This is a genomic window from Mucilaginibacter angelicae, from assembly GCF_042434235.1.
Lineage (GTDB): Bacteria > Bacteroidota > Bacteroidia > Sphingobacteriales > Sphingobacteriaceae > Mucilaginibacter > Mucilaginibacter angelicae.
In genome coordinates this window covers 57,672-173,014 of sequence record NZ_JBHLTS010000079.1, presented here as the reverse complement: position 1 = coordinate 173,014, position 115,343 = coordinate 57,672, and the positions used below count along the sequence as shown (strand labels likewise).

Here is a 115,343-nt window from a genome sequence, read left to right as displayed (position 1 = left end):
TATAGTTAATTATTACCTTGCATTAACTTAACCGCTGCCCTATCATGACCGTCCTGATCCAACTCAATACCCCCATATTGAACTACTTTAGCGTAGGCAGCATTTGGCAAAATATTTCATTTTATGTTACCATACTTTGCCTTTTATATATCAATATTTTTTTAACCCGGCGAAAGAAAAACTATAAACTACATCCCGCCGTAGATATGCCCGGTGAAAAAGCAGAGCCCATTCAGCCTGTTGCGGATACCCTCAATGAAACTGGCCCCAATACAAACCCAACCTTAAATAATGAAATAGCCACTCTGAAAAAGGAGTTATTGGCATTGGGCGAAGAATTAGAACTTTCGTACATAAAGTCCGATCGGCTTAATAATCAGTTATCTGAAATGTTGGATTGTCTTGAATTAACGATAGCTTATGACCATAACCTGTGGGATTGGTCGCTGGATTTTAACAGCAGGGAGGTTACACTTTCTGAATATGGATTACGGATCCGCGGTTTTCCTGAAAACACAAAGCCGACTTTAGATGAAGCGGTTATTGTTGTTGATCCCCGGCACCGCCAGGCGGTTATGGATGCGATTGAAAAATCATTTAAAACCGGCGCTGATTTTTCAATGACCTACCTCATCAACCCTTTAGACGGCAGCCGCCCCAAGGAAATAAAAGCGATAGGTAAAGTTCAATATAATGAGCATGGAACGCCCGTAAAACTATACGGGACGTTTGCACTTACTTATAGTGAGCTGTTAATAAAAAAATAGGCATCCGGGTTTTACATTTCGACTAAAGGAACGATGAGATGAGTTTTTTGAAGGCGGGGTTTTGAATTTTAACAACAATTATATTTGCAATCCAGCTAATATAATTTCGGGATGTAGCTTAGCCCGGTATCGCGCCAGCATGGGTTACAATATAAAAGCCTCGTTTTAAGCCAATTTACCACCTTCCGGAGGACAAAACCAATAAACAAAAGCTTGTTGAATTCTCTTGTGTGCTACCAGTTGATCTACATTATGCATCTCATGGCAACCATTTCAGTAGTCTAAAACACTACAAAAAAAACTAAGTAAAGACGAGTGCTCTGTAGCAATCAGAGTAACACATAACATAATATGCGGTATAGCCAAACCCGCGACGTATTAATGGATATGCAATATTACACCTTTATTTTGTCTTCCCTTACTTTAGCGTGTGCGCTCATGAAGGGGCGTTCGCAAAAGATATGGAAAACGTATCCAAAAACGATTCCAACAACTATTTGGACAATAAATGTAACCCAGTACTTATCATCTATAAAGCCCAATTTTATCATTAGCTGCCGTGGAATTGCAATAACGCTGGTGTGTGACAAGTATATGCTGTAGGACATAGTCCCCAAAAATGCAAATATTCTGACCAGGCGATTATTCATCAAAACGCCGTCAAACCGGTGCAGTAGTAATATAATAGCCGAAAAAACTAATCCAAATATAGCTTGTGTTCTACTGGATGGGTGCCCAAGAAGGTAATGACCCTTTTGGAAGCAGGCAAAAAGTAACACAGATAAACCTGTAATACCCAAAAAAAGTTTTGCAAACAGATCATCAGGACGCTGAATTAGCCTATAAACAAGCCCACCCAAACCAAAAAGATACCACAAACCAAACGGAAATGGACAGGTATCCGGAGAAATGATCAGCCATAATAATGATAACTGAGTAATTATAAACAGCATGCTATGCAAATTAAATTTAAGCGTTTTATTCAAAAACATACAAATAGCAACAATAACGTAAAACGCAACTTCATAGCAGAGCGACCAATATATGGCTTGAATTGGGGTTACGTGAAGAAGGTCTTGTGTTAATGTTAAATTGGCAAAGTAATATACGAAAGAACCATTCAGAAATTCGACTTTATGGTTTGGCATGGGAATCAGGCCTAAATGGGCCATGGCTAAAAAGCTTAACGGCAAAACCACTGCAAGTGCGATCGATGCATAGTAAGGTGGGAAGATCCGGCGGAAGCGTGCTTTCAAAAAATCTACCGGCGTTTTTTGTTTGTTTATAGCGCGGTCTGCAGCTAATACAATACAATAACCAGATATGACGAAAAACATAATTACACCAAGTTGGCCCGAAAGACTAAAAATAATGTAATTCTTTAAAAGAAATGACGTGGCGTGGGGTACAACATGAGTGTCGGATAAAACGGTAGAACATGCGTGCTCCATTACCACCCAAATTGCTGCAAGCGCACGCCATACATCCAACTGACCATATACGGATGACTTTGTAGTCGCTTTGCGCGTGGGTGGTAGTTTTTCGTTAACTATTATCATAAAAGCTGTTGGTGTTTGTAAATTTTGTTAGTTAAATCAAGCTAAAGAAATCTTAGATAAAGAAACAGATATGCCTATCCTCACTTTACCAATTAAAGCAATTGAATAATGATTTATCGGGCTGACAACTCATCCACATTTGATTAAAAATTTGTTCAATTACTGATAAATATCATCATAAGGGTTTGGTAATTAATTATTTATTACCAAAGTGTATAATAAGTGTATTATTTGTGCAGTAGCTTGTGTAATTCTTCACAAATACCATGAAGTATTGTTGTCTTTGGTTGGGATATTTACTGCTCAAGCTGAAGATTGGAATTACTAATTGTTGAATCATATATAACATTAGTACCTTTAAATTAGTATTGCTAATGTGCGGTGCTTTTATAAACCATATTGCCATGAAACCTCCACTGTTACTCTTTATAGTAATTCTGATAAATAGCCTGTCAGGTGTGTGGGCGCAGTCTAAAGGTAAAGCAGATGGCAAGTCATCGATAACGGGTCCAATCGAATCAGTACCGCATTATCCCGGAGGGCAGGATAGTTTAGCATCGTTTCTTCAAAAGAATTTGCATTGGCCAGAGCCCGAAATAGATGTTCAAGGCAAGGTCATAGTATCCTTTATTGTAACCAAGAGTGGCAGGATAACCAATATAAAAGTGATCAGGCCGCTTTATAAATCATTTGACGCAGAAGCAATAAGGGTAATCAAATTAATGCCAGCATGGATACCTGCAGAGGTTAAGGGAAAACCTGTCAATAGAAATTACCATCTACCTATAAGCTTTACTTTAGACTCTGAATAAATTCACATATTCCAATATGGATAAGACACCTTTTAAGATTTATAAGTGGTCGATAATCCTCTTCCTTGCTGTTCTTGCGATCTCTTCAATCAAGAGTATTAACAATCATTTATTAACCACGCACCATTTAGTAGACACAAAACAGATCAATAGAAGTATCAACGAGATAAAATGCCCAATAAGCTCCCTAAAGGGCATAATTGCATTTTGAATTATAACAACAACAATTATATTTGCAATCCGGCCAATATTATTTCGGGATGTAGCGTAGCCCGGTATCGCGCCAGCATGGGGTGCTGGAGGTCGTGGGTTCGAATCCCGCCATCCCGACTTAAACACAAACATTAAAGAGCATATTTGAAAGGTAGCTTTACCTATTGGATATGCTCTTTTTGTTTGTTTACAGTTGCTTCACCTTATTTGAAAAACAAGTACCACAGGCAAAGAAAAATTGAGATTTCTTTGAAACAACCTCTTAAATGCTTTAGCGCCATTGTTATCTGGTTTTCAACTGTTCTTTTGGATATGCCCAAATGGGTTGCAATTTCCTGGTTGCTCAAGTTATCCATTCGGCTCATGTAAAATATTTCCTGACAGCGTTTTGGCAATTGTTCCAGGTGATAATTCAATTCCTGTAGCAACTCCTGGTTTTTGATTCGGTGGTCGCTCTGGTTATAATCCGGCAGATTATCTGTCTCAATATTATGCAACGCTATAGCAACCGGTGGTTTTACTGCGCGCATACGATTATATACCTGGTAACGGATAGCCGAGAGCAGAAAATTAGGAACGGATTCTATCTCCAGATGATGACGGCGATTCCAGATATTTAAAAAAACATCATGTACAGCCTCTTCACTGTTTTCCCGGTCTTTCAGGTACCAGAGTGCTGTCTTATATAATCTCACCCAGTACCGGTCAAAAAGCATGGCAAAAGCATGCTCATCGTCATTACGTACGGCAAGCCACAGCTCCGGATCACTAACATGGGAATTGTACATACAACTGGTTGGATAAAATTAGGAATAATTCAACATTTAAGACAGGTTGTAAAAAAAAATCGAAAAATGTATGTGTGTGTCAGCATAAAATTTACACTAACACTATGTAAACCTGCAATTGTAACCTGATGATAACCAAAAACGAGTTCCTGGCACTGTATGAAAAATACATGAGCGGCCAATGTACTGATGCCGAAAAAAGGCTGCTGGATACATACCGCGATGAAATGCAATTGGCCGATGAGGGCTGGAATGATGATGTGGTTAATGAGGCCGATGTACGCGCCCGTATATGGCAACGCCTAAACGAAAACCGTAATGTAGTACCTGTAAGTAAATATAAAATTTATAAAAGCAGATGGTTGCAGGTGGCTGCAGTTTTACTGGTGGCTTTATTGGCCGGGTTACTTTTTATCCTCAATAAAAGAAATCAGCGAACTGATAATGTAACTCTGACAGCAATTCCCCACCAAAAACCTATTGTTCCCGGCGCCAACAAAGCATACCTCACATTAGCCAACGGATTAAAAATTGTACTTGACGATGCAAAAAATGGTGCCCTGGCAAATCAATCGGGGATAAAAGTGAGCAAAGCCGGTAATGGCGTATTGGTATACCATTTCACCAAATCAGCAACAAACAAAACGGCCAATGCTTTACCTGAGTTTAATACTATTACTACCCCCCGTGGCGGTCAGTACCAGGTTGTGCTTGGCGATGGCACCCGTGTTTGGCTTAATGCGGCCTCATCCATCCGTTTTCCACAGCCTTTTAACGGCCATGAAAGGCTGATAGAGCTGACCGGCGAGGCCTATTTTGAAGTTGCTAAAGATAAAACCCATCCGTTTATTGTACAGGCAAATGGCACTAAAGTGCAGGTTTATGGCACCCATTTTAACGTCAACGCATATCCCGACAACAGCAATGTAACCACCACTTTACTTGAAGGTTCGGTACAAATGAGCAACAACAGCCGGGCAGCGATGCTGGTTCCGGGAGAACAGGGAGTTTCAACAAAAACAGGCAGCACCATTAGCGTTAGCCGGGCAGATATCCAGCAAACCATGGCTTGGAAAAATGGCTTCTTCATATTTCATGATCTTAATATAGTTGATGTAATGAAACAGGTAGGCAGATGGTACGATGTAGATATAGAATATCAGGACAATGATGTAAAAAACAACGAGTTTGGCGGTACTATCTCCCGATATAAAAGTATAACTGAGTTAATGGATATTATGCAGCTAACCCGATCAGTTCATTATAAGATAGAAGGAAGGAGGGTAATCATTATGAAGTAGCTTTCCTTACTAATAAATAATGTTTACCTGTTTATAACCAGGAGCGTTCGCACCGCCCCTGGTATAAAGCTTTGAATAGCTGCCAGGTATCGAATAATGATCAATATTTCTCATAACCAATTATTTAACCCAACATTCAAATGTATAAAAAATCTACTGCAATAAAATGCAGGGAATTGCCCTGCATTCCACTTAAATTATTTCTGATTATGAAATTGTCGTTCTTTTTGTGTTTGGTTTCCATATTGCAGGTTAGTGCTGCAACTACCTTTGCACAAAAGATCAGTCTTGACAAAAGCAACGCTTCCCTTGTCGAAACCTTAAAGGAAATTCACCAGCAAAGCGGCTTCAGTATCTTTTACAATGCCAAAATGTTGAAAAAGGCAGTGCCCGTTAATGTTCATCTGCAAAATTCCGATTTAAGCGAGGTATTGAAACAATGTTTTAAAGACCAGCCCTTTAGCTACGTAATTAATAATAATACCATTGTGGTTACTCCAAAACCGGTTGAAGCCGGCCCTGTGCAGGATATTATTATAGCAGGCCAGGTAAAGGACGAAAAAGGTGTGCCATTGCCGGGCGTTACCATTAAAGTAAAAGGTACTAACATTGGCGCCCAAACCGGTATCGACGGCAGCTATAAGGTATCAGTAGCCAGTAACAATGCGGTACTGGTGTTCAGCTTCATAGGCTTTGTTAGCCAGGAGATACCTGTTGGTAATCAAACCCGTATCGACGTGGTTTTAAAAGAGCAAACGTCGGCACTTAACGAAATTGTGGTGGTGGGTTACGGTACACAAAAGAAAGTGAACCTTACTGGTGCCGTATCATCTGTAACCGGAGAAACGCTGAACAAACGCCCAGTTGTTAATCCGGCTTCTATGCTGGAAGGCCTGGCCCCGGGTGTGCAGATCAACACCGGCTCCGGCGAACCGGGGAATGAAAGCGTATCTATCCGGATCCGCGGTAACAGTACATTTAGCGGCGCGGGTTCAGATCCATTGGTGTTGATCGATGGCGTTCCTGGCAATTTTAGCGATCTTAACCCAACCGATATCGACAATGTATCGGTTCTGAAAGATGCGGCTTCTGCATCTATATACGGATCAAGGGCTGCCAATGGCGTGGTATTGGTGACAACCAAACAAGGTAAAGCCGGGCAAATGTCGGTTACTTATGATGGTAATGTGGGTTTTTATAGCCCTACCAAGATGTTTAAACTGGTAACCAACTCCGCCCAGTACATGGAGATGTTTAACCAGGCCCGTATTAACAGCGGAACAACAGATCCGAACTCCCTTTATCCGCAGGATCAGATCGATCTGTACCGCAACAGTACAGACAAACTCCATTACCCCAATACCGATTGGCTAAGCCTGATATTCAGGACTGCCCCAACACAAAATCACAACCTGACATTTAGCGGCGGTAATGACAAAACCACGTATAATGTATCATTGGGATATGTTAACCAGGAAGGTATTGAAAGGGGCTTTGATTATAAACGCTATAATGCGCGTATCAATTTAACTTCAAAAATCAATGATCATATAAAATTTGGCACTAACGTATTGCTGAAATCAGGCACGAGGGGTGCTGTGGCCGGCAATCCTTCATCACCCAGCCAATGGGATGGTTCATCTATGGACCTTTTCCTTTCTGCCATGTCACAAGCACCTACCTACGGTCCTTACTTAACTGATGGCAGCGGCAGGTACACTTACAAAGCGTATGATTTTGAGTATAACAACAAAAACCCTATAGCCGTACTGGATCAAAACTTCAGGAGGATCACTAATGATTACGCTGTAAATGCACAGGGCTGGTTTGAAGTTCAGTTTAACAAAGACATTTCCTGGTATACCAAAGGTGCTGTAAACTTTAATATGGATAAATACAAGGATTTTAAAGCCACCCTGGATGAGTATAACTTCAAGACAAATCAACTGGCAACATCCCTTGACCTTGGTAAAGGTTTAACCGACCAGGACGAACAAACCGTTTATACCAATTTATACAGCTACTTAAATTATGCACATAACTTTCACGGGCATAATGTTAAGGCACAATTTGGTTATAGCATTGAGCAAAGTAAATACCAATACTTACAGGGATATCGCAAAAACTTTCCTGATCTGGATTTACAGGAGCTGAATGCAGGAGGTTCAGATATACAAAATGCTTATGGCACATCAAATCAGTGGGCTTTAATGTCGTACTTCGGACGTTTAAATTATGATTACAAAGGCCGCTATTTGTTAGAAGGCAATATCCGTGATGACGGAAGTTCAAGATTTGACGGTAAAAATAAATGGGGCGTGTTTCCATCATTTTCGGCAGGCTGGCGTGCCACCGAAGAGCCTTTTGTAAAAGCACTGAACCTAACCTGGCTGGATAATTTTAAACTTAGAGGATCATGGGGGCAATTGGGTAACCAAAATGTGGGTAATTATCCCTACCAGGCCTTGTTGAATTTGACCGGAAATTATTCTTTCGATAATTCAACATTAACAACAGGTGTAGCTCAACAGGCACTGAATAATCCGGTTATAAAATGGGAAACTACCACCATGACCGATATTGGTTTGGATGTTACCATTTTCAAAAACTTTAATTTAACTGCCGACTGGTATAATAAAACCACATCTGATATTTTAAGGCAAGCTCAGGTTACCGCAATTGTAGGCTTAAGCGCGCCTATCATTAATGATGGCGTGGTTAATAACAGGGGCATTGAGCTTGGCTTGTCATACAATAACGTGGTACGTGATGGTGCTTTAAGCGGCTTTGCCTATAACGTAGGTGTTAACGTTGATCATAATCGCAATAAGCTGGTTAAATTTGGTCAAACCGAAATCGGAGATTATACCATTAACCAAAACGGGCAGCCATGGAATTCATTCTATATGCTGCAGGTTATCGGTATATTCCAGTCGGCAGCAGAGGTGGCCAATTCTCCTAAACAGTTTTCTGATTCTACCTTGCCGGGTGATCTGAAATATAAAGATGTAAACGGCGATGGTAAAATTGATCAGAATGACCGTACCATTATCGGCGGTGTTTATCCAAAGTTAAATTACTCATTCAACTCATCGGCCAGCTTTAAAGGCTTTGACCTGTCGGCCATGATGCAGGGTGTTTACGGCGTTAAATCATACGTATCCGGTTGGGGCACTATCCCTTTTGTACAAGGAGCTTCGCCAACTACCGATTGGCTAAACGCCTGGACGCCAGAACATCCTTCAACCACCATGCCGCGCATTTATTTCGGTCAAAGTGCGCCGGATAAGATCGGTCGTCGGTCTACTTATTTTCTGCAGGATGCTTCATATTTAAGGCTTAAAAACCTGGTGTTTGGTTATACTATTCCGTCACAGATCACCAAAAAGATAGGGATCAACAGGTTAAGGGTTTATTTTGCCGGCGATAATTTATTAACCATAACCAAGTTCAAAGGCCTTGATCCTGAGCGTTATGGCAGCGGCGACCAGGTACAATATCCGCAAAACAAAATATACTCTTTTGGTCTGAATGTCTCTTTTTAATTAGCCACATGAAAAATCGAATTATAATAACCATCATATTAATTACATCGCTGTTTTTAGGCGCATGTAAAAAGTCCCTCGATCTGAATCCCTCGGATCAGATAGCCACTTCAACCTTCTACAAATCGAAAGCCGATTTTGACGAAGCTTTGGCCGCTGTTTATGCTTCCCTTCAGCCCGAAGAATTTGCCGTAGGCATTGGCTTCAGGGATTGCTTTACCGATAACGGCTATAACCAGTTTAATTCGGGCAGCTCGAAGGACTTTGTGCAGGGTAACTTTAACCCTACTACCGGCGGCTACGAAACCGGTATTTATAACGATAGTTACACCGGTATTGCGCGGGTAAATCTTTTCCTGCAAAACCTGGGTACTTATAAAGGTTCGGATATATCTGATGCGCAAAAAAAAGTATACGAAGGCGAGGTGAGATTTACCAGGGCCTTTTTCTACTTCCAGCTATACAGTATCTATGGCGATGTGCCGCTGGTGCTGCAACCGCTTGACCTGAGCAATCAAAAGCAGCCTAAAGTACCTGCCGCACAAGTACTCGCTCAGATCACTACCGACCTGGATTATAGTATATCCAATTTGAACACGGCGGCTTACTATGCTAATGGAGGCCATGCAGCGGCTTCGTCTGCAAAAGCTTTAAAGGCCAGGGTTTTGTTATTTGCAGCATTTGGCAACACCGGCACTGCAGATCCCGCCTTGCTTACCCAGGTAAGGGACCTTTGCCTTGACCTGATGGGCCAATACAAACTGAGTGCTAATTTTGAGGATATCTTCAGGGATGCTACCCAGAAAAATAATACCGAAATCATCTTCTCTATTAACTTCCTGGCGCCAAACAATACAGCACCCTGGGATCTGTACTATGGCGACTGGGATGCCTGCGCACCGTTGCAAAATATGGTGGATGCCTTTGAATGTACCGATGGGCAGCCTTATGGAACATCTCCATTAACCGATACCAAAAACCAGTTTAACAACCGTGATCCAAGACTGGCAAAAACGGTGTATGCCGATTCTGTTAATTTTGGCCCGGGCAAGGTTTACCATCCCTCAAACCTCAGGCCTACAGGTTACGGAACCATCAAATTCCTGGAGCCTAATAATATGCCTTATGGTTTTTCAACCCTCAGCCAGCAGGATGCAGTTGTACTGCGCTTAGGCGAAGTAATGCTAATGTACGCAGAGGCTCAAAATGAAATTGCAGGCCCGGATGCCACAGTTTATAAAGCCATGGCCGATTTGCGTGCACGTGTAAATATGCCGCCTTATCCGGCCGGATATACCAAAGATCAGATGCGCGAACGGATCAGGCATGAGCGCCGCATTGAGCTGGCTTTTGAAGGCCTGCGCCATTATGACTTGCTAAGATGGCACATTGCGGGCCCGGTACTTAATGCTGTAAAAACCAGCCTCATTAATTATCATTTTGAGGATAAGTTTTACCATTGGCCGCTGCCGCAAACTGAAATTGACAAGAGCGGGGGCGTATTGATCCAAAACCCTGATTATAAATAGGCCCCAATTCGTTTTTTATTGAAAATAAGCGGCTGAAATCAAAAGCGCTGTTGCACAACGCAATTTAAATGGCTGAATAATTCAATTTGCAAAGCAAATGGTTTATTCGGCCATTTGCTTTTATTATTTGATGAAGATTTCATAAGCTCTTAACCTGGGAGTTACTAATAATAAAAAGCACCTGCAAGTCCTGAAAATGCACTTACAATCAAGGTTGTGTTCTCTGCCACCATATCAGTAAATAAACTAACTACAGATTATCCGGCGAAACGTTTTGATCTTCTTATAATATCCACCCAAATCACATAGCATAATCATTCAGAGCGGTTTATACTGCCGTTTACTAAAACAAAAATATTATATTCGGGTAAAAAGATTCAATTGCATAAACAACTGATAAACCTAAACAGATGCTCACTTTTAACACCATTAGCATTCAAACAGAAAACGGTGAACAGGAAATTTATATAAGCCCGTTTTTACTGCAATCCAAAAAACCGCCTGACATTAAATCGGGGCGTCTTGAGAAGTTATATTTCTATAAGGAATTGATTGATGCTGATTATAAAGCCGCACTGGAGCGTGAAGAAATGAACAGCCGGTTTAAAACGGATGAATATGTGCTCAATTTAGGGCAGGATTTTGAAAAGTACTACTTAGGTAGCCTGCACGTAGATTTTGACAGTAAACGCTATTGGCAATGGGAGGGCAAACCCGGCCTGCTCACGGAACAGGATATAAAAACGCTGGGCGAAAACCTCTTTAACCCTCATGCAAAATTACGTCGCGTCACTTTATTTACCCCTACCCGACCGTCCGATTTTAACTTCGGAAGAACAAGGTTTTAGATGAACCCATCCCCGAATCCTATTTGGGAAATAAGTTACCAAAGCAAGCCACTCCCTCAAGTAAAAAATCAAACCCTCAACGCCCCCCTGAACCCCCGGGCGGCATAATATGATTCGGCACCGTTGTGGTAAATAAAAATAGTGCCGTAGCGGAAATCGGCAAAGATGGCGCCGCCAAGTTTCCTGATACCGGCAGGTGTCTTTATCCAGCTGGATGTTTTGGTATCAAACTTTCCATGTTTTTGCAGTTCCCGGTATTGTTCTTCCGTTAAAAGCTCAATGCCCATATCGCGCGCCATTTCAACAGCGCTGTTTCCTGGCTTATGTTCTTTCCTTGCTTCCAGGGCTTCATGATCGTAGCAAACACTTCTGCGGCCTTTGGGGCTTTCTGCAATGCAATCATAAAAAACATACTCGCCTGTACTTTTATCACAGGCAATAACATCCGGTTCGCCTCCGGTAATTTCCATTTCATTGAGCGACCATAGTTTTTCAGGGCTGGCTTGCAGCTTTGCTTCTACTTTAGCCCATTCCATACCGGTATGGCGGTTCATGTTTTTCTCAAAACGGTTTTTTAATATACCAAGGAGTTCTCCCTGCTGTTCTGATGATAGCTTCATTTTATTAATGATTGTGGTTTAATAATTTAGGATATCGGGTTTAGGCGTTCAGAATTTTTTTATTCCCTCCCTTGGGAGGGGTGTGTTGGGAATGAGCTGTGGCAGGGAGGGGTTTATGCGCCATTCCATACGAATAGGTCGGTCGGTGAAACCCCTCCCTACACCCTCCCAAAGGAGGGAATCACACAATCCCGAACTTTTTTCTTAGTGCGAAGTCTGTATCACTCATCATTCAACCCTTTTCCGTTAAGAATCTGCGGTATCCATTTTTCAACTCTCGCCTCACGTGTTGAGGATTGTTTAGCCTGCAAAAAGTGAAGCAGGTACGCCTTTTGCCGCCCGGGCGTTAATGCTTCAAAAGCCGTTCTGAGAGCGGGGATCGCATCTAACTTATGTTGAAACTCTTCAGCTACCGTAAACTCATCGGTCTTTTTTAAGTTTACCTTTAAACCCGCTTTCTCCACCTCAACAGCTTCATAAATATAGGTTTTCAGCGTAGTCCTCAACTCTACTATCTCCTCAACGTTGGTAAACCGGATCTGGCGTGCAGCCTGTACATTCTCTGTTTGCTGAATGAGGATATTGTGGGTGTCGCTTAACAGCGCGCCCTTGAAAAATAAAAGCGCACAATATTCTTTAAACACATGAATTAAAACAATGTTGCTTTCCCGATACGTATAACAGGGGCAGCCCCACTTCAATTCTTCAGTTAACCCGCAATCAAGAACAATCATTCTCAATTGCTCTATTTCTTTCTGCCATTTTTCGGCTTTATTAAAATAAAAATCAACCTTAGGGTTCATGTTGTTTATTATTGATTAACCAGGATAATCTTTCTGTCAGCCGGTCTGAAATACCATGATATTACAGTAAGTACCAGCAACAATAGTGCAGGAAATATTTCAGCCACCACATTTCCTGATGCAATATGCGAAAATATTGCGCCCGACATAGCAAAGAAAAAACCTGCATAAGCCCATTCCTTCACTACCGGAAATTTAGGGATAAGCACTGCTATAACGCCTAAAACTTTCCAAATACCTAATATAGTCAGAAAATAGGCCGGATAGCCCAAATGAGCAACACTGTCGAGCCCTCCTGCCCCTGCTTTGGCTTTCATTAATTGTACCGCCCCGGTCGACAGCATCCCTAATGCAAGCCAGATGGTGGCAATCCAATAAATAATTTTATTCCGTTTCATAATGCGCTGTTATTTCAATTTGTTTAATACTTCCTGCAGGCGGTTATGCGCCATGTTTATGCCATAGGCAAAAGGCAGCTTCAGCATCTGATCCCTGAGTTCTGCCGTTCTGTACACTACATGCATGTTGAGCTTACTGGTATCATCGGTAAGTTTTTCAAATTCAAGGAACTCCAGCTGCACATCAAAAGGGGCATTATCCATTTCAAATGTGCGGGTGATCTTATGGCCCGGTACAAACTCATGGATCGTTCCGTTAGCCTTAAACACTACATTTCCATGTACATCTGTTGTTTCAAACTGCCAGCTGCCGTGTTTTTTATTTTCAAGCTTCAATACTTTTGTCCCCATCCATTGCTCAACAATTTCGGGCTCTACATAGGCTTTAAAAAGCAGCTCGACCGGTAAATCAAATACCCTTGTTATGGTTAAGTCCTGTTTGCCGTTTTCGGCATCAATTTTTGTTTTCTTTTCCATGCTATTTGCCTTTATAGTTTTTCATTATGGTTTCTAATTTGTTGAAACGGTCTTCCCACATTGCGCGGAAGGGTTCAATAAAGTCGGCTACGTCTTTCATTTTTTCTGCATTAATATGATAATAGATCTCCCTGCCGTTTTGCTCCTGTTTAAGCAATTCGCACTCGGTAAGTATTTGCAGGTGTTTGGAAACTGTGGGCCTCGCGGTATCAAAGTTTGAAGCTATTACGCCGGCTGTCATGGCTTGTGTGGCAACCAGCAACAGGATAGCCCTGCGGGTTGGGTCGGCTATGGCTTGAAATACATCTCGTCTTAAATTCATCGTGTAGCTATTTGACTACAAATATAAATGTAGCCATTTAACTACGCAAGTGTTTTTTGATTTTTTTTCGGGATTTCAATTTAATGAACTACACAGACTATCAAGATCTTGCCACACTCCGATAACCTGTCAAAAACACATGAATTTATTTTCTGAAAGTAATAAAATGGGACTTCGTTTATTTTGTAATACATTCTTAACACGCCATCGTTTAAAAAAGTGTAATTTTAGGTCTTCTTAGCAAGGTTATACTACTGGTAGCAGTAAATTATAATAATTCAATGGGTATGAATGCCATTCACAATAAAGATATTGGGACCAAACAAAAAGCGCTGGCCATTAATCTTAACCCCGAAATTTATGGCTCATTTGCCGAAATAGGTGCAGGGCAGGACGTAGCAGCAAACTTTTTTAAAGCCGGAGCATCATCCGGCACCATAGCCAAAACCATGTCGGCCTATGACATGCTTTTTTCAGATGCCATTTATGGGGTGCAGCAATCCCGCCGTTATGTAAGCGAGCCGCGGCTGATGGCCATGCTTAGCCATGAATATGGCCTCATCATTGAGCGTCTTGGTGCTCAGCGCGGCAACACATCAACTTTTTTTGCTTTCGCAGATACTGTATCAGCCCTTAACTACAATAAAACCAACGAAGGCCATGGCTGGATGGGCGTACGCTTTCAGCTGGAGCCAAACGGAAATTATAATGACGTGGTGATCCACGTTAACCTGTTGGATAACGATAATAACCTGCAGCAGCAGGCTGTGGGCATCCTGGGTGTAAACCTGATGTATGCCTGCTTTTATTACAATGAGATCCCTCCGGTATTCCTGCTTTCGCTGATGGATAACCTCTCGCGCGACAGGATCCAGATAGACATGATCCGCTTTGAAGGGCCAAACTTTACCAAAGTTGATAACCGGCTGATGAGCCTTCACCTGGTAAAATACGGCTTTTCGGATGCTGCCCTGTTTGGGCCCGACGGTAAAAACCTGCAGCCATCAGAGGTATTGTACAAGAAGCATATCGTAATGGTGCGCGGCCGTTTCCGCCCGGTTATCAACGTTCATATGGATATGCTGAACACCGGGGTTAAGCAGTTTCTGCAGGAATCGGACGTTGACAAGGAAAATGTTGTTGTTGTTACCGAGCTTACCCTGCAGGCCCTTAAAGAACGTAACGCCGATATCAATGCCGATATCGATGAGAAGGATTTTCTTGACCGGGTAGACATCCTTGGCTCGCTGGGGCAAACGGTAATGATCTCCAACTTCCACGAATACTATAAGCTGGTGGCCTATCTTTCAAAGATCACCAAACTTAAAATGGGCGTGGTGCTTGGCTTTCCCAACCTGGAGTATATTTTCTCTGAAGAGCATTATAAAGATTTGCCGGGTGGTATTTTGGAATCGTTCGCTACGCTGTTTAGCCGTAAGGTAAAACTGTTCATATACCCTACCCTGCGCGATGGCATAATCTGGAATTGCCTGCGTTTTTATCTGCCGCCACACCTGATAGATTTGTACCGCTACCTGATTGCCAACAATAAAATAGAAGATATCAGGCATTATAACGAAAACAACCTTAACGTTGAAACCGACAATGTGCTGCAGCTGATAAAAATGGGTGCCGATGGCTGGGAAGAATTTGTGCCTGCCGAGGTAGCTACTATAATCAAAGAGCGCCGCTTGTTTGGATATGCCTCCGGACTTGAGCCGGTAAAAGCGCTTGACGCACCTCCTCAAGATGGCGATCGAACTGAAATTGATATAGCTTAAGAAAGCAGAAACGGCGTTATGATAAACATAGCGCCGTTTCTGCTTTCTTAAGCCGGTATTAAAGTTTAAAGTGATACCCTAATTTAAGCGATATTGCATCCTGGATAAGGCGGTTGCCGTAATTATCATATTTAGCACCGATATCAATACCATTTTTAAATTTGAACCCAAGCGAAGGGGTATAAATAAATGAGGTGTTCCTTTTAGATGCAAAACCAACACCCGCTTCACCGCCGAGGTAAAACACATCGCCTAAAAACAGCCGCAAACCAACCTTAACCGGCACTACATTGCGCACCGAAACGTTGTTGTTATAGTACACATTTCCGTTATTGTCCATAATACCATAGGTTGAATAGTATTGCCTGTTCATGTGCGTATATCCCACCGAAAAAGTAGCAACCAAATTGTTGGTAAGCGGTTTATAAAGTGTTATATCTCCCCCCAGAGTCTTATTGTCGGACGAATTAATATCAGAGCCCGGGTTAAAGCTTACACCAAGTTCTGTTTCACCATCATTGGTCGTGCTCCCCGCTTTTTTGTGGGCCGTCATGCTCCGGGCACCGAAACCGTAAGCCAATCGCAAGCCAAGGGTTTTGGTGGCTTTATCTTTGGTATACTCCTCGTACTTAAGGCTTAAGTCGATACCATTTTTAAACGCCATGCCCACCGAAGGCGCCCACAGGAACGATGTTCCCCACTGCTCGAAAGCAAAACCAGCGCCGGCCTCTCCACCTAAGTACAAATTATCGCCCACAAAGTATTTTACACCCAGCTTTACAGGGATCACATTATAGGGGCTGCCGTATTGGGTATAATTGGCAAAGTGGTCTTTCTCAAAAAAATGACTGAAACCGGTAGTAAGCGTTCCTGAAACACGCTGGTTAAAATCTTTTTGTATGCGAATGTCCCCGCCAAGCGCGTATTTAAAAGCATCAGAAGTTGATACCCCGGCATCAATACCAAAGCCTACGCGCCAGCTGTTATTATTGCTTTGCGCCTGCGCCATAGCAGCAGAAAGGAGAACCAGGGTAAATAATGAAAAAAGATGTTTCATGTTGTGTAATTTGATTTATAGATAATTTAGATAGTAGCAATTAATCGGCAGGAAGCAGGTCTACAGCTTTTTTAATGGTGAAAACGCTTAACGCGAATACCAATACAGCAATGATCCGCCAGCTTTTGAGCAAGCAGGAGATGTAAACAACAATCAGGAAAACGCTGAAAACAGATAAGAGTATAAATTTGAGTATCCTGGTATCGGCACAGGTAAACTCCTGAACCGGCTGTTTTTTACGCAGCCCTGCTATACAGCTTTTAAGCGGCGCCAAAGCAAAAAGCATAATCATGGCCAGCGTTTTAGGAAACTCCTGCCACACCACCAGGCTATAAATAATAACGAGTATGCCTGCCAGTAAAAAAAGCAGCAGCAGTACAATTGCTGTTTCGCGAAACCTTTCCATTGTTGTTTTTTGAGGATGTGACAACAAATGGCGGTTTTACCCCTACGCGGGTACTTACATTTTATTTGCTTAGCTTAAGCCGGTATCCCAACCTAAGGGCAAACTGCTTATAGTAAAAACCGTAGTCTTCAAATTTAAACCCGGTTTCCATACCACTCTGAAAGCTAAAGCCCGCTCCTGCCGAAATCATCATGGCCCTATAAGGCTTATACACGAGTGGAGAAGAAAGATTGGAGAAGGAATAATAAGGCTCCTTGAACAGACCAAAGGCCACACCCACATCGCCGGAGATATAAAATGCGCTTCCGGTTTTAAGCCTTACCCCTACTTTTAACGGTATCATGCTGCGTGTCTGGTCATAAATATTAATAGTACCATCTCCGTAAATTGGCGGGTATCCTTTATCAACGGGGAAATAAGTATAACCTGTTGTTATGATGCCAGAGATGTGTTCACCCAAATCGCGCTGAACAAAAAGCTCTGCACCATATACTTTGCTATAGGGATCGTCCCAGCCAAAACCGGCGGTTAACGCCCCTCCCAAATACCAGGCCCGGCTGTTATCCACTGTTTTTTTCATCGGTTTAAAAACCGAATTGAATGCCACTCCCGCTTCCCAGCCTACCCAATTGCGGGTTTGATGGCCCGTGGCAGCTTGTTCCGGGTAATCGGATATATGGGTAACATTTTTATATCCGTCCAAATGGAATGAGCCACTATGGTTGTAGCTGTTAAAAACCGGGCCTGCCATCAGGCTGATGTATTTGGATAACTGCACATTAAGCAACATCTTGGCCTGGAGCCAGCGGTCGTCCCACAAGCCTGTGTAGGCAGCCTGGTATGCCATTTCGGCCGAAACATAAAAACTATTGCTCAGCATAAAATCATGCCCGATACCTAAACCAAATGAATGCAGTTTGTTGCCGGGCGAAATATTGGTACCGATAAGCAAAGTACTGTAAAAATTATGCGTGCCCGTTTTAAGCGAAACATTGGTATTGGTAACATCATTGGTTGTTAAAGAAACCTTATAAAACCCGTTACCGATGATATTTACCAACCCGATGCTCGCTCCCGACGAGGTATCAACAGTGTTTACCAAACCTATTTGTAATCCCTTTAGCTTATGCGCACTATTGTTTAATGACGCTAACTGCAACCCTTCAACCGTGCTTTCGGCCTTGTTGATAAACCCGGCTGCCTGGATGCCCCTTACGGTATCTAAAGCCCGGTTGTGCACCCCGGCAACCTGGATGCCGGTAACCTTTCCTCCTACCAAATTGAAAACCGTAGCCAGCTGCACATATTTGGCATCCATTTTATTGATGTTGAACAGGCCTCCAAACTCAAAGCCGTTCACCCCTGCAGTATAACCTCCGGCAATATTCAATGAAAACTTATTAACCACCTGCGGACTAAACATACCATGTGAGCTAAGCCCCGGCGTTAAAGATACCTGGAACGGCCGTTTAGCAAAAAAATCAGGAATGTTTAAACTCTGGATCCGCTGTTTGGCCGATATGAACAAACGGCCCATACCGGTTCTTTCAACCCGGTTGTTCCGGCTTATTGTATTGTCATAAACATCCGGCTTAAAGCGGCTGCTTATCGATACCGTTTGCAGGAAATTAATGGAAGTATCCCTGTACGCTAACTTACTCGCCGTAAGACTGATCCGCCCCGGATTATCAGCCCTGAATTTAATGCGGAAGTAACCGTGCTCATCTGTTAAAACAGATACCAGCTGCTCCTTAACGTAAACACTGGCATTCATCAGCCGCTCGCCTGTACGCTCGTTAACTACCAGGCCGCTTATGGAGTAATTGTTATTATTATCATTGGTAATATCCGTATTCACTAACGACAGGTAAGGCAGTCGCCCGGTTATCACGAGGTATCCTTTATACTCCTGGAGCTCATATTTATCATGTAAAAGTGAGCCCAAAACCTCCGATACCGTTTGATTATCCACGGCGATGCTCACGAGGCTATCCTGCGGCAGCAATTTGGCATTATAAGAAAAATTAAACTCGCCCTTTTTGCTTACCGCTTGTAAAACATCGGCTAAACGGGCGCGGTCAAAACTTACGGAAACCCGTTTATTAAAAATACTTTGGGCCTGCGTGTGCCCAAAGCAAAACATCAGCATAAATAAAATGATTACGTGATAGGGTTTTGGTATTTTTGCAGCTGTAATTATCATTAAGGCGATAAGGCTTTATTTGAGGATGATTTTACCCTGCTGTTTCTCGGCAGTTATGTTTAGGGTAAGTTCTATTATTTTCAGGATAGTCTCTGGGTCATCCATCATTTTTAAGTTTCCGGTCATTTGCAGGTTATTCAATTCCTTTCGCCCTATTATAATGTTGGTTCCATAGATCTCATTTAACGCTGCTACAAGCCGGGGTAAGGGAATGTTTTTAAAAGAAAGCTCATTACTGCGATAATAGGTGTATAAATTATCCTTGTTGCGGAATTTGATGAACCCGCCAGTTCCCGGGTTTAATGATGCCACATCGCCGGATTTAAGGATTACCCTGGTTTTATCCAGTCCATTTGTTACCTGCACAACGCCTGTTTCTACAATTACTTCAACCCAACCATTCTTGTTTTTCACATTGAACGAAGTGCCCACAACTTTTATAGTGGCAATACCGGTAGTAATAATAAACGGCTTGGTCTTGTTATGTGCTATATTGAAAAATGCCTCCCCTTTAACCAGTGAAACCAACCGCTGGTTCCCGCTGAATTTTTCGGGATGATCAAGCCGGGTAAATTTATTGAGCGTTACTATTGATCCATCGGATAAAGTATCTATTTTAACCCCGGCCTGGCTTTCAAACCGCACCTCCGGATTGGCGAACTTAACGAACCAGATCCAGCCACAGCCTGCAATTAAAAATATGGCCGCCGCTATTTTCAGCCAGGTATATTTATTCCTTATTGGTACAACTTTGGCGCGCTGTTCCTTTGCATCGGCGGCCCTTTGCTTTACTTTTTGCAACGAAGCATGAGCATCTATACCAGTATCGCCCTTGAAGTTCTTACTGCCATCCCAAATCAATCTGAACTGTTCAAGCCTACGCTGGTTTTCGGCATTCTGTGTACGCCACTCTTCAATCAGCTGTATCTGCTCTGCCGAAACCTCGTTAAGCAAATAACTGATCAGCAGATCGTCTGTTATTATATGTAAAGGTTCGTTCATTTTAATAATTTAATAAAAAACCATATCAGTAACGGTAAGTAATCGGCCAGTTGTGTCCGTAAACGTTTAAGCGCCTTCACCATTTGGTTATCCACTGTTTTGATGGAAAGCCCAAGCTGACTGGCTATCTCCGCATATTTAAGTTCATCAAAACGGCTCATCTGGAAAATGATCCGGCATTGTTCGGGCAGATCATTTATAGCCTTGAGCAGGCGCTGCTCAAATTCCCGGTATTGCATTTTGCTTAGCGGGCTATCAGAATGGTTGTCGGCTTCATGCATAATGTGCTGCTGATGTTTTTGTTTAACCTTTTGGTGTTTAAAATAATTCATACACTCATTATGCACCGACCGGTACAGGTACGCCTTAAGCGAAGTATGGATATTAACCGGTTCATCCCGCTCCAGGATCTTTAAAAACACATCCTGTACTATTTCATCGGCATGGGTAGTATCATTAACCATGGTATAGGCATAATGATGCAATGCAGGATAATGCTCAAGGTAAACCCTGTCAAATTCCTGCTCATCTGCATTTAAATGCAGTATATACGGTATGGTATGCGTATTATCTGTAGGCAAACGTGGGCTGTAAATTACTATTTTAAACGTTAATTAAACAGCAGACAACAACAGGCCACGATACCCCTATCCATAAATGAAATATTTTGTGGGCGTTTTATAAAAATAAAAAAGCCGGTGTATCGAAAGTTGATACACCGGCTTTTTCACTTTTGTGAGCTCGTTCACTACGGCATAACCGAAGGCTTCTGCCCTAAAATATATTTAATTCTCTCAGCCTGCCCCAATGTATCGGATTTTACCGCAAGCCCTTTCCCTTCAAGCTGCTGATAGTTAATGGCAACGCTATTCCCTGATGCGGCTGTTTTGATCACCTCCACAGATTCAACATCCGATGGGATCTTCGCGCCGAACCAATGGTCATCGTCCTGTTGTTTCCAGGTAACCAGGGTAAACTCTTCATTGGCGGCAAGTGCTTTGTTTCCATCAATAGCAGATTTCAAAGCCAGGTCATTACCGTAAAGCGTGGAGGCAGTCCCCTGCTTCTTATTAACAAAAGAGGTGATCACTTTAAGGCCGTCGAGGTTATATTGTGGCGATGCTGGCAGCGCGGCTTTAGTGTTGTACAACTCAACCGGTTGATTATTGGAGCAGGCCGTAAACATTAACGTACAGGCTGCCATTAAACTATATAATGTTTTCATGGGTTTAGTGTTTAATTGGTTGGGTAAATACAAAATCTTCGGCGGCCAGGGGCTTGTGGCAATTCATACATTCTGTTGCAAACATTACGTTAGCGCCACCATAAGGGACCATCTTAGGGGTTTTAAACCGGGCCCAGCCCCAGCCATAAGTAGCGGCGTATTTTTTATCGTCCTTGATCATGTATTCCACCTGTTTAAACTCACCGGTGTGGGTAGTTCCGTCTTTATCCTGTAGCTGCGCCCAGGCCACTTTGGCAAATATGGCGCCGTTTGGCCATGGGTGGATCTTGTTTTCTTTAATGGCTTTCACCGCGATATTGTTACCGAAAATTACACGCAATGTATTGTTATCAAAGCGCTCGGTGGTACTTATGGGCTGCCAATTTTTATAATCGGGAATATAAGAGATGCCGTTAGCGGCTGTTGGCAATTTACTGATCGCCGTTTCATTTTTTTGCCAGTGCTGATACTGTTTATCAGCAGCATTAATGGCAGTCGTGTCAGCTGGCTTACTATGCACCATCCCGGCAAGGTAGTTTTTTAATACTTCCAGATCGGCAGGTGACACTTTCGCCTCGGTGTGTACAGCTGTATAGCTTGGCAAGGGCATTGCACCTGCTATTATTTGGTTTATCGATTCCCAAAGTTTTCCTTTCTGATCGGCCGGGGCAAGCTTATTCCATTCCGAAAAATTAAGGTCTGCCCTCCCTTCCTTAATGTGCGATGCTACCCCCCAATAAACCGGTGCTATTTTATCGAACCAACGCAAATTGGTGTTATTGGAATGGCAATCATAACAAGCACGCTGAATAATGGCCTTAACATCCGCCGGGGCCTCAATATCGCCTGTTACCGGTGGGTTAGGCACATCCGGATGTACAAACTGGATGCTCACAAAGCCCGCCAATAAGATCAGGATAATGATAAATGTTTTTCGTTGATACACGGGTTTTCTGTTGGTTTTCATAGCCTTTCGGTTTTGCAATACAAAGAAAAGTACAATCCCCGGTAATGAATATTACAATTAGTTGAGTCGGTAAAAACAATCGTTTAACAGGCAAAAAAGGAAGTTGAGCTTACAAATCATATCCATTTCTTGCACCTGCCCCTGATTTTTCAGCCCCACCCTGCTATTTTGATAACCGAATAAATATTAAATTAGCTTTACCGGCCAACTATCCAACAAGTCATTCAAAAATGAAAACAAGATCAATCCTTCTCCTAACAATCATCATACTTTCCGCTATCAAAGCCAGTGCACAGTACAACTTCAGCAAAGTTGATAGCTGGCTAAATGATCATGCCTCAGAAATGGGAGGCCGGGTGGTGCTTGTTGTTTATAAAGATGGTAAGGTTGTTTACAACCATGCCGTTAATGATATGAACATGAGGCAAAAGTTTGTTGGCCGCATGATTGCCCGCAAACAAGGCAAAAAGGCCGATCTGGATGATTATACTTCTACCTCGCGAGCGGCGATTGCAAGCTGCAGTAAATGGCTCAGTGCTGCTTTGGTGATGACTTTTGTTGATGAAGGAAAATTGAAATTAACGGATACCGTTGGTAAATATCTAAGGGTACTATCTCAAAATGGCAAGGGTGGTATCACCATCGGGCAGTGCCTGTCGCACCAAGCCGGGATCAAAACTCCACCATTAAAGGAAAGCCTGCAGGAAATGCGCCAGGAAAACTCCATGGATGAGGCCATGGCTGATATTGCCGCGTTGCCAATGGAGGGCACACCCGGAAAAGTTTTTCATTACAGCAATGCCGGCCTGCAAATTGCCGGGGCAATCATCGAAAAGATTAGCGGCAAAAACTTTGAAACCCTTTTTGCCGAACGCATTGCCCAGCCGCTTAACCTCCTGCATACCGATTTTGGCAACGCCAAAGTAGCCTTACCGGCCGGAGGTGCTTACAGTACGCCCGAAGATTACCTGACTTTTTTAACCATGATCATGAACCACGGTGTTTTTAACGGAAAGCGTATCCTGAGCGAAAACAGTATAGCCCAGATGCAGGTAAACAGGATCACATCGGATGTTAAGATAGCCTACTCCCCTGCCGAAGCGGGTGGTTTAGGTTATGGCTACGGTGAGTGGATGTTTGATGAGCATACGGTAAGCAGCCCGGGATTGTTCGGGAGTTTTCCCTGGATAGATAAGGATAAAAAATACGCTGCTTTTATGATGACATTTTACATCAAAAGCGATGGCAGGCAACAACGCTACCACGAGCTGAAACAACTGGTAGATGAGGCCGTAAAGTAGTAGTTTTGCAACCATGAAGCTGTACATAAAAAACATGGTTTGCAGCCGCTGCAAAATGATGGTAAAAACCGAGCTGGAAAAAGCCGGGATGCAGCCTGTTTCGGTTGATCTTGGCGAAGTGGAGGTTAAAGAAACCCCTGCTCCGGCACAGCTTAAACAATTGGAAGGCGCATTAAATGAACTTGGCTTTGAGCTCATCGATGATCAAAAGAGCCGTGTTATTGAACAGATCAAAACGCTGATCATTGAGCAGGTGCATCATACAAAGGGGCAATCGCCGCTAAAACTTTCGGCCCTCCTTAGTTCAAAACTTAATTATGACTACGGTTACCTGAGCAATCTGTTTTCGGCTGTTGAGGGTTCAACCATCGAAAAATACTACATAGCCCAGCGGATTGAAAAAGTGAAGGAGCTGCTGATTTACGACGAACTTAGTCTTTCGGAAATTGCTTTTCAATTAACTTACAGCAGCGTAGCCTACCTGTCGAGCCAGTTTAAACAGGTAACCGGGATGACACCATCTGCTTTTAAGGCCTTGCAGGGAAGCAAGCGCAGGAATATAGAAGATATATGAAAAAGCAGGAGCTTTCATCAGTCTGAGCCTGTCGAAGACCCGAATGTAGAGGCCTGTCATCCTGAGCCTGTTGAAGGACGCGCACAGAGGCCCCTTCACCTGTAAATCTTATAAATCATACCCATAATAGTATAACAGCCCCCCTGCCTGCCCATGGTAATTTTGTACTAACAAATACAAATTATCATGACACATACATATAACATTACCGGCATGACCTGCACCGGCTGCCTGGCCAAAGTTCAGGAGATCTTATCACAAGTAAATAATGTAGAAAAAGTTGATATTTCCCTGGCTGAAGGAACTGCCGATATCACCATGAAAAAGCATGTAGTAACCGCCGATCTTCAGCAGGCCCTTGCCGCTTATCCCAAATATCAGCTTAGCGAAGCGGAAGCACATCACCACACCATGAGCATGGCCGATGATACTGAAAACCGCAGCTGGCTGCAAACCTACAAACCGATCCTGCTCATTTTCGGTTATATTTTAGTCGCATCAATAATTGCCGGGAGCTACGCCGGTGGATTTAACACCATTACAGCCATGCGTATTTTCATGAGCGGCTTTTTCCTCGTGTTCTCCTTTTTTAAGCTCCTGGATATTGCCGGTTTTGCCGATAGCTATGCCATGTATGATGTAGTGGCCAAACGTTGGCGCAGATGGGGTTATGCTTATGTTTTTGTTGAATTAGGTTTAGGGCTTGCCTTTGCACTTAATATTGCCCCGGTAACAGTTAACGCCATTATGGTTGCGGTAATGACAATAAGCCTTATCGGTGTGCTGCAAAGCGTTTTCAACAAAAGGAAGATCCGCTGTGCATGTCTTGGTGCTGTGTTTAATCTGCCAATGAGCACAGTTACCATTATTGAGGATGGGCTGATGATTTTGATGGGGGTTGTGATGCTGGGGATAATGTAAAGGCCTAAAAAGAAAATATCATACGATAGAACAGCGGCCAGGGCGAGGGCTTAGTCGCCCTCCATTGTTCATCGACATTTGGTTTTATGAATCAATAAGTTCCGAAAAACGAGCTTACACAATCGCTTCAAATGAACGGCAGATCTTAGTTGTGACTGTTACTCTTATCCCCATCAGATATTGACTTGATGAGGCTGCCCCATGCAAGCGGGTTTAGCAGAGGGTTGGGGGTAAGCGAATGTGAGTTCAGGATAGTGGTATGCATACTTTGTGCACTGGCCGATTGTATTTCCTGGGCATCGCGGGGTAAGGTATTGTACAGGGCCGATAGCGTAGCTTTGCTGATATTTTTACGGGCTATTTCCAGGTCATCATCAGCAAGCTTTATAGCCAGGAAGTCTTTTTTAAACTCATCAGTAGTTGCCCAAGGGAAAACGTGGAAAGTAGGCAGGTTGATGATCTGCGCTTTCATAGATACCTGGGTAGTATAGCTTTCGTTTGGCAGGCCTGAAGGTATAACCACCGTAACCGGGCCATACCCAACGCAGGTAAAACGAAGCGTATCGCGCTCGTGTACTACAAATGAAAAATAGCCTTTATAGTTGGATACATTAACGATATTATGAGCTGTAGTATTGGTAATGGTTACATAAGGGATAGTGATCTTTGAGCTATCGGCATTATGTACGATACCTGTAAACTGCACAACGGGGCGGTCTTTGCTTTGTGCAAAAGCGCCCATCGAAACAAATAATAGCAGTAAACCAAATAAATATTTCATAAAACATTAACTACTTAGCTCAACATATATTACGCTGCTTCGGCCAAAATAGTTTTCAAACTTTATCAAAAGTAAGTCATATCCCCTAATTGAACCGGAGATTTAACATTACTTAACAACTACCTTAAATTTTCGGGAAGCACGGCGTTGGGGTCATCAATGTCCGTAAGGTTTATGGCCTCAATAGCAGTAACTTCGGGCACAGCTTTTTTAATAGCCTGCTCAATACCTGCTTTAAGGGTCATGATGCTCATTGGGCATGATCCGCATGAACCCAATAGTTTTAATTTAACTACACCTTCAGGAGTTATCTCCTCAACAGAAACATTCCCCCCATCAGCCTCCAAATACGGACGGATAGTATCTAAAGCTGCTTCAACCTGATTTAATAAACTCATTTTTATCAATTTATAACGTTATGTAAAGTTATTAATTATTTACAATATTTTCTGCACTCATTGCTTTGGCGTTTGATATGGCCACCTGCTGGGCAACACGCTCGGCCATTTTCACAAAAGCCGCAGTCATCGGGCCGTCTTCTTCAAGTACAGTTGGCCTGCCAGCATCACCCGAATCACTGATACTTTTGATCAGCGGGATCTCACCCAAAAACGGAACATTAAGCTGTGCTGCCAGTTTTTGACCTCCGCCTTTACCAAATATATAATATTTGTTATCCGGCAGTTCGGCAGGTGTAAAGTACGACATGTTTTCAACCACGCCCAATATCGGTACATTGATGGCCGGCATCATGAACATGCCAATCCCTTTTTTGGCATCGGCAAGGGCCACGTTTTGCGGCGTAGTAACAATTACAGCGCCCGTTACCGGGAAGCTTTGCGTTACGGTAATGTGGATATCACCCGTGCCCGGCGGCAGGTCGATCACCAAATAATCCAGTTCGCCCCAGTCGGCATCATTAAACAATTGTTTTACAGCTGTTGATACCATTGGCCCTCGCCATGGTACAGGCTGGTTAGGATCAGTAAAGAAACCTATTGAAAGTAGCTTAATGCCATATTTTTCGATAGGCTCAATGCGTGTTTTGCCATCAATCTGGCTGGCCATTGGGCGTGCGCCCTCCAAACCAAACATAATTGGCACCGACGGACCGTAAATATCAGCATCGATCATCCCTACTTTAGCGCCCGATTTTGCCAAACCCAAAGCAAGGTTTGCCGCCACGGTTGATTTACCAACGCCGCCTTTACCTGATGCTACCGCGATGATATTTTTTACGCCCGGTACCCCGGTGTTTTTTTGCGAGGTAACGCGCGAGGTCATGTTGATATTGATAACAGCCTCTTTACTCACAAAATGCAGGACGGCGTTGCGGCAGGCATTCTCTATCATGGCCTTCAGCGGACATGCCGGTGTAGTCAGGATCACCGAGAAGCTAACGTTGTTGCCATCAATATGAATATCCTGGATCATGTTGAGCGTAACCAGGTCTTTTTTCAAATCCGGCTCTTCAACATTGCCCAGTGCTTGTAAAACTTGTTCTTTAGTAATTGTCATAATATGAGGCAAATTTATGAAAACAGGCCGTTGATTGAGTTTATCAGGAAACAATTTGCAAAAACAACCGTTTGCAGGGGATAAGATTTAGTTTAGTTTTGGATAAAATTAACAAATGAAGCGCCTTAATCCTAAATATATACGCATAGCCGCATACATTCTCGTTCCCTTAATTCTTATTCTGCTTATCGGCGGATATATTGCCTACTCAAAACGCGGAGCCCTGCTCGAAAAAGCCATCGACAAAGCTAAATTAAAAGCAAAGAGGGATTATAATTTAGATGTAAAAATAGGATCGGCAAAATTTACCGGTTTCAGTACGGTTTCCTTCACTGATATCAGCATTGTACCTGACGGCCGCGATAGTTTGCTGAGTATCAAAAACTTTTCGGTAAGTGTACGGGTTATGCCGTTACTGCTCGGTGAGGTAAAACTTTCAGATGTTGTATTACAGGATGGGTTCATCCACCTGATCAATAAAGGCGGGGTTAAGAATTTCGATTTCCTGTTTAAAAAGAAAAAGGACTCGACAGCTACCGATACCAAGGCCGATTTGAGCAATATCGCCCATAACCTGATCAACGAGGTGCTTTATAAGATCCCTGACAATTTATCGCTCAATAATTTTATGATCAGCTTTAAGAGTGACAGCGACCAGCTTAAGCTTTTGGCCCAAACTGCGCTGATCAGAAATGGGCAGCTAAGTTCCACCATAAAGGTTAATGATGGCGAAGCTATCTGGCATTTTGCCGGCAAAATGCATCCATCGGATAAAGACATCGATGTGATGTTGTATGCCGACAACCACCAAAAAGTGGAGCTGCCTATCATCGAAAAGAAATTTAACCTGAAGCTTAATTTCGATACGCTGCAAACCAAACTCTCCAGGGAGGATCACAGCAGTGGCGAAACCATCATCTCGGGTTCATGGTCGGTTAAAAACCTCCTGATTCATCACCCGGGGATTTCATCTGCCGATATTGTATTTCCTGCGGCTGCTATTGATGCTGATGTTAAAGTGGGCACCAACTATGTATCTATCGATAGTACTTCGACAATCCATGTAAAAAAATTAACCGCACACCCATACGTTAAGTACACACTTAACCCGGTAAAAATTTATGAACTGAAACTCAATACCGGCTGGCTTAATGCTGCTGATATGTTTGATTCGTTCCCTACCGGGATGTTTGATGCGCTTGATGGCATCCAGGTTGCCGGTAAGCTGAACTATCACATGAATTTTTATATGGATGCTTCGAAACCGGATGACCTGATATTTGATTCGGGCATGGATAAGGATAATTTCAAAATCCTGAAATTTGGCCGTACCGATTTAACCAAGCTTAACAGTCCGTTTATATACACGCCATATGAAAAGGGCAAACCAATGGCGCCGCACCTGATTGGCCCTGATAATTCAGAGTTTACGCCATTGCAGCAGATCTCGCCTAATTTGAGGAATGCGGTAATGACAGCCGAAGACCCTTCGTTTTACACCAATCATGGTTTTGTGATGGAGGCCATCCGTAAATCAATAGCTACCGACTTTAAAACAAAAAAATACAAACGCGGCGGCAGCGGCATCTCTCAGCAGCTGGTTAAAAATGCATTCCTGAGCCGGGAAAAAACCATGGCCCGCAAAATAGAGGAGATCCTGATTGTGTGGCTTATTGAAAATAACCGCATCATGACTAAAGACAGGATGCTTGAGGTTTACTTTAACATTATTGAGTGGGGCCGCAATATTTATGGCATAGGCGAGGCCTCGCATTACTACTTTGGCAAAGCCCCATCTGAACTTAGTTTGGGTGAAAGTATTTACCTGGCCAGCATAGTACCTTATCCTAAAGGCGGCCTGTACGCTTTTCAGCCGGATGGCACCTTACGCCCGGGGCTGCACGGCTATTTTAACCTGATAGGTAAGCTGATGGCCATGAAAGGATATACCGCCCGTGATACCAATGCCTACGGATTTTACGAGGTACGCTTAAGGGAAAGCCTGCGCCGCCAGATTGCCCCTGTTGATACTGCCACCGCCGATAGCCTCATGAAACAAGGCGGTGCTGATGACGACGGAATTTTACCCGTTGTTGAAGAGCCGGTAAAGAGGCCAAACTTTTTCCAGCGCCTCTTCGGTAAAAAAGATACCACCGAACAAAAGGCCGAAGAAAAGCTGAAGCAAAAGGAACAGACAATTAAAGAGCAGATCAAAGCGCAAATAGAAGCCCTCAAAGCCGAATACAAAACCAGGATAGATGCCGTTGATACCACTGGTGGACGGACGCGGAAAGAAGTACGGCAGGAAAAACGACGGTTACGGGACGAAGAGAATGAAAAGGAAAAGGAATTGAAGGATAAGATGCCGTAAAGGCGATAACAACATCTCCACCCGTCATTGCGAGTAACCATCAGGGAAATCCTGAAAAAAACCGTGATGACGTATAGAATATGTTTTAGCGATGGTGCGCGGGGGCCGCGTTAGTGATAGTAGCGGATACCGGCCTTGTGGCTAATGCCTGTGCAGTATGAGCGGATAGCACGGGCCGCAGGCAACGCCCATATTTATAAATCGATCGAAAAATATACTTAATAATCAATAACTTACAATTACGTCATTATAAGGTACGAAGCAATCCCCAACTATACAGGGAGACTTGTAAAGCTGCTCTGCTAATAGGGGATTGCTTCGTACCTCGCAATGACGGGAGTTTAAAAATGGACATTCTGCTTGGCAGAATGTCCATTTTGTATTTATATCTAATCACAAAATAAAGCTAAAATCATCTCTTTACAATTGCATGGCTAAACATATATGTTTAAACATATATATTTGTTTCAACAATTGAGATAATCATGTCATTAGTAGAAAAATTACAATGGAGATCGGCCGTTAAGAAATTCGATCCCAGCAAAAAAATAAGTGCAGAACAATTAGAGGCCTTAAAAACAGCCATTCAATTAGCACCATCATCATTAGGCCTGCAATCATATAAAGTGATTGTTGTACAGGATGCAGAAACCAAACAAAAACTACGTGCTGTTGCGTATGACCAGGCACAGATTACCGATTCATCGGCTTTGTTTGTATTTGCTTCATTAACTAACCTTGATGAAGATTTCGGTAAAAAATTCATCGACCTTGTTGCTTCAACCCGCAGCATTGCTCGTGAAAGCCTTGCCGGTTACGAGCAAATGGTATTAGGCACCCTGGCCAGCCGTACAGATGAGCAAAAGGTTGAATGGTCACACAAACAGGCTTATATTGCTTTAGGCGTTTTATTGGCTGAAGCTGCCGAGCTTGGTGTTGATGCCGGTCCGATGGAAGGCTTTGATGCTGCAAAATTTGACGAAATCCTTGGCCTGAAAGAAAAAGGGTTAACTACCACAGTAATAGCCGCGGTAGGTTTCCGTGCCGAAGACGATGCTTACAGCAAAATGATAAAAGTACGCAGGCCGCAAAGCGAACTTTTTATTGAAGCGTAAGTTTAGGTTGATTGGGTGAGTGGTTGATTAGGTTAAGTGGTTTTAAGAATTGAATTTAAACCATTCACTCAATCAACCATTCACTACTCACCAATCGAAGATTTCCTGATAAACAGCTTTGATTTTAACACATGTTCCTTTTTAGGAGCGGAGCTATTGTTTTCAAGCGCTTCAAATAGCAATGTTGCCGCTTTTACGCCCATTTCGTAAGCGGGCTGCGTTATAGTTGAAAGGGGGGGCGATAGTAAAGGAGCTACCCTGAGGCTTGAAAAGCTGATCACTTTCAGATCATTTGGTATAGAGATACCAATATCATTACAAACATAATAGGTGGCAAAAGCCAAACGCTCAACCGAGCTGAAAATACCGTCGGGTTTAATTTCCAACAAAGCCTTTTTGAGGATCTTGTAGTTTACCTTTTCGTCATTGCTGCAATCAATGATCAGGTTATCATCAAAAGCAACCTTATGTTTGGCCAGGGCATCCAGATAGCCCTGCATCCGCACTTTACCTATCGAAATACTTTTATTAACTACCAGGTAAGCTACTTTTTTGCAGCCGGTTTTAATAAGATGCTCAGTTGCGGCAAAGCTGCTGTCATAATCGTTGGTAGTTACCTTGGCCGCTTCAATATCTTCATAAACGCGGTCGAAAAACACAACCGGCACATGTTTTTTTTCTAATTGACGCAGATAATTGTGGTCATTAGCCTCACCCGATACCGACATGATAATACCATCGGCCTTGCCGTTGTTAAGATAGTTTACAAATGATACTTCCTTTTCAAAAACATCATCGGTACGGTATAGTAAAATGTAGAAACCCTTTTTACGGGCAACCTCTTCAATGCCGTTTATCGCCTGCGAAAAAAAATCGTTAGCTATTTCGGGAACGATAACGGCCAGGGTCTTGGTTTTTTTATCACGAAGGCTGCTGGCATAATGGTTGGGCAAAAAGTTATGCTGTTTAGCGTAGGCCAAAATACGTTCTTTAGTATCTTTATTAATATCAGTGTTTCCGTTAAAGGCCCTCGAAATGGTTGATGTGGATATGTTGAGCTCCTTTGCCAGTTTTTTGATATTGATATTATCCATTTTTTGCTCGCTAAATCTATTTACTATGAGCCAAATGTAATAAAACAGATCAATTGTGTTTAATCATTAAGCGTATAAATGTTAAAATATCATTACAAAAATTAGTCATACCAGGACACGGCTCAGGCTTAATGCATAGGGCTTAACTGTAAGTTAATCAATGGCATGTGCTTTGCATTATCATTAATACCAAAAGCGGGGCATGGTTTATGGCAAAACGAATTTTAATAGTTGATGATAACGAGCTGATGATAGAGGTAATGACCTACATTTTGCTCGGCAACGGTTATCAAGTAGCCGCATCGACCCATGTTCAGCAAATTTTCAGGATCATTAAAGCATGCCACCCCGACCTGGTGATCCTGGATATTGATAGTGCCGGTATGGATGGCCGTGAGCTGTGCCGGCTCATTAAATTAAACCGGGCAACTAAAAATCTGCGGGTAATTGTTTGTTCCGAAAATGAAGAAAACGAAGCGCCAGAATCACAAAAAGGGGCGCCCGACGACGTTTTACAGAAACCATTTGGTATGAACAGCCTGATCCGCAAGGTTCAGCTACAGCTGGCGGCCTAATTGATAATTAAAATAATGTGCTGTAAATTAGGTTGTTAAGCCTCTAATTGGTATTGCTTTCAACCTGTTGTTGCTTTTGTAACAAGGGATGCGTATGTTTACCGGAGAGAAGATAAAGATGGGATTGCCACTAAGAATAACTTTCAACGATACCGATCACGTGTATCAAATTAATACCTCGCCAATTACCCCAACCACCAGCGAACTTGAAATCCTGTTAAATGGCGAGAAGATAATCCTTCAAAAAGACGACCGTCGTGTATGGATCCAAAAAGGAGAAGGCCCGGGAATTGACCCTGAACTTGCACAAGCTTTAGGACGGTCGGTTGCTTTGCGGTTTAGGATGTAAAAGCGGATTAATTAACTGTTGTCGCTGCTAACACCAGTAAGGTTTTTCCTTTCAATTTTTTGAGGGCTGGTGATATGTCGATTTGATCTTTTATTTCCAGGATCAGACCGATAAAAAACTCATTGGGTCTTTTGTCGCCAATTTCCACACTTTTTATTTTGATGGTTTTATCGTTTATGCAAACGTAATCACCTGCTGTAATCCCGCCTTCAATAATTTGCCCCGCAATCACTAACCCGCGACCGGTTATATTAAACCAATCCTGAAGCTGGAATTTAGCAGTGTTTTGCATGAGATTAAAGTATTAAAAATTGTTATTGCCTTCGGGCAGAAGCACGGTGCATATATTGACAAACGGTGAAATTGCGCAGTGCCGCGTTCTTAAAACAACGCCTCAAAATCCATAATCTCACCCTCAAACGCTTCCAGTTCCTGCAAATTATGACTTACAATAATTGTTGTAGCACCCAATTGCTTAATTAAGGGTTTAAGTTCATCCATCAACAAAGTCTTCATTTTACTGTCCAGTGCAGAAAATGGTTCATCTATCAAAAGCAGCTTTGGTTTGATAGCCAGCGCCCTTAAAATTGCCAGGCGTTGCTGCTGCCCGCCTGAAAGATAGTCGGGTTTATGATCAGTAAAACCATCCAGCCGGCCCAGTTGCAGCAGTTGCTTTATCCAGGCACCATCATTTGTGGCATATTCTAAGTGCTGTTGTACCGTCATGTTTGGGAACAAAGCATAATTCTGAAACACGAACCCGGTATTCCTTTTTTGGGGCGATAAGTTGATCTTTTGCTGATCATCAAACCAGGTAACACCATTAGCTATGATCTTCCCCTTTTCGGGCGCAGATAAACCGGCTATGATTTTGAGCAGCGTAGTTTTGCCTGAACCAGATGGGCCTAAAATTTTGGTAATACTGCCTGTACTAAACTGCCTCTTTATCCTGAGCAATTGCCGGCCGTGATAAGCTTTCAGCTTTATTTCAATATCGATGCTGATCATGCCAGCGGACCTTTCGCCTGGTATTTATTAAACACAAAAACGGCTATTACCAAAACAAACGTAATAGAAAATAAAATCAGCGAATAATTATTGGCCGATGCATAATCCATTTTCTCTACCGAATCGTAAACCGCAATAGAAGCTACCCTTGTAACTCCGGGGATGTTCCCTCCTATCATTAACACTACACCAAACTCGCCCAATGTATGGGCAAAGGTTAAAACAGCTGCGGTTAATAATGACGGCTTGATATTGGGCAGTAATACATACCGGAAAGTTTGCCATTCGGTTTTACCCATAGTATATGATGCTTCAGCCAGTGAACCCGGTAACTGCTGCAAGGCCGATTTTACAGGTCCAACCATAAATGGTATGCTGTAAATTACCGAAGCCAGGATCAATCCCGGGAAAGAAAAAACCAATTGTACATCAAATGTATTATGCAGCCATTTCCCTAAACCATGCTGCGGACTGAATGCCAGCAGCAAATAAAAGCCCAGCACCGATGGCGGCAGCACCAAAGGCATGGTAATAATTGCCTCAAAAATGATTTTGATAAACGACCGCCCCCTTGAAAGCCACCACGCAAATGGCAGCCCAATAAGCAGCAGCAACAAGGTAGTGATACCCGCCAACTTTAACGTGAGCCATATGGGCGATAGGTCCATTGATTAAAAATACAAATTATTGCACCCGGTAACCATAGGCTTTAAAAATACTTTTTGCAGCCGGGCTTAAAATATAGTGGTAAAACTTTTCAGCAGCAGGATTATCCGCACCGTGCTTCAGGATCACGATGCCTTGCAGTATCGGATCATATGCTTTAGGGTCGATAACCTTATAATACAAGGGCGTTTTATCCCCCAGTTCTTTTACCAGCGATTGTGTAGTAAAACCAATATCGGCCACACCTGTGGTAATGTAAGTATTTACCTGCGAGATGCTTTCGCCATAAACTATTTTGGGCTTGGCATCATCCAAAATTCCTTTATCCAGCAGCGATTGTTCGGCGGCTTTGCCGTAAGGGGCGATGGCCGGATTAGCTATAGCTATTTTTTTTACCCTTGCCGTGAGCAGCAGGCGTTCCCAGTTTTCAAAACCAATGTTTTGTATGCTGCAAATGATCAGGCTGCCGGAAGCGTATACTACCGGTTTTTCTTTAGCGAAACCATTTTTAAATAATGTTTCCGGAAAGCTCATATCTGCCGATAAAAACACATCAAACGGAGCACCATTGCTGATCTGTGCTACCAGCTTGCCCGATGAACCAATAACAGCATCGATAGTAATCCCCGTTTTCTGCTTAAAATCTTTTTGCAATACCTCCATTACCGGCTGCAGGTTAGCAGCTGCCGCAACCCGGATATTTTGTGCATTTGCGGTTAAACTCACCGTAAATAGCATCGCTAATAAAAAAAATATAAATTTTATTGGCTTGGTATTGTATCGTTCGCTTTGCATCGGTTTTATAGTTTTTTGCCTTGCAGGCAATAGTTTCGTTTGGTATCGAAGCGTATCATAATTTAATAAAAACAGCCTTTTGATACCTTAACACCACAAATATACGCTTGTTATAACCATTCCCCGTTCATATATTAGTAATGTTCAGCCATTAAATAAACCCATTTTTAACAAAAATAAAGCTGTAAACATCGTGTATACCGGCTTTAAAATTACCCCTGATGAAAAATAATTTTACAAACGTTCTGTTAGCCTCATTTATTACCATCGGTGTTTTTAGCGGGGAGGCCTGCGGTAAAAAATCAACCGTAACCCCTCCTCCTGCTCCGCCTGTTACCCCGCCGGTAGTAACACCCACCAAAAGCGATGTTGCCATGTGGCTCACCACTGCCGATCAGGCAACCGTCTTTGCCAAACAAAATGCAGTTATCAATTTTAGTACAACTGCCGGCAGCGGCTCAACCATTGGTATTAATGCTGCCACCTCTTACCAAACTATTGATGGCTTTGGTTATTGCCTTACAGGTGGCAGCGCCATGGTGCTCAATAAGCTGACTGCCCAAAAGCAAGATGAAGTGCTGAAAGATCTTTTTGCAACCGATGATACCCACATCGGTGTAAGCTATCTCCGCATCAGCATTGGCGCCTCTGATATGAGCGCTACCGATTATACTTATGACGAAGTTACGTCTGGTACAGATGTCGATCTGAAAAACTTTTCTATCGATGCTGAAAAGGCCGATCTCATTCCTGTTTTGAAAAAAATCCTTGCCATTAACCCGAACATCAAAATATTAGGCAGCCCCTGGACAGCTCCTACCTGGATGAAAATTAATACCCTTGGCAACGGAGGTTTTAAAGGCGGCAGTTTAAATACCGCTTACTATGATGCATATGCCCGTTATTTTGTAAAATACATCCAGGCTATGAAAGCGGAGGGAATTACCATTGATGCCGTAACCCCACAAAATGAGCCGCTAAACGCATACAATAACCCGGCAATGTATATGCCGTCGAACGAACAGGCTAACTTTATCAAGAACAACCTTGGCCCGCAATTTAAAACCGCAGGCATTGCCACCAAAATCATTGTTTATGATCATAACGCCGACAATACCACTTACCCTGTAGATATTTTTAGTGATGCCGCAGCTAACCCTTATGTCGACGGTTCGGCTTTCCATTTATATAATGGCGATATTAATGCGCTCGGGCCGCTGCATGATGCTTTCCCGAACAAAAACCTTTATTTCACGGAGCAATATACCCCATCAAACGGCGGCTTTGGCGGTGATTTGTCATGGCATGTAAGCAACCTCATTATTGGCGCAACCCGTAACTGGTGCCGTAATGTGCTGGAGTGGAACCTCGCCACTGATACCGACTACGGGCCGCATACCGATGGCGGTTGCAGTACCTGCCGCGGTGCGTTAACTGTTACTTCATCTTCGGCGGTAACAAAAAATGTATCGTATTATATTATTGCCCATGCTTCAAAATTTGTAAGGCCGGGTGCTGTCAGGATCTCTTCTGACAATGTAGCCGGATTGCCAAACGTGGCCTTTAAAAATACCGACGGAACCACGGTACTGATCGTATTAAACTCAAGCGGTAGTCAGCAAAGCTTTAATATTAAGGTAGATGGAAAAACCGCTTCAAGCACTTTAGCCAATGGCTCTGTGGCTACTTATGTATGGTAAAAACCGTATATTAACAACAAATAGCTAAAAATTAACATTTTAAATAACTGTATAACGCACTTTTAATAGGAATAGAAAAATAAAAATATTATAATTGTATCCGGCCTGACGCTAACCAAACAACCATTTCTTTCGCGCCTGTAGTGAAACCACCATTACAGGTGCGAAATACATCCATCTGCCGAGCCTATGTTTAAACTATTACTGAGGTTTTTTATCGGTATTATTATGTTTTGCCTATGCTTTTCAACAGGCATAAGGGCTCAAACTATCGTACAAATAAACGATAATGTAAACCAGCACATTTTTGAATATAAGCAGATAATTTCTTTTGAAGATACAACCGGCAAGCTTGGCCTCGACGGTATTCATGCTGCTTACTTAGCCGGCAAGTTCGCATTTAACCAGCAGCCTACTCCTGTTACCCATCACAATAACTCAGTCTATTGGTACCGCATAAAAATTGGCAAGGCCAATGCCACCAACAACAACTGGATCCTGGAGTTTTTTGATCAAACCATTGATAGTATTACCGTTTATTCGCCCGTTAAAGATACTTACCGGGCTACGTCGCTTGGTAGCCGCCACCCTTTTGCCGCGCGCTTTTACAAACACAAAAACTTTAGTGTTAACATAAACAGCAACCACGGGCCCGATGATATTTATTACATCCGCATCCGCTCGGGCCATTCGGTTAATGTGATCATGGTATTGCGTACCGTAAGCCGGTTTATTGGCTACGCGCTCGATGAATATTTTTTCTTCGGTGTATTTTACGGCATGATCCTGGTTTTTGGCCTGTACAATTTCATGATGTTTATAGCTATGCGCCAGGTGCAATACCTGTACTACATTATCTATAACCTAAGCATCGGTCTTTACGAAATGTGTGCCGATGGCATAGCCTATCAGTACATTTGGCCAAACTACCCCGGCTGGAATACTTACGCCTATGGCATAGCCCTGTTTTCGGCCAGTATTTTTGCCATCCTTTTTGCTCAAAGCCTGCTCAATTTAAAAGTCAATGCTCCTCGTTTAAACAAGGTGATCAAGGGCGTTATCGTTTTCAGGTGTATTTATTTCCTGGCCTGCATTACATTTAATATGGCCTGGTTCAATTACAAGATCATTGAATTTTTGCCGCTAAGCATCTCTTTTTATGCCGGTTGCTATGTATTGATCAAAGGCTATAAACCTGCGCGGTTCTTTGTTATTGGTTATACCTTTCTGCTTACAGGCTTTGTTATTAAAACCTGTATCGCGCTGAATATCTGGTGGCTGCCCGTTACCGAATTTGATTACTATAGTCTCAGCGTTTGTTTTATTATGGAAATGCTATTCATTTCTTTTGCCATAGGAGATAAGGTACGCATCCTGAAAAAGGAAAAGGACGATGCCCAGCAAAGCATCATTGCACAAATGAAGCAAAACGAGGAACTGAAGGACACGCTGAACAGAAGCCTCGAAGCCCAGGTGCAGGAACGCACGCGCGAACTGGTAGAAAAATCATCCATGATAGCCGAGCAAAACGAAGAGCTTAAATCGGTTAACGAATTGCTGCAGCAACAGGCCGAAGAGATCTCGCGTATGAATGTGTTGCTCGAAAAAGACAACATCATCCTCCATAATGATATCGAAAAAGTAACCCACGACAGGGTGATGCTTACCGAGGTTGATTTTGAAGAGTTCAGCCGTATTTATCCAGATAGGGAAACCTGCTTCAAATTCCTGTCCGATCTGAAATGGGAACATGGTTATGCCTGCCGCAAATGTGCCAATACCCATTACGGCAGCGGGCACCTCCCCTACAGCCGCCGGTGTTCAAAATGTGGCTATGAAGAATCGGTGATCGCTTATACTATACTGCAAAACACCCGCATTCCTATCAACAAAGCGTTCTACATGATCTTCCTGATGTACTCAACCAAAGGCAAGATCTCTTCACATAAACTATCCGAAATCCTTTCCATCCGTCAAAGCACCTGCTGGGCTTATAGCTCACGCATTAAAAAAGTAATGGAGCTGCGTAAAAAAGAGATCAAAAATGCCGGGGATAAAGGATGGAGTAAATTGGTGATTGATAATAGTACAAATGCTTAACCACTAAGTTATTTAAGCGGGTTTCACGAATTAGCCTCCTATGGTGCAAGTCTTGAGCGATTGCCAGGAGGGCGGGTGACTTGTGACTTTAATCCGGACAGGCAAGTTTCCTGGACAGGCACAAGTGAGCATACCCCAATAGCGCAAGTCTTGTGCAGTTGCCATGAGGACAGATGACTTGTGACTTCATTCCGGACAGGCCCCAATGACGCAAGTCTTGTGCGGTTGCCATGAGGGCTGATGACTTGTGACTTTAATCCGGACAGGCACAAGTGAGCATACCCACTGTCAACCGCACAACACTTGCGCCAGAGAAGAGTCATCATGAGCCTGTCGAATAACACGCAGAGAGACCCTACCCACTATGCTTCGACAAGCATGACCCTTTTTTTAAGATACCTCCCCATATTTCCATACACTTATAGCTCATAGCTATATCATTCTATTATTTGCTTTTAAATTAATTGCGAAGTAAGCGTATCAGAAAAAAAAATTTATTGCAACAAAAACGTTGCACAGGGCATTTAAAGTAGTTTTTGTTATTTAAAACACTGTGATGCAAGCGTATTAAATTACATATAATATACTATAAATCAATTATTTACGAACATTTTACTTGATTGATCCGTTTAAATTACTGTAGATTTGTGATAACCAGTTTTAAGCTATACATAACCCTGCTTCATGGAAAACAGTATTGTCCTGGTGTATTTGACCTGTGCAATGCTTTGATATTCTTAAACAACAGTTAAATATTGTTTTACATATTGAATGTTGTATAGCGGCTTATGTGATGTTTTTTTGAATATCAAATCAATCAACTAAATAATAACTAAATGAAAATCAATTACAAATTAAAGCGGTTTGCAGTCCTCACCCTGCTTTCTGCCGCTGTTTTTTACTCCTGTAAAAAGAATGTAAACACCCCCGAAGCACCGGATCAAAAAACAAGCAGCACGGTAGCCCGCGCCGCCAACGAGGTAGTAAACGCCTGGGTTACCACTGCCGATCAATCAAAACTTTTGCAGGCACAAACCAGCTTTAATTTTGCCGCGGATGCCGGAACCAATGCCACAACCGTTACTGTAGATGAAAATCAAACCTACCAGGGTATCGATGGCTTCGGTTTTACCCTAACCGGAGGTAGCGCCGGGTTGCTTAACGGCCTTGGCAGCAATCAAACCAACGTACTCAACGAGCTTTTTGGCACCGCCAACGGACAAATTGGTATCAGTTATATCCGTATCAGCATCGGTGCTTCTGATCTTAGCTCCAGCGACTTTACCTACAACCAAACTGCCGGTGACTTTAACATGAACAACTTCAGCATCAGTGCCGAAAACCAGGACATGCTGCCAATTCTTAAAAAAATCATCGCCATAAATCCATCCATCAAAATTATAGCCACCCCGTGGACAGCCCCTACCTGGATGAAGGTAAATACCACCGGCAATAATGGTTACACAGGCGGCAGCCTGAATACCGCGGCAGGTTATTATGATGCATATGCCCGCTATTTTGTAAAATATCTTCAGGCTATGCAGGCACAGGGCATTACCATTGATGCTATTACTCCTCAAAACGAGCCACTTAACCCATACAATAATCCGAGTATGGTGATGCAGCCCAATGAGCAGGCCAACTTTATCAAAAATAATCTCGGCCCGCAGATCAGGGCGGCAGGTTTTCAAACCAAGATCATCGCTTACGATCACAATACCGACAGGATTGATTACCCCGAAACCGTACTGGCCGATGGCGGCGCTAATCCTTATGTTGATGGCTCTGCCTTTCACCTGTATGCAGGCGGCATAGCTGCTTTAACAGATGTTCATAACGCCTATCCCAGCAAAAACGTTTACTTTACCGAGCAATGGGTTGGCGCCCCAAGCAATTTTGGCGGCGATCTGTCATGGCATGTAAACACACTCATTATTGGTGCTACACGCAACTGGAGCCGTAACGTATTAGAATGGAACCTCGCTTCCGATCCAAATAATAACCCGCATACACCTGGCGGCTGCAGCACCTGTTTAGGTGGTATCACTGTTAGCGGTACATCTATCACCCGCAATGTGGGCTATTACATTATCGGCCACGCTTCGAAATTTGTAAGGCCGGGTGCTGTTCGCATTGCATCAAACCTATCGGGCAGTATCCAAAATGTGGCCTTCAAAAACACTGATGGCAGCAAAGTGCTTATCGCCCTTAATAATGGTTCGTCAAGCGTGAGCTTTAAAGTAAAATGGGGCGCTGAATCATTTACCTATACTTTAGCCGCGGGTGCTGTAGCAACCTTTAAATGGACTGGCACACAATCAAACGGTACTTCTACCGGTGCACCTATCGGTTCAACCATCACCCTTAAAGGCTTTAATAACCAATATGTAAGCAGTGAAAATGGCACACAGGCCATGAATTGTAATCGCCCTACGCCATCAGCCTGGGAGCAGTTTCTTGTTGTTGACGCTGGTGCCGGCAAAATAGCCCTGCAATCTATGGGCAAATATGTATCGTCAGAAAACGGCACACAGGCCATTACCTGTAACCGCACAACCTTTGGCGACTGGGAAAAATTTGACTGGATCCCTACAACCGACGGCAAAGTTACCATCAGGGGAAATAACGGCAAATTTATCTCGAGCGAGAATGGTACACAAGCCATGACCTGTACCCGGGCTACCGCATCGGGCTGGGAAGCGTTTGGTGTAAACCAATAATTACCTACAAAACCAATTAATTATTCACTAATACCATCATTATGAAACAACTTTTAAATTTTGCGAAAAGTGCTGCTACTGCATCGGCATTAATGCTTTTAATTTCATCCTGCAGCAAGGACCTGAACAAACCATCACCCGCTATTAAAACAGCCGATGAAACAACAGGCGGATCAACCACCACCCCAAGAGCGGGCACGCTGCTCTGGAGCGATGAGTTTAACGGTACCAGCGTTAACACCAACAACTGGAATATTGACAACGGCAACCCCGGCGTTAATAACGAAAAGGAGTACTACCAATCGGCAAACGCCACAGTATCAGGTGGTTTCCTTACCATTACAGCACGCAAGCAAACCGTTGGTGGTCAGCCTTATACCTCTGCTAAATTAACTACCGCGGGTAAATATCAGCCAACCTCCGGTCGTATTGAGGCAAGTATCAAACTTCCGGGGGTACAGGGCACCTGGCCGGCCTTCTGGATGCTGGGTGCAAACATCGGTACGGTGGGTTGGCCACAATGCGGCGAAATTGATATCATGGAGCAGGTAAATACCTCCAATACCATTTTGGGTACCATGCACTGGTACAATAACGGAGGCCACGTACAATACGGAGGCAGCACTACCACAACACCTACAGGCTTCCATACCTACGCGGTTGAATGGGATGCCAACTCCATTCGCTGGTATGTGGATAATACGCTGTATGTAACCGGTAACATCGCTGGTAACATCAACAACACCGGCGCGTTCCACAATCCGTTCTTTATAATCCTTAACCTCGCCATCGGCGGCGATTTGCCTGGTAATACCATTAACGACGGCGCATTACCATGCAATATGGTGGTTGATTATGTAAGGGTGTATGACCTGTCGGGCAGTAGCACTACGCCGCCTATTGGTCAAACCATTACGCTAAAAGGCTTTAATAACCAGTATGTTAGCAGCGAAAACGGCACGCAAGCAATGAATTGCAACCGCCCGACAGCATCGGCCTGGGAGCAGTTTACTGTAGTTGACGCCGGGGCCGGCAAAGTAGCGCTGCAGGCTATGGGCAAATATGTATCGAGTGAAAACGGTACACAAGCCATTACCTGTAACCGCACTACTGTAGGCGACTGGGAAAAATTTGACTGGGTGCCAACCACTGATGGTAAAGTAACTTTCAGAGGCAATAACGGCAAATTCATCTCAAGTGAAAACGGTACACAACCAATGACCTGTACCCGTGCAACAGCATCGGGCTGGGAAGCTTTTGGAGTAAACCAATAATTTAAAATGATATATTTAGCCTGCCCTTTTAACTAAGGGCGGGCTTCTTTTTTATAAACCTACTAATGAAAAAAATTACCGGCTTTTGTCTTTTATGGCTGATGATAAGCGCGCGCGCGTTATATGCCCAGTCTGGCGGAAACAAACTGCAGTTTGATATTACCGATGGCTATCAGCGCGAAAATTTTCACTGGTCGATAGCCGGCAACAGCAACGGTCAAAATCCCAATGTTTTTTCGGAACTGAAATGGACAAAGCTTGGCGGCCAAAGCATCGCAGCTTCCATTCAATACACTGTATATAAAAGACTTAGCGTTTATGCGGATTATACCCGACAATTCGTCACATCGGGCTCGGTAAATGATTCGGATTACAGCGGTGATAACCGCAGTGGCAATACTTATAATGAAACTTTTGATGCGGGCAAAGGCCGTACGCAAGGCTGGGCTTTGGGCGCAGGCTACCAGCTTGTAAAAAACAATTGGCTAAGCCTCACTCCTTATGCGGGATATAGTGATAGCAGGCAATACTTGTATTTATACGATAGCGACAACCGCTTTCCGGGTTTAAACAGCAGCTACCAAATTCAATGGAAAGGCGCGTTTATTAAAGCTATAGCATCTTTAAAACTCATTGAAAATCTGATGTTTAGCACAAATATCACCTACAACCAGGTAAGCTATAATGCCCAGGGCAACTGGAATTTGATCAGTACCTTTCAGCACCCGGTTAGCTATCGGCACCACGCTAACGGGTATGGCTTAAATATGAATGGCGCATTGGTTTACGCCATTACTAATCATATAGGCATACAGGCCGGGGCGGGCTATCTGCATTGGCAAACAGGTAATGGTACCGACGAACTTTATCTTAAAGGTGGCGAAGTTGACAAAACGCAGATGAATGGGGCGTTCAGGGATGGATTTAGAGTATTTGCAGGGATAGCTTTGAATTTATAATTGTTCCACGTGGCACATTATTATAATTATCTGATAATCAATAATATAAAACAAAAAAATCATTTCAATGGAGCAGGGAAAGGTTTTGAGTCCGGGGCGAAAGAGAAATCTTGTACGCCATACTTTAGCTCATGCATAATTCATTACATGGCGTACAAGATTTCTCCTTACGGCTATCCCACAATGCCCACTCTTGTTCGTCGAAATGACAAAGGTTTTTAATCAATTATCCCCCTTCTGTTTATCCGCAGCTTCCTTGGCGGCTTTCTCCTTTTGTTTTTCTGCTTCTTTGGCAGCTTTATCCTTATCCTTCTGAATTTGTTCCTGGGCTTTACGGATACTATCTTGCCTTTGTTGTTCACGTTTCTTTTTCTTGTTGAAAAAACCTCTCAACAAAAAATTATGCTGGGCCGCGGTAAGGTCCTCATTAAGGGTATTGGTTGTGGTATGAACGGTTTTCATTGTAGTTTGGGCCTGCTTAACGGTGCCTTCCAGGTCTCGGGCCATTTTATCGCTGTTAAGCAACCGGCCTATACTCCCCTGCCCGTTGTTGATCTTGGCTACTATGCCTGTCAAATTTTCGGTTAATGATTCGGCGTTGTCGGCCACACGGGTAAGTTTATTGATGATCCTATCTACATCAACCGGGTTTATCGAACCTAACTTTCCGCCATCTTCAATCTCTTCGTGGCTTACAATACCTCCCGGTGCTATCACCACCAGTTTATCGCCCATCAAACCGTCACTGCCTATGCTCAGCTTGGAATCTTTTTTAATGAACTTTTTAACGCTTTTATTCAGTGTGAGGTCAACCCGTACAGAGCTATCGGTTACTATATTAATGGATTGTACCACCCCTACGTTAATACCTGCAAAACGCACATTATTGCCCACCTGCAACCCGCTCACATTTTTAAAGCGGCCATAAACATGAAAAGTGGAATTGAACAGGCTTTTTTGATTACCTATTAAAAAGATTGCTACTAACAGCACTGCCAACCCTAAAAAGGTAAACAAGCCTATTTTTATTTTTTGAGATGACGTGGTTTTCATGCTGGTTCGTTAAAAAATGATCTGACCATTTCATTGTCCGATTTTTCGAGCTCTTTGTATGAGCCTTCGGCTATATACTCACCCTCATCCATTACCAGGATCCGGTCGGCCGTAATTCGGGCACATTCCATATCGTGGGTAATAATGATGGATGAAATCTTATATTTTCGTTGCAGGCGGTTGATCAGCTCACTGATCTCACGGGATGTAATAGGATCAAGCCCGGTAGTAGGCTCATCGTACAGCATAATTTCGGGGTTAACAATCAGCGTACGGGCAAGCCCTACCCTTTTCCGCATCCCTCCGGATAAGTCGGACGGCATTTTATCTATCGCATCAAGCAAACCAACGGCGTCCAGTACCCCTTCAACCTTTTTATCAATCTCCTGCTGGTCTTTTAATTTTAATACCCTGGTAAGCGGAAATTCCAGGTTATCCCTTACCGTCATGGAATCATACAGCGCACCACCCTGAAAAAGGAAACCTATCTTCATTCTAAGCTGTTTAAGATCATCATCTTCCATGGTAGAAACATCCTCGCCAAAAACTTTCAGCGTTCCGCCATCAGGCTTTAACATACCTACAACACATTGTATGGTGACCGATTTCCCCTGCCCGGATTTACCTAATACCACAATGTTCTCCCCTTTTTTCAGGTCGAAGCTGATATTTTTAAGCACCTGCTTTTTTCCAAAGGATTTTTTGATGCCTTTGGCATGGATCACCACCTCTTCTTTTTGGGCCGGAGCTTCTTTTTTTGCTTCGATATCTTCGTTTGTTTCTTTCATCTTTATTTATAAAATAACAAACTGGTTATCTGAACAGCTATCGCATCAATAATGAAGATCCACAAAGAAGCAGTTACCACAGCTGAGTTGGCCGCTATGCCCACACTCTCCGTACCTTTATCTGAATGGTAACCTTTATAACATCCCACAAAACCAACCGCAAAACCAAAAAGCACGGTTTTAACAACGGCCGGCAGCAAGTCGGTAAAATCAAGCGAGGCTATACATTTGTTGAAGTAAAGGGAAAAGCTGATATTATCGGTAAAGTTGAGTGCCAGGAAGCCTCCGAATAACCCAATGGCATCGCCTATGATGGCTAATAACGGGATCATGAAACTGGTGGCCAGTACACGAGTCACTACCAGGTATTGGATAGGGTTAGCACCCGATACTTCCATGGCATCAATCTGCTCGGTCACTTTCATACTGCCCAGCTCGGCACCAATGCTTGACGCTATTTTACCGGCACAGATGATAGCGGTGATTACCGGCCCTATCTCGCGGATAAGTGCTACCGCAAGTGTTTTGGGCAGCATGCTTTCGGCACCGAGCGAAATGAGCGAAGGCCGTAATTGCAAAATAAGCACCATGCCCATGATGAAGGAGGTAATGCCCACCAGCATCATGGAACGGTAGCCTATTTCGTAGCATTGCCTCACAAACTCCGACCATTCAAAGCCGCCGGTAAATATGTTACGGAAAAAGCGCGTAAAGAATAATACATAGTCGCCTATGCCTTCCATCCATTTTCTCCATCCGCTTAGTTCCTGCTGTGCTTCCATCAGTGAATCTTAAATAATTGTAAACAACAACAAAGCAGCGCTCAATTGTTTTTGAACTTTCAATAATATTCACTTTCTGGATTCAGGCTAAATACTGATTATGACATCGGTACATCAATGATCAGGAAACGGGATGGCTCTTCGGTTATAATTGTAAGTGAACTTGTATCATAAACGCCCAGCGCATCTTTTTTGTTTAAAACCTGGTTGTTTATTTTAGCCAGTCCATCCAGCACAAACACATAAGCACCATTACCCTGGATTTTAATATCATAGTTGATAGTTTGCCCTGCTTCAAATTCTCCCATCAAAAAGGTGGCATCCTGGTTAATCCAAAGCGTTCCTTCACTTTTTTGAGGCGAGATCAAGGTGGTTAGCTCATTCAATTTAAAACGATCTTTAAAATTCATCTGATCGTAACGCGGCTGGATATTCTTTTCTTTAGGATAAAGCCAGATCTGGAGGGTGTTCGCTGCCTCTTTATGCGATGCATTATATTCTGAATGGTATACACCGGTACCGGCCGACATCACCTGCACTTCTCCCGCATTTATTACACCTGTATTTCCCATGCTATCTTTATGCTCCAACCCTCCTTTTAAAGGGATGGTGATGATTTCCATATTATCATGAGGGTGACTGCCAAAACCACGGCCTGCAGCAATGATATCGTCATTCAATACACGCAGCGCACCAAAGTTCATTTTTTCAGGATTGTAATGTGATGCAAAGCTGAACGAGAAGTTTGCTTTTAACCAGCCTATATCATTATGTCCGCGTTCTGCTTCGGGATAAAATATTGTTTTCATGTTATTTTTGATTATATGTTTAAACACACAATATTTATTCCACAATTTAATAATGCGTATTTTTGCGGAAAATCAATAAGTAATGGCCAAAAAAGCTGTAGTTGCAGGCTCAAGCGGACTTATTGGCAGTCACCTCCTGCAAATTTTATTGGAACAAGCCTTTTATGATGAAGTTTTAATCCTGGTCAGAAAAAAATTACCTCTTCAGCATAAAAAATTAACACAGCTTGTTGTTGACTTTGAACAGCCCGAAACATACAAAAATGAGCTGACAGGCCACGCTTTGTTCTGTTGTTTAGGGTCAACCAAAAAGAAAACGCCTGATTTAAGCATCTATCGCAAAATTGATCATGACTATCCGTTATTACTGGCACAATTGGCTAAGCAAAACGGAGTTGAACAATATCACCTGGTGTCTTCTATCGGGGCAAACATAAACGGGGCAAATTTTTATACTAAAACAAAGGGCGAAACGGAAGCTGACATTACAGCTGTAGGAATATCTGCCATACATATCTATCGCCCATCCTTCTTAGCCGGCGACAGGCAGGAAAGCAGACCGATGGAAAAGTTTCTTAACGGTTTGATGAAGGTGATCAATCCTCTGCTTTTTGGCAGCTGGAAAAAATACCAAAGCATTCCGGGAACCACAGTTGCTATGGCCATGTATAAACAATCAATAAAAAACGCGACTGGTGTATTTGTATACGAGTCGGATAAAATAAAACAACTATCGTGAGTACTTATCTTTCTGCCGAGAACCTTGGCCATCAATTTCATGACAACTGGTTATTTAAAAATGTAACCATAGGTATTAACCGCGGCCGTAAGGTTGCACTTGTTGGTGTTAACGGAGCCGGCAAATCAACCCTTTTAAAAATATTAGGTGGTACTATAAAACCTACCGAAGGTAAAGTAGTACAAGCCCGTGACCTTAACATGGGTTATCTTGAGCAGGATCCAAACTTCAAAAATGCGGTTACCATCAGCGATTACATTTTCCATGCCGATGACGTGCAGCAACAACTGATCCGCAGGTATGAGGAACTGATGGAGAATGATACTGAAAACAGCAAAGCCATTGAAAAGATCATGGAAGAGATGAGCGAGGTTGATGCCTGGGAATATGAGTACAAGATCAAAACTATTTTAGGCCGTTTAGATATTCATCATCTTAATCAGCATATCACTACCCTATCGGGCGGGCAAAAGAAACGTTTGGCTTTAGCTAAGCTACTTATTGAAGACCCTGAAGTTTATATACTGGATGAGCCTACCAACCACCTGGATATAGATACTATAGAATGGCTGGAAAAATTACTAACTGAAGGAAACAAAACCATATTGATGGTTACACATGACAGGTACTTCCTGGATAATGTATGTAACGAGATATTGGAGATAGACCGTGGAAAAATCCAGCCATATAATGGCAGCTATGGTTACTATCTCGAGAAGAAAGCCGAGCGTGAAGCAGCGGATGAAGCATCATTCCAGAAAAACTCAAACCTGTTAAGGAAAGAGCTGGAATGGATGCGCCGTCAGCCCCAGGCCCGTGGTACCAAATCAAAAGCACGTATTGATGCCTATTATGATCTGGAAGAGAAAACCAAAAATGGCGGTATTCGTGATAAAGTTGAACTGAGCGTTAAAACAGCACGCCAGGGCAACAAGATTATGGAGATGGATCATCTCTATAAATCATTTAACGACAATACCTACATCAATAACTTCAGCTATATATTTAAAAAAGGTGATAGGATTGGCTTAGCCGGTAAAAACGGCAGCGGTAAATCAACCTTGTTAAATATCATTACCGGCGCTTTACAACCTGATAAAGGAACTGTAGTTAAGGGAGAAACCACTGTAATAGGCTATTTTCACCAATCAGGTATCACTTTTAAAGAGGATGAGCGCGTGATTGATATCGTAAAGAACGTTGCAGAGTTCATTACCATGGCCGATGGAAAAACTATTTCTGCTTCGGCATTGCTTACTTTGTTTTTATTCCCCCCTGCTAAGCAGTACGGTTTTATATCAAAACTTAGCGGTGGTGAAAAGAAACGCCTGCAGTTAATGAGCATCCTAATGAAGAACCCCAACTTCCTGATACTGGATGAGCCTACCAATGATCTGGATATTGACACACTGAACGTATTGGAAGAGTTTTTAACCAATTATGGCGGTGTATTAATGATGGTATCGCACGATAGGTACTTACTGGATAAGCTAACCGACCAACTTTTTATCATGGAAGAAAAAGGTCATGTACGCATCTTTAACGGCAACTATTCATCATACAGGCTCGAGTTGGAAGAAGCCAAACAACAAGCTAAAAAACCCGCTCCTGTGGCGCAAACACAAGCCCCAGCAGCTAAAAAAAGTAAGCTTAGCTTTAAAGAAGCCAAAGAATTGGAAGGTATAGAAGCCGAGATCAACACTATCGAAACAAGTATAAAAGATAAAACCGCACAACTGGATACAGTAGGTATTGACCCTAAAAAGCTTGATGAAATATTGAAGCAAATAGAGGTTTTAAATAAACAATTGGACGATAAAAGCGCCCGTTGGATGGAATTAACCGAGTTAAACGAAGGATAATGAAAACATCAGATATCATAGCAACAACAGGTGTCATCATTCTTTTGATAGCTTTTTTACTGAATTTAACAGGTAAACTATCAGCACAGAATAAGATTTACAGCTTAATGAACTTTATCGGAGCGGGAACATGTGGCTATGCTTCATACATGATAAACTTCTACCCTTTTGTGGTATTAGAGAGCATTTGGGCATTTGTAGCTTTAATATCATTATTCAGGGTTCCACGTGGAACGTCAGTATAGATAGGTATTTTTGCAAGCTATAACCCTTTATTTAGAAGTTTAAGTAAAACAATTTAAGCTTCGATAAAGGCTTAAGATCATAATCTAAGAATAACGTTCCACGTGGAACGCGTAAATAAGTCGGAAATCATAAGTTCGAAGTTTAATGAAAAAATCGAATTTTAAACTAAACTTTCGGCTTTTGATATCAAAATTAACGTTCCACGTGGAACAAGTATTAAGTTAGATGTACAAAATCATAAGTCAAATCAAACAGACTACGGATTAAAAACTTCCGATTTAAGACTTCAAAACGTGGAATAAGGAGGATAAAATGTTTAAGAAATATAACGTAATAGTAGTAGGTGCCGGGCATGCAGGCTGTGAAGCTGCTGCTGCCGCTGCTAACTTAGGTTCGTCAGTTTTGCTGATAACCATGAATATGAGCACCATTGCACAGATGAGTTGTAACCCGGCCATGGGCGGTGTTGCTAAGGGACAGATAGTGCGCGAGGTAGATGCTTTGGGTGGATATTCGGGTATCATAACTGATAAAACATCTATCCAATTCAGGATGCTTAACCAGTCAAAAGGCCCGGCCATGTGGAGCCCACGTGCTCAAAGCGACCGGATGCGATTTGCTGAAGAGTGGCGTTTAGCATTAGAACGTACCCCCAATGTTGATTTTTGGCAGGATACTGTTACCTCCCTCCTGGTAAAAAACAATACCATTGCAGGTGTACGTACCTCTATTGGTATCGAAATTGAAGCAGATGCTGTGGTATTAACCAACGGCACTTTCTTAAATGGAGTGATCCATATAGGAGAGAAAAAGTTTGGCGGAGGTCGTACAGGCGAGAAAGCTGCTACCGGTTTAACCGAGCAACTGGTCACTTTAGGATTTGAATCGGGCAGAATGAAGACCGGTACCCCACCCCGTGTGGATGGCCGCAGTCTTAATTATAGCCTGATGGAAGAGCAATGGGGCGACCCTGTAAGAGGCAAATTTTCCTTTACCGATGTACCGATGATAGAGGAACAACGCTGCTGCTGGATCACCTATACCAATACCAATGTACACGAAACCTTAAAAGAAGGCTTCGAAAAATCTCCCATGTTTACTGGAAGAATTAAAGGTTTGGGTCCGCGTTATTGCCCATCCATTGAAGATAAGATCAACCGTTTTGCCGAGCGTGACCGTCACCAGATTTTCGTTGAACCGGAAGGGTTGAATACAGTCGAGATCTATGTAAATGGTTTCTCAACCTCCCTGCCAGAGGATGTTCAATACAAAGCACTCACCAAAATACCGGGTTTTGAAAATGCAAAAATGTTCAGGCCTGGGTATGCCATTGAGTACGATTTCTTCCCTCCTACACAATTAGGTTTAACCCTGGAGACTAAACTGATCAGTAACCTGTACTTTGCCGGGCAAATTAATGGCACTACAGGTTATGAAGAAGCAGCTTCACAAGGCTTCATAGCAGGTATCAATGCACATCAAAAAATTAATGATAAACATGAGCTGATCCTTAAAAGATCAGAATCATATATAGGCGTTTTAATAGATGACCTGGTAACTAAAGGTACTGAAGAGCCATACCGCATGTTCACTTCAAGGGCCGAGCACCGCTTGTTATTACGCCAGGATAATGCAGATATAAGGCTCTCGCCTATGGGCCATGAACTGGGATTGATCAGCGATGAGCGTTTGGAAAAGGTAAATCAAAAAGTAAAAAACTCTGACGATATCGTAGCTTACACCAAAAGCAAGTCTATCGATCCATCAACAGTAAATAGCCTGATGGAAGAGTTAGGTACAAGTCCGCTGGCACAAAGTACCAAACTGTTTAATTTATTGAGCCGCCCCCAGGTAACCTTCAATGATCTTAAAACTGCCGATGCTCCTTTAGCCGAATTGCTTTCAGCCTATGATAAAGAAACTATTGAGCAGGCTGAAATAAAAATCAAATATGAGAGTTATTTCATCAAGGAGATGGAGATAGTTGACCGGATGAAAAAAATGGAAGACCGGGAAATCAATCCAAATTTTGATTATCATACTTTGGTATCACTTTCAAAAGAGGCACGCGAAAAACTGATGAGGATAAAACCACGCACTTTAGGTCAGGCTTCACGAATTTCGGGCGTTTCACCGTCGGATATTTCAGTTTTGATGGTTCATGTATCAAGATAAACATAAATAACTGATAATTAATTAGTTATAAAAAGTCTTTTTAAATCGATTATTTTTAATTTTTAATAGTAATTGTTATAAAAACATAAAAATCGCTTATATCGCCTAAAAACCATGTTAAACACAAAACCGGCAATTTTTTACAAAAATTATCTACTGATTTTTATCGTTTTATTCATTTTTGGATGCGCGGCCCAACAACCACCTCAGGGAGGGCCGCGCGACCAGACCCCACCCAAATTGGTGAAGGCAATTCCCGGAAACAAAACCCGGAATTTTGCTGCCAAACAAATTGACCTGGAATTTGACGAATTTATTAAGCTCACCAACGCTTACCAAGAGATCAGTATGAGCCCGGCTATGGAGAAGCAACCGGAGTACTCATCAAACAAAAGAAAATTAAAAGTTGAGTTTAAGGATTCGCTCCAAAAAAATACAACCTACGTTATCAACTTTGGTAAGGCTATACAAGATGTAAACGAAAGTAATATCCTGAAAAATTTTACTTATGTTTTTTCGACCGGTAATCATATCGACTCACTCAGCATCACCGGGTCGGTAACCAACACCCTCACCCAGGAAAAAGAGAAAGATGTATTGGTCTTCCTCTTCCCTGTAAAGCAGGACACCCTCTTCGGAAAAAAGAAACCTTCCATCTTTGCGCTCACCGACTCGTCAGGAAATTTTGCGTTGAACAATTTGCGTGAAGACGACTACCGCATTTATGCATTAAAAGAAGCAAGCCCTGATAAAATTTTTAATCGTGATGATGAACTGATCGCATTCCTTAAAAAGCCTGTCCATCTCAGATCTGATACATCGAACATTCAGTTAAATCTTTTCAAACAGGATCCGGAAAAATTCAGGGTATCCGAAAAACGTTTTGACAGTGATGGGAAATTATTATTGGTCTTTAATAAAGGTTTAACACAACCGGCCATCAAAGTTATTTATCCTACGGATGTAGATAACAGGAAACAGGTATCCTTTTCCCGTACAAAAGATACGGCTTCTGTTTATCTGCGTAACATGAACTTTGACTCGTTGCGTGTAGCCATATTTGATAAAGGCAAAGCAATTGACACCATTTACCAATTAAAGCGGAAAAACGAAAGTTTTACACGTACTTTAACAACAGCTTATAATATTGGCAACGACAGCAAATTAAAACCAGGCAGCAATCTGGTAATTACTGCAAATATCCCTATCGAGAATTTTGATCAATCGCAAATTACTTTGAACGAAGACTCTGTAGCCACAAGTGATTATACCTTACAAAAAGATACAGGTAATTATAAGCTACTTAATTTAAAATATCGATGGCGCGAAAATAGCAAATATGAACTCATATTGAACGAAGGTGCATTGACCGATATTTATGGCGATAAAAATAAACGTTTATCTAAAAAATTCCAGATCAATAAACTGGATAATTATAGCCAGCTTACTGTAAAGCTAACCGTGCCCGACACTTCCAAAGCATATGTAGTTGAACTGCTAAGCGAAGACAAAAAAATAATCCAAAGCGACCCAATTACTAAAAGTACTTCACTGGTATATAAAGGGATCCTGGCTGCTAAATACTATGTGAGGATTATTTACGATGAAAATAAAAACGGTAAGTGGGATAGCGGAAACGTGCGGCTAAAACGACAGCCCGAAAATATCTGGCTTAATGAAAAACTTATTACGCTGAGACCAAACTGGGAAGCAGAAGAACCGGTCACCATTCCCAAGGAACGTATTACTCCTTAAACCAACCGGAGTACATGATATAATTTTGAGGCAGCTGCTTCAACATAGCCCTTTGCTCGTCGGTAAGGGGCTTTATCTTTTTTGCAGGAATGCCGGCATATAAATAGCCTGATTCGCATATTGTATTTTCCAATACCACAGCACCTGCAGCAATAATCACAAACTCGTTTACAACCGCGTGATCCATCACAATAGCACCCATGCCTATCAAAGTATGATCATGTAAAGTACAGCCGTGTACAAGCGCGTTATGCCCTATAGAAACACTGTTACCTATGTTAGTCGGCGCTTTTAAATAAGTAGCATGAATCACGGCACCATCCTGAATATTGGTATTATTGCCAATTTTTATATAATGTACATCTCCTCGGATCACGGCATTAAACCATACCGAACAATTATCTCCCATCACTACATCCCCTACTATGGTACAATTTTCGGCAATAAAACAATCGTTACCCCAAACCGGGCTTTTATCTTTAACAGGCAGAATTAATGGCATATATTAATTACTAAATTATAATTAAAAAATCCGAAATCTAAATTCTGAAATCCGAAATTTTCTTTATGTTTGAATATCAAATAAGCGAAAATAGCTCAGTCGGTAGAGCGTCAGTTTCCCAAACTGAAGGCCGCGGGTTCGAATCCCGTTTTTCGCTCAATTAATTACCTGTTTACCAAAACTTCCACCAACTCTTATCCTTCTTATTTATATCCCAATAACTGTCATCGAAAGGTTCATTGGTAAAATCCTTAGTTAACTGATGGCCATACACATAAATTGAATCCTCTTCTCCATTTTCAAATCTCTTCATTACTCTTTGTACCGGAAAAATTACTCCCCCATCAGGTAAGGTAATCGACATAGTAACTTCTCCATCGGCGGCTTCATCATCTGTAAATAAAACAGCGTCCGGAACCTGCTTCTTAATAGTTTCAATAATATAAGATGCTATAGAAAACATTGTGCTACCCAATCTATTGACCAACCGTCCTCCGCGTTTGGCTTTTCCGGGGGTAGAATGCTTATTGAAAAACTTATCTATTTCGATAAAACTTTTAATAGAATAATCGAGCGTTAAACCGTCAGCAGCAAAAGCCTTAATAATCCAATCAGATTGAGTTTTAATATCTTCTTTAAGAGTTCCCATAAGATGTTTTATATACCACAAGATATATAAATTATGTTACCTAAAACACCGTATCCTGTATTTGCTCAGCATGTTCCGGATAATCCGTAGTATAATGCAATCCCCTGCTCTCCTTACGTAACATGGCCGATTTTACGACGATGAACGATACCTGGATCAAATTACGCAGCTCGCATAGTTTAACAGATAACTTAGTTTTCTTGTAAAAATCCTCTGTTTCCTCGTATAATAACTTCAACCGGCGCAATGCCCTTTCCAGCCTGAAATCGGAACGAACAATACCCACATAGTCATTCATCAGCTTCTGCATTTCGCGAACGTTGTGGGTTACCAGGATATCTTCATTGGAGAGTTGTACACCTTTCTCATCCCAATCAGGAATATTATCCGGGATAACAAAACTTTCAAACTTTCCTATGGCATCTTCGTAAATGCGATGTGCAAAAACCAAGGCCTCCAACAATGAATTTGAGGCTAAACGGTTAGCCCCATGCAAGCCGGTTGATGAACATTCTCCACAAGCATATAACCTTAATATTGAAGACTGGCCAACATGATCAACCAAAATACCGCCACACATATAATGACAAGCCGGCGCAACCGGGATCATATCCTTAGTCATATCAATCCCAATTTCCAGGCATTTAGCATAAATATTAGGGAAATGGTTCAGGATATCTTTTTTACTGCGGTGCCTTACATCTAAATAAACAAAATCTTCACCCGATTTTTTTATCTCGGCATCAATAGCCCTTGCAGTAATATCACGTGGCGCCAATGATTTACGCTCATCGTATTCATGCATAAATTCCTCACCATTGGTTCGTTTTAAAACACCGCCGAAGCCACGAACGGCTTCTGATATTAAGAACGAAGGATATTCACCCGGATTATATAAAGCGGTTGGGTGGAATTGCATGAACTCCATATTACGTACTTTGCCTTTAGCCCGGTATACCATAGCAATACCATCACCTGTTGCAATGGTCGGGTTAGTAGTAACCGCATAGATATGCCCGGCACCACCAGCTGCCATCACTGTAACTTTTGAAAGAATCTTTTCAACAATCTTTGTTTCGGTATTAAAGGCATAGATCCCAAAGCAGGTGATATCAGTGCTTGATTTACCTACCAGCTCACCCAAATGGTGCTGCGTAATTAAATCAACAGCAAAATAATGCGTAAGTATCTCAATATTAGGGTTTTTATGAATTTCCTCTAAAAGTGAACGCTCTATCTCCCAGCCAGTTACATCTTTATAGTGTAATACACGAAACTCGGAGTGGCCGCCCTCTTTTGCCAGGTCATAAACCCCTTCATTTGTCTTATCGAAATTGGTTCCGTAATCAATTATTTCGTTAATGCGGGCCGGGCCTTCTTTAACAACGGCTTCAACAACTTCACGGTCGCAAAGTCCATCACCACTTACTAAGGTATCCTGGATATGTTTTTCAAAAGAATCTTCTTTTTTATCCACAACCACCGCAACCCCTCCCTGGGCATATTTGGTGTTGGATTCGTCTTCGTTCGACTTTGTAACTATCAGAACCTTACCATGCTTCGCTGCTTTGAGCGCAAAACTTAATCCGGCTATCCCTGAACCCACTACAAGGAAATCAACATTTCGGGTCATATTTTATATGAATGTGTGTAAAAGTAGTACTAATGTTAATAACAGCTGTAAAACCTGTTAAGTTTATGTAAACAAAAAGTGAAAAATAGTTTACAGTGTGTATAACTTGCTTTCACGTGTCGAATATCAATAATTTTTGAGCGACTTTTACGACACTTTAGTCATAAAGCTAACATTTTGCCAACCCTGAAAATATTAACATAAAACTTTTTAAAATAAAAATTGATTGTCATACATATCTAAAAATCAGTAGGCTAAATGGTGGAAAAGTGTTTATATGTGTTAATAAATTGTGAAAACTAATTTTTAAAACAAAAATTACTCCGACTTTTGCACATTACCAACACCCTAATAAACAATAGTTTTCTTTTATATAAAAAGTAGTTGTTATTAATTGAATTGTGGAAATGAATACCTTCGAAGAAATAAATCTGAAAGGATACGTGGATGAAGAAATCGATCCGACGCTTGATCTTTTCGTGGAAATTGAAAAATTAAAAAAGCAAAAGAATGCGGTGATCCTGGCGCACTATTACCAGGATGGTGACATCCAGGATATTGCCGATTACATTGGCGATAGTTTGGGATTATCTCAACAAGCCGCCAAAACGGATGCCGACATTATTGTTTTTGCAGGCGTACATTTCATGGCCGAAACAGCCAAGATCCTGTCGCCAACAAAGAAGGTTTTACTGCCAGATGCAAAGGCAGGTTGTTCATTAGCAGATAGTTGTCCTCCTTACTTGTTTAAAAAGTTTAAGGAAAACTATCCGGATCACCTGGTGATCACTTATGTAAACTGCACGGCCGAATTGAAAGCTTTAAGCGATATTGTTTGCACATCGAGCAATGCGGTGCAGATTGTAGAAAGCCTGCCGAAGGATCAAAAGATCATCTTTGGGCCGGATAAAAACCTTGGTGCATGGGTAGCCAAAAAAACAGGTCGAGACCTGGTATTGTGGAATGGTGCCTGTATGGTGCATGAGATATTTTCGAGAGAAAAAATCACCAAACTGAAGGAAAGGCACCCGGGAGCTAAATTGTTGGCGCACCCTGAATGCGAGGATGTTATACTGGAAATGGCCGATTATATCGGCTCAACAACAGGCATTTTGAAATATGCTGGCAGCCATCAGGATAAAGAATTTATAGTGGCAACGGAAGCGGGGATTTTACACCAGATGCAAAAGGAAAACCCGGATAAAATATTTATTCCGGCGCCGCCAAACAACAATTGTGCATGCAATGATTGTCCGCATATGAAGCGTAACACACTGGAAAAATTGTACCTGTGTTTAAAAAATGAAATGCCTGAGATTACGGTCCCCGAGCATATCATTGAAAAAGCGGTAAAACCGATTGAGCGAATGCTGGAGATTTCTGCACAGCTGGGATTGTAAGAAATGAAGATAAAGACTTACGAAGTTTTTAAAACTTCGTAAGTCTGAGCATACACAGGACGATTTCAGCGATTTTTTGATTGGTAAAATCATCTTGATTTGAAACTTATAAACCGGGTAAATGTGGAAAACAGGGAGGGTTTGGATTGAAGCTATTTTTCATATAAAATGTCCTTGATGTGCTAAAAAGGCCAAAAATCTTAAAAAATTTTTCCGCCAAAGGCGGATATAATGTATAAAGGTTGCGGCCCGGAAAATGGAGTTATCCACATTGTTGTTAAAAAGTATAAAAGCCGAACGGAAATAGGAGTCGATATATTTGTCGTCCGTTTTTGGAGGTGAGAAAATTTTTGTGGGTATTTGATTAAAAATTGTAAAAAAAATTTCCCGCCAAAGGCGGAATGTGTGAAACCGGGTTGCGGCCCGAAAAGGAAATGAATCGGTGAAATAAAATGACATCGGTGCAATCGAAAAAACTATGTTTGAAAATCAGGATAGAACGAATTTAGAAGAGCTTGGTGAATTTGGCCTTATCGGCCATTTGACCAAAAATATCAAACTCACCAACGAAAGCTCGAAAAAGGGTGTTGGCGATGATGCAGCCGTACTTGATTTCGCCGGCAAGAGGGTGCTGATCAGCACGGATATGCTTTTGGAGGGAATTCATTTTGATTTGGCATATACGCCGCTTAAACATTTGGGTTACAAAGCTATACAGGTAAACCTGAGTGATATTTATGCTATGAATGGTATAGCATCACAGGTTACGGTTTCTATCGGGATGTCGAGTAAATTTCCGTTGGAAGCCATTGAGGAGCTTTACCAGGGGATCTATATCGCCTGCGAAAAATATAATGTGGATTTGATAGGTGGTGATACCACCTCGTCAAAACAGGGATTGGTGATCAGCGTTACCTCCATTGGCTATGCGGACGAAGCGGATATTGTATACCGCAATGGTGCTGAAGAAGGTGATTTGATTTGCGTATCAGGTGATTTAGGTGGCGCTTATACCGGGCTGCAGTTGCTTGAACGCGAAAAATTAATCTATCTGGAAAACCCTAATATCCAGCCTGATCTGGAAGGGAAAGACTACATTGTTGAGCGCCAGTTGAAGCCCGAAGCGCGCCGCGATGTGGTGGAGCTGCTGAAAAGCATCGAAGTAAAACCAACCGCGATGATCGATGTATCTGATGGCCTGGCTTCAGAACTATTGCACATCTGCAAGCAAAGCAACAAGGGTTGTAACCTGTACGAAGAAAAAATCCCGCTTGACCCGATGACATTTGAAACGGCCCGTGAGTTTAACCTTGATCCTACTATTTGTGCTTTGAGCGGCGGTGAAGATTATGAACTGCTGTTCACCGTTAAGCAGGCGGATTATGATAAGATCAAGTTTAAAATGGATATCAGTATCATCGGCTATATCACTGAAGCATCGGCAGGTTGTAACCTGGTCACCAAGAGTGGTACCGTACATGAACTGAAAGCCCAGGGTTGGAATGCATTTAAAAAAGCTGAATAATGTTGCAGGGAGCGTTTGATAAATTTTACCTCAACAATCATCCCGATGGTAAACCACCGGAGATTTTTGTGAAAGGAATTTTACTGCTTTATTTAGGCTTATTGATTCAAACGCTCAATAATTATTTAGATGGGTTTAATTTTTCAGCCATCCTGTTTATTTTCGTTGCGGTTGGATTTTTGATCTTTGTTACCGGCGAAGGGAAGAAATGGGCAAGGATCATCCTTTCTGTTTTGATACTGCTGAATGTTTTTTTTCTGGGTTCTTCGCTATTGTATAGTTTTGGAATTTTGCATGATGCTTCATCAGCGAAAAGAAATATTGAAATGCCTGTTTATCTCATTATTTTAACCATTGCCGAGATCATTTTTGAATTATGGGGATGGGCGTTGATGTTCACCAAACAGGCTGATTGGTGGTTTGAGCGGAAGACATAATTAAAAAAATGTCATTGCGAGCGATAGCGTGGCAATCTCGTAGCTGTGCTATACATAATGCAAATCCGCCCTGTATAGCTACGAGATTGCCGCGTCGCTCCTCGGCTCAAGCCCTACGCCGCTCCTCGCAATGACATGATTTTTTAACTACTTACTCATCCCCAATAAACTTCTGATCAATCTGCTTATCCGCCTTAGCACCTAACTTTTTAATCTTTTCGGCAGTAGTGGTCAGGTTGCCTCTACCCTCTGATAGTTTATTGATGGCATTATTATAAGCCGATTGTGTTTGATTGATGTTTTTGCCAATGCTGTCCATATCGCCTAAAAAGCCCACAAACTTATCATACATATCGCCGCTTAAACGGGCAATTTCCAATACGTTACGGTTTTGGCGTTCCTGTTTCCACATACTGGCAATAGTGCGCAGGGTGGCCAATAATGTTGATGGACTAACAATTACCACTTTTCTGTCCCAGGCATAATTGAACAGCTCACCATCCAGTTGTACAGCTATACTGAATGATGATTCTATCGGCACAAAAAGCAACACAAAATCGGGCGAATTGATCTTGTACAGGTCGTGATATTTTTTGGCTGATAAGCCTGCAACATGCCCGCGGATAGATTCCACATGGGCTTTGGCGAAGAGTTTGCGGTCGTCTTCGGTATCGGCATTTACCAGTTTTTCGTAGGCTATCAATGACACTTTGGAATCGATAATAAGGTGCTTTTCATCGGGTAAGTCGATGATTACATCTGGTTGGTATCTTGTACCGTCGGTAGCTTGTAAAGCGGCCTGGATGCGGTATTCCTGGTCTTTAACCAGGCCTGAGCGTTCCAGTACCCGCTCCAGGATCACCTCACCCCAGTTGCCCTGTTTTTTATTGTCCCCCTTAAGGGCTTTGGTCAAATTTTGGGCCTCGTCGCTGATCTGTTTATTGAGGTCCATCAGCTGGGTGATCACCCCTTTCAGGGTGTTCCGCTCGGCGGCCTCCATGTTGTACACTTTCTCTACCTTATCCTCAAATGCTTTCAGGTTTTCCTTTAGCGGATTAAGGATAACATCCAAATTACTCCGGTTGATATCGGTAAATTCCTTTGATTTTTCTTTAAGCAGTTTTTCGGCAATGTTTTCAAATTCGCGCTGAAATTGGGTACGGATTTGCTCTATTTCGACTTTTTGTTCCTGTAGTTTTTCCTGCTGCGATTTATAGTAAGCCCGGGCGCTTTCCAATGATTGATTGGCCTGCGTCAGCTGGTTACGCTCGTATAAAAGTTCATCGATAAGGCGGTTCTTTTCCTCCTTCAAAAAGTTGGTAATGCTTTCTTTTTCAGCAGCTAAGCCGTTGGATTTTTCTTCGGCTTTTGCCAATGAAATTTTAAGCTGATCATGCTCAGAACGAAGTTTATTTAATTCATCAGCAGAGATCAGCTCAATAGCTTTTGGTTTTTTGAGGAATAAAAAAACAGCTATCAGCAGGATAACAAGGGATACAATTACTAATATAATACCAGTCATTTATTTGATAAAAATATTAGCAAAGTAAAGTATTAAAAACAACAAATGCTAATAAATTAATGCACCGGGTGCACAGCCGAATCGGTATCAGCACCAAGTGTAGTAGTATCCGATGAATTGGGTGTAGCAGCACTGTTGCCGGGTGTTGCTGTTTTGGTTGAATCGGCAGGGCCGCCGCTGCCTTTGGCTGCACTGCTATCGTTTTGCCGGGTGTTGTTTTTATCGGAGCTGTGACAGGAAGTGAAGAAAATGCCGGTGGTGATAAAAGTAAGGATTATGATCTTTTTCATAGGGTTCTTATAAACTATCTAAAAATAATAAAAAAGAAACGTCATTGCGAGGTGCGAAGCAATGACAATCTTTATTTTTAAACAGCTTCTGAGCTTTAATTACTGAGCTTTTTCTACCCTTAAACCTACATCACTGATTTCATGCAGGGGGTTATCGCGCATGTTTTGCTCTATCTGAAACCGGTAAACGCCTTTTGCGGGGAAGTGGTAATCCTTGCGCAAAAGCACCTGGTAGCTGTATAAATTACCTGAACCTTTACCCAGCCATTCGCCATCGGGATTGGCCAGTTTTACTTCAAAGCGCGTAGTATGAGTTTTTTTATCGGGCGAGATCTGGTTAACAAGCACGAAAATATTGGAGTATTTATAATTGCCGGTTACCCGTAAATTGAGGTATTGGTTATAGGCAACCTTTTCATCAGCAACTTTAACATCAAAGTTTACGCGGTTAACGTATGACCAGTTATGATCGGCAATTTCGGTGTTGGTATCGATGATGCTATTAGGGTCGGTACAGGAACCGGCAAGCATTGTTATGAGTAACAATGCTGCCGGGTAAAAGATATTTAAAGCCCGTTTCATTCAGGTTTTGCCTGTTGATTGTTGTTATTATTGTTCTTGTTTGGGTTATTGGGGCGATTTGGCCTGCGGCGCCTGTTGTTATTATTCCCACTGCTGCCTTCTCCCTGTGGTTTCCCCTCTCCTTGCGGCCTTGGTTCGCCCTGTGGCCTGCCTTCTCTTTGCGGTTTGGCTTCACCCTGCGGCCTGCCCTCTCCCTGGGCTTTGTTTTGCTGCGGAGGCCTGTTTCCCTGGGGCCTGTTATTTTGCGGCTGACGGTTTCCTTCAGGACGTGGTTGCTGGGCCGGCTTTTCCTGTGGATTGCCTGATCCCTGCTGAGGCTGCTGATTGGCAGGTTTGCCTTCGGCCTGCGCCTGGCCTCCGGGTTTCTGGTTTTTATTACGGTTTTTGTTCTTCTTTTTATTGTTGTTACGACGCTCGTCAAGACGGGTAAGGCTGTCCTGGCCAACTACGTTTTCGTAATCAAGCACTTTTGCCGGTGCTGTTTCCACCTCAACAATTTCGCCCAAATCTTCGGGGATTACGCCATCCTTATTTTGCTGCTGGATCTCTTTAACCTTTTTTATCGGCAGCGGCACCCATGATTCTTCGCCCGGGTAACTAAACCACATCAGTTTTTTAAAGATGTCGGTTTTTTGGAGGCGTGCATCACCTTTTTGAGTTTTGAGCACGTTTACATTATCAGGGATGTATTTTAATGCATCCATGTAAGTATCCAGCTCGTAGTTAAGGCAGCATTTTAATTTACCGCACTGGCCGGCAAGTTTTAGCGTATTTAACGAAAGGTTTTGATAGCGTGCTGCAGAAGTAGATACTGTTTTAAAATCGGTAAGCCAGGTTGAGCAGCATAATTCGCGGCCGCATGAGCCTATCCCGCCTAAGCGGCTTGCTTCCTGCCTCATACCAATCTGCCTCATTTCAATACGAATACGGAAGGTTTCGGCCATTTTCTTGATCAGTTCCCTGAAATCAACGCGGCCTTCGGCCGTATAATAAAATGTTGCCTTGGTTTTGTCGCCCTGGTAATCCACATCACTGAGCTTCATGCTCAGGTTAAGGTCAAGTGCCAGCTTGCGCGATTTGTGCATGGTTTCCCATTCCATATCCTTGGCGGCTTTCCATTTATCGACATCGGCTACTGTAGCTTTACGGTAGATCTTTTTTACCACATCGGCTTCCTTTACGTGGCGTTTAACCATTTGCATGCGCACGAGTTCGCCTGTAAGCGAAACATGGCCTATATCATAACCGCCTGTAGTTGCTTCAACAGCAACCAGATCGCCGGCTTCGAGGTAAATATTATCGTTGTTTAAATAAAACTCCTTGCGCGAGCCTTTAAACTTAACTTCAATAACCTGGAAAGGCTTATAGTTAGTCGGCATGTCCATATGCGACAGCCAATCGTAAACATCTAATTTGCTGCAACCATTAGTAAGGCAACTGCCGTTACTTTTGCAGCCCGCAGGCGAACATCCGCCACCTGTTGAGCAACTTCCACATCCCATAATTAACTTGGCATATATTGATTCCCCGCAGGGACATTTTTATTAATTAGTATTTTAATAATTTGTAAAGATACATCTAAAAATAAGATTTTAGGGTTAGCGTTTCGCTCCACATGATAATGTGCTTTTTCCAGCTCATCAATGATCATTTGCGATTTGGCAATGCTCAACACATTGCTCATTTTTTGCGCAGTATCCAGCTCTTTTGCCGGTAAATGCACCAGGCTGCCCGCTCCGGCAAGCAGCAAGCAACATTCGCGAACAAAGCTGGTGCCGTAACGCAAAAAGTTCTTTTGGTTTTCGCGCCCCATTTTGGCAAATTGTTCAACAAAAGCCATCACCTCAATGCCCTTATTGCCGAAACAATAGCGCAGCCATTGTACAAATAGCTCATGGTAGCTTTTGTTGTCCTGCTGTAACATGGCCAGTGCTTCGGTCATGTTACCGTTGCTCAGGTAGGCTATTTCGGCAGCGGCTTCTTCGGTTTGGTGATGGGCGTTTAGTAAATGTTCTTTAATTTCATCATACTCAAGCGACGGTATTTTAACCAGCTGCGTACGTGATAATATGGTGTTCAGGATCTGATCCTGGTTTTGGGCTACCAATAAAAACAGCGTGTTAGGCTGCGGCTCCTCAATAATTTTAAGCAGGGCGTTACCCTCTTTATCCAGATATTCTGGCAGCCAAAGGATCAGGATCTTGTACTCCGATTCAAAAGGCTTAAAGCTTAACTTTTTGATGATCTGGTGGCATTCGGCAATATTGATATTGGCCTGCTTATTTTCGGCATCCAAATATCCGCGCCAGATGTCAAGACTTAAATATGGGTTGGTGGTTAAAGCCCCGCGCCATTGCTCAATAAAAGTGAGCGCTGTATCGTCTTTATGTTTAGCGAAGAATGGATACGAGAAATGCAGATCGGGATGCATCAGTTTTTGATATTTGCGGCAGGAAGAACATACCCCACACGAATCGCCTGGCTGCTTATCCTCACATGACAGGTACTGGGCATAGGCAACAGCAAGCGCCAGGCTGCCCGAACCTTCGGGGCCTAAAAATAATTGCGCATGGCTTACCCGGTTCTCGGTCACCGTGTTAAGCAATCGCTGCTTGGTTGCTTCCTGTCCTACTATTTCTTTAAACTGCATTTGGTGCAAAATAGCAATTAGATATGAGATTTTAGATGTGAGATAGGAGACGGGAATATTTTTTGACAATAAGGAAAAGGTATTCATTTAGCAGGTTTTGCTCATTACGAAGAAGAGATGAGCCTAAATCCAAAAATCTCACATCTCCTATCTCACATCTCCTATCTTTACAAAATGAGAGTAATGGCATTTGATTATGGCACCAAGCGTATAGGCATCGCGGTTACCGACCCCCTGCAGATCATCGCTACCGGGCTCGATAACATCCACCCTAATAATATTATAGAGTTTTTAAAAAAATATCTCCAGGCTGAGCAGGTGGAACGTTTTATTGTAGGTGAACCCAAGCAGATGGACAATACCCCTTCACAATCAGCCATTCATGTAAAAGGTTTTGTAAACCTGTTAAAGAAAACATTTCCGGAAATCCCTATCGAAATGGTTGATGAGCGCTTTACCTCAAAAATGGCATCGGCAACTATCGCACAAAGCGGCATGAACAAAAAAAACCGGCAGAATAAGGAGTTGGTGGATACGATATCGGCGGTGATATTACTGCAAAGCTGGATGGGGACCAGGTTTTAATTGTTTTAACTCCAAATGCTTACCGTATATTTTATAATACGCTGTAATTTTTGAAGTTTTTGTCCGTTACAATTCCCTTTGATCAACCTTTAAAAACAAGCTGCAATGAGCTTTACTAAAACTTATACTGTAAAAGAGGAACATATTGATGTTCAAAATATCATGGACGGACTGTACTATCCTTTTTATATGGAATGGTGCCGCCATGATTTTATCCGCGAGGTGCTTGGCTTTGATTTTGAAGAACAGGCGCACAATGGAGTTAACATGGTACTGTCAGAATATTCGATAAAATTTGTACGCTCATTAAAAAGTGGCGATGAATTCACCGTTAGCTGCGATCTTTTTGCCGATGCCAAAGGTTTGCCCCGTTTGCATTTTAAACAAACCATTACTTGTAAAGGTAAAGTAATGACTACCGGTGTATTTACAGGCACTTGTATCTCAGCTGGCGGAAGGCCTTATTTGCCGGAGGGTATTTTGAAGCAGATAAAAGATAAGCCGACCATGGAATAATGAAAAAAGAGGCGTCATTGCTGTAAAGGCACGAAGCAATCCCCGGCAAGCAGAGCCGCTCTGTATAGTTTAGGATTGCTTCGTGCCTCGCAATGACGCTTTTTTCATAAACTTTAAGTGATGTTGTTTTGATGTTTAATGATCTGTTAATCAAGAGATAAGTAGCATTTTAACCTCACTAAAAATAAATTTCCTATCTTTGCCCCATGGATATTCTCCCTAATGCCTTATTGGCTTACTTAGATGACCATTGCGATCCGGAGCCGGAGGTGCTTAAAAAGCTCAACCGCGAAACGCATATGAAGGTGTTAAAACCTAACATGTTATCGGGGCATTACCAGGGCCGTTTGCTCAGTTTTTTGAGCAAAATGGTGCAGCCGAAGCGCATCCTGGAGATAGGTACCTACACAGGCTACTCGGCTATTTGCCTGGCCGAAGGTTTGGCCGAAGACGGCATTCTCCATACCATTGAAGTTAGCCGCGAAATGGAGGAGATCATCAATTCACACATTAAACTAACAGATGTTGAAAATAAAATAAAGCTGCATTTTGGACAGGCAGAGGCTATTATTGCTGATTTGCAGGAAGATATTTTCGATTTAGTGTTTATTGATGCCGATAAAAAGAATAATTATACTTACTTTCAATTAGTTTTTGACAAAGTCAGATCCGGAGGATTAATAATAATTGACAATGTTTTGTGGAAAGGAAAGGTGTATGGTTCAGAAAAAGATGCCGATACACAAGGAATTCGCAAACTAAATGACCAGATAGCTGTTGACGACAGGGTAGAAAAACTAATCCTGCCGGTACGCGATGGGCTGCTGGTTATCAGAAAAAAATAAATTATGAAGAAAATCTTACTGATTACAACACTGTTGATCTCAACATTAGCTGCTTCAGCACAGAAAAATACCTCATTATCGTACATTGATAAGTTCAAAGAAGATGCCATTCGCATCATGCACGAAACCGGGATCCCGGCAAGCATCGTTTTAGGTGTGGCTATGCACGAATCGGGATGCGGTAACAGCACAATAGCACAAAACCTTAATAACCAGTTTGGAGTAAAAGGTTACAACACTGTAGTTTATACCAAACACAACAAAAAAGTTCGCACTTCATATAAGCGTTACGATTCAGTTTTTGACTCATTCCAGGATTTTGCCCGCATCATGACCGAGCGCAAACAGTTCAGCCACCTGGCCGACGCGCTTACCCATTATGATTACAAAGGCTGGGCAAAAGGTATTCAACGTGCCGGTTATGCAGGCAGCCGCAAATGGGCCTCACAAGTTTTGGGTATCATCAACAGATATAACCTGAACGACCTTGATGAGAACCCTGCAACCCAAACCCAGCTGGCCGACGCAACAACTAAACAATAATAATTACGTTTATAAATCTTAATTTGGCCCCTATTTATACGCCACTCAATAAGATTTAAGCATAATGCGAAAAATTATATACCTGTTTATTGCTATAGCCTGCTTCAGTTCATGCTCTGCCCGTAAAAAAACATCGACCGTATCAAATCGCGATGCCAGGCGCAACAACAGTAACATCCAAAAAGCAAATAAGGATGCCGTTGCTAACTACAAATCCTATACATCGTTAGAATATATCGAGCGCTTTAAGGCGATTGCTATACAGGAAATGAACCAGTATGGTATCCCGGCCAGCATTACCCTTGGTCAGGGTTTGTTTGAATCGGGCGCGGGCAGCAGTGATCTGGCTAAATATGCCAACAATCACTTCGGCATAAAATGCACCAGCGACTGGACCGGCAAAAGCTATTATAAAGATGATGATAACGTGAATGACTGCTTTCGCGTTTATGATAACCCCGAGGATTCGTTCCGTGACCACTCCAACTTTTTGAAACGTAAAAATTACGCCAAACTTTTTGAGCTGGATAAAAACGACTACCAGGGCTGGGCATATGGTTTAAAAAAAGCAGGATATGCAACCAATCCAAATTATCCGCAGTTATTGATCAATATCATCGAAAAATACAACCTTGCACAATATGATCGCCCTGAAGGCGAGATCGCTAAAATTAAACGGGAAGACCGCGTATTGTCCCAGATCAATAACAGCATCAATAAACCCGCACAAGATACCCTTTCCAAAACCCCGCCCGATGATAAGATCTATACCGTTAAACAGGGCGATACACTATACAACATATCTAAACGTTTTGGAATAACTGTTGACGACCTGAAAGCATTGAACAGTATGAACGATAACAACCTGAAAATTGGCCAGAAGCTTGTTGTCGCGAAGTAAAGAGGCAAGACAGCAAGGGTCAGGAGACAAGAAGGAATAAAAGCAATCCATTTCCGATTTTGTCTTGTATCTTGATTCCTGATATCTTGGTTCTGTCCTCGAAAAGTTAATTGTTGTTAAATTGTATGACTACCCGCTGTGTAACACGTATTTTTGACCCCGCAATGAAATTGTGGATGCTCCTGATATGTTTTACGCTGCCTGCAGTGAAGGTTTTTTCCCAGCAAAAAACTGTTGACGGGGTTGTGTTTGATAAAGACAGTAAGGACCGCATAGCCAAAGTAAACGTACTGAATATCACTACAGGCAAATCCATTTACAATACCTTTAAAGGTGAATTTAAGATAGAAGCACAGCCTGGCGATGTGCTTGTTTTTACAAAATTTGATCATCATCCGGATACGTTGAAAGTGCAAAGCGGCGAATCAATGGCTGTTTATATGAAACGATCGGCCATACAGCTTAAAGAAGTTATTGTGCGCGACACCCTGCTTAACCCGCAAAAAAGGTTGGCGGCAACTAAAAATGATTATACTAAAGTTTTCGGCCCGCTCAATAACCAGGATTTGCTGAGCTTTGGCCCCGGCGGTGCAGGTTTAAGCATCGATGCACTTTATAATTTATTTAGCCGCAGCGGCCGCAATGCCGCCCATCTGCGCGAAACCATTGAAAAAGATTACCAGCAAAACGTTATCGACTATCGCTTTAACCGTACCTATGTTGGAGCCATAACTAACTTAAAAGATCAGCAGCTTACCGATTTCATGTTGCGGTACCGTCCCGGCTATTACCTGGTAAAAACGGCCAGCGATTATGAGTTTATTGCCTCTATTAAAACCAACCTCAGCCGCTTTTTAAAGTATAAAAAACGACCGTATTCCCTTACCCCGCTTGTTACGCCCGAAGAGAACAAGAAAGACCTTGGCCGTGACTAACGTAGATAAACCTTAATACAAGGTTCATTTTAATATCCAAAAATTCCAATATTTTTGACCGAAAGTTGTTAACCTGATTAAACCCGGGGGCAACATTTTTGTTTATTGTAGGTAAAAAAGGAGATTTTTGCTTTAATTTGTTTACTATGTTAAAAACAAAACCGGGATTACTATTACTCATATTATCAGTCACGTGTGTTTTATCAGTAAAAGCACAAACCGATACCCTGAAAAAAGATAGTGTTAAAATAGACACTGCCGTACTTAATAAATACCGTATAAATTCCCGCAAAAACGCCATCCCCACCCGGGTTCGCCCCATACAGATCCAACGCGAAATGGTACCTGTTACCATGCTTGATTATAAAGTAAACTACTGGAAAAAAGTGATCACCTTTGGCTTAAACTTTAGCCAGTCGGCTTTCAGCAATAATTATGCGGCAGGTGGTGTAAGCGCGGTGGCGTTAGGCTCAAACTTTATCTACCACACCGAATATAATAAAGCCCCGTTCAGCTATGTATCCGAGCTTAACCTTACCTATGGTGTGTCAAAAAACAAAGGCCAGGGTAAACGTAAAACCAATGACCGGATCTACTTTGATAATAAATTAGCCTCGCAGATTTCAAAACACTGGTACTTTTTCGGTGCGCTAACCTTTGAGTCGCAGTTTGATAAAGGCTTTAACTATGTTGACCTGGGCAACGGAAAGTTTGATCAGCAGTATATTTCAAACTTCATGTCGCCGGGTTATTTAACCGAATCAATCGGTTTTGAGTATAAGCCAACCGGTTATTTTGATTTACGTTTAGGTACAGGTACAGCCCGTCAAACATTTGTTTTAGATACTATCATCCATAGAAAACAACAAGACAATTATGGTGTGCCAATAGGCCATACCGTAAAAAATGATCTGGCTTTCCAGGTTGTAGCGCTGTTTGATAAGGACATCGCCAAAAACATCCACCTCAATACCCGTTATGCGCTGTTTATCCCTTATGCTCAGTCACCAAAGTTCATCACGCACCGTGTGGATATGGTATTGGCAGCCAAGGTTAACAGGCTGATCAGCGCAACGGTTAACGGTACTTTATTGTACGATAAACATACCGCAGAAGCAGCCCAGGCCACGGAGGGCATCGGGTTGGGAATGCTGTACAGATTCCCGTAACGGATACTTTTAAAATATTAAAACATTGACAGGCCTTATAAAAATGAGGCCTGTCTTGTTTTACCGGGTTGCGAATGAGATGTAAGTTAATCACTAAGTAATTGAGTTAATATAGTTCAAAATCATACCTTTGTATCCTTATAAAAAAGATTAAAGTTTTTTATCATAATGTTTGAAAATCTTTCGGATAAACTCGACAGGGCGTTCAAGGTCCTGAAGGGTCAGGGAACAATTACTGAAATAAACGTGGCCGAAACCATGAAGGAGATCCGCAAGGCCCTCCTTGATGCCGACGTTAACTATAAAACTGCCAAAGCATTTACTGATGATGTAAGGCAAAAGGCGCTTGGTAATAATGTATTAACGTCTATTTCGCCAGGGCAGTTGCTTACCAAGCTCATGAACGATGAGCTTACCGAACTAATGGGCGGTACCACAGCCGATCTGACCTTTCCGGCTACACCTACCATCATCCTTATTGCTGGTTTGAACGGTGCGGGTAAAACAACTTTTACCGGTAAGCTTGCTAATTACTTAAAAACACAACGCAATAAAAAACCATTACTGGTTGCTGATGATATTTACCGCCCCGCGGCTATCGATCAGCTGGAGGTACTGGGCCAGCAGATAGGCATCCCGGTTTATGCCAACCGCAATTCAAAAGACCCGGTTGCTATTGCCCGTGAAGGGATAGCCCAGGCTAAGCAAAACGGAAATAACGTGGTAATTATCGATACCGCCGGCCGTTTAGCTATTGACGAGGCCATGATGGTGGAGATTGAGCAGGTAAAAGACGCTGTAAAACCACACGAGATATTGTTTGTGGTTGACTCCATGACCGGCCAGGATGCTGTGAACACGGCCAAAGTGTTTAACGATCGCCTTGACTTTACTGGTGTGGTATTAACCAAGCTGGATGGTGATACCCGCGGCGGTGCGGCCCTTTCTATCAAATCGGTTGTTAACAAGCCGATCAAATTTATTGGTACCGGCGAAAAGATGGAAGCACTTGACGTTTTCCACCCTGATCGTATGGCATCAAGGATCCTGGGCATGGGCGACGTAGTATCCCTGGTTGAGCGCGCCCAGCAGCAGTTTGATGAGAAGGAAGCTGCCGAATTACAAAAGAAGATCCGCAAAAACAAGTTCGACTTTAACGATTTTTACGGCCAGATTCAGCAGATCAAGAAAATGGGTAACATGAAAGATTTGATGGGTATGATACCGGGTGTAGGCAAAATGATGAAGGATGTAGAGGTTGATGATAATGCTTTCAAAGCTATCGAAGCAATCATCCAGTCCATGACCCCGTTTGAAAAAGAAAACCCTGAAACTATCAACCAAAGCCGTCGTAACCGTATAGCAAAAGGTTCGGGTACCGATTTGCAGGAAGTTAACCGCCTCATGAAGCAATTTGATGACATGAAGAAGGTAATGAAGCAAATGAGCAACCCTGCCGCCATGGCCAACATGATGCGCCGGATGCCGAAGATGTAATAAAAGCTTCTGATGTGTAGCGTATAAAAATAAAGATCTCGAAAGACGATCTGCTTCAAGATTAGTTGCAATCCTCCTGATTCCAGGGGGATTTTTTTTGAGTTATGTTAGTTGACGACACAGAAAATTTATCGGTAAAACAATATATTTATCTTATGAAATTATACTTATGCCTTATCTCTCTATTGGTTTCTGTTAAACTTTCAGCACAAACAGAGGATATAAAAAGTGTTAACGATACTTTACGCATCATTGAAAAATACCAGGTATTAAACAATAATGGTACTATTATTAAAGAAGGCCAGTACACTGCTTATTCAAAAATATATCCAACAAAGCGAATTTGTACCGGTTTTTATAAAAACAATTTGAGAGAAGGTCAATGGATTCTCTTTTCGGTAGATGGTAAAACAGCGGCCTTTGGAAATTATGAACATGGCTTAAAAACAGGCCTGTGGGAAGCGAAAGATATGAGAGGAATCGTAGAAATTAAATATGATTATACGGCAAAGCAATTGCTCGATTTCCAATACACAAGTCAAAATAAGCCAGAAAAGGAATATGATGTTATAAATGGCTCGGATACGATTAAAACCAAATTGGAACGACCACCAATATTTTTAGAGGGCGGAGGTGTTATAGCAACAACCATAGCGCTTTCTTTAAGTATGCCAGATGAGGCTCGCAGCCATAATGTAAATGGTGTTGTATTAATTGCGGTCACTGTAGGCGAGGATGGTGTTATAAATAATTACAGAATAAAAAGATCGCTTGGCTTTGGTTGCGACGAAGAAGCTTTAGCCGCGGTCAAGCGCCTGAGAGGTGAGTGGCTTCCTGGAATTTTAAATAGGAAAGCAGTTAGCGTTGAAAATATTTTTCCTGTAAGTTTTACTAACGTAGAAGAATAAATTAGGACATTGAAAATTGTTGCTTTTGAGTAGAATGCTTTTTATGGTTCGTTATAAAATAAGATGTCTCTTAATTTAAGCAAGAGGCATCTTATTTTGCTTTATATGACCTTTTATTCTTGTTTGCTGCAGGATTCCGTGTAACAATTTAGCAATGTTAAAAAATATGATTTGTGCTTATGGGAATGATACTTATAAAAGCTTGTTTTATTAGCTTTGTTGTTGTACATTACAAATTGCAGGAAGCTTATGCGCAGGATATTTTTAGTTCTTTTATCGTTATCAACCCTATTTACTATACCAACATTTGCCCAGGTTCCGGGGGCAACAATTGATGTTAAACACTATACGTTTGATATAAGGCTTAACGATGCCGATAATAACATAGAAGGAAAGGCCACGGTTACGGTAAAGTTTTTGAATGGTGCAGAGGGTTTTAACCTCGACCTGGTAAAAAAGAATGCAGAAGGCAAGGGAATGCAGGTATCGGCAGTAACTGAAAATGGAAAACCGGTAAAGTTTACCCAAAATGATGAACAATTAACGATAAATACCCGTGCTTATAAAGGCAATACCCGCGATTATACTATAAGCTATAGCGGCATCCCTGCCGATGGCCTGATCATCTCAACTAATGCATATGGTCACCGGACCTTTTTTGGTGATAACTGGCCAAACCGGGCCCATAACTGGCTGCCCTGCGTTGATAATATTGCAGATAAAGCCACAGTTGATTTTATTGTAACCGCGCCAGATCATTACCAGGTTGTATCAAATGGCCTGCAAACTGAAGAACAACAACTGGACGGAAAGCTTAAGCTTACCCATTGGGTTGAAACCGTTGCGCTGCCAACCAAAGTAATGGTTATTGGCGTAGCCGAATTTGCCGTTGATCGCCCGGGGGATGTTAATGGCATCCCTGTTTTTACCTATGTATTTCCGGAAAGTAAAGAGGTTGGGTTTAAAAGCTATGCGGTGGCGAAAGACATCCTCCCCTACTTTATCAAAAATGTTGGCCCTTACAGCTATGAAAAATTAGCCAATGTGCAGTCGAAAACCATTTTTGGCGGTATGGAAAATGCCAGCGCCATATTTTATTTTGAAGAATCGGTTAAAAGCCCTGAAATAGAAGAATTGATGGCGCACGAGATTGCCCACCAATGGTTTGGCGATGGCGCCAGTGAAAAAAGTTTTAGTCACCTGTGGTTAAGCGAAGGTTTTGCTACTTACATGACCAACCTGTATCTCGAAAATAAATATGGGGCCGGCACACTGAAAACACGTCTTATTGCTCAGCGTAAAAAAGTGCTGGGTTTTGAAAAGGAGCGATTAACACCCGTTGTTGATACCGCTGCTAAAACAAAATATATGCAGCTGCTTAACGCCAATAGCTACGAAAAAGGTGGCTGGGTATTGCATATGTTAAGGCGCAAACTGGGGGACGAGATCTTTTGGAAAGGCGTAAGAAACTACTATTCCAAATACCAGGGCGGCAATGCCAATACAGATGATTTGAGACGGGTGATGGAACAAGCCTGCGGAAAAGACCTGAAGCTGTTTTTTACCCAATGGCTGCGCACGGCAGGGCATCCTAACCTGATTGTTAACTGGAAATACGATGAAAAAGACAGTAACATTACCATCAATGTGACCCAAAGCCAGGAATATATTTACAATTTATCGCTGGAGATTGCTGTTGATGGCCAGATGCTCACAATACCGGTAAAAGAAAAATCTACAACTGCACGTTTTAAGATAAAAGCCAAACCGGCAGATGTAAAGATTGACCCGAATGTAAATTTGCTGGCATCGTTTGAGGAGAATAAATAAAAGGGATTAAAAATAAAAAATGTCATTCGATAGAGCAAGGGCAGGATTTAGCGATGGCGCGAAAGAGAAATCTTATACGTCTTATTAGCGGCTATGCAAGGTTTAGGACGGGCATATAAGATTTTTCGCTATCGCTCAAGAGATAGTTTCTCTTCACCCGCACGCACGTTGCCCCCTCTGGTTCGTCGAAATGACAATTGATATTATTTAGTAAGATCGAAGAAATACAAACACATAATAAAATCGCTATACCGGCTTTCTCCAACCTACGCCGCAATCACCCTGTTGATCACCCTTTCCAAATCTTCCAGATCAAAGGGTTTGGCTAAATATGATTGGGCACCGGCATGGTTGGCCAGGATCTGGATATCACTGTTAGCCGAAAAATAAATTACCGGAATATTTTTAAGGCCCTCTGTTTTTTTGAGTGTTTGTGTGGCTACAATCCCGCCCGAATCAGGGATCCAGTTATCCATCATGATAACATCAGGTAAAATGCCCGAAACCTTTTCAACTATATTGTTGCAGTCGCTAAAGGTATGTACTTCCCACCCCTGTTCTTCTAAAATATAGCTGCAAATAGATAGGATGTCCTCATCATCATCGAATATGACAATTTTTTTTTGTGAAGTACTCATGAGATAGTTGTATGTGAATTTATAAACATCTTTTCATAAAACCAAATGTTTTAAATTGCTAATTAAATTTAGCGTGTTTAAACGGGCTTTTACATCAATCCGGCTTAAATTATCTGCATAAAAACCACTTCTTAACTACTACAAAACCTAATTATTGGCTTTGTAACCGATTAATTACGGCGTTTTATTGAAAACAGTAATATTTTTACCTATCCAATTTCAAACAGCCTTATTAATTCCTGTTATACCAACAAATACACCTGTAAACGCTATTTCATGAACACGCAAATCAAATCGATTTTATTGGGCGCCATGCTACTTGGCCGGGTTGCCACGATAAACGCACAAACAACAAAGGCAAGCCTGTGGCTTACCAAGGCCGATAGGTCGGTACTTTTTGAGCAGCAAAAAGAGCCGCTTACTTTTAAAACCGGGGAGGCAGGTGGCACCACTATTAGTGTTGATGATAAGCAGCACTACCAACCGATAGATGGGTTTGGATTTGCATTAACCGGGGGCAGCGCCATGCATATCATTCGTATGAGCGCCGATAGCCGGGCAGCCTTACTTAAAAATCTTTTTGCTGTTACCGGCAACGATATTGGCATCAGCTATTTAAGGTTGAGCATCGGCGCATCCGATCTGAATGAAAAAGTATTCTCATATGATGATATGCCCGAAGGCCAAACCGACCCAACACTGAAGCATTTTGACCTTGGCCCTGATAAAACAGATGTGGTCCCGGTAATGAAACAGATATTGGCTATAAACCCGGCAATCAAGATCCTGGGCTCGCCATGGTCGCCTCCGGCATGGATGAAAACCAATAACGATACCCGTGGTGGTCGTTTAAAACCAGATTGCTACCCGGTGTATGCCAAATACCTGGTTAAATATATCCAGGCAATGAAAGCCAACGGGATCAACATCGATGCCATCACCATTCAGAACGAGCCATTACACCCGGGCAATAACCCCAGCTTGTTGATGGTTGCGCCCGACGAAGCCGACTTTATCAAAAATAGCCTTGGCCCCGCGTTTAAGGCGGCAGGCATCAAAACAAAAATCATTGTTTACGATCACAATGCCGACAGGCCCGACTACCCTATTTCGATATTAAACGACCCATTGGCCCGTAAATATGTGGATGGCTCAGGCTTTCACCTGTACGGCGGCGATATTTCGGCCCTTACCGATGTGCACAATGCACACCCGGATAAAAACATCTATTTTACGGAGCAGATGACTGTTGAGCCCGAAAATCAAAGCACCATCAACATTGCCTGGCCGGTAAAAAGGCTCATCATTGGGGCTACCCGCAACTGGAGCCGCAACGTCCTGGAGTGGAACCTTGCTGCCGACCCGGAATATAAACCATATACCGACAGGGGCGGCTGCTCGTCATGCCAGGGTGCTGTTACTATTGATAAAAATGAGGTGAAGAAAAACATTGCCTACTATTCGGTAGCGCATGCCTCAAAATTTGTGCGCCCGGGTTCGGTGCGGATTGCATCAAACAATTCGGACACCTTGCCTAATGTGGCCTTTAAAACGCCCGATGGTAAAAAGGTGCTGATTGTAGCTAACACCGGCGATAGTGCGCAGGATTTCAATATTCAGTACCAGGGAAAAATATTGGCTGTTAAGCTTGATAAAGGTTCGGTTGGAACATATATCTGGTAGTATAAATCGGTTCAGAAAAATTTAAACGCACAACAACATGTTAACAACGATAATAAAAAATATCAGGTTAAGTTCGGGAATTAAGATCCTGCTGGCCGCGGCCCCTGCCTTGTTTGTCTCGCTGCATAGCAATGCACAAACAGGCTTTTTAAAAGCCGACGGCAAAAAAATAGTTGATGAAAAAGGGCAGAACGTACTGCTGCGCGGTATGGGTTTAGGCGGATGGATGCTGCAGGAAGGCTATATGCTGCACATTAATAAAGACAGCCGGCAGTACCGCATCCGCGAGCGGTTGGAAGAACTGATGGGCCCGGCCGAAACCAAAGAGTTTTACGATACCTGGCTGGCCAATAATACCCGCAAAATTGATGTAGACTCGATGAAGCGCTGGGGATTTAACTCCATTCGCCTGCCGATGCATTATAACCTTTATACGCTGCCGGTTGATAAAGAGCCTGTAGCCGGTCAAAATACCTGGCTGGATAAAGGCTTTAAAATGACCGATGATTTGCTGGCCTGGTGCAAAGCGAACCATATGTACCTGATCCTTGACCTGCATGCCACACCCGGCGGACAAGGCAACGACCTTAATATCTCCGATCGGGACCCGGATAAGCCATCACTTTGGGATAGCGAGGCCAATAAGCAAAAAACCATTGCCCTTTGGCGCAAATTGGCCGAACGTTATAAAGATGAGCCAAACATAGGTGCTTATGATATCATCAACGAGCCAAACTGGGGTTTCGATGATCCTCAAAATGATAAAAACGGGCTTAAGGAAAAAACAAACGGCCCTTTAAGAAAACTGATGGTTGATATTACTGCCGCCATCCGGGAGGTAGATAAAAAACATATCATTATTATTGAAGGTAATGGCTGGGGTAATAACTATAATGGGATTTTGCCCCAATGGGATAAAAACATGGTGCTGAGCTTTCATAAATACTGGAATTTTAACGATCAAAAATCGGTTGACCACATAGTAAAAACACGCGATCAGTATAACATACCAGTATGGCTGGGCGAAACCGGAGAAAACTCAAATACCTGGATAACGGAGGCTATCGGCTTGTTGGAGAAAAATAACATTGGCTGGTCGTTATGGCCATTGAAAAAACTGGGTATCAATAACCCCATGGAAATTGTGTCAAACCTGAACTATGATGATGTAGCCAAATACTTGAACACCGGCAGGCATAAACCTAAAGAAAGCAATGTATACAGCGGTACTTTGGAGCTGGCTACCTATGCCAAACTGGAAAACACGATCATCCATCATGATGTGATCGACGCTATTTTCAGGCAGCCTCATACAACCGTTACCAAGCCATTTAAAGCCAACAAAATAGGCAACGGCACGGTAATCAATGCTGTTGATTATGACCTGGGCCGTAATGGTTACGCTTATTTTGATACTGATACTGCCGACTATCATACATCAGGTAAACCAGGCGTTGGCAACAAAGGGCATGTTTACCGTAATGACGGTGTTGATATCAGCAAGGATTCGACCCAATACAACAGCTATTATGTTGATCATATTGAAAGCGGCGAGTGGACACAGTACACCATACAGGTTAAAACACCGGGTGTGTACTCTATAAGTCTCAAAGTTGCTTCCGCTACCGACGATGCCAAACTTTCTGTGTTGGTTAATAATACAACCCAGGCAAAAGAAGTGGCAGTACCCAACACCGGCGGACTAAAAAAATGGCAGGTTATTGCCGTTAAAAACATTGTTTTAAAAGCGGGCAGCAACAAAATAAAAGTACTGGCAAACAATGGCGGGTACAATCTGCATTACCTGCAATTTTGGAAGGGTAAATAAAATATAATTGCGCTAAACTTATTAAGCAGCCGGGGTATTATAATGCTCCGGCTGTTTTATTTAATGCAGGAAGGGGCTGCCTACGGTTAATATTATTTTTCTAACAAAAGCTATTGTAAATAAGTGTTTTTATAGTTAAATTTATTATACCAATTATCAGTAAAATCTAAACAGGGGGATTCGTTATGAAAAAACAAGCTACGATAGTTTGTCAGCCAGATAAGACTGAAACTACCCAACCAATTTTGGTAAACTGCCCGCCACAACATCAAAAAATGTATCGCGATCATACGCATTGTGATCACCAGTACGGCAGGGTTAACAAGTTCCCGATAGGCAGCAGCCGGGGGCCATGCTTCTTTTAAGTTAAAGCGCTATTTAATATAATAATACAGTTGGCTGTATGGCTTAAAGTTTTGCAGGTAAACTGCCAGGCTGCATAATCCAATTTGCTCCCGCCGGGTATCAACCCCGGCTTCATCGGCAATGGAATATGCTTCATATTGTCCGTTATTAAGCCTTAAATGAGTGCCATAGATCTGTGTATTGTTTTCATATAGAGCAATATTATCGGCCATAATCGCAAAGCCTTCAGCTGGTAGAGATCCGTTAAGCGCGGCAATTCTTATTATCGAAAAATATTTTTTCTGATTGGCGATACTGGCATGAAGCAGCGTGGCGATCAGGGCTTCCGGCCCATCGGGGCCAAAATACTCCTTGCTTTTCCAGCCATAGGTGTTAACTATTGAAGATACTTTTATAAAGTTTATAGAGTCGGCTTGAAGGAGGAGCTCTTTAAACGATTTTGCCTCGCTTGAATTTTTGCCATGCTGATTAACGATGTCCTGATATTGTTCAAACCCGGCCTTATAGTTTTTCAGCATCTGTGAAAGCTCCATGGCTACCGATGGAATAAGCTTAACCCGGTTTTGATGAACAGCCGATATGATGGTTTCCCACTGGCTGTCACGGCGTAATCTTACAAAAAGGGGATCTGTCGACAGCATTCTTTCGTTTTCAAAACCACGGCCCGCTATAAATTCCAGGTACAAAAATGCGCTGTCGCGTTTGCCTGTGACAGCCCAACAGGCTGCCGCTTTATAAAGATGTGCAGTATCAAGCACACCATAATTAAGGGCGCGCACCATCGAATAAACCGATGCTGCTTTTTTATATTTTTTTGTTGCGAATAATGAGTCGGCAACGTGAAGCGGAACGGAATAGTCCTGCTTATCCTGTGCTTTACTTTCAAAACAGAAGGCAAGGGTTACAAACAATAATAAACAGCAGTACTTGAGGCGCATTGGTGTAGGTTTAAAGAACAACCATAAAAACGCATTTGCCGGGTTAAAAGATATATGAGAGAAATGGATTTAACATTTGAGGGCAGATATTTAACAAATAAAGGGTACGATTATATTACAAATCCAAAGCATCTCCTTTGTGATCAATAAGTAGTTGATTGGGATATAGTATTAATTTATATACAAAATCATTATTGTTGATCGAGTTAATTTGTTCTACATCAACGATACCAAATTTTCGGCTAACCTTAACTTTAAATATCCTGTCGATATAATAACGGCTATCGTTAGGGTATGATTCATAAGGGTGAAACTCAAATTGATAATACTCATCCCCTCTAACCTCTTCTTTTCTTTTAAATACTATGGAATCGCCATTAAAACTGTTCTTATTTGTTTCATATCTAATTTCCCATGAGGAGTTTTCTTTCGTTTTAAAATCAAACAGTTTGTATTCGCTCAATTTGGGCTTAAACCACTTGTAATCATAAGGAACAAACATTACCGAATCCTTCGTGCTTCGCAGATAGCCGGATAAAAAAAGTACGATTTGCTATCATCATTGAGCTTCCAATATGTTTTTCCCCTGATATTGCTGCTTGATTCTGAAAGACCAAAAGATTTTATAAAATAACCATATGCGATTTTTACGTCGGGATATGATTTTTTCATTTCCTGAAAAAAAGGTCTTCTGGCTTCTTCTTTGCAGCCCTGTATTATAGCCGGTTGAAGTAAACAAACAGCGATAATACACGAGTGTAATTTGTTGCTTTTTATCATACACTAAATTGCCGGCTTACTCTGCCCTTTTTAATTCAACCTTTCCCCCATCACCATAAAATATCAAATGGATCTTGCCTACGGCATCTTTGTTAAACTCCAGCTCGTAAGGTAAATCTTTCAGAAAAAAGCGATTGTTCGATTGCGGGTAAAGCTCCCGTTTTGCCTCGCCGCTGGCCCCGGCATAAAGCTTACCATCCATTTCGGTTATTGTTAAAGTTCGCGGCGGCCCGATAAAAAATTTGCCGGTATAGCTTTTTAACACATCTGCGGGCACGGGTACTATTTTCTTTAAGTTGGTATGAAATAACCCTTTAAAACCATAAACCTTAGCTACGCTGTTAATCAGTTCTTGTATAACACCGCCATTATCGCTGTTAACCATTACAACCACGCCATTTCCGCCCTCTATACTGCCATAATACTGGCAACGAAAACCTTCATTACCCCCGCTATGGCTAAAGTATATAGTGCTGTCCATTTTATCTATAAAAGCTCCTAATCCGACATCGTTACCGGCGTGAACAGTTAGCCTGAGCTTTGTGGTTTCCCGGTTCAAAACCTTTGCCGATTTGCCTTCATAAGCCAGCTGGGTTTCAATGATGTATTTTGCCAGGTCGGTTGGGTTTGTCCACAAACCAGCCGCGGCTTGTTCCGGGTAAATATGATAATTTCCTTTTATCGGTTTGCCGGCTGAAGTATAGGCAACGGTAAGCAGGTTCTGATCAACATCGTAAGGCGGCTGTGCGTAGGTGCTCTCATTCATACCGAGCGGCTTTAGTACTTCCTTTTTCATATAATCGGCATAGGGCATATGGGTTATATCCATCACTATCATTTGCGTAATGGTGGTGCCCCCTCCCGAATATTCATACCGCTTTCCCGGTTCAAACATTGATTTAATGGCGGGCGAATTGGCCGGTTTTTCGCCATTGAGTATCTGTACAACGGTCGGCAAAGGAAGGCCACGTTCATACCCGCCAAAGCCATGTACATTTAACCCTGCGCTGTGGCTTAGCAGGTTTGCTATGGTGATTTTTTTGCCTTTTGACAGGCTATCATAAGGAAACTTCCAGCTTTTAAGGTAAACATTGATATCGGTATTTAGATCGAGTTTTTTATCCTGCACCAGTTTGAGCACACCAATGGAGTTAAGCGACTTGCTGATGGATGCCGCCTGGAAAAGTGTTTTGGTGGTAACGGGGATTTTTGCACTATCGTTAGCTATACCATAGCCTTTGGCCCAGGCAATTTTATAGTTTTGAATAACGGCGATACTTAAACCAGGGATCTTATAATAGACCATCCGATCCAATAGGTTCCATGGCTTTTCGCCCTCAACCTGAACATTGCCGACCAGGCCGTTCTCAACCTGGCTGATTTTATCCTGTGCGTTGCTTTGTGCATAAACCCTTACCTGGATAAATAGCAGCAGGGAGAGGGTTAATGATTTGCTTAAGATTTTCATAGGTTTTGCTTTTATGGCTGAGTGTTTTTTACCTGTTTATAAAGCTAAAATTAGGAATTTAAGATTTATAAAAATAAACAAAACAGAATTTTATTTTAAAAAATACAAATAATTGAAATTAAATTCTGTTTTTTCGTTTCGGTTTTATGATGCTCTTCATTCCTTTCATATCACAAGCTGTTTGGCGGGGGCTAAGTGGCAACTGCTTATTACCTTTCTGCCAATTGGATATTGGGATGTTTCAAAAGTTTATTTTAAAGCGCAAAGCAGTTTGTAACAAAAGGATAGCATTTTAATCTCATTGAGAGTTTATAAACCAGCACATTAAACAAATGATCAAGAAATATTCAGTTTTAACAGGCGTATTAATTTCTTTGATTTTAATGGCGATAGCAATTTCAGTTTACCCGGGTGGATCAACGTACGATGAAACTTCTGTTGGCTTTGACTGGAGAAGGAATTTTATAAGCAACCTGTTTGCAGCAAGGGCGTTAAATGGCGCTGAAAACCCTTCTGTAATTTGGGCATACTTAGGAATGATCCTCTTCCCGGTTAGTTATGCAATATTCTTCATTAACATGGCAAAAAAAATACCTGATAAAGGTGCTGCCATTATTATAAAATATTTAGGTGTAGCTAATATTCTGTTTACGTTTTTAACAGTAACACGTTTGCACGATTTAATGTTAATTATATCAACCTCTTTGTTTTGGACGTGTGTAGTTGTGATCACAGTTTTTATCCTGAAAACAAGGCTTCATTTATTTAAGGTCTGCTGTGTAGTTTGTCTTTTAATTTTTTATTACAGCGTATACTTATGGGGTATAAGTGACTGGAATTTATTGCCAATAATTCAAAAAGTAAATTTTGTCACTTCAACATTATTAATATTGGGGCTTGAATATTTTACCAAACAGGAAGATTTTGCCCATATTAGATCTGCAAGACAGAAAAGGATTATAGGGTGATATAAAAAATTGTTCTCAATATAATCGGTTAATTTCCTGCCAATTCACAGTGTCTTTCTTGTCAAAATATTGCATAATTTCATTTGCATCATACAGTTTCGGGTCTTTGATCTTAATTGAAGATGCATAATTGAGATATTCCCGATGGGTTTTGAATCCCCGAAAGATTTGATGTTTGGGAATAAAAACAAACCAGGCCTCGTTGATCCATTCACCATCAAGGATCGTTTTTTTGCTGTGGATTAAAATAACAGAATCAATAACATTAATGTGTTTGGTGCCCGGAACAGAAATAAGTTCTGCGGAGGTGTCTGCCATGTCTGCTAATTGCACACTCCAGTCTTGGTCTGAGGATAAATTAAGAGCTTCATAGGGTTTAATGAGTGGGATACGAACCACATCCCAATCCGACTTTTCGGTATAGAATTTATCAGCGTGCCTGCGATTTTTATGCTTTTGATTGCATGCCAAAAACGATGATGTTACAAGCAAGAGAAAAATGTATCTTTTCATTTTTTGTAGGTTCAGTTGTGTTAAACCAATTTTCCCGATTGTGTTTACTAAGTTTTCTCAACATTGCCAACCCGCCATACTTGCGCCAACGGGCGAAGCTTCAATCAGCGTCATCGTTAATAAAATAGCTATAATCGTTTTCCTCGGTATATTTACTTAAATCGGCAAGCGGTTGTATGTCTTTGATAATGTCAAATTCAATTATTATGTCACAGTCCTCCGGACTCTCAAAACCGCAAAAGGGACAAATATTATTTACCAAACATCCCAGGGCCTTAACTTTAGGTAAGCCCGGTTTCCCAATATCGTAATACTCATCGCCTCGTTTAATTCTGTCTCCCATTTTATAAGAATATTGCCAAAGCTCCCCGAAACGAAACTGTACTTGTTGCTCATACAAATTATTACAGTTACTGCATGCCATTTCGGCAAATAATATATTAACAGTTGACATATATTGTTAAAAATGTGAATTTATACATCTTTCGCTGGTGCACGCCTGTGGCGTGTACCTTGCCGGATTACTTTTACATATCAGCCGCTTCAAAACAATGCGGATTGAATTTAACAGTAGTCCTCTTTGATCGGGGTTACACAGCACAGGCGTGCACCAACGGGGGGACATTGCGCTTGCGGTAGCAATCAAGGTCAATCTCTCCGCTACTCAAGATAGTCCTCAAACATGTTTTTGCCTTTATGATTTATCGTATAGCGTGTATTAAGAGCATCCCATATTTGGATGAAGATTGTTCCATCATTATTCTTACCAACGTTAATTAAAATGTTGTCTTCTTCATCATTGGTTTCAACGTCAACCATATCGCCCTTGCTAATAAATCCTTCTATTGCCTCTGGCTCCTTGGTTATAGACATTAAGTCATTGCTACCGTTCTTAATTTGGATTTTAATTTTTTTCATCAGAAATGAGTTAGTAAAATTTCTAAAACTTGTTTAACTCTTACAACAGATCCAGGATTCAATTCCCCTCTGGTCGGAATTGTTTTCTTACCGCCCTCCATAAGGCCTGAATAGATATTGCGCAATATTTCTTTCGTGTAACCAGCCTCCAACAATTGTTCTTTTGTAAAGTTAACTGCTGTTTTCGTTTACAGTTTTATCGCTTTCGCTGGTGCACGCTTGCGTGTACTTGGTTTTGCAGATAAAACTTTAATGGTCTTGCCTATCCCGCCCAGCCTTCTCTGTCCAAACTCCTGAAATGTATAGCCTCTGCTAAATGCTCGAGTTTAATTTCTTCGCTTCCGGAAAGATCGGCGATGGTTCGGGATACTTTGAGGATGCGGTCATAAGCTCTTGCCGAGAGGCCAAGCTTTTCCATGGCTTTTTTAAGCAGGGTTTGACCGGCTGTGTTGATCTTGCACAGGTCGCGCACCATTTGAGGACTCATTTGGGCGTTGGCATGCAGGTCCTGCCGGTCACCGAAACGCTCCACCTGGATTTCCCTTGCCCGGATCACCCGCTCGCGGATAAGCTCGCTTTTTTCGGCCGGGCGATCAGACGATAATTCGCTGAAATTGACCGGTGTTACTTCCACATGCAGGTCTATCCTATCTAATAATGGGCCGGAAATTTTGCTCAGGTATTTTTGTACCATGCCAGGCGGGCAGATACATTCTTTTTCGGGATGGTTGTAATAACCGCATGGGCAGGGGTTCATACTGGCCACCAGCATAAAGCTGCTGGGGTAATCAACCGTAAATTTTGCCCGGGATATGGTTACCCGGCGCTCTTCCAGTGGTTGGCGCATTACTTCCAGTGCGCTGCGTTTAAACTCGGGCAATTCATCTAAAAACAAAACGCCGTTATGCGCCAAAGAGATCTCTCCCGGCGCGGGATTGCTCCCTCCTCCTACCAAAGCTACATCACTGATGGTATGGTGCGGGCTCCTGAACGGGCGAATAGTTACCAGTGCATCCGCAGCAGCCAGCTTACCAGCCACCGAATGGATCTTGGTAGTTTCTAACGATTCATATAAACTCAACGGAGGCAAAATTGACGGCAGCCTGCGGGCCAGCATAGTTTTACCAGCTCCCGGCGGGCCGATCAATATCACATTGTGGCCGCCTGCCGCAGCTATTTCTAACGCCCGTTTGATGTTTTCCTGGCCTTTTACTTCACTGAAATCGCTGTCGTAATTGCAGAGGCTGTCATAAAACTCTTCGCGGGTATTTACTATTTCGGGCTTAAGCTCGGTGGTGCCATTGAAAAAGCCGACAACGTCTTTAATACTTTCAACGCCATAAACTTCAAGATCATTTACAATGGCTGCTTCGCGGGCGTTTTGTTTGGGAAGGATAAAACCTTTAAAGCCATCTTTACGGGCTTGTATGGCTATGGGCAAAGCTCCTTTTATAGGCTGCAGACTACCATCAAGCGAAAGCTCGCCCATGATAATAAATTTATCAAGCGTTTCGGGTTCTATTTGGCCGGATGCTGCCAATACACCTGTAGCAATGGTAAGGTCATATGATGAACCTTCCTTTTTGATATCGGCCGGGGCCATATTAACCACTACCTGCTGGCGCGGCATCCTGAAGCCACAGTTTTTCAGTGCCGACTCTATCCTGAAATAGCTTTCTTTTACAGCTACATCGGGCAGGCCAACAATAAAGTATTTTGTGCCCGATGCAATATTTACTTCAACCGTTATAGTAATTGCTTGTATCCCATAAACGGCGCTTCCAAAGGTTTTAACCAACACTGTGATAAAAGTTTAATTGAAGCGAAAGATATAGAATTTTGATGAGGAGATAAAGCTTGTATTATAAAACAAAAAACCCGCCGGTAAGGGCGGGTCGTCTATAATCACATTGTTTAATCTTATCTTAAAAACACCCCGGCTTCGCAAACAACCAATAGCATGGTACAGGAAACTATCACACAAACCATCAGCATTATTGACCATGTGTTGGGGTTGTGTTTGCTGATGCGGGCAAATGCCGCGTTAACCTTTTTAAAATAGCGGCTGTTCAGCAGCACAAAATAGTTTAGCACAAAGGCCCCGGTTGCTCCCAGCAATATCATTAAGCCCGAAATGGGGCTTAACTCAAACCAGCTTGAGTTTAAAAATAGCTGTACAACACTTACTAAAATGGCCAGCAAAATGATCATTAAAAAGCTTGCTCCAAAAAGGGCGTTGGCTTTTGGCAATCCGCCGTGACCAAAGTTTTTAACATTCCACCTGTAAAACGTTACATAAATGGATTTGTAGGTTTCTGCTGCTTTCATAATGTTATGGTTTTAGGTAATTAATTCGGTACAAAATAATATTACATGCACAATATTGGTTTAAAAACGCAATCGGCAAAATTTTATTGCGATTAAGTTCGATTTTTATTGTAATTGTATTCATTTATTTGGTTGGATGCATTTCTCGCAAAAAATATATGGAAGCCTAATGAATAATTTTATTTGCAAAGGTCTTTCTAAAAAGCCCCCTTTGGTAAAACAAATGTTACAATGCTAAAATATGCAGCAAAAAGGCCCCTTTCTAATGTATATGAGGCAATATTTAAGCTGATTCCCTGTTATAGGAGCAAATTTATAGCATATAATGCTGCCGTGCGGGGTTATAGTGTAGTGGTTAAGTAGAGGGGCGGTTATTTATGCTTTAAACCTTTACTGTTGATATTTGCCTAACGAACGGTTATCAACAAAATAATTAATAAATACACTAAACATCTAAACCCTATAACTACCTCATGATTTAATTTCCAAACCTACCACGGCCCTACATCTCCTATAACACAATTTATTTTACCTTACACTGTCTGCACCTAAACCTGGATGAAAACAACTTTTCTTTCATTAATACTGTTATGCCTGTTTTCCGGATCCTTTGCCCAAAACCGGGTAACTATTAAAGGCAAAGTCACCGACTCCCTGAATAAACAACCCCTCGAATTAAGCACCGTCGCGATGGTCGATCTGAAAGATACCACGCTCATTGCTTATACCCTCAGTAAAAAAAATGGCGATTTTGAATTGCAGCGCCTGCCTGTTGATAAACAGGTACGCCTGGTTGTTTCATTCGCAGGGTACAAAAGCTATATCCATAATTTTAATTTTAAAAAAGGCGAGATAATTGATCTGGGTAATGTTGCCCTCAACAGCAAAATGCTTGATGAAGTTGTGGTGCGTGCAGAGCGGGTGCCCATTAAAATGAAAAAGGACACCATTGAGTTTGATGCTGCCGCCTTCAAAACCCGGCCCAATGCCGCTGTTGAAGAATTGCTTAAAAAGCTACCCGGCGTACAGGTAGATGGCGACGGAACTATCACCGTTAACGGGAAACAGGTAAGTAAACTATTGATAGACGGGAAACAGTTTTTTGGCTCCGACCCCAAGATTGCCACCAAAAACCTCGATGCGGCCATTGTTGCCCAGGTACAGGTTTATGATGATCGGGAGAACGACCCCGACCATCTCGTGAGCGAAACCCAGGTGCAAAAGATCATCAACATCAAGCTCAAAAAAGCCATTAAAAAAAGCATTTTTGGTAAGGTATTCGGCGGCGTGGGCTCCCGCGACAGGTATGAGGCCGGCGGTTTGTTCAATATGTTCCGCGATACGCTGCAGGTAAGCTTTATCGGGCTGAGCAATAACCTTAACCATACCGCTTTTTCGCGCGAAGAGCTTAATTCGGAAGGCGGCTTTGACCGCAGCGGTGGTAATACTTCCTTTAATGGCGGACGTGGCTGGGGAGGCGGTATTGAAAAGATCACTTCGGGCGGCTTTAACCTTAACCAAAACTACGGCGAGAAACTGAAGCTCAACCTGCAGTATTTTTATACACAGCGTAATAACGTAAACGAATCGGCCAATTTTCAGCAGCAGTTTCTGAAAGATACCACACTTTTAACCAGGGCATCAAACAGCAGGTATTCAAACAGCTATGTCCATACGGTTAGCGGCCTTGTTGAGTGGAAACCCGATACCATCCGTAACCTGCGTTATAACCCATCGTTAAATTATAATTCCAATAATAACACTTCAACAGCTGCCGGTAGTACATCAAACAATTTTGGGATGCCGGTAAACCAGTCGGTGTCCAATTCGATGGGCGATGGGCATTCAACACAATTTAATCAAAGCTTTTATTTTCATAAACGCTCCAGAAACAAAAGCAAGGAGTCGTTCACCATATCGCATAACCTGAGCATTAACCCTAACCATAACAGCAATTTCAACAATAATGATGTGGTTAATTATCAGCATCCCGAATTATCCGATAGCTTGCACCGGCTTTCTGTTCGTACATCAAACAATGCGTCGGGCAACCTCGATTTCAGCTACAGGTACCCGGTAACCAAAAAGCTTGTTGTTGATGTTACCACATCGGGCATATATAACAAAACCAGCGACCAGGTTTTTACTTACGATCGTAAAACCGGCGGCTTTGATTCGCTGCTCAACAATCAAAGCTCCGATCTTAAGCGCGATCAGTGGACGGAGAATATTAAGCCGGGTATAACTTATCAGCTCAACAAAAAAACACAGATCATAGCCGGACTTAATACCCAATGGCAGCAAATCAATAACAACTTTGTGACCAGCAGGCTTATTCAAAATTATTTTTTCCTGCTGCCAACTATCCGTATTGAAGCTTATGGCGTATCTTTTAGCTACGAGCGTCGCGTTAACCAGCCAGGGGTATCAAGTCTGCAGCCTATAACTATAGTATACAGCCCGCTGTACAGCTATACGGGTAATCCTAACCTGGTGCCCAGTACAAGTAACAACTATAATTTTAATTTTTTTAAATACTTTAATAACAGTCAGTTGGGTGTTTACACCTATGGCAGTGTTTATTCACAAAAAAACATGACCGTTACACAGCAAACTATCCGATCGGACGGGGCGCAGAGCAATACCACCGTTAACCGCGACGGCCGGCCAAACTATAATTTTTCCATCGGGGTTTTTAAGCGGTTTAAAAAGATCAAAGAGTGGCAGCTTAATTCATCAACCAGTTTTTACGGCAACTATTACCAAAACCTTAACCTGCTGAATAATGTAGAAGGCTGGCAAAATACCTTTTCATACGGAGTGCGCGAAAACATCGGTGTTAACTGGAAAGATGTGATAGACCTGAACACCGGCTTTGGCTTTAACCAATCAAACACCAAATATCGTTACGATGATTTCAGGAACATTAAAGTTGGTACCTATAACGTAAGTAATAGCCTGGTAGTAAGGCTCCCTAAAAAAATCATTTGGGAAACCAAGCAGGATTTTAATTATAACAGCCAGGTGGCAGCCGGGTTTAAAAAGGGTGTTAACGTAGTAAGCTCATCGCTGGCCCTGCAAATGCTTAAAAAGGACCGCGGAGAGCTTAAGCTTTCTGTTTACGATATCTTTAATCAAAACGTGAGTGTATACCGCTACATCAATTCTAACTCGGTTAATGATGTGCAAAACAATACATTGAAACGGTATTTCCTGGTTACTTACAGCGTTAAATTTAATAAGCTAAGCACTAAGTAAAAAAAACAGTAAGATACGGGGTAAAAGCAAGCCCCTTTTGCATTATGCAAAAGGGGCTTTGATATTTTTGATTAGGCTATTAGAATGAGCCTGGGCCGCCAGGACCACCCCCTCCGGGGCCTCCGCCCGGGCCACCTGGACCGCCGCCGTCGCGGTTAAATCTGCGCTGGCCTGGATCTTGTGCCGGGGCCTTGCCCGCAAATTTTTGCAAACGAAGCGTAAATGTTAACAGGTAGTAACGACCTAATCTGTTCACTGTGGATTGCGTGGTAATGTTACCATTAACAACCGACGTAAAACCAGTGTTTTGGTTAAATAAATCGTACGCTGCTAAGCGAATAGTTGCACGATGGTCTTTCAAAAACCGGCGCTCAACATAAGTATTCAAGATGTTTGGGTTTTTAGTATTAAGGGCTGGATCATAACCATAATTTACTGTGCGGGTAAAATCGTAGCTTAATGTCCAGTCTTTCCAGAAGTAATTTTTACCGGCTAATCCCAAATTCAGCGTACGGAAGTTTGAGCTGCCATCAATAAGAGCGCTATGGATAGAGTTGGTTGTTTTGTTGATACCATAGCTACTGCTGGCTTCGGCATCGATGACATCAACAATGTTCACCCTGAATTTTACGCCCGGGGTAAAGTTGAGGTTTTTGGCTATGTTTTTTAAAGGGACATCTGATGCCAGTACGTTGTTAGCGCTAACGCTATCAGAGAATGCAACACCATTGGTGTATGTTAATGCGCCGTTAAATTGCAGGGTAAATTTACGCTGGGCCCAAGGTTTGGCATACACAACATTTGCACCGCCTGTATAGTAACCACCTGCATTTAAATAATTGGTGAGATTGGTACCTTCAAAGTTTTTTAATGATGGGTCTGCTGCTAAAGCGGCCGGGGTAAATTTACGGGGATAAGTTATGGTGTATTGTACTATTTTATTTTGCGTTGTGCTAAAGTTGAAATTGGTAAAGAAAATATCGCCGGTTTGGAAGCTGAAATTGTTATATCTCAACGAAAAATTGTTAGCAAACTCGGGCTTCAGGTTAGGGTTACCCTGTACCGGGTAAAGTGCATTCGAGAAATCAATAACCGGCTGCAGCTGGCTAAATGTAGGTTGATTACTTGCTCCGTTATACAGGAAATTTAAACCTTTGCCACGTGAAAAATTGTAGCTGAAACGGGCTGTTGGGATAACATTAAAAGTAGTTACGTGAGTAGCCGAGTCGTTTTTAAGATTTAGTCCATTTAATGTGGCCGGTTGAACACCAACACCCAAAGTAAGGTTATATTTTTTTTCTACAAAACGATAGTTCAGGCCAACGCGGTTGGTGGTAAAATTGTATTTGTAGTTGTTGCTCAACCGATCGTAATGGTTGTATGTATTGGCTGTGCTAAGCGTATCTGTTTCTTTGTCGCTTGTAGTATTTGAGCGGTTAAAGGCATAATTTAATTCCAGGTACCCTCTTTTGCTTATCGGTTCGAGGTATGAGATGGTTGTACCAAAACTGGTAACGCGGCTATCGGTAAAGGTTTGCTGATTGGCAGGGGCTTGTACTGGCGCGCCAACAGCATAATCATAAGTTGGATTATCAAACTGCGATGTTTTTGATGTATTAGCGCTAAGGTTAATACTCAAGTTGCGGCCGTGCCCGTTAAAGCGGTGGTTATACAAGGCATTAATACCGTAACTTGGTGTTGTGCCATCGCTGTGTGATAACGAAGTGTACGATGGACGGGTTATGCCGCCTATTGTTGATGTTACATCCTCATTAGCATCGGTATTGGTGCTTGAATAAGTAAAGTTTGGTACAACTTTTAAATAATTGATCGTATCCGGCCTCCACTCGAGGTTAAAGTTAAAGCGGTGGTTGATCGGATTGTCTGTCTGGTTACTTTTTTGTGTACTTACTGTTGGCGATTGATTGTTATTGGTTTGAATGGAAGAACTAATAGTATTGGTGGTATTATCTGTATAGCTGTAGCTTCCATAAACAGATAGCGTTTTACCCCATTGATCGCGGAAATTAGCGCCTATTGAATGCGCGTTGGTTATACCATTTGCGCTGGTGGTTGAACCGCTTGAACCCCTAAGCGCGTTACCACGGCCACCACCGCCAGCGCCAAAGCCACCACCGCCACCTGACGTTGCACTACCATAGGTAAATGTATTAACGTTGGTATTATTAATAGTACCCAATATGGCTATTTGCTGGTCATTATTAAAATTGAAAAACTTCAAATCGCCGATATAACGGTTGGCGTTGGCTATGCCCTGGTCTTTTGGTAAAAAGTCCTCGCCATCGCCGGCTGTGGCCTGGCCAAAGTAACCGTGGTTTTTATCTTTACGAATGGTGATATTCAGGATCTTATCTGGTTCGCCGGTTTTAACGCCGGTAAGGTTGGCCTGGTCCCCGTAGTCGTCAATTACCTGGATGCTTTCTACCACGTCTGCCGGGAGGTTCTTAGTAGCTGTTTTAACATCGCCGCCAAAAAAGTCTTTTCCGTTAACCCTTACTTTGGTAACCGATTTGCCCTGGGCTGTTACATTGCCGTCTTTATCTACATCAACGCCGGGTAGTTTTTTTAATACGTCTTCAACCGGGGCGTTTTCGCGTACGGGGTATGCGCTTACCTTGTATTCGGTAGTATCCTCTTTTAGTATTACCGGGTTAACACCTACAATGGTAACCTGGTTAAGCATATTGGTTTCGGCTTTTAAAACTATAGCGCCCAAATCAACCGGTTGGGTGCCGGCATCGAGCGAATAGTGTTTTTTTATTGCGGTGAAACCAATAGATGTGATGGTAAGTGTTAGTTTGTTGCCCTTTACCACCGGGAACGAAAACTTACCGGCAGCATCGGCAATAGCTATGGTGCTGTCGCCGCTGTTTGAAACCAGCTTAACACTACTTCCGGGCAGGGAAAGCTTCGTGGAATCGACAACGGTTCCTTTTACTTCCCTGCCCGTTTGGGCGAAGGAACTAAAGGCAAATAAAAAGGTAAAACTTAAGATAAGAAGTAGGGGTTTCATAAATGTTTTTTCAGCGTGCAATTGTTGTATTTGTGAGTATATAGACGTAATTAAACTACAAATGTTCAACTTAAAATATACATAAAGCCTAATCAATATATTATTGTTACACATTAGGCCTGTAAGGGCCTATCAATCATATTATTGTTACAGAATATTAAATGAAAAAGGCCGGGTTTTTCCGGCCTTGTGGTTGTTATAAAGATCAGTCAGTCAATTATAAGCATGGTGTGGGCCTTGCCTGGCCGGCCTTTTCATGTTTTAGCCGGTATGGGCGCCGATAGTGGTATTACATAGCCTAAAACAATTCAGGAGCACATCCAAAAAGGTGGTTCAGTTTTTACGCTCAAATAGCAGCGTTGTTTATTACGAATGTGTGGATAATTAGTTTCAAAAATTGTTGCCATGAATACCAATAATGCTATCAATACGTTTTAGTAATCCACACAAGAAATAAACTATTGTTTAAAATGATTTTATATGATAGTAACATTGTGGCATGGATTTTCGTAATACTTAACCAAACATTAACCTATGAACAATATTGGAAACTCGCTGCACGCAAAAGTGCACAAATGGATCGATACGATCGGTTTCAGGCTTAACACATCGCAAACAAACAGTAAAAGCCATATTACAACCAATCATTATTTTTTTGAAACCTTTAATTTTTTCGAAAAATCGAAGAATAACAAACCGGAGGCAACCAAATTTTTGTGTTTTGATGCCTATGGCGAAAAAATAAATGTGAAGTCGCTGCTTGATTTACAGGTTGCTTTTTTTGAAAATATAAGCCAGCTTAAATAAGCAGGAGCGCTTTTCAGAAACAAGTGGGTTATTGTTTTATGCAATTTGTAAAATGTTGTAATATGTCTATAAATAAAAAATCCCGCCCTAAAAATAAGGCAGGATTTTAAGATGGATTTAAGATGGATTTAAGATGGTTACATCAAATTAGTTTTCAACATTGGTTCGTGGCCAGCAGTTCATACTTCCTGTTTTCTCATTTAGTATATCCTGGCTGCTGGTATTTATACCCCTTCCCATTCCTCCGCCAATATTTACAACCGGCCTTGTCGGGTTAAGGGCTTCCTTTATCCTGAGGTGAAGGTCGGCATAATGAGCGGATGTTATAGCATCCCCGCCTTTTGGCAAACCGGTATCAATTTTCTTTAACTCGGCACGTACCATCGGTCTGATATCAGACAATGCAATGTTGATAGGAGTAAAGCCCCAGCTGGCCAGCTGCGCACTTGATACACCCGGGAACGAAAAGCTTGCATCGGTATTTAATAAATTCTTCAGGTTTTCAATATACCCCCTTTGCAGGTTGCGCTGATAGCCATCTGGTTTGGATGTGCCAAATATGCCCGTATGCAAATCGGTTAAAAACTGCGCTACAGTATAGGCATTAGCTCCATTTTTGGCCTCGTTATCATACATACGTGCCAACCTTGAAGGGCTTAGCTCGTTGCTTAACAGCGAAACCTGCATAGCTTTAATGCGGTTTATGATAACGCCGTTATCAAACTTGGCCAATTCGGTTTTGTTAATAAGCCAAAATGGTGTTGTATATAATTGCTGGTTCAAAAATAAAGCCGCTTCGCGCTGACGCTCTTTGCTTACAAAATCATAAACCGGGCCTTTTTGATCATAAGTTTTAAAGTTTTCGTTCATGCCGCCAATGTTGGTGGTTACATGGCCCATGTAGCGATAATACTGACCTAAAACCTCGTTGTATAATTCGTTAAGATCACTGTAATCCTCATCTTTTTTATACGACCATTTTTCGAGGTTGGGCAAAATGCGTTTCAGGTTGGCAATGCCATAGGCGCTTGCCTTCATGGCATTATCGCCCAGGTCTTCATTTTGCAGGCGGGGGTCGATAGAGGTCCCCTGCCGTCCGAAGTAATAAACCGGGTTTCCGGCATTCTTGTTGGTCCACACGGCTAATATTTCTTTTTCCTGCTCGGGTGTTTTATTGCCCGGGAACCAGGTATATCCCCATTTTATCGACCAGTTATCATATTCGCCAATTTGCGGGTACAGGTGGGTAACACCATCGCCTGGCTGGGCTATGTAGTTAAAGCGGGCATAATCCATAATGGATGGTGCGGTGCCGTGTTTATCGGTAAATGTTTTTGAGCGTAGCGAATCAACAGCGTAAGCATAGCTTGAACCAAAATTATGCGGCAAACCTAAAGTATGGCCAACCTCATGCGATGATACAAAACGGATCAGCTCGCCCATTTGATCGTCACTGAACTGTGCGTGACGGGCATTAGGGTTTACTGCTGCTGTTTGGATCAGGTACCAATCGCGCAGTAGCTGCATGACGTTATGATACCAGCCAACGTGGCTTTCCAGGATCTCGCCGCTGCGCGGATCGGCAACGTGAGGACCGTAAGCATTTTCAACATCCGATGCAAAATACCGGATTACGCTATAGCGGGCATCCTCAGTGCTAAACTGCGGGTCTTGTTTGGCGGTTGGGGCTTCTTTAGCAGTTATGGCATTTTTAAAACCTGCTGTTTCAAAAGCTTTTTGCCAGTCGTTTACTCCTTGTATTAGATATGGTACCCACTTTTTAGGTGTAGCGGGGTCAATGTAAAATACAATTTGTTTTTTAGGTTCAACCAGTTCGCCTTTTGCATAAGCAACCGGATCTTTAGGCTCTAATTTCCAGCGATGGATATAGGCAGTAACTAATGCTTTCTGCGCATTGGTGCCATAATCTGTTTGGCGCTGGCCAAAAAAGCCCACACGCGGATCCATAATCCGGGCTTTCATTGGGATTTTGGGCAGCAAGAGCATAGAGGTGTTCAACTCGAAAGTAAGCGCTGCAATGCTATTATCCGTAGGCGATTCGCCTGCGCGGTAAGTTTTTAATGTATGTGCCTCAATATTTATCGGGAAGCTTTTAATGGTGTCGATATAGGAGCGTGAGTTATCAACCCCCATGGTTTTATAGGCCTTTTTGATATCGTCAGATAAACCAATAGCGGTGATATCGCCATTATAGAAATCGGTAACATCAATTAAAACACCGGTGGTATCTTTATTAAAGGCTTTTATTTCAAAAGATGCCAGGATAGCATCAAGATTGGAGTTTTTTACCGATTGATACATATCGCTGGTGCTATCGGCGCGTAACGAATAGCTTGGCACCCGGATAAATACTTGCTTATCGTGCTTTTCCCATTTCCAAACCTGGTTATTAATTTCTTCGCCGCCATACTGCTGACCAAAGGTTTTTAGGCCGCCTGGTGTTTTTACAAAACGGGTAACCACCAGCATTTCGCGGTTAATTAATGAATCGGGTATTTCGTAGTAGTATTTGCCATCAACTTTATAAGTATTAAAAAGTCCGCTATCGGCCTTGGTTTTGGCGGGGATAAGATCACTGAACTTTTTAATGCCCTCTTTTTTTGGGGCCCCGGTTGTTGCTGTTGTAACGGTTCCGTTAGGAGTAGTAGTGGTTTTTAGGGTGAGGCTTTGGTTTGCGGCTTGTTTTTTTGTGGCGCATGAGCCTGCCAAAACCGCAAGTGCCAATACAGAGCCGCGCAAATAAATACCCGGCAGCGAATGTTTTTTCATTTATTAAAATAGTTTTAACCGTAAACTTATATAAAAAGCAGGTCTTTTTTTAGCGGTAAAGCGTTTTATCAATAATAAATTTACAGGTATTATTAATTATATGCGGCGTTTAAGGGTTAGTACAACCTTGTCAACTCGTTTATCATGATAAACCTCAAGCAACAGGCTTCTGTCGTCCTTTGATTTAAAAAGTTCATCAATATCCTGGAGGTTCATTTTTGAAACAGGTTTAAAATTTACCGATATTATTTCGTCGTCGCGTTCAAGGCCAATTTCATCGGCCGCCGAGCCCGGTTCAACGCGGCTGATGATGATCCTTTCCAGGTGATCGCCGGCTGCGTAATACTCAAGACCGCTCATGTCATGCTCAAATGGGTCGTTATAGGTAAAGCTGGGTTTTAAATACATAGCGCTATCGGGATAATCAAGAATAACCGTAAAGCGCTTCAGGATACCAACCCCGAGGTTCCCATCACGCATTACCGACAGGCGGCTTTGATTATTGCCATCATCAGGAAAGGAAGCCAATACATTTTTCAGCCTGAATTTGCCCAAGTCAAACTCTTCCATCCTGCTTATAAAGCCATTTATAGGGCCGTTTAAGCCAATGCCAAGGTTGGCTGAAGCAATGAACTTTTGCGGAAGCCCATAGGTTTTGATATAACGCTCTATTGATACAGGATGACCGGCCCCAAGGTCAACAACCAATTTGGCTTTTATGGGTGCAATGCCCGGCATAATTGCCCGGGCATATACGTATGCCTTTCTGTCTTCAACAGACATAGGGATTTTATTCGCTTTTCTGAAGGGTTTAAGGTCTTTCGGCCTGCAAACGGTAACCGTGCTGTCCTGAAAGCTGATCTTTGCTGCCAGGTTATTAAAAAACTCGTAGCCCAGCAAGCCATGGATAGGCATACCGGCATAACCGGAAAGGTTAAAGACATCTTTTTTTAGGATGGCAGCAGCAACATCGTAGCTAACCAGTCCGGGTATATCAACATCTATCGTTGAGGTTACATAAGCTTCAGAATCCTCACCCTCGCCCAGCCCCGGGATTTTTAATGTACGTTTATTAGGAATGCTGATGGAATCAGCTAATTTAGGATCGGTTATGATCATAAGGCCTACGCCGGTATCCAATATAAAATTAAAGGGCCCTTTATGATTGATCTTGAGCTGAATGATCAGCAGGTTTCGTTCCAGTTTGAACGGAATGGTCACCTTTTTTTTATGCACATCAAGATCAAAGTACTGGGCCCGGGCTGTGGCTGCAAAGCAAAATGTTAACACAAATGCAAGCCACAATGCCCCCGGATGGCGTAAATTATAATATAGCTTGTGTAACAAAGTGGTTATAGTTGGTATATTAAATTTACGAGATTTATTTGTTAAATAATTATTTTATTATGCGAAAGTCAACAATTTCATTTCTGTTAATTGTTTGTGTTTTATCCCTTTGTCATGATACCATTTATGCCCGTTCGATAAAAAAAAGAAAAGTTAGAAAGCTGTTTAAGCATTCGCAGATTGTTAATGATCATTTTACCGGCTTCGCCCTTTATGATCTTGACGAGCATAAAATGATATATGAATTAAATAGTGATAAATACTTTACCCCGGCATCCAATACCAAGCTTTTCACTTTTTATACCTGCCTTAAAATGCTTGGCGATTCTATCCCGGCATTGCGTTATCAAACCCGCGGCGATTCGCTGATATTCTGGGGTACCGGCGATCCCTCCTTTTTACACAGCGATTTGAAAGGCGTGAACGGGCTTAACTTTTTGAAAAGCAGTAACAAGCGGCTTTTTTATTCGCCCGGCAATTATACAGGCGGTTTTTTTGGAGCAGGCTGGGCCTGGGACGATTATAATGATTACTACCAGGCCGAAATTACAGCCCTGCCTATTGAAGATAATGTAGCACTGCTTTACGCCGATAATGACGGCAATATGCAGGTAAAACCTAACTATTTAAAACGGTTTTTAAACGCAGATATCAATTACCATCCCACCCAGTTTAAAGTTAAGCGCGATTTTATCAGCAATAACTTTGTATACCCGGCCGGGGAGATCCCCAAAAACTACAAACAGGAGATCCCCTGGAAAACAAGTTTACAGCTTACCATGGCCCTGCTGCAGGATACACTGAAAAAAGAGGTATCCTTATTGCAGGAGCCAATTACCGGAGATGCCAAAATTGTTTACAATACCAACGCCGATTCGGTTTACCGGCGAATGCTGCAGCCAAGCGATAATTTTATTGCCGAGCAATTGCTGCTGGTATGCTCGTCGGGAAAATTTAATACCCTCAATGCCGATTCGGTGATCAATTATTCAAAAACTCATTTTTTAAATGATTTGCCGGATGTGCCGCAATGGGTTGATGGTTCGGGATTATCGCGCTTTAATTTGTTTACCCCACGGGATATCGTAGCCTTGCTGCTCAAAATTCAGGACAAAGTGAAAGACGAAAGCCTGTTACATAGCATGATGCCAATAGGCGGCGTGTCCGGTACAATTAAAAGCGCCTATAAAACAGATAACGGACAGCCATTTGTGTGGGCTAAAACCGGATCGTTAAGCAATAACCACAATCAAAGTGGCTACATAACTACCCGAAAAGGCAAGCGCCTGGCGTTTTCGTTCATGAACAATAACTTTACCCGGCCAACCCGCGAAATAAGGGATGAAATGGTAAGGATCATGACGTATATACATGAGGAGTTTTAAAATAGATATTAAATCTATGTCATTGCGAGGAGGAACGACGAAGCAATCGCATACTATACAGGGCGGATATGCTTCCGTGCGGTTACCCTCTTTTGGCGCAAGTGTTGTGTGATTGGTTGTGGGCATGCTCACTTGTGCCTGCGGATAAGCACAAGTCTCCAACTTCACAACGCCTCGCTCAAGACTTGCGCTAAGAGTGACATTGTTTTTAACTTCTTAAACCATTCTCCTCTCATCCATCCTTTTTCAAATTTCCCTTTAATTCGGGGTTTTGGGCAGGGAGTATTTTTACGCGGTGTTCAACCTCGGTTTGCTGAATGTGAACGGCGTAATCGGCGGGCTCGATATGGCTTCCGCTGGCTTCGGCAAATACCTGGGTAAACTCTGCCCCTATGTATAATATGGCCGATGTGTAGTAGATCCAAACCAGGATCACGATGATGGAGCCGGCAGCGCCATAAGCCGAGCCTTGCGCTGTGTATTGAATGTAAAGACTGATCACATATTGGCCCAGCATAAACAAAATTGCTGTAAACATAGCCCCGCTGCGCACATCGCGCCATTTGATCTTAACATCGGGCAAAAACTTGAATATGATTCCAAATAATGTAGTGATAACCACCAGTGTAATACCCAGGTTTAGCACCTGGACAAATATTTTTGTTAAGGAATCGATACCTGGAAAAAAACGCTGGATCTGATCTTGCAGGGCACTTATGATCAGGTTGATAATAAGCGATGCTAATAGCAGGAAGCCCAGGCTGATGATCAGCGAAAATGAAACGAAACGGTTTTTCAAAAGCTGTATCCAACCGCTTTTGGGTTTGGCTTTAACCCGCCAGATCATGTTGAGCGAATCCTGGATCTCAATAAAAATACTGCTTGCGCCCAATAAAAGCGTAACCACGCCAATAACCACAGCTATGCCCGATTTTCCGGACAATGCAAGATGCTTTAATGCATCCTGAATTTGTGCTGCCGGCCCTTTGCCAACGTAATGAACAATTTCAGGATATAACCGATCTGCAGCGGCATCCTGACCAAAAACAAGGCCGGCCACGGATATTACAATAATTAATAAAGGGGCTATTGAAAAAACAGTGTAATAAGCCAGGGATGCACTTAATTTTAAGCCATTATCTTTTGAAAAGCCCGTGAATGATGCCAGCAGCACCTTCCATAGTTGTTTAAGATATTCTTTGCTGAAAAGCTTCATGCCTGTGTTTTTGTGGGTTAACGCCTGTTTGTGTATGGTTAAGCAATATTAATGCCTTTTGTAAGGTGGATGTAATAAAAGTTGTAAGTTTTAAAATGGTGAGCATAAGAAAAGCTTATAGGTTTTGAACCGGGATATCCAGCAGCTCGTACCCTGCCCAGCCCATAAAATCATAATGCCACCATTCGGTTGATATTACCCTGAAGCCGTATTTGGCCATCACCGTTTTCAGCAGCTCACGGTTGGCAATTTGCTGCGGGGGTAAATTAACATAATTTGCTCCTGCCTTGCGGCTAAAACTATCAAAGCCGGTTGGCATCTCCAGTTCTTTACCGGTTTTAAGGTTGATGAGGGTAAGGTCAATTGCACAGCCCCTGTTATGTTTTGACCCTCTGCGCGGGTCGGCTACAAAATTGGTATCGGGGGCCATTTCATAAAAATTAACGGTAACGGAATATGGCCGGTAGGCATCGTAAATTTTAAGACCGAGGCCCTGCATTTTTAATTCGGCCTCAACCTGCTGAAGCGCCTTTACTACCGGCAGGCAGGCAAATGCTTTGGCTGTTGTGTACATGCGGCGGTGCATGAAATTGTTGCTGGTAGCATACCGCAGGTCTAAGGCTATTTCGGGGATATATTTTTTTATTTCAACCAGTTGTTTATCCGGGTTTGCCTTAACCTGTCTTTTATAACGGGCAATGCTGCAAACTTTTGTACTGTCGATATACTTATAATGTTGTGCACGAACGCGTAATGCACCTGCGATAAGCATTAACAGGATTAAATACTTACGGATCATATTACCTGTGCGATACGATCAGCAGGTCGAGATCTTTACAGGGGATAGAAAAACGCTCACCGATATGTTTATTGGTAAGCTGCCCCTGGTAAATATAAACCGCGTTACGTACACCCGATTTTTGCCAGATGAGGTTTTTAACTCCGCCCATATCACCTATATCAAGCAGGATCGGTGCAAAAATATTGGTGAGCGCATAGGTAGCGGTACGAGCCACACGCGACGCAATATTAGGCACACAATAATGAATTACATCATATTTGCGAAAAACCGGGTGGGTGTGGTTGGTAACCTCGGATGTTTCAAAGCAGCCGCCCTGGTCAATGCTTACATCAATGATCACCGAGTCGCGCTTCATGCGGCTAACAGTAGCTTCGGAGATAATACATGGGCTGCGGCCATCTTCGGCGCGGAGCGCACCAATAGCTACATCGCAGGTGGTGATGGCCTTTTCCAATACAATAGGCTGTACCACCGAAGTGAAAACCCTGGCGCCAATGTTGTTTTGCAGGCGGCGAAGCTTGTATATTGATGGGTCAAACACTTTAACTTCGGCACCCAGGGATATGGCGGTGCGTGCGGCATATTCCCCTACTGTGCCTGCGCCGAGGATTACAATTTCGGTTGGCGGAACACCGGTTATACCGCCCAGCATCAGGCCTTTACCTTCAAAAACATTACTCAAATATTCGGCAGCTATGAGTATGGAGGTAGCACCTACAATTTCACTCATGGCCCTTACTACAGTAAGGGTATTGCCCTCATCGCGCAGGTGTTCAAAGCTTAGCGCGGTAATTTTTTTGGCCATCAGGGCATGCATGCTTTCGGCCTTGAGCGTAGCCATTTGCAGGGTGGAGATCAGGATCTGCCCGGGTTTCATCATCTCAATTTCGTGCGCCGTGGGCGGGGCTATTTTAATGATGATATCGGCCTCGTAAACCTTTTGGGTATCATAAACTATCTGGGCGCCCTGTTCGCTGTAATCCTTATCCGAAAAATTGGCTGCCTGCCCGGCATTGCTCTCCAGCATTACGTCGTGGCCATTATTAACCAGTAAGGCTACCGAGAGCGGTGTTAAAGGCACCCGGTTTTCCTGGAAGGAGATCTCTTTAGGAATGCCGATGTACAGCTTGTTCTTTTTATTTTTTACCTCCAGCAACGACTCCTGGGGCTGCATCATTGCTTGTTTAGCAATATCCGAAAACCCGCTGTATATCCCTGAACTCATGATGTATTTTTTTAAAGGCTGTTGAAGATAAGAAAAAACGATGGATGATAAAACTAAATATTTTCGATGCTGATACTGCGCGAGCTGCTGTCCAAAACCTGGATCCGGATGTTGGTATAGTGGGTCGGGAGCAGATCGGGGATTTTTTCGGGCCACTCAATAAAGCAGTAGGCATCGCTGTAAAAATATTCTTCATAGCCCATATCCAATGCTTCTGTTTGGTTTTTAAGGCGATAGAAATCAAAATGAAATATCCTGCTGTCGCGGCCGGTGTATTCGTTCACGATAGAAAACGTTGGACTGGTAGCCTGTTCAGTTACCCCCAGTTGTTCACATAACGCTTTGATAAGCGTTGTTTTCCCCGCCCCCATTTCGCCGTAAAAAAGAAAAATTTTATTCCCCGCCGAGTTGGCCAGGATGGCTTCGGCAGCCTGCGGAAGTTTGGATGTTGAATTTACAGATAGTTGCACAGTGATAGTTTTGTTCTATACGATGTCATTGCGGGCGAAGCCTCACCCAACCCTCTCCTTTGGAGAGGGCTAAAAAAGCTTTTTCAAGTCTCCCCTTTTGGGGGAGATTTAGAGGGGGCTAATTGCCACGCTTCGCTCGCAATGACATATGTTTTATGTTCAAAAATACTCAAAATCCCTAAAATTATAAATTAGCTGTCAACGGCCGCAATGCTTGTGGATACCAGGAGAAGAAGTATTAATATTTTACGCATACAGAAAATACAGGAGATGGGATCAAATGTTTGGCCCCCGGCTCCCTAAAGGGGAGTTTGACTTGATGGTGACGTTTGTTGCATGCAGTAGTAAGAACACAAAGACGCTAAGAAAAATCTTTGCGTCTTCGCGCCTTTGCGAGAAATAGTTCCCTTAAAATTATCAGGAGGCACAAGTCACCCCGGCACAGGCAACCGCACAAGACTTGCGCCAGTAGGGTAAATTATAAATTAGCTGTCCTATATATCGAAGAAGACCCTGAACGCAATGAAGGATGACAAAACAGGAAATCATCTAAACAAAAAAGTCCCGCCATGAAGGCAAGGACTTTTACATTATAGTTTAAACCAGATCAGGATTTTTTATTGCTGTTGAAGCCGAATGGAACAACCACTTTAAAGCTGATATTGCGGCCCATATTAAAAATACCGGGATGCACGCCATCGGGTACATTCGGGTTATCAAAATATTTGAGCCTGCTCATGTTTGATTGATAATTAACATTGGCAAGGTTGGTGCCTTCAACAAAAAGCTTGATAACCGGCTGGCCCGCTTTGTTAACAATATTGCCGCCAAAGCCTGCGCTTAACAGGTTGTAGCCTGCTGTGTAGGTTTCAGTGCCATATGCTGCGAAAAAGCGGTCTTGTGCGCTGTAGTGGTCAAAGCCAACAAACGCATAAATGCTTTTAACTTTACCGAAGCCGCCGTTAAATGTACCGCGCAGTTCAGAATGCGTATGCAATGGCGGAATGAAAGGCAGGTATTTTAAGCTATCGGCAACCGGGCCGCCATTGCCTTTATTTTCGCCATAAGTTAAGCTTAAGGAGTTTTCAAAGTGCAGCCATGTAAGCGGGTGTAAATCGACACTAACCTCGCCGCCATAAATGCGGGCTCTGCTTTGTACATAGGTAAACGTGGTATAACCTTGTGTAAAAACCGGACTGCCATCTGCAGCTAACACCTGTTGCTGATAAATGTAGTTTGACAGGTTGTTGTTAAACACCTCAACACTGGCCGAAATATTGGGCAGGGTAAGGAAGGTGCCGACATCTTCCTGTAAGCTAAACTCCGGTTTAAAGTTTTTATCGCCGATGTGATAGATCTGTGAGCCGGGATCGGGGCCGTTGGCCGAGATTTCGGCAATACTTGGCGCCCTGAATCCACGGGAGATATTACCCTTGATCAGGAAAGCATCCGACACGTTATAGGTTGCCCCAAAGCTGCCCGAAAATCCGCTGAACCGTTTGTTAAACGAATCGAACTGTTTGGTAACGTTTGCCGCTGTTTCGGGATTACTGCCGGTGTATAACTGCGGAAATCCATTTCGGCCAAGTGTGTCAACATATGCAGCACTGTTGCTGAACGAGCGGGTATCATACCTTGCACCTGCCGAAAGATCAAGTTTTCCGAAGCTCTTTTTGATTACAAAGAAAGGGCCGATATCAAACTGGTGATAGGCAGGGATCGGGAAGTCGGTAGCATCGCCAATGGTATTATTCTGGTACTGGCCGTTGATACCAAAGGTTGTTTCATACTCGTTACCGATGTTAAAGTTGTATTTAACATCATAGGTATAAGTAGTAAGGTGCAGGTTAAGCCCGGCAATATCGCCCGCCTCCGGGTGGGTATATTCGCGGCGGTGGCTGAATTGATACCCCAGGTTAACCACTAAGTTTCCGTTGCCTAAAATAAAGTTACTGTTATTGTAAATGCGGTAAAGTTGTACGTGCTGGTGCAGTGTTGGGATACTGTATGAGTTTAAAACAGATTGCGGAACAATTGGCCTGAAGGCATCATCCTCGGTAACTTGCTGGGTAAACTTACGGGTAAGCGAATCGCGGCTGCCGTCGGGTATAGCTTGTTCATCGTCAAATACTGAGGCGTGCAGGTATGAATACCCCCACGATTTATTAAGACCTACCATTACACGGGCATCTTTTTCGCGATAGTTGGTGGCATAAACGCGACCGTCGTGCTCATTTTGATAGTCTTTGCTGCCTTTGGCCGAAATCACGGTTCCCCAGATGAGGCCGTTTTGATTGCCCTGTAACCTGAACGAACCATTATATAAGCCCTGGTTGGTACCATACAAGCCCTGAACTGAACCCAGGATTTTGCCTTCGGGCACTGGTGCCGGCGAGATCAGGTTCACAACACCGCCAATGGCATCCGAACCATAGGTTAAACTTGCCGGGCCTTTGATCACCTCAACCCTGTCGATAGAGTTTTGATCCACTTCAATACCGTGCTCATCGCCCCATTGCTGGCCTTCCTGGCGAATGCCATCCTGCAGGGTGATCACCCTGTTGTAGCCCAAACCATGGATAAATGGTTTTGATACGTTGGGGCCTGTAGTAACGGCACTTACGCCAGGCAGTGTAGCTATCTGGTCAATAATATTGCCCGATGCGGCACGCTGCTCCAAATAAGCCTTGCCTACAGCAAGCATTGGTACTGGACTGCGTTTTATTTCAGTGGCTTTGCTTACGCCGGTAATAACAACTTCGCCGGCTTCAAGCGATGAGGTTTGCATTTTAACATCAAATACGCTTGTTTTTGAAAAATCGACCCTTTGGTTAACGGTTAAATAACCTATATAAGTTACCTGCACAAGGAAAATACCTTTAGGTACGCTGCCGAAACTATATTTACCATTCACATCGGTAATTGCCCCTTTACGTAAATCCGGGATGTTTACCGTTGCGCCGATAATTGGTTTGCCATCGGCCTTATCGGTAATGGTGCCCGAAAGGCTGCCAATAGCATCTTCGGCTTTGTTATTTATAGTATTAATGGGGCTGTTGGCAAATGCAATGGACTGAGCAGATACTAATAATATAATGAAGCTTATAAGCTTTAATTTCATGATTAAAATTTAAGAAAATTCAATAGATGCCGTTGACTGTACGGCTTTGTTTTGCGGGAAAAATAAGGTAGCGTTATGCGGCTGCCGGAGGTGCCCTGCCCGCCGAGAGGATAAGCGCAATGCTTACAAAATCGTAATCGCCGGGTTTAAAAACATGAGCAGATGTTACGAGGGGTATTAAAAATAGGCTATTGCTTACAACCAATGCATCGGTATGGTGCATTGCATCACACAGTAAACACTTTTCTTTAACCGTTTGCTGACCCTGAGGCACATGGCTGTGTTTGGTGATACCTTTAATAAGCGTATGCTGGTGCGAATAAACCATATACTGCCCGGCCACAAAGCAAACAAGCAGCAGCCACGCAAATACAATATGTAGGCGGTTTTTTTTCACAGTCAACATCCTTTTAACGGACTAAAGCAAAAGTAAGTATTAAAACGGGAATATTAATGCAACATTGTAACAATAATGTGGTGTTCATGGTTCATAGATGATAGTTCATGGTCTTAGTGTTTGTTAGAAAAAGGGCACTTTGCATCATTTTACTATGAACTATCATCTATGAACCATGAACTAAGCTATCTTTGCGAAATATGACACCTGCTGAGATCAATAAGAAATGGGAAGTGCTGCAGCTACGCATAGCTGAGGATTTTGACAACGAGAAGCCCGATATAAAAGTGATGCTTTTTTTGATTGGGGTACAGGAACTGGGCCAGGGCCCGCGTAAGTTCAGCAAGCGCCAAAAGGAAGAACTGATGCATATAGCTACCTGCCGTTTAATGAGTATGATGGGTTTTTACGAGCTTGAAGGCCTTGACCAGGATGGCTGGCCGCATTGGAAACGCATAAAAGTAATCCCCAATTATACCCTGCTTGAACAGGAAATGATGATGAAATCGCTCATTGTTAATTACTTTGAGGAGATGGAGGGGGAGAATTAGTGAGTGGTTTATTGGGTTGATTAGGTGAGTGGTTGGCAAAGGGTTGAGTGTTTGTAAATGGCTTTTGAGCGGGGGATTACGCGATTCCCTCCCTTGGGAGGGTGTAGGGAGGGGTTTCTCAATTATACTTGTTAATTAGCAATGCGTATAAACCCCTCCCTGCCGACACACTTGACAGCCGCACCCCTCCCCGAGGAGGGAATATAAAATATTCGAATACCTATGACTCATCTATATCAGCAATTAGGTTATTGTAATCAATAAAAAAATCAACGCAATCAACGCAATCAAAAAAATCAACGGTCATATGAAGAAACTTTTTACCCTAAGCATTCTTTTATTAACCCTTACTGTCGCGTTTGCTGGGCCGCCTAAAAACCAGTATGTGCGCATCCATACTACTTATGGCGATTGTATCCTTCGCCTGTATAATGAAACCCCGTTACACCGGGATAATTTTATCAAGCTTACCAAAAAGGGGATCTATAACGGTACGCTGTTTCACCGGGTGATCCAGAATTTCATGATCCAGGGGGGCGATCCGGATTCGAAAGATCCGGTAAAAGCTAAACCTGGCGCCGAGCTGGGCAATGGTGAGGTTGGTTATACTATCCCTGCCGAGTTTCGTGACAGTCTGTTTCATAAACGTGGTGTACTTGCCGCCGCGCGCGACGATAACCCTAAAAAAGAATCGAGCGGCTGCCAGTTTTATATTGTAGAAGGCAAGCGCTTTACCGATGGTAAACTGGATACATTGGAAAATACCCGTCTTAAAGGCCGCAAGATCCCAACCTGGCAGCGCGAATGGTATAAATCAGTTGGCGGCTCTCCGCACCTTGATCAAAACTATACCGTTTTTGGCGAAGTTGTTACCGGCATTGATATGGTTGATCGCATTGCTGCTGTAAAAAAAGACTCAAATGACCGGCCCCTCGCTGATGTGCCTATGACTGTTGAGCTGCTGAGCAAGAGAGAATGCAAGCGTTTGGATGCCATTCTTTTCCCAAAGGGGAAATAATACGTTGTCGGCTACCAACTGCCGCGAGTTTAGCGACAGCGTAACTCGTGGTTGGCATGATGTAAGCTTACATAAACTCAGCTGAAAGCTGACACCATGGTACACCACGGGTTGAAAACCCGCGGCAGATAGTTTTATTTATTAATATTGCGACATGAACTTTAAAAAATTCCCCCTTTAGGGGGTTAGGGGGCAAATGAAAATAATTACATATAACGTTAACGGCATCCGATCAGCAATTAACAAGGGTTGGCTGGCCTGGTTACAGGCTACCGATGCCGATGTTGTTTGTTTGCAGGAAATTAAAGCAACACCAGATGTACTGACCGATCTTGGGCTGGTTGACCAGATGGGCTATCAGCACTATTGGTTCCCGGCCGAAAAGAAAGGCTATAGCGGTACGGCTATTTTTACCAAAATGTTGCCCAAACATGTTGAGTACGGCTGCGGTATTCCCGATTTTGACCGTGAAGGCCGCTGTATTCGAGTTGATTTTGACGAGGTATCGGTGATGAGTGTTTATTTCCCATCAGGTTCAAGCGGCGATGAGCGGCAGGTTTTTAAATACCGTTTTTTAGATGAGTTTGGTAAATACCTTACTCTGCTTAAAGTAGAGCATCCTAACCTGGTAGTTTGCGGCGATTATAACATTTGCCACCGCCCTATTGATATTCACAACCCTAAATCAAACGCCAATTCATCGGGCTTTTTACCAGAGGAGCGTGAATGGATGGAAAACTTTATTGAAGGCGGTTTTATAGATACGTTCCGATACCTGAATAAAGAGCCACATAACTACACATGGTGGAGCTTCCGGGCCGGATCCCGCGGTAAAAACTTAGGCTGGCGTATTGATTACGCCATGGCCAGCATGCCGCTTGAAGAAAAGATCCGTCGTGCAGCGATACTGCCCGAGGCCAAACACTCCGATCATTGCCCGGTATTACTGGAACTGGAGTTTTAAAGCCCCGTTTCTGTTTAATAAAACCAGCCTGCCGGGATAAGTTTATCTCCGGCAGGCTGGTAATCAATTATTCTGCTACATCTACCACCAGTTTTCCAACCGATTTGCCGTTTTCAACAATATCGTGGGCTTCCTGGGCTGTAGCCAATGTAAAACGCCTTTCATCAACCAGGGGAACCAGTTTACCTGCTTCGGCAAGTTTGGTAGCTTCCTGCATGATCTCGCCATGGTGTTTGCGGCCCTTGCCGGTAAGCATCGGCATTAAAGTAAACACCCCCGAATAGGTAGCGCCCCTGAACGATAGCGGGGCAAGTTTATGTTCGCCCCATCCAAGGCAACTCACCACGTGGCCGGTATAGTAACGCACCGCATTAAATGAAGCATCCAATGTTGCGCCGCCCAAAGTGTCGTACACAATATCAAAGCCTTCGCCTGCGGTGTACTTGTTTACATATTCATCAATAGTTGTGGCGCGATAATCAATAAAAGTAGCACCTATGCTTTCAATGTATTGTTGCTGACCGGCACTTCCTGTTGCATAAACATCTGCACCAAAAGTCCTGGCTATTTGTACAACGTTGTGGCCTACCCCACCTGCGCCACCATGTACCAATACTTTTTGACCTGCATGCACCTGTGCCCTGTCAACCAAACCTTCCCAGGCGGTTATAAAATTAAGCGGCATAGCGGCAGCTTGTCTGAAGCTTAGGTTTGATGGTTTAACCGCCAGCAGATCGGCATCAAAAACGCCATACTGTGCTAATGATCCCTGCAAGCCACCTATGCCTCCGGCCAAACCGTATACTTCATCTCTGGCTTTAAACGCAGTGACTCCGGCACCAGCAGCTTCAACAATGCCGGTAACATCCATTCCCAAAACAGCAGGCAGGGGCTGATGGGCATGGGCGCCTTTTCCTGTGCGGATCTTATTATCAAGCGGACTAACACTGCTGGCTATTATTTTTATCAGCACCTGGCCCTCTCCTGCCACAGGGCGTTCAATATCAGTTAGTTTCAGAGGCTCGTTTGCTGTTTCGGCAATCATGGCCTGCATGGTGGTTTTATTTTCAGTGTTCATTGGGGTTTTTCTTATCATTTAATAATGATGTAAAATTATACAACACTTGCCTTGTTATCCTTGTACAAACCCTCGTAATAATTGTACATTTACACTATGGTTAAGGATAATTTATACCAGCCTTTCGAGATCGTATTGCGCGAACCCCTCAGCGCTTGCCCCCGAAGCGAACATTCACACAGCTTTTTTGAGTTCATTTATATTGTAAGCGGTACAGGGAAACAATGCATTAACAAAAGCAAGTTTATCTATAAGCCTGGCCACCTGTTTTTACTTACCCCCGATGACTCCCATTATTTTGAGATAGCAACACCGACGCAGTTCCTGTTCATCCGTTTTAATATGGCATACATAAAAGATTACAAACTGCCGGGTGATGCTGTTAAGCACCTTGAATTTATTCTTAAAAATGCCGCACAGGCACCGGGTTGTGTATTGAAAAACCACGAAGACAGCGCTGTTGTAAAACCCATTATGCAGGCCATCATCAGCGAGCAGCAAAAAAATGGCCTGTACAGCAAGGAGCTTTTGCAGCAATACATCAACACGGTAATTGTAATAGTTGCCCGTAATGTGGCCATGAGCATGCCCGATGAAGTGGATGAAAATACCGAAGAAAAGGCGCTTGATATTTTGCAGTATATCCATACCAATATCTATTTTCCCGAAAAGCTTAGAGTTGATGTTATAGCCGATAAAATGGGGATTTCAGAAACCTATGTAGGCCGTTATTTTAAAAAGCACACTAACGAAACCCTGCAGCAATACATCATTAATTACAAACTTAAGCTCATTGAAAACCGGTTGCTTCACAGTAATATGCGCATGGTTGAAATTGCCAACGAACTTGGGTTTAACGATGAAAGCCACCTGAACCGCATTTTTAAAAAATACAGGGGCACAAATCCATCGGAGTTTAGAAAAGCCGGATTGCAGGTTATATTATAGTGTTGTTTAGGTTAATAAACTGATCGTCATCCTGAATACATCTTACTTTTATACAAAATAAGTGTATATACAATAGCAATGCTCAACGGATAAAATTTAACAACATTTAATAGATAAACGTTAATTAATCTTGTATTAAGCCTCTGTTAACATTGGCGACATCTATGCAAATTGAAAATTTGATTAAAATATCTTCAAAAATTTCAAAATAATTTGCTTTTTTATCAAAAACACTTCATAAATTACAATTCTTAAAGATAACTGATTATCAAATTTTAATTAATTGTAATTTTTTCATGGAAGAATCAGGTTATTTTAACAAATATAGCCCAATTGATAACGTTTGGGACGAAATGTATGGCTTAGATGCTAATGTTCGTGAACATTACCGCAAAGTTATCGACTACATTTCAAAAGAATCGGCCGATGACCTGAACAAAAAAGAGGAGCTTGCCAAGCGCCTTTTCATGAGCCAGGGTATTACTTTTACCGTTTATAACAGCGGCGAAGGCATTGAAAAGATTTTTCCTTTTGATATTATTCCACGCATTATCACTGCCGATGAATGGGCTTTTGTTGAGCGGGGCATTAAGCAGCGCCTTAACGCGCTTAATCTTTTCTTGAAGGATATTTACCACAATCAGTTTATTGTTAAGGATGGTATAGTACCTATTGATATCGTTTATTCGTGCCCGCACTTTCTGCGCGAAATGTATCAGCTCCAGGTGCCTTATGATATCTATGTACATATTTCGGGTATCGACCTGATCCGTGATGAGGACGGCACCTTTTATGTGCTTGAGGATAACCTGCGCACCCCATCGGGCGTAAGTTATATGCTCGAGAACCGGGAGATTACCAAGCGGCTGTTTCCTGATCTGCTTCCGCAATGCAGCGTACGCAGTGTTACCGAATACCCTTCCATATTATATAAAAACCTGCTGGCACTTTCGCCGCGGCAAATCCATAACCCAACAATTGTTTTACTTACGCCGGGCATTTACAATTCGGCTTATTTTGAACATACCACGCTGGCCCGTTTAATGGGGGTTGAGCTGGTAGAAGGGCGCGACCTGGTGGTGAACAACCATAAGGTTTATATGAAAACCACAACCGGCCTGCAGCAGGTTGATGTGATCTATCGCCGTGTGGATGATGAGTTTCTTGATCCGCTGGTATTTAACCCTGCAAGCATGCTGGGGGTGGCAGGCCTCATGGGCGCTTATCGCAAAGGAAACGTAGCCATAGTAAATGCTACAGGTACCGGCGTGGCCGATGATAAGGCAGTTTATGCCTACGTGCCCGATATGATCCGTTATTATCTTAATGAGGAACCAATCCTTAAAAACGTACCGACACACCAGTTAGGCAACCCTGACGAGCGCGAAATGGTATTTAAAAACCTCAATAAAATGGTGGTTAAAAAAACCAATGGCAGCGGCGGGTACGGTATGCTGATGGGCCATGCGGCAAGCGAACAGGAAATAGATGAATATAAAAAAGAAATACTGAAAGATCCCCGTAATTTCATAGCGCAGCCAACTATCAGTCTTTCGGCGGCGCCATGTTATATGCAGGGCGAATTAAAACCCCGCAGGGTTGATTTAAGGCCTTACGCCCTTTACGGTCCCGATGGTATTGAAATAGTGCCGGGCGGTTTAACCCGCGTGGCTTTAAAAGAAGGCTCACTGGTGGTTAACAGTTCGCAGGGCGGCGGCAGTAAGGATACGTGGGTGTTAAGCCCCCCGACCCCCTAAAGGGGGAGAAATTGCGAAGAGCAAGTTTTTTAAACCCGCTCTTGAGAGGGCAATCGTGCATGCCCAATTAAATTGAATAAACGAATTAAAATATAACTAACAAGCTGGCGGTAAAACCGCCGGCATAATCATTCCCCCTTTAGGGGGTTAGGGGGCTTTTATGTTAAGCAGGGTTGCAGCAAGTTTTTATTGGTTAAGCCGTTACATTGAGCGCAGCGATGGTATGCTGCGGATGCTCAAAATTAATTATGCCTCATCGCAGGATACGGTGCAGGAATTTACCTGGGAGCCTGTAATGAGGATCTTTGCCGGACTGGATGCCGGTGAGGCCGAAAAGCTGGACAATGACAGCCGGTCGGTTTTAAAGTATATGGTTACCGGGAAAAATAACCATAACTCCATACTTAACATTATTACACTGGCGCGTGAAAACGCACGCGGCGTACAGGAACACATTACCAAAGATCTTTGGCAATGCCTTAACGAGTATTATCACACCGTAAAAGATCCGCGCCTGGAACGGGCCCTGCACAGGGAAGACCCGATAGGCGTGCTGGATGTTTTGATAAAACAGGTCATGCTTTATTATGGCACTGTCGAGATAACCATGGAGCGCGGTGAAGGCCGTGCATTTATGAACATTGGCAAGTACCTGGAACGGGCAATCCAGTCGGTTGATATTTTGGATACCAAATTCAGCTCGATAAGTGACAATCCCGATCTGCTTACAGATACAACCTACTGGAAACACTTGTTACTTTCACTGGGCGGTTATGAGCTGTATTTAAAAACTTACCGTGAAGGCTTTGAGGCCGAAAACGTGCTGGAACAGGTTGTGCTGAACAATGACTTTCCGCGTTCGGTGATCTATTCGGTAAACAATATTCAGCGCTATTTTGACCGGTTGAAAAACGACAGTAACGCCGATGATTACCGGGAGATGTCGTTCCAGATAGGCAGGCTGCAAAGCCGCATTAAATACAGTTCGGTAAAAAGTATCAGGCAGGAAGGCCTGCACCTGTTCCTTACACAGATCAGGAGCGAGTTATATGGCGTAGGTAATTCACTGAACCAGCATTATTTTGCTAATTCATAATTTAATTTAAAGAAGAGATGCCTGAATTTAAGATCCAACATATCACTAAATACACCTATGAGGGGCCTGTTCGTGACAG

General features: G+C 42.6%; 103 protein-coding genes and 2 tRNA genes (1 of these 105 only partly in view). 52 read left to right on the top strand and 53 right to left on the bottom strand.

All coding sequences use genetic code 11. The features are described from left to right. Window positions 1–44 precede the first annotated feature (44 nt). Window positions 45–767 carry a hypothetical protein gene (locus ACFFGT_RS30450; RefSeq protein ID WP_377026292.1) on the top strand — a complete coding sequence of 241 codons (723 nt, stop codon included), beginning with the start codon at window positions 45–47 and terminating at the stop codon, window positions 765–767. Window positions 768–1,162: 395 nt separating this feature from the next. Here ACFFGT_RS30450 and ACFFGT_RS30445 read toward each other — a convergent pair whose 3' ends face one another. Further along, window positions 1,163–2,326 (bottom strand): acyltransferase family protein, encoded by a 1,164-nt coding sequence (locus ACFFGT_RS30445; RefSeq protein WP_377026291.1) that lies wholly within the window; start codon window positions 2,324–2,326, stop codon window positions 1,163–1,165. A gap of 404 nt (window positions 2,327–2,730) precedes the next feature. Between ACFFGT_RS30445 and ACFFGT_RS30440 the strand changes: the two genes are divergently transcribed. Together ACFFGT_RS30440 and ACFFGT_RS30435 are read left to right on the top strand one after the other, a co-directional pair. Continuing rightward, window positions 2,731–3,138: an energy transducer TonB gene (locus tag ACFFGT_RS30440; RefSeq protein WP_377026290.1), complete on the top strand. Its 408-nt coding sequence runs from the start codon at window positions 2,731–2,733 to the stop codon at window positions 3,136–3,138. A 256-nt stretch (window positions 3,139–3,394) separates the two neighbouring features. Further along, window positions 3,395–3,468 (top strand) — tRNA-Pro (locus ACFFGT_RS30435). 86 nt (window positions 3,469–3,554) lie between these two features. Here ACFFGT_RS30435 and ACFFGT_RS30430 read toward each other — a convergent pair. Then, the gene (locus tag ACFFGT_RS30430) at window positions 3,555–4,139 is read right to left on the bottom strand and encodes an RNA polymerase sigma factor (RefSeq protein WP_377026289.1); all 585 of its coding nucleotides are present in this window, start codon (window positions 4,137–4,139) and stop codon (window positions 3,555–3,557) included. Window positions 4,140–4,267: 128 nt separating this feature from the next. Between ACFFGT_RS30430 and ACFFGT_RS30425 the strand changes: the two genes are divergently transcribed. The 4 genes from ACFFGT_RS30425 (at window position 4,268) to ACFFGT_RS30410 (ending at window position 11,362) form a co-directional block, all read left to right on the top strand. Next, window positions 4,268–5,440, top strand: coding sequence for a FecR family protein (locus ACFFGT_RS30425; RefSeq protein WP_377026288.1), 1,173 nt, complete (start codon window positions 4,268–4,270; stop codon window positions 5,438–5,440). Between the two features lie 209 nt (window positions 5,441–5,649). After that, window positions 5,650–8,985: a TonB-dependent receptor gene (locus ACFFGT_RS30420; protein ID WP_377026287.1), complete on the top strand. Its 3,336-nt coding sequence runs from the start codon at window positions 5,650–5,652 to the stop codon at window positions 8,983–8,985. Between the two features lie 8 nt (window positions 8,986–8,993). After that, entirely contained in the window at window positions 8,994–10,514 is a 1,521-nt protein-coding gene (locus ACFFGT_RS30415; protein WP_377026286.1) for a RagB/SusD family nutrient uptake outer membrane protein, read from the top strand. A 410-nt stretch (window positions 10,515–10,924) separates the two neighbouring features. Next, window positions 10,925–11,362, top strand: a complete 438-nt coding sequence (locus tag ACFFGT_RS30410; RefSeq protein WP_377026285.1) for a hypothetical protein — start codon at window positions 10,925–10,927, stop codon at window positions 11,360–11,362. A 68-nt stretch (window positions 11,363–11,430) separates the two neighbouring features. Here ACFFGT_RS30410 and ACFFGT_RS30405 read toward each other — a convergent pair whose 3' ends face one another. From ACFFGT_RS30405 to ACFFGT_RS30385, 5 genes are all read right to left on the bottom strand, one after another. Then, the gene (locus ACFFGT_RS30405) at window positions 11,431–11,982 is read right to left on the bottom strand and encodes a DUF4256 domain-containing protein (RefSeq protein WP_377026284.1); all 552 of its coding nucleotides are present in this window, start codon (window positions 11,980–11,982) and stop codon (window positions 11,431–11,433) included. 221 nt (window positions 11,983–12,203) lie between these two features. Beyond that, window positions 12,204–12,785, bottom strand: a complete 582-nt coding sequence (locus tag ACFFGT_RS30400; protein ID WP_377026283.1) for a YdeI/OmpD-associated family protein — start codon at window positions 12,783–12,785, stop codon at window positions 12,204–12,206. Between the two features lie 8 nt (window positions 12,786–12,793). After that, window positions 12,794–13,183, bottom strand: coding sequence for a DoxX family protein (locus ACFFGT_RS30395; protein ID WP_377026282.1), 390 nt, complete (start codon window positions 13,181–13,183; stop codon window positions 12,794–12,796). Window positions 13,184–13,192: 9 nt separating this feature from the next. Beyond that, a complete protein-coding gene (locus ACFFGT_RS30390; protein WP_377026281.1) occupies window positions 13,193–13,660 on the bottom strand; it encodes an SRPBCC family protein in 468 nt (155 codons plus the stop codon). 1 nt (window position 13,661) lies between these two features. Then, window positions 13,662–13,982, bottom strand: a complete 321-nt coding sequence (locus ACFFGT_RS30385; protein WP_090532792.1) for an ArsR/SmtB family transcription factor — start codon at window positions 13,980–13,982, stop codon at window positions 13,662–13,664. Between the two features lie 287 nt (window positions 13,983–14,269). On the opposite strand from ACFFGT_RS30385, the gene ACFFGT_RS30380 reads away from it, so the two are divergent. After that, a complete protein-coding gene (locus tag ACFFGT_RS30380) occupies window positions 14,270–15,763 on the top strand; it encodes a TonB-dependent receptor (protein WP_377026280.1) in 1,494 nt (497 codons plus the stop codon). Window positions 15,764–15,821: 58 nt separating this feature from the next. Here the strand turns inward: ACFFGT_RS30380 and ACFFGT_RS30375 are convergent, their stop codons facing one another. The 7 genes from ACFFGT_RS30375 to ACFFGT_RS30345 form a co-directional block, all read right to left on the bottom strand. Further along, window positions 15,822–16,820 carry an outer membrane beta-barrel protein gene (locus ACFFGT_RS30375; RefSeq protein ID WP_377026279.1) on the bottom strand — a complete coding sequence of 333 codons (999 nt, stop codon included), beginning with the start codon at window positions 16,818–16,820 and terminating at the stop codon, window positions 15,822–15,824. Between the two features lie 40 nt (window positions 16,821–16,860). After that, window positions 16,861–17,226, bottom strand: coding sequence for a hypothetical protein (locus ACFFGT_RS30370; protein WP_377026278.1), 366 nt, complete (start codon window positions 17,224–17,226; stop codon window positions 16,861–16,863). A 61-nt stretch (window positions 17,227–17,287) separates the two neighbouring features. Beyond that, window positions 17,288–19,429, bottom strand: a complete 2,142-nt coding sequence (locus ACFFGT_RS30365) for a carboxypeptidase-like regulatory domain-containing protein (RefSeq protein ID WP_377026277.1) — start codon at window positions 19,427–19,429, stop codon at window positions 17,288–17,290. Between the two features lie 15 nt (window positions 19,430–19,444). Further along, complete coding sequence (locus ACFFGT_RS30360; protein WP_377026276.1) at window positions 19,445–20,431, bottom strand: FecR family protein; 987 nt, start codon at window positions 20,429–20,431, stop codon at window positions 19,445–19,447. Beyond that, a complete protein-coding gene (locus ACFFGT_RS30355; protein WP_377026275.1) occupies window positions 20,428–21,012 on the bottom strand; it encodes an RNA polymerase sigma-70 factor in 585 nt (194 codons plus the stop codon). The genes ACFFGT_RS30360 and ACFFGT_RS30355 overlap by 4 nt, the downstream gene beginning before the upstream one ends. A gap of 167 nt (window positions 21,013–21,179) precedes the next feature. Beyond that, window positions 21,180–21,656 (bottom strand): hypothetical protein, encoded by a 477-nt coding sequence (locus ACFFGT_RS30350; protein WP_377026274.1) that lies wholly within the window; start codon window positions 21,654–21,656, stop codon window positions 21,180–21,182. Between the two features lie 4 nt (window positions 21,657–21,660). Further along, a complete protein-coding gene (locus ACFFGT_RS30345) occupies window positions 21,661–22,623 on the bottom strand; it encodes a heme-binding domain-containing protein (RefSeq protein ID WP_377026273.1) in 963 nt (320 codons plus the stop codon). A gap of 230 nt (window positions 22,624–22,853) precedes the next feature. Here ACFFGT_RS30345 and ACFFGT_RS30340 point away from each other — a divergent pair, with 230 nt between their 5' ends. From ACFFGT_RS30340 to ACFFGT_RS30330, 3 genes are all read left to right on the top strand, one after another. Next, window positions 22,854–23,924 (top strand): serine hydrolase domain-containing protein, encoded by a 1,071-nt coding sequence (locus tag ACFFGT_RS30340; protein WP_377026272.1) that lies wholly within the window; start codon window positions 22,854–22,856, stop codon window positions 23,922–23,924. Between the two features lie 13 nt (window positions 23,925–23,937). Beyond that, entirely contained in the window at window positions 23,938–24,498 is a 561-nt protein-coding gene (locus ACFFGT_RS30335; protein WP_377026271.1) for an AraC family transcriptional regulator, read from the top strand. Between the two features lie 186 nt (window positions 24,499–24,684). Continuing rightward, a complete protein-coding gene (locus ACFFGT_RS30330; protein ID WP_377026270.1) occupies window positions 24,685–25,419 on the top strand; it encodes a heavy-metal-associated domain-containing protein in 735 nt (244 codons plus the stop codon). 145 nt (window positions 25,420–25,564) lie between these two features. Here ACFFGT_RS30330 and ACFFGT_RS30325 read toward each other — a convergent pair whose 3' ends face one another. From ACFFGT_RS30325 to ACFFGT_RS30315, 3 genes are all read right to left on the bottom strand, one after another. Then, complete coding sequence (locus ACFFGT_RS30325; protein WP_377026269.1) at window positions 25,565–26,200, bottom strand: hypothetical protein; 636 nt, start codon at window positions 26,198–26,200, stop codon at window positions 25,565–25,567. 119 nt (window positions 26,201–26,319) lie between these two features. Beyond that, window positions 26,320–26,598, bottom strand: coding sequence for a NifU family protein (locus tag ACFFGT_RS30320; RefSeq protein WP_112568188.1), 279 nt, complete (start codon window positions 26,596–26,598; stop codon window positions 26,320–26,322). 31 nt (window positions 26,599–26,629) lie between these two features. After that, window positions 26,630–27,718 (bottom strand): Mrp/NBP35 family ATP-binding protein, encoded by a 1,089-nt coding sequence (locus tag ACFFGT_RS30315; protein ID WP_377026268.1) that lies wholly within the window; start codon window positions 27,716–27,718, stop codon window positions 26,630–26,632. Between the two features lie 115 nt (window positions 27,719–27,833). On the opposite strand from ACFFGT_RS30315, the gene ACFFGT_RS30310 reads away from it, so the two are divergent. Together ACFFGT_RS30310 and ACFFGT_RS30305 are read left to right on the top strand one after the other, a co-directional pair. After that, on the top strand, window positions 27,834–30,089 hold the full coding sequence (locus ACFFGT_RS30310; RefSeq protein WP_377026267.1) for a transglycosylase domain-containing protein: 2,256 nt from the start codon (window positions 27,834–27,836) through the stop codon (window positions 30,087–30,089). Between the two features lie 485 nt (window positions 30,090–30,574). Next, a complete protein-coding gene (locus ACFFGT_RS30305) occupies window positions 30,575–31,204 on the top strand; it encodes an NAD(P)H-dependent oxidoreductase (RefSeq protein WP_377026266.1) in 630 nt (209 codons plus the stop codon). An 83-nt stretch (window positions 31,205–31,287) separates the two neighbouring features. Here the strand turns inward: ACFFGT_RS30305 and ACFFGT_RS30300 are convergent, their stop codons facing one another. Continuing rightward, on the bottom strand, window positions 31,288–32,298 hold the full coding sequence (locus ACFFGT_RS30300; protein ID WP_377026265.1) for a LacI family DNA-binding transcriptional regulator: 1,011 nt from the start codon (window positions 32,296–32,298) through the stop codon (window positions 31,288–31,290). A 209-nt stretch (window positions 32,299–32,507) separates the two neighbouring features. Here ACFFGT_RS30300 and ACFFGT_RS30295 point away from each other — a divergent pair, with 209 nt between their 5' ends. Together ACFFGT_RS30295 and ACFFGT_RS30290 are read left to right on the top strand one after the other, a co-directional pair. After that, window positions 32,508–32,873 (top strand): response regulator, encoded by a 366-nt coding sequence (locus ACFFGT_RS30295; RefSeq protein WP_377026264.1) that lies wholly within the window; start codon window positions 32,508–32,510, stop codon window positions 32,871–32,873. Window positions 32,874–32,991: 118 nt separating this feature from the next. Continuing rightward, a complete protein-coding gene (locus ACFFGT_RS30290; protein WP_377026263.1) occupies window positions 32,992–33,222 on the top strand; it encodes a hypothetical protein in 231 nt (76 codons plus the stop codon). A gap of 7 nt (window positions 33,223–33,229) precedes the next feature. Here the strand turns inward: ACFFGT_RS30290 and ACFFGT_RS30285 are convergent, their stop codons facing one another. The 4 genes from ACFFGT_RS30285 to modA form a co-directional block, all read right to left on the bottom strand. Then, window positions 33,230–33,514: a hypothetical protein gene (locus tag ACFFGT_RS30285; RefSeq protein ID WP_377026262.1), complete on the bottom strand. Its 285-nt coding sequence runs from the start codon at window positions 33,512–33,514 to the stop codon at window positions 33,230–33,232. 89 nt (window positions 33,515–33,603) lie between these two features. Beyond that, the gene (locus tag ACFFGT_RS30280) at window positions 33,604–34,230 is read right to left on the bottom strand and encodes a sulfate/molybdate ABC transporter ATP-binding protein (RefSeq protein ID WP_377026261.1); all 627 of its coding nucleotides are present in this window, start codon (window positions 34,228–34,230) and stop codon (window positions 33,604–33,606) included. Beyond that, window positions 34,227–34,898, bottom strand: coding sequence for a molybdate ABC transporter permease subunit (modB, locus tag ACFFGT_RS30275; RefSeq protein ID WP_377026260.1), 672 nt, complete (start codon window positions 34,896–34,898; stop codon window positions 34,227–34,229). Before modB ends, ACFFGT_RS30280 begins: the two co-directional genes overlap by 4 nt. 16 nt (window positions 34,899–34,914) lie before the next feature. Continuing rightward, on the bottom strand, window positions 34,915–35,691 hold the full coding sequence (gene modA / locus ACFFGT_RS30270; protein WP_377026259.1) for a molybdate ABC transporter substrate-binding protein: 777 nt from the start codon (window positions 35,689–35,691) through the stop codon (window positions 34,915–34,917). A 221-nt stretch (window positions 35,692–35,912) separates the two neighbouring features. On the opposite strand from modA, the gene ACFFGT_RS30265 reads away from it, so the two are divergent. The 5 genes from ACFFGT_RS30265 to ACFFGT_RS30245 all read left to right on the top strand — a co-directional run bounded on the left by ACFFGT_RS30265 (window position 35,913) and on the right by ACFFGT_RS30245 (window position 44,444). Further along, window positions 35,913–37,391 (top strand): glycoside hydrolase family 30 protein, encoded by a 1,479-nt coding sequence (locus ACFFGT_RS30265; RefSeq protein WP_377026258.1) that lies wholly within the window; start codon window positions 35,913–35,915, stop codon window positions 37,389–37,391. 189 nt (window positions 37,392–37,580) lie between these two features. Next, on the top strand, window positions 37,581–39,491 hold the full coding sequence (locus tag ACFFGT_RS30260; RefSeq protein WP_377026257.1) for a 7TM diverse intracellular signaling domain-containing protein: 1,911 nt from the start codon (window positions 37,581–37,583) through the stop codon (window positions 39,489–39,491). 836 nt (window positions 39,492–40,327) lie between these two features. Beyond that, window positions 40,328–42,211: a glycoside hydrolase family 30 beta sandwich domain-containing protein gene (locus ACFFGT_RS30255; RefSeq protein ID WP_377026256.1), complete on the top strand. Its 1,884-nt coding sequence runs from the start codon at window positions 40,328–40,330 to the stop codon at window positions 42,209–42,211. 41 nt (window positions 42,212–42,252) lie between these two features. Then, on the top strand, window positions 42,253–43,485 hold the full coding sequence (locus ACFFGT_RS30250) for a family 16 glycosylhydrolase (protein ID WP_377026255.1): 1,233 nt from the start codon (window positions 42,253–42,255) through the stop codon (window positions 43,483–43,485). 65 nt (window positions 43,486–43,550) lie between these two features. Then, on the top strand, window positions 43,551–44,444 hold the full coding sequence (locus ACFFGT_RS30245) for a hypothetical protein (protein ID WP_377026254.1): 894 nt from the start codon (window positions 43,551–43,553) through the stop codon (window positions 44,442–44,444). A gap of 222 nt (window positions 44,445–44,666) precedes the next feature. Here the strand turns inward: ACFFGT_RS30245 and ACFFGT_RS30240 are convergent, their stop codons facing one another. The 4 genes from ACFFGT_RS30240 to ACFFGT_RS30225 form a co-directional block, all read right to left on the bottom strand. Beyond that, window positions 44,667–45,497, bottom strand: a complete 831-nt coding sequence (locus ACFFGT_RS30240) for an MlaD family protein (protein ID WP_377026253.1) — start codon at window positions 45,495–45,497, stop codon at window positions 44,667–44,669. Further along, complete coding sequence (locus ACFFGT_RS30235) at window positions 45,494–46,285, bottom strand: ABC transporter ATP-binding protein (protein ID WP_377026252.1); 792 nt, start codon at window positions 46,283–46,285, stop codon at window positions 45,494–45,496. Before ACFFGT_RS30235 ends, ACFFGT_RS30240 begins: the two co-directional genes overlap by 4 nt. A gap of 2 nt (window positions 46,286–46,287) precedes the next feature. Next, on the bottom strand, window positions 46,288–47,067 hold the full coding sequence (locus ACFFGT_RS30230) for an MlaE family ABC transporter permease (protein WP_377026251.1): 780 nt from the start codon (window positions 47,065–47,067) through the stop codon (window positions 46,288–46,290). A gap of 98 nt (window positions 47,068–47,165) precedes the next feature. Beyond that, window positions 47,166–47,876 (bottom strand): pirin family protein, encoded by a 711-nt coding sequence (locus ACFFGT_RS30225; RefSeq protein ID WP_377026250.1) that lies wholly within the window; start codon window positions 47,874–47,876, stop codon window positions 47,166–47,168. Window positions 47,877–47,958: 82 nt separating this feature from the next. Here ACFFGT_RS30225 and ACFFGT_RS30220 point away from each other — a divergent pair, with 82 nt between their 5' ends. From ACFFGT_RS30220 to ACFFGT_RS30200, 5 genes are all read left to right on the top strand, one after another. Beyond that, window positions 47,959–48,615: an oxidoreductase gene (locus ACFFGT_RS30220; protein ID WP_377026249.1), complete on the top strand. Its 657-nt coding sequence runs from the start codon at window positions 47,959–47,961 to the stop codon at window positions 48,613–48,615. After that, window positions 48,612–50,477 (top strand): ABC-F family ATP-binding cassette domain-containing protein, encoded by a 1,866-nt coding sequence (locus ACFFGT_RS30215; RefSeq protein WP_377026248.1) that lies wholly within the window; start codon window positions 48,612–48,614, stop codon window positions 50,475–50,477. The genes ACFFGT_RS30220 and ACFFGT_RS30215 overlap by 4 nt, the downstream gene beginning before the upstream one ends. Next, complete coding sequence (locus tag ACFFGT_RS30210) at window positions 50,477–50,722, top strand: CBU_0592 family membrane protein (RefSeq protein WP_377026247.1); 246 nt, start codon at window positions 50,477–50,479, stop codon at window positions 50,720–50,722. Before ACFFGT_RS30215 ends, ACFFGT_RS30210 begins: the two co-directional genes overlap by 1 nt. 313 nt (window positions 50,723–51,035) lie before the next feature. Next, window positions 51,036–52,898 (top strand): tRNA uridine-5-carboxymethylaminomethyl(34) synthesis enzyme MnmG, encoded by a 1,863-nt coding sequence (gene mnmG / locus ACFFGT_RS30205; RefSeq protein WP_377026246.1) that lies wholly within the window; start codon window positions 51,036–51,038, stop codon window positions 52,896–52,898. Window positions 52,899–53,012: 114 nt separating this feature from the next. Further along, window positions 53,013–54,653 (top strand): Ig-like domain-containing domain, encoded by a 1,641-nt coding sequence (locus ACFFGT_RS30200; protein ID WP_377026245.1) that lies wholly within the window; start codon window positions 53,013–53,015, stop codon window positions 54,651–54,653. Here the strand turns inward: ACFFGT_RS30200 and ACFFGT_RS30195 are convergent. Continuing rightward, complete coding sequence (locus ACFFGT_RS30195; protein WP_377026244.1) at window positions 54,643–55,155, bottom strand: gamma carbonic anhydrase family protein; 513 nt, start codon at window positions 55,153–55,155, stop codon at window positions 54,643–54,645. The genes ACFFGT_RS30200 and ACFFGT_RS30195 overlap by 11 nt on opposite strands. Before the next feature lie 84 nt (window positions 55,156–55,239). Between ACFFGT_RS30195 and ACFFGT_RS30190 the strand changes: the two genes are divergently transcribed. Beyond that, window positions 55,240–55,312: transfer RNA gene (locus ACFFGT_RS30190), tRNA-Gly, on the top strand. Between the two features lie 15 nt (window positions 55,313–55,327). On the opposite strand, the gene ACFFGT_RS30185 is transcribed toward ACFFGT_RS30190, so the two are convergent. Next, window positions 55,328–55,804, bottom strand: coding sequence for a hypothetical protein (locus tag ACFFGT_RS30185; protein ID WP_377026243.1), 477 nt, complete (start codon window positions 55,802–55,804; stop codon window positions 55,328–55,330). A gap of 40 nt (window positions 55,805–55,844) precedes the next feature. Continuing rightward, window positions 55,845–57,437, bottom strand: coding sequence for an L-aspartate oxidase (gene nadB / locus ACFFGT_RS30180; protein ID WP_377026242.1), 1,593 nt, complete (start codon window positions 57,435–57,437; stop codon window positions 55,845–55,847). 407 nt (window positions 57,438–57,844) lie between these two features. Here nadB and nadA point away from each other — a divergent pair, with 407 nt between their 5' ends. The 3 genes from nadA (at window position 57,845) to ACFFGT_RS30165 (ending at window position 60,799) form a co-directional block, all read left to right on the top strand. Next, entirely contained in the window at window positions 57,845–58,837 is a 993-nt protein-coding gene (gene nadA / locus ACFFGT_RS30175) for a quinolinate synthase NadA (protein ID WP_377026241.1), read from the top strand. Between the two features lie 478 nt (window positions 58,838–59,315). Next, window positions 59,316–60,362 carry a thiamine-phosphate kinase gene (gene thiL / locus ACFFGT_RS30170; protein WP_377026240.1) on the top strand — a complete coding sequence of 349 codons (1,047 nt, stop codon included), beginning with the start codon at window positions 59,316–59,318 and terminating at the stop codon, window positions 60,360–60,362. Next, entirely contained in the window at window positions 60,362–60,799 is a 438-nt protein-coding gene (locus tag ACFFGT_RS30165) for a hypothetical protein (protein ID WP_377026239.1), read from the top strand. Before thiL ends, ACFFGT_RS30165 begins: the two co-directional genes overlap by 1 nt. A gap of 151 nt (window positions 60,800–60,950) precedes the next feature. Here the strand turns inward: ACFFGT_RS30165 and ACFFGT_RS30160 are convergent, their stop codons facing one another. The 5 genes from ACFFGT_RS30160 to ACFFGT_RS30140 all read right to left on the bottom strand — a co-directional run bounded on the left by ACFFGT_RS30160 (window position 60,951) and on the right by ACFFGT_RS30140 (window position 65,843). Continuing rightward, complete coding sequence (locus ACFFGT_RS30160) at window positions 60,951–62,321, bottom strand: DNA recombination protein RmuC (protein WP_377026238.1); 1,371 nt, start codon at window positions 62,319–62,321, stop codon at window positions 60,951–60,953. 56 nt (window positions 62,322–62,377) lie between these two features. Continuing rightward, window positions 62,378–62,611, bottom strand: coding sequence for a hypothetical protein (locus tag ACFFGT_RS30155; protein ID WP_377026237.1), 234 nt, complete (start codon window positions 62,609–62,611; stop codon window positions 62,378–62,380). Window positions 62,612–62,710: 99 nt separating this feature from the next. Beyond that, a complete protein-coding gene (locus tag ACFFGT_RS30150; RefSeq protein ID WP_377026236.1) occupies window positions 62,711–63,193 on the bottom strand; it encodes a gliding motility lipoprotein GldH in 483 nt (160 codons plus the stop codon). Next, entirely contained in the window at window positions 63,190–64,695 is a 1,506-nt protein-coding gene (gene ricT, locus ACFFGT_RS30145) for a regulatory iron-sulfur-containing complex subunit RicT (protein ID WP_377026235.1), read from the bottom strand. The genes ACFFGT_RS30150 and ricT overlap by 4 nt, the downstream gene beginning before the upstream one ends. A gap of 2 nt (window positions 64,696–64,697) precedes the next feature. After that, the gene (locus ACFFGT_RS30140; RefSeq protein ID WP_377026234.1) at window positions 64,698–65,843 is read right to left on the bottom strand and encodes a DNA polymerase III subunit; all 1,146 of its coding nucleotides are present in this window, start codon (window positions 65,841–65,843) and stop codon (window positions 64,698–64,700) included. 174 nt (window positions 65,844–66,017) lie between these two features. On the opposite strand from ACFFGT_RS30140, the gene ruvX reads away from it, so the two are divergent. The 10 genes from ruvX to ACFFGT_RS30090 all read left to right on the top strand — a co-directional run bounded on the left by ruvX (window position 66,018) and on the right by ACFFGT_RS30090 (window position 75,572). Next, window positions 66,018–66,428: a Holliday junction resolvase RuvX gene (gene ruvX / locus ACFFGT_RS30135; RefSeq protein WP_377026233.1), complete on the top strand. Its 411-nt coding sequence runs from the start codon at window positions 66,018–66,020 to the stop codon at window positions 66,426–66,428. Between the two features lie 105 nt (window positions 66,429–66,533). Beyond that, complete coding sequence (locus ACFFGT_RS30130; RefSeq protein ID WP_377026232.1) at window positions 66,534–66,944, top strand: acyl-CoA thioesterase; 411 nt, start codon at window positions 66,534–66,536, stop codon at window positions 66,942–66,944. Window positions 66,945–67,150: 206 nt separating this feature from the next. Continuing rightward, the gene (locus ACFFGT_RS30125; protein WP_377026231.1) at window positions 67,151–67,789 is read left to right on the top strand and encodes an O-methyltransferase; all 639 of its coding nucleotides are present in this window, start codon (window positions 67,151–67,153) and stop codon (window positions 67,787–67,789) included. A gap of 3 nt (window positions 67,790–67,792) precedes the next feature. Further along, on the top strand, window positions 67,793–68,332 hold the full coding sequence (locus ACFFGT_RS30120; protein WP_377026230.1) for a glycoside hydrolase family 73 protein: 540 nt from the start codon (window positions 67,793–67,795) through the stop codon (window positions 68,330–68,332). 64 nt (window positions 68,333–68,396) lie between these two features. Next, on the top strand, window positions 68,397–69,233 hold the full coding sequence (locus tag ACFFGT_RS30115; protein WP_377026229.1) for a glucosaminidase domain-containing protein: 837 nt from the start codon (window positions 68,397–68,399) through the stop codon (window positions 69,231–69,233). A gap of 125 nt (window positions 69,234–69,358) precedes the next feature. Continuing rightward, window positions 69,359–70,168, top strand: coding sequence for a peptidase associated/transthyretin-like domain-containing protein (locus ACFFGT_RS30110; protein WP_377026228.1), 810 nt, complete (start codon window positions 69,359–69,361; stop codon window positions 70,166–70,168). 146 nt (window positions 70,169–70,314) lie between these two features. After that, window positions 70,315–71,337 carry a DUF3078 domain-containing protein gene (locus tag ACFFGT_RS30105; protein ID WP_377026227.1) on the top strand — a complete coding sequence of 341 codons (1,023 nt, stop codon included), beginning with the start codon at window positions 70,315–70,317 and terminating at the stop codon, window positions 71,335–71,337. Window positions 71,338–71,505: 168 nt separating this feature from the next. Continuing rightward, window positions 71,506–72,834 carry a signal recognition particle protein gene (gene ffh / locus ACFFGT_RS30100; protein ID WP_377026226.1) on the top strand — a complete coding sequence of 443 codons (1,329 nt, stop codon included), beginning with the start codon at window positions 71,506–71,508 and terminating at the stop codon, window positions 72,832–72,834. A gap of 155 nt (window positions 72,835–72,989) precedes the next feature. After that, on the top strand, window positions 72,990–73,742 hold the full coding sequence (locus ACFFGT_RS30095) for an energy transducer TonB (RefSeq protein ID WP_377026225.1): 753 nt from the start codon (window positions 72,990–72,992) through the stop codon (window positions 73,740–73,742). Window positions 73,743–73,991: 249 nt separating this feature from the next. Next, window positions 73,992–75,572: a M1 family metallopeptidase gene (locus ACFFGT_RS30090; RefSeq protein WP_377026224.1), complete on the top strand. Its 1,581-nt coding sequence runs from the start codon at window positions 73,992–73,994 to the stop codon at window positions 75,570–75,572. A gap of 266 nt (window positions 75,573–75,838) precedes the next feature. On the opposite strand, the gene ACFFGT_RS30085 is transcribed toward ACFFGT_RS30090, so the two are convergent. Then, window positions 75,839–76,210: a response regulator gene (locus ACFFGT_RS30085; protein ID WP_377026223.1), complete on the bottom strand. Its 372-nt coding sequence runs from the start codon at window positions 76,208–76,210 to the stop codon at window positions 75,839–75,841. Window positions 76,211–76,486: 276 nt separating this feature from the next. On the opposite strand from ACFFGT_RS30085, the gene ACFFGT_RS30080 reads away from it, so the two are divergent. Both ACFFGT_RS30080 and ACFFGT_RS30075 read left to right on the top strand, forming a co-directional pair. Beyond that, window positions 76,487–77,893: a glycoside hydrolase family 30 protein gene (locus ACFFGT_RS30080; protein ID WP_377026222.1), complete on the top strand. Its 1,407-nt coding sequence runs from the start codon at window positions 76,487–76,489 to the stop codon at window positions 77,891–77,893. A gap of 37 nt (window positions 77,894–77,930) precedes the next feature. Next, complete coding sequence (locus tag ACFFGT_RS30075) at window positions 77,931–79,721, top strand: cellulase family glycosylhydrolase (protein WP_377026221.1); 1,791 nt, start codon at window positions 77,931–77,933, stop codon at window positions 79,719–79,721. A 374-nt stretch (window positions 79,722–80,095) separates the two neighbouring features. On the opposite strand, the gene ACFFGT_RS30070 is transcribed toward ACFFGT_RS30075, so the two are convergent. From ACFFGT_RS30070 to ACFFGT_RS30060, 3 genes are all read right to left on the bottom strand, one after another. Next, window positions 80,096–81,025: a DUF6624 domain-containing protein gene (locus tag ACFFGT_RS30070; RefSeq protein WP_377026220.1), complete on the bottom strand. Its 930-nt coding sequence runs from the start codon at window positions 81,023–81,025 to the stop codon at window positions 80,096–80,098. A gap of 115 nt (window positions 81,026–81,140) precedes the next feature. After that, the gene (locus ACFFGT_RS30065; protein WP_377026219.1) at window positions 81,141–81,488 is read right to left on the bottom strand and encodes a hypothetical protein; all 348 of its coding nucleotides are present in this window, start codon (window positions 81,486–81,488) and stop codon (window positions 81,141–81,143) included. A gap of 333 nt (window positions 81,489–81,821) precedes the next feature. Beyond that, entirely contained in the window at window positions 81,822–83,273 is a 1,452-nt protein-coding gene (locus ACFFGT_RS30060) for a serine hydrolase domain-containing protein (RefSeq protein WP_377026218.1), read from the bottom strand. Between the two features lie 332 nt (window positions 83,274–83,605). On the opposite strand from ACFFGT_RS30060, the gene ACFFGT_RS30055 reads away from it, so the two are divergent. Next, window positions 83,606–84,241: a hypothetical protein gene (locus ACFFGT_RS30055; RefSeq protein ID WP_377026217.1), complete on the top strand. Its 636-nt coding sequence runs from the start codon at window positions 83,606–83,608 to the stop codon at window positions 84,239–84,241. Between the two features lie 15 nt (window positions 84,242–84,256). On the opposite strand, the gene ACFFGT_RS30050 is transcribed toward ACFFGT_RS30055, so the two are convergent. The 5 genes from ACFFGT_RS30050 to ACFFGT_RS30030 all read right to left on the bottom strand — a co-directional run bounded on the left by ACFFGT_RS30050 (window position 84,257) and on the right by ACFFGT_RS30030 (window position 88,000). Beyond that, the gene (locus ACFFGT_RS30050; RefSeq protein WP_377026216.1) at window positions 84,257–84,754 is read right to left on the bottom strand and encodes a hypothetical protein; all 498 of its coding nucleotides are present in this window, start codon (window positions 84,752–84,754) and stop codon (window positions 84,257–84,259) included. A 100-nt stretch (window positions 84,755–84,854) separates the two neighbouring features. Then, the gene (locus ACFFGT_RS30045; protein ID WP_377026215.1) at window positions 84,855–85,208 is read right to left on the bottom strand and encodes a hypothetical protein; all 354 of its coding nucleotides are present in this window, start codon (window positions 85,206–85,208) and stop codon (window positions 84,855–84,857) included. Window positions 85,209–85,414: 206 nt separating this feature from the next. Further along, window positions 85,415–85,672 (bottom strand): hypothetical protein, encoded by a 258-nt coding sequence (locus ACFFGT_RS30040; protein WP_377026214.1) that lies wholly within the window; start codon window positions 85,670–85,672, stop codon window positions 85,415–85,417. Between the two features lie 262 nt (window positions 85,673–85,934). Next, on the bottom strand, window positions 85,935–87,473 hold the full coding sequence (locus ACFFGT_RS30035; protein ID WP_377026213.1) for a YifB family Mg chelatase-like AAA ATPase: 1,539 nt from the start codon (window positions 87,471–87,473) through the stop codon (window positions 85,935–85,937). Between the two features lie 119 nt (window positions 87,474–87,592). Continuing rightward, window positions 87,593–88,000 carry a hypothetical protein gene (locus tag ACFFGT_RS30030; protein ID WP_377026212.1) on the bottom strand — a complete coding sequence of 136 codons (408 nt, stop codon included), beginning with the start codon at window positions 87,998–88,000 and terminating at the stop codon, window positions 87,593–87,595. A gap of 558 nt (window positions 88,001–88,558) precedes the next feature. Between ACFFGT_RS30030 and ACFFGT_RS30025 the strand changes: the two genes are divergently transcribed. Then, window positions 88,559–91,258 (top strand): outer membrane beta-barrel protein, encoded by a 2,700-nt coding sequence (locus ACFFGT_RS30025; RefSeq protein WP_377026211.1) that lies wholly within the window; start codon window positions 88,559–88,561, stop codon window positions 91,256–91,258. Window positions 91,259–91,337: 79 nt separating this feature from the next. Here the strand turns inward: ACFFGT_RS30025 and ACFFGT_RS30020 are convergent, their stop codons facing one another. Then, entirely contained in the window at window positions 91,338–94,292 is a 2,955-nt protein-coding gene (locus ACFFGT_RS30020) for an outer membrane beta-barrel protein (RefSeq protein ID WP_377026210.1), read from the bottom strand. 534 nt (window positions 94,293–94,826) lie between these two features. On the opposite strand from ACFFGT_RS30020, the gene ACFFGT_RS30015 reads away from it, so the two are divergent. Further along, window positions 94,827–95,099, top strand: a complete 273-nt coding sequence (locus ACFFGT_RS30015; protein ID WP_377026209.1) for a hypothetical protein — start codon at window positions 94,827–94,829, stop codon at window positions 95,097–95,099. A gap of 147 nt (window positions 95,100–95,246) precedes the next feature. Here the strand turns inward: ACFFGT_RS30015 and ACFFGT_RS30010 are convergent, their stop codons facing one another. Then, on the bottom strand, window positions 95,247–97,889 hold the full coding sequence (locus ACFFGT_RS30010) for a zinc-dependent metalloprotease (protein ID WP_377026208.1): 2,643 nt from the start codon (window positions 97,887–97,889) through the stop codon (window positions 95,247–95,249). A gap of 96 nt (window positions 97,890–97,985) precedes the next feature. Next, a complete protein-coding gene (locus ACFFGT_RS30005; protein WP_377026207.1) occupies window positions 97,986–99,236 on the bottom strand; it encodes an aspartyl protease family protein in 1,251 nt (416 codons plus the stop codon). Window positions 99,237–99,295: 59 nt separating this feature from the next. Between ACFFGT_RS30005 and ACFFGT_RS30000 the strand changes: the two genes are divergently transcribed. Beyond that, a complete protein-coding gene (locus ACFFGT_RS30000; RefSeq protein WP_377026206.1) occupies window positions 99,296–100,621 on the top strand; it encodes a D-alanyl-D-alanine carboxypeptidase/D-alanyl-D-alanine-endopeptidase in 1,326 nt (441 codons plus the stop codon). A 232-nt stretch (window positions 100,622–100,853) separates the two neighbouring features. On the opposite strand, the gene ACFFGT_RS29995 is transcribed toward ACFFGT_RS30000, so the two are convergent. The 6 genes from ACFFGT_RS29995 to ACFFGT_RS29970 all read right to left on the bottom strand — a co-directional run bounded on the left by ACFFGT_RS29995 (window position 100,854) and on the right by ACFFGT_RS29970 (window position 107,852). Then, the gene (locus tag ACFFGT_RS29995) at window positions 100,854–101,837 is read right to left on the bottom strand and encodes a YihY/virulence factor BrkB family protein (RefSeq protein WP_377026205.1); all 984 of its coding nucleotides are present in this window, start codon (window positions 101,835–101,837) and stop codon (window positions 100,854–100,856) included. Between the two features lie 115 nt (window positions 101,838–101,952). After that, a complete protein-coding gene (locus ACFFGT_RS29990; protein ID WP_377026204.1) occupies window positions 101,953–102,609 on the bottom strand; it encodes a M15 family metallopeptidase in 657 nt (218 codons plus the stop codon). Window positions 102,610–102,637: 28 nt separating this feature from the next. Next, window positions 102,638–103,864: an alanine dehydrogenase gene (locus ACFFGT_RS29985; protein WP_377026203.1), complete on the bottom strand. Its 1,227-nt coding sequence runs from the start codon at window positions 103,862–103,864 to the stop codon at window positions 102,638–102,640. A gap of 53 nt (window positions 103,865–103,917) precedes the next feature. Beyond that, the gene (gene tsaE / locus ACFFGT_RS29980; RefSeq protein ID WP_377026202.1) at window positions 103,918–104,334 is read right to left on the bottom strand and encodes a tRNA (adenosine(37)-N6)-threonylcarbamoyltransferase complex ATPase subunit type 1 TsaE; all 417 of its coding nucleotides are present in this window, start codon (window positions 104,332–104,334) and stop codon (window positions 103,918–103,920) included. 607 nt (window positions 104,335–104,941) lie between these two features. Further along, window positions 104,942–107,455 (bottom strand): TonB-dependent receptor, encoded by a 2,514-nt coding sequence (locus ACFFGT_RS29975; RefSeq protein WP_377026201.1) that lies wholly within the window; start codon window positions 107,453–107,455, stop codon window positions 104,942–104,944. A 73-nt stretch (window positions 107,456–107,528) separates the two neighbouring features. Next, the gene (locus ACFFGT_RS29970) at window positions 107,529–107,852 is read right to left on the bottom strand and encodes a hypothetical protein (protein ID WP_377026200.1); all 324 of its coding nucleotides are present in this window, start codon (window positions 107,850–107,852) and stop codon (window positions 107,529–107,531) included. A gap of 200 nt (window positions 107,853–108,052) precedes the next feature. Between ACFFGT_RS29970 and ACFFGT_RS29965 the strand changes: the two genes are divergently transcribed. The 3 genes from ACFFGT_RS29965 to ACFFGT_RS29955 all read left to right on the top strand — a co-directional run bounded on the left by ACFFGT_RS29965 (window position 108,053) and on the right by ACFFGT_RS29955 (window position 110,385). Beyond that, window positions 108,053–108,403, top strand: a complete 351-nt coding sequence (locus tag ACFFGT_RS29965; protein ID WP_377026199.1) for a hypothetical protein — start codon at window positions 108,053–108,055, stop codon at window positions 108,401–108,403. 307 nt (window positions 108,404–108,710) lie between these two features. Beyond that, window positions 108,711–109,421: a peptidylprolyl isomerase gene (locus ACFFGT_RS29960; protein WP_377026198.1), complete on the top strand. Its 711-nt coding sequence runs from the start codon at window positions 108,711–108,713 to the stop codon at window positions 109,419–109,421. Window positions 109,422–109,617: 196 nt separating this feature from the next. Continuing rightward, window positions 109,618–110,385: an exodeoxyribonuclease III gene (locus ACFFGT_RS29955; RefSeq protein ID WP_377026197.1), complete on the top strand. Its 768-nt coding sequence runs from the start codon at window positions 109,618–109,620 to the stop codon at window positions 110,383–110,385. 67 nt (window positions 110,386–110,452) lie between these two features. On the opposite strand, the gene ACFFGT_RS29950 is transcribed toward ACFFGT_RS29955, so the two are convergent. Then, window positions 110,453–111,481, bottom strand: a complete 1,029-nt coding sequence (locus tag ACFFGT_RS29950; protein WP_377026196.1) for a zinc-dependent alcohol dehydrogenase family protein — start codon at window positions 111,479–111,481, stop codon at window positions 110,453–110,455. Between the two features lie 78 nt (window positions 111,482–111,559). Here ACFFGT_RS29950 and ACFFGT_RS29945 point away from each other — a divergent pair, with 78 nt between their 5' ends. From ACFFGT_RS29945 to ACFFGT_RS29930, 4 genes are all read left to right on the top strand, one after another. Further along, the gene (locus ACFFGT_RS29945) at window positions 111,560–112,411 is read left to right on the top strand and encodes an AraC family transcriptional regulator (protein ID WP_377026195.1); all 852 of its coding nucleotides are present in this window, start codon (window positions 111,560–111,562) and stop codon (window positions 112,409–112,411) included. 296 nt (window positions 112,412–112,707) lie between these two features. Further along, complete coding sequence (locus tag ACFFGT_RS29940; protein ID WP_377026194.1) at window positions 112,708–114,168, top strand: circularly permuted type 2 ATP-grasp protein; 1,461 nt, start codon at window positions 112,708–112,710, stop codon at window positions 114,166–114,168. Between the two features lie 160 nt (window positions 114,169–114,328). Then, window positions 114,329–115,264, top strand: a complete 936-nt coding sequence (locus tag ACFFGT_RS29935; RefSeq protein ID WP_377026193.1) for an alpha-E domain-containing protein — start codon at window positions 114,329–114,331, stop codon at window positions 115,262–115,264. A 17-nt stretch (window positions 115,265–115,281) separates the two neighbouring features. Then, window positions 115,282–115,343, top strand: partial view of a transglutaminase family protein gene (locus tag ACFFGT_RS29930; protein ID WP_377026192.1) — the 5' end (the start) only. It continues 907 nt past the right edge of the window; the window shows 62 of its 969 coding nt (coding positions 1–62); the start codon lies at window positions 115,282–115,284; its stop codon lies off the right edge, out of view.

Coding starts and splice junctions, on each gene's coding strand:
- ACFFGT_RS30075 (WP_377026221.1), top strand. CDS start 77,931: ATGTTAACAACGATAATAAAAAATATCAGGTTAAGTTCGGGAATTAAG.
- ACFFGT_RS30265 (WP_377026258.1), top strand. CDS start 35,913: ATGAAAAATAATTTTACAAACGTTCTGTTAGCCTCATTTATTACCATC.
- ACFFGT_RS29990 (WP_377026204.1), bottom strand. CDS start 102,609: ATGCTTATCGCAGGTGCATTACGCGTTCGTGCACAACATTATAAGTAT.
- ACFFGT_RS29965 (WP_377026199.1), top strand. CDS start 108,053: ATGACACCTGCTGAGATCAATAAGAAATGGGAAGTGCTGCAGCTACGC.
- ACFFGT_RS30070 (WP_377026220.1), bottom strand. CDS start 81,025: ATGCGCCTCAAGTACTGCTGTTTATTATTGTTTGTAACCCTTGCCTTC.
- ACFFGT_RS30225 (WP_377026250.1), bottom strand. CDS start 47,876: ATGAAAACAATATTTTATCCCGAAGCAGAACGCGGACATAATGATATA.
- ACFFGT_RS30220 (WP_377026249.1), top strand. CDS start 47,959: ATGGCCAAAAAAGCTGTAGTTGCAGGCTCAAGCGGACTTATTGGCAGT.
- ACFFGT_RS30155 (WP_377026237.1), bottom strand. CDS start 62,611: ATGAAAAAGATCATAATCCTTACTTTTATCACCACCGGCATTTTCTTC.
- ACFFGT_RS30240 (WP_377026253.1), bottom strand. CDS start 45,497: ATGAAAACCACGTCATCTCAAAAAATAAAAATAGGCTTGTTTACCTTT.
- ACFFGT_RS30055 (WP_377026217.1), top strand. CDS start 83,606: ATGATCAAGAAATATTCAGTTTTAACAGGCGTATTAATTTCTTTGATT.
- ACFFGT_RS30310 (WP_377026267.1), top strand. CDS start 27,834: ATGAAGCGCCTTAATCCTAAATATATACGCATAGCCGCATACATTCTC.
- ACFFGT_RS30375 (WP_377026279.1), bottom strand. CDS start 16,820: ATGAAACATCTTTTTTCATTATTTACCCTGGTTCTCCTTTCTGCTGCT.
- ACFFGT_RS30105 (WP_377026227.1), top strand. CDS start 70,315: ATGTTAAAAACAAAACCGGGATTACTATTACTCATATTATCAGTCACG.
- ACFFGT_RS30450 (WP_377026292.1), top strand. CDS start 45: ATGACCGTCCTGATCCAACTCAATACCCCCATATTGAACTACTTTAGC.
- ACFFGT_RS30305 (WP_377026266.1), top strand. CDS start 30,575: ATGTCATTAGTAGAAAAATTACAATGGAGATCGGCCGTTAAGAAATTC.
- ACFFGT_RS30030 (WP_377026212.1), bottom strand. CDS start 88,000: ATGAAAGCAGCAGAAACCTACAAATCCATTTATGTAACGTTTTACAGG.
- ACFFGT_RS29945 (WP_377026195.1), top strand. CDS start 111,560: ATGGTTAAGGATAATTTATACCAGCCTTTCGAGATCGTATTGCGCGAA.
- ACFFGT_RS30230 (WP_377026251.1), bottom strand. CDS start 47,067: ATGGAAGCACAGCAGGAACTAAGCGGATGGAGAAAATGGATGGAAGGC.
- ACFFGT_RS30345 (WP_377026273.1), bottom strand. CDS start 22,623: ATGAAAACCAACAGAAAACCCGTGTATCAACGAAAAACATTTATCATT.
- ACFFGT_RS30440 (WP_377026290.1), top strand. CDS start 2,731: ATGAAACCTCCACTGTTACTCTTTATAGTAATTCTGATAAATAGCCTG.
- ACFFGT_RS30185 (WP_377026243.1), bottom strand. CDS start 55,804: ATGGGAACTCTTAAAGAAGATATTAAAACTCAATCTGATTGGATTATT.
- ACFFGT_RS30285 (WP_377026262.1), bottom strand. CDS start 33,514: ATGCAAAACACTGCTAAATTCCAGCTTCAGGATTGGTTTAATATAACC.
- ACFFGT_RS30445 (WP_377026291.1), bottom strand. CDS start 2,326: ATGATAATAGTTAACGAAAAACTACCACCCACGCGCAAAGCGACTACA.
- ACFFGT_RS30350 (WP_377026274.1), bottom strand. CDS start 21,656: ATGAAAACATTATATAGTTTAATGGCAGCCTGTACGTTAATGTTTACG.
- ACFFGT_RS30415 (WP_377026286.1), top strand. CDS start 8,994: ATGAAAAATCGAATTATAATAACCATCATATTAATTACATCGCTGTTT.
- thiL (WP_377026240.1), top strand. CDS start 59,316: ATGTTTGAAAATCAGGATAGAACGAATTTAGAAGAGCTTGGTGAATTT.
- ACFFGT_RS29940 (WP_377026194.1), top strand. CDS start 112,708: ATGGAAGAATCAGGTTATTTTAACAAATATAGCCCAATTGATAACGTT.
- ACFFGT_RS30325 (WP_377026269.1), bottom strand. CDS start 26,200: ATGAAATATTTATTTGGTTTACTGCTATTATTTGTTTCGATGGGCGCT.
- ACFFGT_RS30200 (WP_377026245.1), top strand. CDS start 53,013: ATGTTAAACACAAAACCGGCAATTTTTTACAAAAATTATCTACTGATT.
- ACFFGT_RS30250 (WP_377026255.1), top strand. CDS start 42,253: ATGAAACAACTTTTAAATTTTGCGAAAAGTGCTGCTACTGCATCGGCA.
- ACFFGT_RS30150 (WP_377026236.1), bottom strand. CDS start 63,193: ATGAAACGGGCTTTAAATATCTTTTACCCGGCAGCATTGTTACTCATA.
- ACFFGT_RS30090 (WP_377026224.1), top strand. CDS start 73,992: ATGCGCAGGATATTTTTAGTTCTTTTATCGTTATCAACCCTATTTACT.
- ACFFGT_RS30290 (WP_377026263.1), top strand. CDS start 32,992: ATGGGATTGCCACTAAGAATAACTTTCAACGATACCGATCACGTGTAT.
- ACFFGT_RS30015 (WP_377026209.1), top strand. CDS start 94,827: ATGAACAATATTGGAAACTCGCTGCACGCAAAAGTGCACAAATGGATC.
- ACFFGT_RS29995 (WP_377026205.1), bottom strand. CDS start 101,837: ATGAAGCTTTTCAGCAAAGAATATCTTAAACAACTATGGAAGGTGCTG.
- ACFFGT_RS30045 (WP_377026215.1), bottom strand. CDS start 85,208: ATGTCAACTGTTAATATATTATTTGCCGAAATGGCATGCAGTAACTGT.
- ACFFGT_RS30085 (WP_377026223.1), bottom strand. CDS start 76,210: ATGAGTACTTCACAAAAAAAAATTGTCATATTCGATGATGATGAGGAC.
- modA (WP_377026259.1), bottom strand. CDS start 35,691: ATGCAAAGCGAACGATACAATACCAAGCCAATAAAATTTATATTTTTT.
- nadA (WP_377026241.1), top strand. CDS start 57,845: ATGAATACCTTCGAAGAAATAAATCTGAAAGGATACGTGGATGAAGAA.
- ACFFGT_RS30335 (WP_377026271.1), top strand. CDS start 23,938: ATGAAGCTGTACATAAAAAACATGGTTTGCAGCCGCTGCAAAATGATG.
- ACFFGT_RS30110 (WP_377026228.1), top strand. CDS start 69,359: ATGACTACCCGCTGTGTAACACGTATTTTTGACCCCGCAATGAAATTG.
- ACFFGT_RS29985 (WP_377026203.1), bottom strand. CDS start 103,864: ATGAGTTCAGGGATATACAGCGGGTTTTCGGATATTGCTAAACAAGCA.
- ACFFGT_RS30380 (WP_377026280.1), top strand. CDS start 14,270: ATGAATGCCATTCACAATAAAGATATTGGGACCAAACAAAAAGCGCTG.
- ACFFGT_RS30370 (WP_377026278.1), bottom strand. CDS start 17,226: ATGGAAAGGTTTCGCGAAACAGCAATTGTACTGCTGCTGCTTTTTTTA.
- ACFFGT_RS30000 (WP_377026206.1), top strand. CDS start 99,296: ATGCGAAAGTCAACAATTTCATTTCTGTTAATTGTTTGTGTTTTATCC.
- ACFFGT_RS30395 (WP_377026282.1), bottom strand. CDS start 13,183: ATGAAACGGAATAAAATTATTTATTGGATTGCCACCATCTGGCTTGCA.
- modB (WP_377026260.1), bottom strand. CDS start 34,898: ATGGACCTATCGCCCATATGGCTCACGTTAAAGTTGGCGGGTATCACT.
- ACFFGT_RS29960 (WP_377026198.1), top strand. CDS start 108,711: ATGAAGAAACTTTTTACCCTAAGCATTCTTTTATTAACCCTTACTGTC.
- ACFFGT_RS29935 (WP_377026193.1), top strand. CDS start 114,329: ATGTTAAGCAGGGTTGCAGCAAGTTTTTATTGGTTAAGCCGTTACATT.
- ACFFGT_RS30295 (WP_377026264.1), top strand. CDS start 32,508: ATGGCAAAACGAATTTTAATAGTTGATGATAACGAGCTGATGATAGAG.
- ACFFGT_RS30260 (WP_377026257.1), top strand. CDS start 37,581: ATGTTTAAACTATTACTGAGGTTTTTTATCGGTATTATTATGTTTTGC.
- ACFFGT_RS30060 (WP_377026218.1), bottom strand. CDS start 83,273: ATGAAAATCTTAAGCAAATCATTAACCCTCTCCCTGCTGCTATTTATC.
- mnmG (WP_377026246.1), top strand. CDS start 51,036: ATGTTTAAGAAATATAACGTAATAGTAGTAGGTGCCGGGCATGCAGGC.
- ACFFGT_RS30320 (WP_112568188.1), bottom strand. CDS start 26,598: ATGAGTTTATTAAATCAGGTTGAAGCAGCTTTAGATACTATCCGTCCG.
- ACFFGT_RS30245 (WP_377026254.1), top strand. CDS start 43,551: ATGAAAAAAATTACCGGCTTTTGTCTTTTATGGCTGATGATAAGCGCG.
- ACFFGT_RS29955 (WP_377026197.1), top strand. CDS start 109,618: ATGAAAATAATTACATATAACGTTAACGGCATCCGATCAGCAATTAAC.
- ACFFGT_RS30025 (WP_377026211.1), top strand. CDS start 88,559: ATGAAAACAACTTTTCTTTCATTAATACTGTTATGCCTGTTTTCCGGA.
- nadB (WP_377026242.1), bottom strand. CDS start 57,437: ATGACCCGAAATGTTGATTTCCTTGTAGTGGGTTCAGGGATAGCCGGA.
- ricT (WP_377026235.1), bottom strand. CDS start 64,695: ATGGGATGTGGAAGTTGCTCAACAGGTGGCGGATGTTCGCCTGCGGGC.
- ACFFGT_RS30255 (WP_377026256.1), top strand. CDS start 40,328: ATGAAAATCAATTACAAATTAAAGCGGTTTGCAGTCCTCACCCTGCTT.
- ACFFGT_RS30125 (WP_377026231.1), top strand. CDS start 67,151: ATGGATATTCTCCCTAATGCCTTATTGGCTTACTTAGATGACCATTGC.
- ACFFGT_RS30300 (WP_377026265.1), bottom strand. CDS start 32,298: ATGGATAATATCAATATCAAAAAACTGGCAAAGGAGCTCAACATATCC.
- ACFFGT_RS30095 (WP_377026225.1), top strand. CDS start 72,990: ATGAAATTATACTTATGCCTTATCTCTCTATTGGTTTCTGTTAAACTT.
- ACFFGT_RS30340 (WP_377026272.1), top strand. CDS start 22,854: ATGAAAACAAGATCAATCCTTCTCCTAACAATCATCATACTTTCCGCT.
- ACFFGT_RS30210 (WP_377026247.1), top strand. CDS start 50,477: ATGAAAACATCAGATATCATAGCAACAACAGGTGTCATCATTCTTTTG.
- ACFFGT_RS30140 (WP_377026234.1), bottom strand. CDS start 65,843: ATGCAGTTTAAAGAAATAGTAGGACAGGAAGCAACCAAGCAGCGATTG.
- ACFFGT_RS30195 (WP_377026244.1), bottom strand. CDS start 55,155: ATGCCATTAATTCTGCCTGTTAAAGATAAAAGCCCGGTTTGGGGTAAC.
- ACFFGT_RS30235 (WP_377026252.1), bottom strand. CDS start 46,285: ATGAAAGAAACAAACGAAGATATCGAAGCAAAAAAAGAAGCTCCGGCC.
- ACFFGT_RS29950 (WP_377026196.1), bottom strand. CDS start 111,481: ATGATAAGAAAAACCCCAATGAACACTGAAAATAAAACCACCATGCAG.
- ACFFGT_RS30315 (WP_377026268.1), bottom strand. CDS start 27,718: ATGACAATTACTAAAGAACAAGTTTTACAAGCACTGGGCAATGTTGAA.
- ACFFGT_RS30280 (WP_377026261.1), bottom strand. CDS start 34,230: ATGATCAGCATCGATATTGAAATAAAGCTGAAAGCTTATCACGGCCGG.
- ACFFGT_RS30115 (WP_377026229.1), top strand. CDS start 68,397: ATGCGAAAAATTATATACCTGTTTATTGCTATAGCCTGCTTCAGTTCA.
- ACFFGT_RS30050 (WP_377026216.1), bottom strand. CDS start 84,754: ATGAAAAGATACATTTTTCTCTTGCTTGTAACATCATCGTTTTTGGCA.
- ACFFGT_RS30160 (WP_377026238.1), bottom strand. CDS start 62,321: ATGACTGGTATTATATTAGTAATTGTATCCCTTGTTATCCTGCTGATA.
- ACFFGT_RS30130 (WP_377026232.1), top strand. CDS start 66,534: ATGAGCTTTACTAAAACTTATACTGTAAAAGAGGAACATATTGATGTT.
- ffh (WP_377026226.1), top strand. CDS start 71,506: ATGTTTGAAAATCTTTCGGATAAACTCGACAGGGCGTTCAAGGTCCTG.
- ACFFGT_RS30400 (WP_377026283.1), bottom strand. CDS start 12,785: ATGAACCCTAAGGTTGATTTTTATTTTAATAAAGCCGAAAAATGGCAG.
- ACFFGT_RS30330 (WP_377026270.1), top strand. CDS start 24,685: ATGACACATACATATAACATTACCGGCATGACCTGCACCGGCTGCCTG.
- ACFFGT_RS30365 (WP_377026277.1), bottom strand. CDS start 19,429: ATGATAATTACAGCTGCAAAAATACCAAAACCCTATCACGTAATCATT.
- ACFFGT_RS29975 (WP_377026201.1), bottom strand. CDS start 107,455: ATGAAATTAAAGCTTATAAGCTTCATTATATTATTAGTATCTGCTCAG.
- ACFFGT_RS30010 (WP_377026208.1), bottom strand. CDS start 97,889: ATGAAAAAACATTCGCTGCCGGGTATTTATTTGCGCGGCTCTGTATTG.
- ACFFGT_RS30080 (WP_377026222.1), top strand. CDS start 76,487: ATGAACACGCAAATCAAATCGATTTTATTGGGCGCCATGCTACTTGGC.
- ACFFGT_RS30385 (WP_090532792.1), bottom strand. CDS start 13,982: ATGAATTTAAGACGAGATGTATTTCAAGCCATAGCCGACCCAACCCGC.
- ACFFGT_RS30410 (WP_377026285.1), top strand. CDS start 10,925: ATGCTCACTTTTAACACCATTAGCATTCAAACAGAAAACGGTGAACAG.
- ruvX (WP_377026233.1), top strand. CDS start 66,018: ATGAGAGTAATGGCATTTGATTATGGCACCAAGCGTATAGGCATCGCG.
- ACFFGT_RS30430 (WP_377026289.1), bottom strand. CDS start 4,139: ATGTACAATTCCCATGTTAGTGATCCGGAGCTGTGGCTTGCCGTACGT.
- ACFFGT_RS30390 (WP_377026281.1), bottom strand. CDS start 13,660: ATGGAAAAGAAAACAAAAATTGATGCCGAAAACGGCAAACAGGACTTA.
- ACFFGT_RS30360 (WP_377026276.1), bottom strand. CDS start 20,431: ATGAACGAACCTTTACATATAATAACAGACGATCTGCTGATCAGTTAT.
- ACFFGT_RS30165 (WP_377026239.1), top strand. CDS start 60,362: ATGTTGCAGGGAGCGTTTGATAAATTTTACCTCAACAATCATCCCGAT.
- ACFFGT_RS30020 (WP_377026210.1), bottom strand. CDS start 94,292: ATGAAACCCCTACTTCTTATCTTAAGTTTTACCTTTTTATTTGCCTTT.
- ACFFGT_RS30420 (WP_377026287.1), top strand. CDS start 5,650: ATGAAATTGTCGTTCTTTTTGTGTTTGGTTTCCATATTGCAGGTTAGT.
- ACFFGT_RS30405 (WP_377026284.1), bottom strand. CDS start 11,982: ATGAAGCTATCATCAGAACAGCAGGGAGAACTCCTTGGTATATTAAAA.
- ACFFGT_RS30120 (WP_377026230.1), top strand. CDS start 67,793: ATGAAGAAAATCTTACTGATTACAACACTGTTGATCTCAACATTAGCT.
- ACFFGT_RS30040 (WP_377026214.1), bottom strand. CDS start 85,672: ATGAAAAAAATTAAAATCCAAATTAAGAACGGTAGCAATGACTTAATG.
- ACFFGT_RS30425 (WP_377026288.1), top strand. CDS start 4,268: ATGATAACCAAAAACGAGTTCCTGGCACTGTATGAAAAATACATGAGC.